The organism is Microbulbifer harenosus (assembly GCF_005771435.1).
In the GTDB taxonomy this organism is placed as follows: Bacteria; Pseudomonadota; Gammaproteobacteria; order Pseudomonadales; family Cellvibrionaceae; genus Microbulbifer; species Microbulbifer harenosus.
The window spans coordinates 1-115,343 of record NZ_VANI01000007.1 but is presented as its reverse complement, the minus strand read 5'-3'; the positions used below and the strand labels follow the sequence as shown (position 1 = coordinate 115,343).

Genomic DNA, 115,343 nt, shown 5'->3' with positions numbered 1-115,343 from the left:
CACCAAACGCATGGAGAAAACCATCCCGATCATCTTGCAGTGGGACGAGAGCTTCGACATCGGCTCCGACACCATCACCGGCATCGACGACCGCGATTACCTGCCACCGTTCCCGCTGACCGCGAAGCTGAACAAGCTGACGATCAACATCGACCGCCCGGAATTGTCACCGGAAGACATCAAAAAGCTGGAGGCGGGAATGAAGAAAGCGGCGATGGGGATTCAATAGCGGACACAGAAAGGAAACGTTGAAAATCCTGCGGCAAATTATTGCCGCAGAATTTTTTCCATCGCCTTGCCCTTGGCCAACTCGTCGATCAACTTGTCCAGATAGCGGATCTTCTGCATCAGCGGATCCTCCACCTCCTCCACCCGCACACCACACACCACGCCCTTGATCAGGCAGGCGTTCGGATGCATCGCCGGTGCTTCGGCGAAGAACGTTTCGAAATCGATTTCCCGCTCAATCTGCCGTTGCAACCCCTGCTGGTCGTAGCCGGTCAGCCAGCGGATGATCTCGTCGACTTCTGCTTTGCTGTGGTTCTTGCGCTCCGCCTTCTGTACATACATTGGGTAAACCCGGGAGAAGGGCATGGCGAAAATATTATGTCGGGGCATGATCGTTTCCTCCCAGTTTGATCATTCCAATATCGGAAGAAAACATTCTAGTTTGAAGCTTTCCAGCGCAATTGAGACGTTGGTGTCAATTATCAAAACGGGTGACATTGGCATTTCCAGGGCTTTTCGAATTCTGAGCTTGGGTTGTATCAAAAGTCGAGTTAATGGTACTCGTGTATCAGTATTTTGGCGTGATTTATTGCACTTTTAGTGGAGAGTATTGTGAGCTCGGAAAATGTATATGTCTGGTTTGCCTAGCTGTACTTTTAGAGGTAGTTTACTTGCATCTGAGAATACAGGTCTGGTTAGATTTATAGCATTACCCTCTGGGGTTTGGATTCATGGCACGGAAAAATTAAATATGGACAAATTTTGGGTGGTCGATACGAAGGCGAAAATTTCGTCAGAGAGCTCTTATGAGCAGGACGGCAGTGAATGGTATTACGGTCGTTCGGTAGTTCCTGCCAGGTCCGCAGAGGATGCAATAAGTATCTTAAAAATGGCATTGCGGGATAAGCATGTTGAGATAGAGGCGGTCCTTGCTGTTGTTGATTACACACAGAAGAACTGGGATTCAGATGACGACGATTTGTATGACACCGTCGAATCCTATGAAAAATCAAAAGCAAAAAATGAAGTGGTAACCGGTGTATTTGCATCGGGAATGTATTTGGAGCGTGAATGATCATGTCAAAAGGAGCGATGACATTAGCGGAAGGAAGCCAGAAAGATAAGTTCAAAACGGATGCCACATTGGTGTTGAATGGTAGCCAGGCGAGAGAGTACGTATTGCGAACGGCGTACGACCAGCTTTCGGTTTGGAAGGCCAAGTATGCCGTGAGTGTGTCACCCTTTTATCCGCGGTTGAGAACCTCAATTAAAGAGGCTGCGTTGATTGATAATGAAATATGGGTCTTCGGTGTCGATGGAACCAATTCCAGCCATATCATTGATGCCGTAAAGGTCGCTACGCAGTTTTATCAGGTCAATCCCAGAGATATCCTCAGTAATATCTATATCAAAAACATGAACGCGGAAGGCCAGCATGAAGGGAATATGCCGTTGTTGGTCAGGCTAAACATGGGGTTGTATGAAAATACAACCAAGGCGATAGCGGATGCCTGTCGGCATTTCGGTATTCACTCTGGTATCAAAATTCACGTATACAGTTCCAATATAAATCCAAAAATTCCGAAGCCTGAACTGCACCAGGCGCTGAAATCTGGCGGAGCAAAAGCCGTGGAGACTGATAGCCGGAAAATTCGCCATAAAGTGGGCAGTAATAATGGCGAAGATTCTGTTCCTCTTGTGAGTAATCTCCACGTGGCCATATTGGAATTTTGACGTCGATGGCTTGAGGGCACGCATGAATGGTCATGGGTTCAGCCTTGATGTATGCAAGCAGGGCGGCTGGGCGGTCGTCACCGCTGATCATGTTCTGGTTATGCTCAAGCCTCTGGGCTGTGAATTAGCCGCGGAAGTTCTTTTTGCCGTTCAATAGTTTGGCGTCATCGTCGCGCACTACGTCGTCGCGGTTCAAGAGTCCCCGCACAAGTTCCAGTTCAGGCTGCGCGAATCGCTCAAGCACTTTACCTACAGTGGTGGGCGTGAGGCCGCTTTGTTTGACGAGGGTACCGATGTTGGCGATGGGGTGCTCGAACAATACGTCCAGTACCTGCAGGGCTGAGGGGGGGCTGACGCCCAAGGGTGGCGGCGCGCTCACGGTGTGCTGCGCGCAGAGTGTGCAGCTGCTGGGCGGTAGCGACGGCCTGGGTGGCGGTTTCAGACGCGGCATCCACAAAAAACAGCAGTCAGTTTTCCCAGTCGCCGGTCAGTCGCACCTGTAGCAGGCGGTCATAGTAGGTCTAGCGGTGTTTTTTGAAGAAAACGGAAACGTATAGCAGAGGCTGGCTGAGCACGCCAGCTGCGACCAGAATCAGCGGAATGGGCATACGCCCCAGGCGCCCATTTCCGTCCTAACCCGGATTTTTCATGAGCCTGCAGATAGCACAGTATTTTCTTCTGTTGCTCCGAGAGCCTCGCTCGAAGGATATGAATTGACCCATTCGATCACGACTTAACCTTCTTGGTTTTTGTCGGACGCAACTTCCCCTTGCCCCATTCTTTATCCCATGCCGGAGCAGCACTTTTTCTCCTATATCGGTATCAGTCTCGCCGCTGCCATACAGAAGATTTCTCTGTCCGGCATTGATGTAGGCAACATAAATCGGAGGCGCCGTGTATTTTTGATCACCACGGCGGAATTTCTTATCGGACTGATTTAAGCACCAGAGATGATAAGACTTTCCCCCGTTCTTGTATCTGAACTCGTGCAAAATCCGGGCTAGAAAGCCTGATTCGCAACTTTACCTGTCGTTCTGGATTGTCTATGGAAGAATCCACTTCTGAGGTTTGCCCGATAGACCCTGACGACTAAGACGCAGTTACAGGTTGGTGAAAACCGGAGCGGGCATCATAAGATATATACTTTCAGCCAAGTGAAAATATTAGTGGTAGTTGGCTGTATTCGATTAAGTCTGTGCTGACAATCTGTGTTGCAGACCTTCTAATTCCCCCTTTATTTGTCCGGATAACCAGCTCTTTTGTCTCAATAGCAGATTGCAGTGCATTCTTAATGTGAGATTCAGATGCAACGGTGAAACTACCCAATTCATCAGTGAGCTGGGAAAAAGAAATGGGGCCTTTCGTTTCAAATATACGTCTGGGTAGCTCCTCAGACAGAGCTTCTACGCAACGCTTTTCTGTCTCTTCATTTAGAACTTTTTCGTCGCACAGTTCTAAGCTGTTTTGGCCGGGTATTTGAAATGCTTGATAGCCAAGGCCATAGATGCCTGCACCGAGGTGATGAGAAAAATAAGGCTGGTTATTCGCATGCTTCCAGTGAATATCCATCATAACATCACGTGCACGGTATACATTTGATAAATGAACAAGCCAATATGCGCGCCCTTTCTTAGGATGTATAAAAAACAGAGTAATATGTTTGGCGCCTGATGCTCTGAAAATGGCGTTTGCTAGCTGCTCCTGAATTGCGGCGTGCCAATTTCCAGCTTCTTTAAACTCTGCAAGGCGTTTCCACGATATGTATTCGTCGAGCTGAATGTTCGAGAATGCTTTTCTGTTGCTTGGGGTATCCGATATGTAACTTTGCGCAGCGTCAAAATTGAAAGTGAGTATGATTTCTCCGTTGGACAGTTCGGTTAAAACCTTTCGGGCAATTGAAAACGGGACATCTTTGTATGAGTATTGATCAAGAATAAATATAGCTCTTTGAGTGCGGGGATTTCGTTTCTTTATCCTTTCTATTATGCCGGTGGCCGCTTCTGCAAAACTAGTATCATGAAGATGGGCATTGTTTTGAAGTAAGCCGCTAAAATTAGATTGCTGGATTTCATAGCGTAGGAAATCAAGGTGGGTCTGCTCTTTCTCAATGAAATGGTATTCAGCATCAATGCACCGATTTTTCTTACTGCCAATGTTTATAGTGGCTTCAGCCTCCTTTATGGCGCGCAAAATAAGGAAAGGAGATCCGTCGACGGGAGTTTTACTCAGCGCATCTACGTACTTTCCTCCTCCGGCGAAGCCATCAACAATAGTCATTGAGAGCTTTTCCATCGCGTAATGCGCCATCACCACTTCTACATATCGTTTTAAATAGTCGGATATTATGTGGTGCTTGGTTTGACTGTGCTCGTCCAGCGATGGTAGGGGCTGACCGATTTCCCACTCATATTTTTTTGATTTTTTTCCCATCGGCCCTTCCTTAGTTACACCGGTATAGTGGGGATCATGTCCCAGGTTTTTCCTTCGAGCTTACGGCCATTGGCACTTTTGGAGCGCTTTACACCATCTGCCCCCCAGGCCCCCCACTGCTTGAAGAAAAAATCGACCCCAGCTTTATTGCATTGATTCCTGATTGATAGGACCCATTGCTCGTTCATAGGCCGCGCTTTAGCGCCAGATTCTCCACCGACAATAACCCAGTGAATTCCTTTGAGTCTTATTCGCCCCAAGCCTTCCAACAAGGGCTCTATCGATAAGAATCTTGTTTCAGCGTCAATTTCTTGTAGGTGAGGTATTCTAGGTAGGCCATATTTTCTATCTTCCACTGATACACCGATCCATGCATTCTTGGGAACTGTGCGATTTTTAAAATAATCCCTCATGCGTTCTGAGCGCTTGGTTAATATCTGATATATGTGATGGGGCGTTTGGGTAATAACTTCAAAAACTTTATCAATGTACTCGAAGGGCACCTCTTCATGAAACAAATCGCTCATGGAGTTCACGAAATACATTGTTGGCTTTTTACGCTCCAGAGGCTGAGTTAGCCTTTCAGGCAGCAAGTTGATTTCACTAAACTTTTTTTCGTAACCTGGTGTGCCCATGGCGCGCAAACGTTTTGAAAGCGTCTCTGCATAGCAGTGCTTACACCCTGGCGAAACTTTTGTACAGCCAGTAACCGGGTTCCAAGTCTGTTCTGTCCACTCTATTTTGCTCATTGAGGCCATGATGTTGCCCCTTGGTTAGTCAAACTTCTGATGGTAAGCAGGGGCGTCTCCTATTATGTCTAGCTATCGTCGGGCGCTTCTCTCCGTACGGGCGTTTTCTTTATACATTGCCAAGCAAACCAAGCAGTGTATTTAATGTTTCTTTCCCAATCTACAAGCACTAGGCATGGCTGTATATATGTACAGTTTATTTACCGGTACATTGAAGATCAAGATTGGTGTTGAGGGTGCTTGCCTGGTTTCGCGTAGCCCCGGTGTAACCCCGGAAAAATTAACGATAGCCTAAGGCGAGCAGGGCTTAGAGAGGACTAGTTGGGGTTGCGCATTTTTGAACCCCAGAGGGAAGCACCGGAAACCGCCAAATCCATTTAACATACTGATTTTAAAGGTTTAAATGGTGGGCCTGCTCGGACTTGAACCGAGGACCTAACGATTATGAGTCGTGTGCTCTAACCAACTGAGCTACAGGCCCATTTAAACTTTTTTTTTCAACCTAGCCTATTGATTGTGAGTCGGATGCTCTAACCAACTGAGCTAAAGGCCCCCAAGAGGAGTGCTTGCGACGATACGCGAGCGGGTTGGCAAATTACCTGATTTCCCCTTTCAGATCAACGGCTTTGGCCGCTGGCGCGGTCTGCCTCAGTGTTACCAGGCCCAGTTGAAGCCGAGATTGGCGCTGCCGCCGGACCAGTCCAGGCTGTCCAGGGAGCGCTGGTAACCCACATTTAAAAAGGCGCTGCCGAGCGGATGCTCCAGCAGTACCACGCCGCCGCCGACTTCCCCCCAGGTGGCCTGGCGCTCGAGATCGGTTTGCAGCTCGGTGTCAAACAGCAACTGGTCGTTGCCGCCGAGGGTATGCCACACATTACCGAATACATAGAGCCGCAGCTGGCCGTCGAGCCAGGGGGTATCCGTGTTGTAGGCGCGCAGTCCAGCGCGGAAGTTGGCTTCGGGGGTTACGTCTACCTCCATCCAGGAGATGCCGTCGTCTATTGCGCTGAAGTTGCTGTAATTGGCGATGACCTGCAGCTGAGGTTCCACATTGACGTGCTCCGCTGCCTGCCAGGTAAATCCTTTCTCGACGGAGAGGGTGAGCTGGGCACCGGAGATGGTGTCGCCGATGCCCCGGGAGGATCGGCTTTCCAGCTTCAGGTAGGCAACCTTGGCGGTGAAGTCGAAGTAGCCCATGTCCGGGCGGTAGTCGTTGAAGTAGTAGCCGATATGGTGGCTGGTGAGCTGGTTCTGCCCGGCGTTGTAATCGTCGAAGCCGCGGGCAAATCCGCTGACATCGCCGCTGGCGCGGGTGCTGCCGATGAACAACCCCATCTCGCGGGCACCGCCGGTGCAGGTGGGGCCGGACCAGAGGTTGGTGCCGAGTTGCACGCCGGTGATATTGCCGTCGAAGCGGTTGCTGACGTCGCCGGTCCAGTTGTAGTCGGCGTTCAAGTGGTGCACGCGCAACCAGTCCTGGTTCAGGCCGTCGAACCAGCTGCGCTGCTCGCCCCGGCGTTTGTGGTAGCTGCCTATTTCCTGCAGGGAGGTGAGGCGGGCGAGGGATTTTGCCTGGGCGTAGAGGGGGATTTCCGGGCGGTAAATGGGGACGGGGGCGCTGCCTGCGGGCGGCGCCGCGGCCAACAGATCGGAGGTGCTGGCCGGTGGTGCCAGGCTGGCACCGGCACTTCCGGTATTGGCATTGGTGATATTAGTGGCTGGGCCGCTGATTGTGCCGGCTGACAGGCCGCCAAAACTGGCAACGGACTGGAAGTCCGGGTTCGGGCTGGTGGCGGGCTTGTCACCGGGGCGCAGGGTCGAGCGCAGGTACCAGTTGTCGGCGTTGGCCGGGTCGCCGGTACCGCGGAACAGGAAGTATTCATAAGGGCCGGCGGAGATTGGTTCGGGCATGTAAAAGGCGCCGGCACTGGTGCTGCCGCCGTGGCGGGTTTCTACCACAAGGATGCCGTTGTGGGTGTCGGCACCACTGCCGGCAAGGCGGTTGAACAGCAGCTGAGTGCTGCCGCTGGCGTGCCCACCGCTGATCACGAGCCGGTCGGCGAGGCTGTCGTCGCCACCTGCCACCATATCCATGCGGATGCTGCCGCGGCCGATCCCCACATAGTCTCCCTGAATCATCATGAGATTGGCGCTTCTGCCGCTCATATCGACGAGACCGTGGTTGGTCACGGTGAGGGGTTGGCCGCCGCTCGCCGATATGCCGGCGCTGTAATAGGGGAGTAACAGGGTGCTGCCGCTACGAATCACCAGTTGGCCGGGCAGCTGGTCCTCGCCACCGAACGTCAGGTGAGTGTTGAGGGTGAGGCGGGAGGTTCCTGTCAGCTCAATGGTCTCCCAGTGCTGCAGTCGCGCTGGATTGGCAAGATCGAAGTTGTGGATTGCCAGGGTGTCGTTGCCATTACCGCCGTCGATCAATAGTTGAGAGTCGCTGCCGGGGGGGCTGTTGGATGTCAGCGTGTAACGGTCGTTTCCGGCACCGAAACTGAGCGGCGCTGCCGCGCTTTGGGCGGATGCACCTATGGAAACCAGTAGGAGAAGCAGAGGTGGCAGTGCGACGTTGTTCAGAGTCGGTGCGTTGGGGTCGGGCACACCGGCATGGCGGGGGTACGACATGATTCCGTCCCTGGTTCGTTATTGGTTCTGAGCGCGCAGATCCATTGCGCGCACCAATCGGTACGATGGTTTCGGAATTTTAGTCGAGGGGGAGATTCCTGCCGGGCATTCGGCGCGGCAGGGGCGAATTTTGTCGGGTTAAGCTGCGCCGCAGTTGGAGGCTGGCAGTATGCCTGCGGCCGGGATCATGCGATCCAGCGCGGCAACAGGATACATCCCCAGGTACTGAGCCAAAGCAGCAGGGAGATGGAGACGGCGGCGGAGCCGGTGTCCTTGGCGATCTTCGACAGCGGGTGCTTTTCGGGGCCGACGCGGTCCACCACGGCTTCCACTGCACTGTTCAGCAGTTCGACGATCATTACCATCAGCGTGGTGCCGATCAGCAGGGCGCGTTCCACACCACTTTCGCCGAGCCACAGGGCCGCGGGGATCAGGAATATGGCGAGGGTGACTTCCTGGCGGAAGGCGGCCTCATTGCGCCAGGTGGCGAGGAGTCCCTGGCGGGAGTATTCAGTGGCATCGATCAGGCGGGAAATGCCGGTTTTACCGGGCTTGTTCACAAACTGCTCTTCCATTGTTCTCTGACTGTCTCCGCGGGTTCATCGGTTTGCAACAATTCTGCCATCCATAAAAAAGCCCGGCGAGCCGGGCTTTTTCAGTATGGACGACGATCGCCAAGATAAAGGCTTACTCGTCCAGGAAGCTGCGCAGGTGTTCGGAGCGCGAGGGGTGGCGCAGTTTGCGCAACGCCTTGGCTTCGATCTGGCGGATACGCTCGCGGGTCACATCGAACTGCTTGCCCACTTCCTCGAGGGTGTGGTCGGTGTTCATGTCGATACCGAAGCGCATGCGCAGCACCTTGGCTTCCCGTGCCGTCAGCCCGGAGAGCACGGCGCGGGTGGCATCGTGCAGGCCGGTGGCGGTCGCGGTGTCCACCGGGGACGACTGGTTCTGGTCCTCGATGAAGTCTCCCAGATGCGAGTCTTCGTCGTCGCCGATGGGCGTCTCCATGGAGATCGGTTCCTTGGCGATCTTCAGTACCTTGCGCACCTTGTCTTCCGGCATGTCCATGCGCTCGCCCAGCTCTTCCGGAGTCGGCTCGCGGCCCATTTCCTGCAGCATCTGGCGGCTGATGCGATTGAGTTTGTTGATGGTCTCAATCATGTGCACCGGAATCCGGATGGTGCGCGCCTGGTCCGCGATGGAGCGGGTGATCGCCTGGCGAATCCACCAGGTTGCATAGGTGGAGAACTTATAGCCGCGACGGTATTCGAACTTGTCCACCGCTTTCATCAGACCGATGTTGCCCTCCTGGATCAGGTCCAGGAACTGCAGGCCGCGGTTGGTGTACTTCTTGGCGATGGAGATCACCAGACGCAGGTTGGCCTCGACCATTTCCTTCTTGGCGCGACGGGAGCGGGCCTCACCGATGGACATGCGGCGGTTGATCTCTTTGATCTGGCCGATTTCCAGCTGGGCCTTGTCCTGGGCCTGGGTCAGCTTGCGCTGGGCGCGCTGGATCTCTTCCGCGACCTGGCGCAGGGCGTCGGAGTAATCGCGCTTTTTCTTGACGATGGACGGAATCCAGTCGTCGTTCACCTCGTTGCCGGGGAATTCCTTGATGAAGGTCTTGCGCGGCATTTTCGCTTTCTTGATACACAGGTTCATGACGATGCGCTCCTGTTCGCGCACTTCGTCGAGAATACTGCGTACCTGATTGTACAGCGGGTCGAACTGGCGCGGGGCCAGTTTGAAGAAGCGGAAGATCTCGCCCACGGCTTCCATGGCCTCGCCGGCCTCTTTGGAATCGCGGCCGTGCTTCTTGATCGCGGCGTCGGCTTTCTTCTGCGCGGCGATCAGCGCATTCATGCGCGCGGCCAGCTCTTCCGGGTCGATGCCGCTGGTGCTCTCTTCCTCATCCTGGGTAGAGGAGTCGTCATCGTCGTCGTCATCGCTGTCGGAATCGCTGTCGTCGTCGCTGTCGCTGCTGGAGGTGTCGCTGTCCTGGCCGGCCTGGGCGCCGGGGGGCACGTCTTCCGCGGGGTCGAGCCAGCCGGCAACCACGTCGGGGATGCGGCGCTCTTCCTTCTCGATCAGCGCATACTCGTCGATGACCTGCTGCACGGCACCCGGCCAGTACGCGAGGGCGGCCATCAGTTCGCGCAGGCCCTCTTCGATACGCTTGGCGATGGCGATCTCGCCTTCGCGGGTGAGCAGCTCCACGGTACCCATTTCGCGCATATACATGCGCACCGGGTCGGTGGTACGGCCGACATCGGACTCTACCGCGGCGAGGGCGGCGGCGGCTTCGGCGGCGGCGATTTCATCGGCAGAGCTGTCGCCTTCGGCCATCAACAGTTCTTCGGCATCCGGTGCGCTTTCGAACACCTTGATACCCATGTCGTTGATCATGCCGATGATGTCTTCCACCTGATCGGGATCGGAGATGTCCTCCGGCAGGTGGTCATTCACCTCCGCATAGGTCAGATAGCCCTGCTCTTTACCGCGGGCGATCAGTTCTCTGATGCGGGAGGTGGTCTTTTGCTGTTGGGTTTTGTCGGTCATGCACAACCCTGAATTCTGGGGATTGATAGTCGGGACTTTTGTCTGGGCTTTTCTTCGGACAAAGACGCGGGATTATAGCGTATTCGCGTAAGCAATAACCACTGTGGCCGTTTAGACAGGTGAGTGGTTTCGGGGGTTCCGGGCGTTTGTCTGACCAGTTTTCTGCCGCTTTTTGCAGCAGGGTTGTGGATATGGTGATGGCACTATGGAATTCAAGGGGTGTCAGTCGGATTTCCTGCGGAATTGCGCCAGCAGGGCGAGTTGTTCGGCGCCGAGGGTGCTGCCACTGCTTTTGAGCTGGTCCACCAGGTCGCGTTTGCGCTGCCGCTCGGCGGCGAGGTTGAGGCTTTGCAGGCAATCGCGGAATTCGGTCTCGGGGTCGTATTCCAGCTTCTGGCCGGCGCCACCGACAATCGGGTGGCTCATGGCAAGCCGCGGTATCAGTTCGCGGGCGTCGCGGCTCTCGAGGTTCATCAGGCGGCCGAACAGCTGGTTGCTGTTGAGGGCGGGGTTCTGATGCATGACCTTGAGGATGTCGCCGAACAGTTGCAGGTCGGCGTCGCTGCTGTCGGTAAAGCGCGCGCTGTCGCCGATCAGTTGCGCCAGCTGGGGGTGGTGCAGCAGCAGGGCGATCAACATGCGCTCGGCGGGCAGGCGGTACTGGCCACCGCGGCGTCGGTGCGATGTTGACTGAGGCGGCACATCTTCTTCGGGGTAGGGTTGTGGTTCGCTGCCGTAGTCGTAGTCCGGCGGCGGGGCGGGATAGTCGTCCGCACCGGGGAATTCCGGCGGCGGTGTGGGTGCTGCAGCGACCTTGGGCTGTGCGGGCGCCGGGTTTGGCGCCGGCGGCCGCGCGTCCTGGGCGAGCTTCGCTGCGCGGGCCTTTTCCGCGGCGATGATCTCTTCCAGCATGTCCTGTTCGAGGCCAGTGCGGCGGGCCAGTTGCTGGAACATCAGCTGGCGGTAGACGCCCGCGGGCAGCAGGTCGAGCAGGGGCGCGGCGGCCTTGGACAGACGCGCGCGTCCATCCATGGTCTGAATGTTGATGCCTTCGCCCAGCAGGTCGAACAGGAAGTCCTCCAGCGGACGGCCCTGGTCGTCGATCAGCTGGTCGAAGCGCTCGCCGCCGATCTGGCGCACCAGGGTGTCCGGGTCCTCGCCTTCCGGCAGCAGCAGGAAGCGCAGGCTGCGCCCGTCCTGCATGTAGGGCAGCGCCGCTTCCAGCGCGCGGCGCGCAGCGGTGCGCCCGGCCTGGTCGCCGTCGAAGCAGAACACCAGTTCCTGGGTGTGGCGGAACGCGAGCTGGATGTGGTCTTCGCCGCAAGCGGTGCCGAGGGTGGCGACGGCGCAGCGGATGCCGTACTGGGCCAGCGCCACCACGTCCATGTAGCCTTCCACCACAATCAGGCGCTTGAGTTCGCGATTGGCCTGGCGCGCCTCCCACAGTCCGTACAGTTCCTTGCCCTTGTGGAAAATCGGGGTTTCCGGGGAGTTCAGGTACTTGGGCTTTTCGTCCCCGAGTACGCGGCCGCCGAAGGCGATGGTGCGCCCGCGCTGGTCGCGGATCGGGAACATGATGCGGTTGCGGAAGCGGTCGTAGTGGTGGCGCTTGCCGGGTTCATGCTTGCCCGGATTGCCGTCACTGTCGGTGCGGCGGATGGCGAGACCGGCGAGCTCCAGCTGTTCGGCCTTCTCCGAACTGGTGCCGAGGTGATTCAGCAGATTGTCCCAGCCGGCGGGCGCGAGGCCGATGCCGAATTCCTTGGCCACCGCACCGGAGAGACCGCGATTTTTCAGGTAGGTGATGGCGCGGGCGGCGATCTTGTGATCCTTCAGCTGGTCGCGAAAGTATTCCGCAGCCTTCTCTGTCAGCTGATAGAGGCTCTGGCTCTCCTGCTGGCGTTTAACCTGGCCGGGGGCGAGCTGCTCGCGGGGCACGTCGATGCCCATGCTGGCGGCGAGCTTTTCCACTGCCTCCGGGAACGGCAGGCGGTCGTACTCCATTAAGAAGCCGACCGCGTTGCCGCTGGCGCCACAGCCGAAGCAGTAGTAGAACTGTTTGTCCGGGCTTACCGTGAAAGACGGGGTTTTTTCATCGTGAAATGGGCAGCAGGCGGAATAGTTTTTCCCGGTCTTGCGCAGCTTTACCCGGCTGTCGACGACCGGAACTATGTCGGCGCGGGCCAACAGGTCGTCGATAAAATACTGCGGGATCTTGCCTGCCATTTACTGCTGCCGGGGCGACGATCAGAGCGCGCTTTTCACGAGCTTGCTGACGGCGCCCATGTCCGCACGGCCCTGCACCTGCGGTTTCACCAGTGCCATCACCTTGCCCATATCCGCCATGCCGCTGGCGCCGGTCTCTTTGACGGCGGCGGTGACGATTTCCTGGATCTCGGTTTCCGACAGCTGCTCCGGCAGGAATTCCTGGATCACGTCGATCTCGGCCTGCTCCACTGCCGCCAGCTCCGGGCGGCCCGCTTTTTCGAACTGGGTGATGGAGTCGCGGCGCTGCTTGGTCATCTTGTCCAGCAGGGCGAGGATGCGGGCGTCGTCCAGCTCGATACGCTCGTCCACTTCCACTCGCTTGATCTCGGCATTGATCAGGCGCAGGGTCGCCAGGCGCGCCTTTTCGCGGGCTTTCATGGCGTCTTTGGTGGCGGTGGCGAGGGTTTCCTTGAGTGTACTCATGATGTCATCCAGGGTTGTGTCATCCGGCGTGCTGTCGGGTATGAGGACGGAGAATTTGACCAATAGTGGCGGATCGACGCGTTGAAGCAAAGCCCGCTGTATTGAGAAACAAAAAACGGCGCGCGAGTTGCCTCGGGCGCCGTTTCAGATCGCGAACCGCGGTTCGCGTCGTCCTGCTGTGAGCGAGAGATTAAGCTCTAACTCAGTAGAGACGCTGGAACTTGCGGTTTTCGCGCTGCATTTTCTTGGCGTGACGCTTAACAGCAGCGGCAGCCTTGCGCTTGCGAACGGAAGTGGGCTTTTCGTAGAACTCGCGACGACGTACTTCGGAGAGTACACCAGCTTTTTCACAAGAGCGCTTGAAGCGGCGCAGAGCGATGTCAAAGGGCTCGTTGTCTTTGATGCGTACTGAGGGCATTAGATTACCTGTAAAATTCGTTTCTCTCTGCCAGCGTCCAAACTGAGGACTTCTGGCGGTGGCCTGTCCGGCAAATTGCTCTTCTCGCAGATGCAATCCGGAGGCCGGTTCACAGCGAGGGCGCAAATTCTATACAGATGATTTGGCCTTCGCAAGCCTTGTGGCGGTATCCCGGTGCGGGTGACCAACTATAGCTGGCGGGACGGGCGTCCAGTGCTTTGCGGGACGCCCAGATCCCGGACCTTTCCGCCTGGCGTTGCGCACGCAGGTGCGCTTAAAGAGTATGATAGCGCCCCCTCGGCCCGGATCGCAGCGGTCATTTGTCCGTTTCTGCTGTCGATGGGGATTTTTTGACAAGCGTGAGAAGACTGTGCGAGTACTCGGAATAGAAACGTCCTGTGACGAAACCGGCGTCGCCTTGTACGACAGCGAGCTGGGACTTCTTGGTCACACCCTTTATAGCCAGGTCAAACTGCATGCGGACTACGGCGGCGTGGTGCCGGAACTGGCCAGTCGCGATCATGTGCGCAAACTGCTGCCGCTGATCCGCGAAGTCATGACCGAGAGCAATACCCGCCCCAAAGACATAGACGGTGTTGCCTACACCGCCGGTCCCGGCCTGATCGGCGCCCTGATGGTGGGCGCCTGCGCCGGCCGCGCACTGGCCTTCGGCTGGAACGTGCCGGCTGTGGGTGTGCACCACATGGAGGGCCACCTGCTGGCGCCGATGCTGGAGGACAACCCGCCGGCTTTCCCGTTTGTGGCGCTGCTGGTGTCCGGCGGCCACACCCAGCTGGTGGATGTGCAGGGACTTGGCCAATACGAGTTGCTGGGGGAATCCCTGGATGATGCCGCCGGCGAGGCCTTCGACAAGGCGGCAAAGATGCTCGATCTCGACTACCCCGGCGGCCCGCGCCTCGCGGCACTGGCGGAGCGGGGCGACCCGCTGCGTTTTACCTTTCCGCGCCCTATGACCGACCGCCCTGGGCTCGATTTCAGCTTCTCCGGCCTGAAAACCTATACCCTCACCACCGTACAGCAGCACGCACTGAAAGACGGTCTCCCGGACGACCAGACCTGTGCCGACATTGCCGCTGCCTTTCAGGAGGCGGTGGTCGATACGCTGGTAATCAAGTGTCGCCGCGCACTGAAACAGGCTGAGCGTAAAACACTGGTTATCGCCGGTGGTGTTTCCGCCAACCGGTTGCTGCGTCAGCGCCTGGAGGCGCGCCTCGCTGAAGACGGTTGCAGTGTGTACTACCCGCGCCATGAGTTCTGCACCGACAATGGCGCCATGATCGCCTACGCCGGCTGCCTGCGTTTGCAATCCGGCCAGCGCGCGGATCTGGACATCGAGGTTCGCCCGCGCTGGCCGTTGACGGAATTAACCGGTGCGCTGGGCGCCCAAAAGTAAAAACGGGAAGCAAGGAGAACCGGTTTGGATATCGTTTATATCCGCGACCTGAAAGTGGAAACCATCATTGGCATCTACGACTGGGAGCGGGAGGTGAAGCAGACGGTCAGTCTGGACATTGAAATGGCATTCGATATCAGTAAGGCGGCGCGCACCGACAATATCGAGCACACCCTGAACTACAAGGCGGTGGCCAAGCGCCTGATAGCGTTTATTGAGGGCAGTGAGTTCCTGCTGGTGGAAACCATGGCGGAACAGGCCGCGGCCATTGTGCGCGACGAATTCAATGTAAGCTGGCTGCGCCTGCGGCTTTCAAAGCCCGGCGCGGTGCGCGGTGCGCGCGATGTCGGCGTCATCATTGAGCGCGGGCAAAAAAAGACGGTGGAGGCCTGATAAATGGCAACCGTTTACCTGAGCCTCGGCAGCAATATTGATCGCGAAAAAAACCTGAGTGCCGGGCTGGATGCTCTGGTCGCGGCGTTTGGCGACCTGCGCATGTCGCAGGTCTACGAGAGCGAAGCGGTGGGTTTCGACGGCGACAATTTTTACAACCTCGTCGCCGCCATCGAAACCGATCTTTCTGTGGCGGAACTGGCCCTGTGTCTTCGCAATATCGAAGATGCAAACGGCCGTGTGCGCAGCGGCCCCAAGTTCAGCGCGCGGACGCTGGATATCGATATTCTCACCTACGACGACCTCACTGGAGAGGTGGACGGCGTAAAACTGCCGCGCGGGGAAATTCTCAAAAACGCGTTCGTTCTGCTACCGCTTTCAGAGCTTGCTCCGGATCTTGTGCATCCGGTACAAGGGAAAAGCTATCAGCAGTTGTGGGAAGATTATGATCAGGCTTCGCAGAAATTGTGGCCCGTAGTATTTGACTGGCCTGAAGCCTGATTCAGGTTATCGGTCGCAATTCGGCTAACGCCTGCCTGACGATAGCGACTGCGACCGAGATGGTGGGTTATGTCTGTTCCCGGTGCTGTAATGTTTTGGCAAGAGAGAGCAGTCGTACGATAGATAGTGCCTTGCCGAGCTGCCCCTGCATGACAGCAACAATTCCATGCATCGCCAACAGGCGACGGTCGATGGCCTGTTGTTCCCCATTTTCTAGCCGGAAAAAATCCTCAATTTTAGCGGCACCACCGGTATAGCCAGCTCGCTCATAAGAGAGTAAAACCTCCACGGTCCGCTCGGAATCCGTTTTCGCACGCGGCACTGGCTGATATCCAAGCGCCTTTACCATGGCCTCGGTGACTTGCCAGGAAGACCAAGGATTCTGCCCAGTGACCAGCCTGTCGTCGATGCTGACCTGACGGAGGTAGGGCGGGCCAGCTTCAAAAATTGCACCATTGCTGCGCAGGCGGCTCTCCAGCAAAAACGGAAAGACTTGCTCGGCGTCGGGTATTAGGAACAGCTCTTCCTCATTGGTAAAACTGCTGACTCGGCGGCCCTGAAGAAGTCTCGTACCTGTATCCAGTGTGATATCTACAAGTGCGGCCGGGCCGTGACAGACGGCGCCGATCACACCCTTGTTGCTGTGGATGGAAGCCACCAGATTCTGGATCTCGGGGTTGCCCGGGAAATCGAACATGGCGCCCTTGCCGCCGGCAAAGAATACGCCTCGATATTGCTCCGCTTCGACCTCTGCCAGGGCGATGCTGTTGCGCAGCTTTTTCATGGCGACGATGTCATTGAGAAACGCATAATCGAACGGTCCCATATCGTCCTTGTCCATCACTGCCGGTGGCTCGCCGCCCAGTGGACTTGCGATATCGACCTCGAAACCGTTGGCACGAAATACGTAATAGGGGCGTGTAAGCTCGGTGAACTCATACCCCGTTTTCTTGCCGGACTTACCCATTGTCGCCGTACTGGTGACGACCATCAGGATGCGTCCGCGATCGTTTGTTGACGGACTCTGTTGCAGATAGGGGATATCTTCGACTTGAGTGCGCGCCATTAACTGCTGGTCCGGCGCCGGCGGTATGAGTCCCTTTAGCCAGTAGCCGCAACCCAGTATAAGCAGGGTGCTACACAGCGCGGTGACCAGGATTTTTTTAAGCATGATGGTTCTCCCTTTTTAGAAAGGGGCATCCTGATTGCGCGCGCGTGAAGGGAAGGTGAATTTTATGCGGAAATTTGCAGTGCGTCAGTGGGGGATTGCGCGGGAAAGATCGAAATGGAGAACGCCCCTTTATCGCAGCGCGCCGAAAAATCCCAACGCTGTGTCGCGAGAATCCGTCGTGCCAGGTAAAGTCCCTGGCCAATGCCTTCACTGTTTTCTCCGCGAATACCCGCATTGAACAAGGGCTCAGTATCAAACATAGCGTCAACCGGATTCTCGAACACCAGTGCATTGCTCAAGGTGTAAACCTGCAATACGGGTTTTGAAGCGTGTCGGATGGCATTGTCCAGCAGAATATCCAAGAGCAGGCCGGTGAGGTTTGGGTTGCCGTTTGCCGACATTGACTCAGGGAGAATCAGCTCCAGCTGGAAGTTTTTCCCATCGGAAATTTCAGGGCGAATGAGCAACCGCTGTTCGAGTAGTGCGCGCAGATTGAACGTGCTGAATTCGAATGATTCAGCACGCGCGAGTGTCAGTAGTGTGCTGACGGTTCTGTTCATTGTCGCCAGTATCGAACGGAGCTCCTGCAATTCCATCTCTCTCAAACTGCGATTCCGAGCGAGGGTCAGGGTGTTGGTGGCAATAGCCAGGCCAGTGCGCAGTTCGTGGCTGACGTCGCGCGTGAACTCGGCCTCCCTGCGCTGCGCCTGCCGAAGATCGTTGAGGCTGCGCTGAAGCGTGCGGGCGAGAAAGCCGATTTCATCGTTGCGTGTGTTGGTGGTCAGCTCCAGCGGCTGCTCGCTTCCAGTCTGTGCCTCGACTTCCCGTGCGAGAGAGAGTATCGGCCGGATACTGGCGGTAACCAGTCCATGGGCAAGCCAGACTGCCATGCCGGTTGTGCACAGGAACGCGGCAAACAACAGCCAGAGCAGTCGCCCCGATTGGTTGGATACGGTAAGTAGGCTGCCGACCTCTGCCGCGAGTATTGTGCCGGTTTCCGGTGCCAGTTCTCGCAGGTGGTAATGCTGATGGCCGGTGACAAATAACTCGGCTTTGCGTCGATCGCCATCCAGTGTGGCCGTAAACGCCGCGGGCGTGTCGGCTGGTGAGGTGTAGAGTGTGAAGTGTGGCAGTCGGGGCGGTGGCAGTTCACCGTGTTGCTGGAAGTGCTGCTCGATATAGTCAACCTCGTTGGTGATCAGGTTGTCGATCAGCTGGTCTTCAATCACGTAGGCGGCGAGTACGCCAATGCCCGAATAGATCAGGCAAAGCAGCAGTGTGAATCCCCCGAAAAGTGTGAACACTGAGAGTTTCAGGCTTCCTTTTAGCATTTCAGTTCGCACCCGGCTGCTCCAGTTTGAAACCAATATTGCTGATGGTTTTCAGCATTGGCTCGGGAAATGGTCGGTCAAGCTGGCGTCGAAGGCTGTAAATATGGGATTTTAATGCGTCGCTATCCGGTGGATCGTCGCCCCAGATACGATGGCTGAGTTCACTGCGACTGAGTGGCTCCGGGTAAGCACAGGCGAGCTCCCAAAGAATATTGAATGTAATCGCGGTGAGCTTTAGCGGTTGCCCGCTTCTTGTTGCCTCGCGACGACGCCCGGAGATGCGCAGGGTACCGATACAAATCTCATCGTTGCGATGCAGTTCCCGGCGTCGTGCCAGCGCTTCGCAGCGCAGGGCCAGCTCGCGTGGGTCAAAGGGCTTGCAAAGATAGTCATCGGCGCCGGAGTGGAAGCCCTGCGCTTTGTCAGCAAAGGCATCACGGGCAGTGAGCATAAGAATCGGGGTGGCGGTGGGAGCCTGCTGACGGAGTTGGCGGCAAACCTCGATACCGTCGATATCCGGCAGGTTCAGGTCGAGCAGAATGAGGTCGTAGATTTCTGTCAGGGCCAGCTGCAGAGCGAATTGCCCGCAGTTGGCGAAATCCACCTGCCAGCCGTGCCCTTCCAGGAATTCACCTGTCTGGCGGGCGAGCGTGGGATTGTCTTCAACCAGAAGAATTTTGAGTCTGTTCACCGGCAGCTGCCTGTCCACTTATCCGAGGAATTGGACATTGTGACAATCTGCCGGTGAAGTTGAAGTGAAATATGGCTTGATCCGAAGGTTGGCTACTTTGCACCTGTAGGAGCCTGCCTTGCAGGCGAATTCTGACCAGCAAACCAAGCAGTGCTCGCTAAACGCCTGATTGGGCCCTGCAAGGCCGGCTCCTGCAAGGTGCGGATTAGCTCAGGCTTGCCAATGCCTCTTTGGTAAACGGCACTATCTCTTCTTTCCGACCTTCCTTCATTTTCTGCAGCCAGTTCGGGTCCTGCAGCAGTGCGCGACCCACGGCGATCATGTCGAACTCATTGTTGTCCATGCGGCGGGCCAGCTCGTCGAGACCGGTTGGGTTGGCGGTGCCGCCCATGCCCTGGTTATTGCCGCCGATAAAGTCGTCGTCGAGGCCTACGCTGCCGACCGAGATGACCGGTTTGCCAGTCAGTTCCTTGGTCCAGCCCGCCAGGTTCATATCGGAACCCTCGAACTCAGGCACCCAGAAGCGTCTTGTCGACGCGTGGAAGACATCCACACCGGCATTCGCTAGCGGGGTGAGGAAACGCTGCAGTTCGTCCGGGGTGTTTGCCAGGCGTGCGTCGTAGTCTTGCTGCTTCCACTGGGAATAACGCAGCACGATGGCGAAATCTTCCCCCACCGCATCGCGCACGGCTTCGATGATTTCCACGGCAAAGCGGGTGCGGTTTTCCAGTGAGCCGCCGTACTCGTCGTCGCGCACGTTGGTACCTTCCCAGAAAAACTGGTCGAGCAGGTAACCGTGGGCACCGTGCAGCTCCACGCCGTCGAAGCCCACTTCCTTGGCGGCCTTCGCCGCGTCCGCAAATGCCTTGATGGTGTTCTGGATGTCGGCTTTGGTCATGGCCTGACCGTTGGGTTTGCCGGGCTTGAACAGGCCGGAGGGGGAAAAACCGGGTAGGGATTTATCCGGGCCTGTGCCCTCCTTGCGGACCGAGCCCACATGCCACAGCTGCGGAATGATCTGGCCACCCGCGGCGTGCACGTCGGCAACAACCTTTTTCCAGCCCGCCAGTGCCTCGTCACCGTAGATGGCTGGCACGTTTTCGTAGCCATTGGCCGCGGGCTCGACAAATGTGCCCTCGGTGATGATCAGGCCCACTTCGCCCTCGGCGCGGCGGCGGTAATAGCCGGCGACCTGGTCATTAGGTACGTAGCCCGGGGAGGCAGTGCGGGTCATAGGGGCCATGGCCACGCGGTTGCGGAGTTTCAGGGATTTGTGTTCAAACGGACGTAACAGGCTGTCCAGGGTGCCACTCATAACGGTCTCCCGATTTCTGGAATTCGATGGACCTGCGCGGCTTTGCTGCCGGTGGCCCGAAATAAGGTTGCGTAATGAAACCGGATTTGGTTTTTTAATGCAACCCTTTTCCCGTATACTGCGCCCCATGGCACGTAAACGTTTTGATGATCTGGGCTGCTCGGTGGCCTGCGAACTGAATGAGGTCGGTGACTGGTGGTCCCTGCTGGTAATCAAGCAGGCGATGCTGGGCACCCGGCGTTTCGTGGATTTTCAGGGTGAGCTTGGGATTGCCAAGAATATTCTTTGTGACCGCCTGTCCCGCCTGGTGGACAACGGCGTAATGATCCGCGTGGATGTGGGCGAGCATGGCACCCGCTATGAGTATCGCCTGACCGACAAGGGGCGGGATCTGTTTCCGGTGGTTGTGGCGCTGCGCCAGTGGAGTGAACGCTGGAATGGCAACCGGGATGACATGCAACTGGTGGAGCGCAGCAGCGGCAAGCCCATTGCCCCTGTGGCCGTCCAGAGTGTGCAGGGTGTGGTGCTGGGCGTGCGGGATGTGTTGTTTGTGGATGATGAGGGGCGGCCCTTGGAGAAGATGGGCTGACCCCTGGCCCCGGATTTATGCCTTGTTCTTCAGCGCGCGCAAGCGTTCCTCATGCTTGCGCAATTCTTCCTTGTTTTCCAGAATTTCATCCATGGTGAGTCCCTTCAGTTCGTGCGGGAACACCAGCCATTTGTCGGTCTCGTGGAGGTAGTAATCGGGCTCGAATTCGGTCTGGTTGCGGCTGGGCTTGAAATAGGGGCAGGCGATGCGGATTTCCGGGGTGTTCTTTTTGCACGCCTTGCGCATATCGCTGATGGCCTGCTGGATACTTAGGCCGGTATCGTAAACGTCATCCACGATCAGCATTTTTTCATGGGACTCCACCTGCTTGATCAGGTAGGTGAGCCCATGCACCTTCACTTCTTTCTGACGCTGGCCAATCCCCGCGTAGGAGGAGGTGCGAATGGCGATGTGATCGGCATGGAAGCCAAGAAAGTCGAACATCTCCTGCACCGCGATACCGATGGGTGCTCCGCCGCGCCAGACACCGACGATATAGTCGGGGCGGAAACCGCTCTCTACCACTTTCAGGGCCAGGCTGTAGGAATCATCCAGCAGGGACTGGGCAGAAATAAATTGCTTGTCGCTCACGTAAGGCCTCGTTGAATTCTCAGATGTTCAGGCTGCGACCGCCGTCCACGGCGATCACCTGGCCGGTAATGTAGGGGGCATCGGTCGCCAGGAAACGCACGGTGCGGGCAATGTCCGACGGCTTGCCACTGCGCTGCATGGGGATGCGCGCCAGAATCCGTTCCTTGTTATAGCCTTCGCTCTCCTGTTGCGGCCACAGTATTGCACCGGGCGCTACGGCGTTGACTCGCACATCGGGTGCCAGCTCTCGCGCCATGCTCTTGGTCAGCATTACCAGGCCGGCCTTGGCGGCACAATAAATGGTGTGGCTGGGCATCGGCTTGTCGGCGTGGATGTCGGCAAGATTGACGATACTGCCTCTGGCTTTGGTCAATGCGGGCGTCAATGTCTGGCTCAGAAAGAAAGGTGCTTTCAGATTGCTGCCCATTAATTCATCCCACTGTCGCTCATCGGCGCTGCCGATGGGGGTGGGGAAAAATGCAGAGGCATTGTTGACGAGTACGGAGATCTCGCTGAAGCAGGCGAGCGCGGCTTCGGCGAGTTGCTGGCAGTCCGCGGCGGTCTTGAGGTCACTCTGGATTGCCGCGGCAGAATCCGGGCGCCGTCGGTTCAGTTCCTCCACCAGCGCCAGCGCCGCCTGATCGGCGCTGCGGTAGTGGATGATGACCCGGTGATCAAGGTGCAGTTCTTCGGCAATGGCGCGGCCCAGGCGGGCGGCGGCGCCAGTGATCAGGGCTGTTGCCATGGTGGCCTCCATAAAACCGGTTTGCTTGGATGGGCTGGCGCTGAGGTCACTTCTGCCCGGGGGCGCCGTAGGTTTGCTTCAGGTTGGCCAGTGCCTCCAGGCGCGCCCGGTCCAGGGCCTTGCCCAGTTGCGCACCCTCGAACCCCTGCGCCATCAGTGCTTGTGGGTCTACTCCGGCGGCGGCCTCGCGGGCAGCGCGCAAATAGCCCGCCTGTGGGTACTCGCGGTCTTCCAGGCCCAGGCGGCCACGCGCGTCCGCCTCGCAGCTCTCCAGGAACTGTTCGAAACGCTCCGGCCGGCGCAACGCGTCCAGAGCGCGCAATAATTTGAGAATTGTCTGCGGGCGCAGTTCAAACGCCTTGTGGCAGTGCAGGTGGTACTCGCACACCCCGAGTGCCAACGCGGTGATGGGGTTGGGTACCCGCAACCGTTGGCACACCGCCTTCACCAGTGGCAGGCCGGCGGCTTCGTGCCCCCGGTGGCTGGGCAGCACGTGGTCCGGAGTGATCCCCTTGCCCAGGTCGTGCACCAGTACTGCAAAGCGCACCGGCAGGTCCGCCGGCGCCTGGCGCAGAGCGCGCAGGATGTGGTCGCCGGTGTCAATTTCGGGGTGATGCAGCGCCGGCTGGGGTACGCCGAACAGGCGGTCCACCTCCGGCAATAGCACGCGGAGGGCTCCGCAGTCCCGCAGTACCTGGATAAAGATATCTGCCCGCGGCTCGGTCAGAGCGCGGCTCACTTCCTTCCAAACCCGCTCTGGCACCAGATGTTCCACTTCCCCTGCATCCACCATGGCCTGCATTAGCGTCATAGTCTCGTCGGCCACGGAAAATCCCAGTGGCGCGTAGCGGGCAGCAAATCGCGCCACTCTCAGGATGCGCAGTGGATCTTCGGCAAAAGCGGGGGCGACATGGCGCAGTTTGCGCGCGCGGATGTCCGCCTGGCCGTTATAGGGGTCGATGATCTCGCCGTCCGGGGTTTCCGCCATGGCGTTGACGGTGAGGTCGCGGCGCTGGAGGTCCTCCTCAAGAGTGACATCGGGGCTGGCGTAAACAGTAAAGCCGCCGTAGCCGTGACCGCTCTTGCGCTCGGTGCGAGCCAGGGCGTACTCCTCGCGGCTGTCGGGGTGCAGAAATACGGGAAAATCCTTGCCCACCGGGCGGAAGCCGCGCGCGAGCATTTCGGCTTCGGTGGCGCCGACTACCACCCAGTCCCGCTCGTGAATCGGGCGCTGAAGCAGTTTGTCGCGAACGGCACCGCCGACCAGATAGATTTTCACTGCCGTGCTCCCCGGGTGTTGCCGGTTGTGGACGAGGGGTAGAGGGGGGCAGGGATTGCCATAAATGCCGCCACTCCCGACAAAGCGTCGCGCTTGCCGAGTAAAAACTGGGAAATCAGGGGGCGGGAAGATAAAAAAAAGGCCCCGAAAATACAAGGGGGCCCAGGGTCTTAGGGTATTCGTGAAGAGAGAGAAACCCAACAAGCTCGCATTCCGGCTTCCCGGCTTTTTCTGGAGATGGCTGCAAAAGCCCGCAAATCACAGAAAATTGGCGATTTTTGCCAATGGTTGACTGACCCATGACAACTTGCTGTCCATTCTATTTAACCTGTCTTAGCTGTCAACCTTGGCTATCAAACTTTTATTGAGGGAAGTGTCGGTTGGTTCGTTAAATATATATAGGCATAGAATTAAAGCCTGTTTATTTGGTTTAATTCAGCATAATTAATAAAGAAATGCGCGATTCGTGGGGGATAGTTATAAATGAGCGAGGTGCATGTTCTCACTACCGGGGAGGCCGCCCGGTACTGTGGGGTGAATTTTCGAACCGTGATCCGCTGGATCGAGCGCGGCCAGTTGAAGGCGTACAAGCTTCCGGGGCGCGGCGATCACCGCATCTGTGTGGAAGACTTTGTGGGCTTTCTGCGCGACAACGCTATGCCGGTGCCTGCGGAACTTGGCAGCGCTACGCGCAAAATCCTGTTGGTCGCCAACTCACCAGAGCTCGCGGCTGCCCGCCAGTTGTTGCAGCAGGCGGGGTGTGACGTGGAAATTGCCGGGGACAGCTTCAGCGCCGGCGCGCTGCTCGCAACGGCCAAGCCCACCATGCTGGTGCTGGATACCAATCTGGATGGCGTTAATGGCTTTCAGGTTCTGGATACTATCCGCTCGCGGGCGGAATTTTCTTCCGTGTGTGTGCTGCTGATTGCGCCACAAGGGGAAACCAACCAGCAGCGTTGGCTCGATGCCGGTGCCGATGCGGTAGTTGCGGCGAGCTGTGATCGCAGTGAACTGGTGGGGCGCGTCAATCTGTTGTTGGATGCCTGATCTTTTGCCGGTGTTTTTTTGCTTCTATCTGGTGCCCCGGCCGCTCGTCAGATCGGCTTGGGTACCAGCATGGATTCTTCGTCTTCCGTTCTGTCTCTTCCCATTTCCGGGCAGTGGTAGCTCGCGGTAATTTCATCGCCATTCAGGCTGTGCAAGTGCACATTGAATCCCCACAGGCGGTGCAAGTGCTTCAGCACTTCTGTGGTCTCTTTGCCCAGCGGCCGGCGTTGGTGCTGGGTGTGGTGCAGAGTCATCGAGCGATCCCCGCGGGTATTTACCGAGTACACCTGAATGTTTGGTTCGCGGTTGCCTAGGTTGTACTGCCCTGCGAGTTTCGCGCGCAGTTCCCGGTAGCCATCCTCATTGTGGATTGCATTCACCAGAATTTCTTTTTCCCGGTCGTCATCGGAAATACAGAAAAGCTTCATATCCCGCATTACTTTCGGCGACAGGAACTGGAGGATGAAGCTTTCATCTTTGAAGTCCCGCATGGCGAACTGCAGGGTCTCTTTCCAATTGCTACCGGCGATGTCCGGGAACCAGGCCCTATCCTCTTCCGTCGGGTTTTCGCAGATGCGGCGCAGGTCGGTAAAGATATTGAATCCCAGGGCATAGGGGTTTATGCCGTTGTAATAGGGGCTATCGTAGGGTGGTTGATAAATAACGCTGGTGTGACTCTGCAGGAACTCCAACATGAATCCATCGGTTACTTTGCCGCGCAGATAGAGTTCATTCAGCAGGGTGTAGTGCCAGAAGGTGGCCCAGCCTTCGTTCATTACCTGGGTCTGGCGCTGCGGGTAAAAGTACTGCGCCATTTTACGCACAATGCGTACCAGCTCGCGTTGCCAGTTCTCCAGCAGCGGCGCATTTTTTTCGATGAAGTACAGTAGGTTTTCCTGGGGTTCTTCGGGGAAGCGGTGTGTTTTTGCTTGCTCCTCGCCGCCGCCAGGTCTGGGAATGGTGCGCCACAAATCGTTCAGTTGGCGCTGCCGGTACTCTTCGCGTTCCTTTTGGCGGCGTTCTTCTTCATGGGCGGAAATCGGATAGGGGCGCTTGTAGCGATCGACGCCGTAGTTCATCAGTGCATGGCAGCTGTCGAGCAGGGATTCGACTTCATCCACACCGTGGCGCTCTTCACAGCGGGCGATATAGTTCTTGGCAAACAACAGGTAGTCGATGATGCTGCTGGCATCGGTCCAGGTGCGAAAAAGATAATTGCCCTTGAAGAAAGAGTTGTGTCCATAGCAGGCGTGGGCGATCACCAGTGCCTGCATCGTCATGGTGTTTTCTTCCATGAGATAGGCAATGCAGGGGTTGGAATTGATAACAATTTCATACGCCAACCCCATACGCCCGCGCTGATAATTGTTTTCGACACTGATGAATTGTTTGCCGAACGACCAGTGGTTGTAGCCGACCGGCATGCCCACCGAAGAATAGGCATCCATCATCTGTTCGGAACAGATGATCTCAATCTGATTTGGGTAAGTGTCGAGACCAAATTCCTTGGCCAGCAGCGCAATTTCCCGGTCGTACTCCTGAACCAGCTCGAAGGTCCACTCGGACGTGGTCGAGATAGGCTGCTTGTTGTTGATGGCAGTATCTAACATCAGGCGACCACCTTCTGGCTAAATAGTTGACGGAACACCGGGTAGATATCTTTGACGTCGATGATCTGTTCCATAGCGAAGTGCTCGGGAAAGGCCATGGCCACGCTCTGGTATTCGTCCCACAGCGCCTGATGGTCCCGCGGTGTGATTTCCACGTAAGAGTAGTACTGTACGTGGGGCATGATGTCGTCGATCAGAATCTTGTGGCAGGTGCTGGAGTCGTCGTTCCAGTTGTCGCCATCGGAAGCCTGGGCGCCGTAAATATTCCACTCGCTGGCCGGATAGCGCTCACGCATAATGTCGCGCATCATCTTCAGTGCACTGGAAACAATGGTGCCGCCGGTTTCCCGTGAGTAGAAAAACTCCTGCTCGTCTACTTCCTTGGCGCTGGTATGGTGACGAATGAACACCACTTCGGTGTATTCGTAACTGCGCTGTAAAAACAGGTACAGCAACAGGAAAAAACGCTTAGCCATGTCCTTGGTGGCCTGGTTCATGGAGCCGGATACATCCATCAGGCAGAACATCACGGCCTTCGAGCGCGGTCTTGGCTGCTTAATCAGCAGGTTGTACTTGAGGTCGAAATCATCGAGAAACGGAATGCGGTTGACACGACCGCGCAGCTCTTCGATTCTCAGACGCAGTTCGTCCACTTTGCGCTGGTCTTTCAGCGCCTGGTCTTTGCTTTCCTCGAGCTCGAGTTCCTGTTCCAGCACTTTTATATTGCGACGCTTGCCGCCACTCAGCGCGATGCGACGCGCGTTGGCAGCGCGCATGGAGCGCACCACGTTCAAGCGCCCGGGTGATCCTTCGTTGCAGATGCCTGCGCGCACAACCTGGAAGGATTCATTGCCAGCGAGCTTGCGTTTGACCATGTTTGGAAGTTCCAGGCCTTCGAACATGAAGTCGAGAAACTCTTCCTGGGAGATCTGAAATACAAATTCGTCAATCCCTTCGCCGCTGTCGCTGGCACCGCCCCCGGCGCCACCCTGGCCGGCACCTTGCCCGGGGCGGGGGATGCGATCACCGGTGATGAATTCCTTGTTGCCGGGCAGTACTTGTTCCATATGGCCGCCGCGGCCATGGGAAAATAGTGGTTCATTGAGATCGCGAGAGGGAATGCTGATTTTTTCGCCCTTATCCATGTCGGTGATGGATCGGCTGTTCATGGCTTCACCGACGGCTTTTTTGATATGGGCTTTGTAGCGCCGCAAAAAACGCTGACGGTTTACCGTGCTTTTCTTCTTGCCATTCAGGCGACGGTCGATGATGTAGCTCATAGTACTGCCTTAGACCTATTGGTTATAAGGTCGATATGTGGCGGCCCTGATGCCGGGGGCAGTTTGTGAGACACGCCGTGAACCCATCCCTGGGGGCTCGGCTGCGGCCATCCAGGCCGCAGACGGTCTCACAAACTGCCCCCGGCACCAGGGCCTTCGCATTTAACTTCTTCTCTTTTACCTGAATTCATTGATCAAGAACCAGTTTCCGGAGAAGTTCGGGGCGATGCTGGCGGATGCGAAGGTGGAGGTGCCGATAAGGTTTTGCGAGACTGTCCGTCGGAGGGACCCGACGGACAAGCCCCCATGGATGGGTTCACGGCGTGTCTCGCAAAACCTTATCGGCACCTGCGCCGCCACTGAATTTCGCCGGAACCATCTGTCTGGATCACTGAGATTTACGCACCCGCAGATACCACTCGGAAAGCAATCGCACCTGCTTCTCGGTATAACCGCGCTCGACCATCCGTGCGACAAAGTCCGCGTGTTTCTTCTGGTCGTCTGCCGACGCCTTGGTGTTGAACGAGATAACCGGCAGCAGATCCTCGGTGTTGGAGAACATCTTCTTCTCGATCACCGCGCGCAGTTTCTCGTAAGAGCGCCAGTCGGGATTTTTTCCCTGATTGCCCGCGCGGGCGCGCAGCACGAAGTTGACGATCTCGTTGCGGAAATCTTTCGGATTGGAAATACCTGCGGGTTTCTCGGTTTTTTCCAGCTCCTCGTTCAGCGCGGCGCGGTCGAGAATCTCACCGGTTTCCGGATCGCGATACTCCTGATCCTGAATCCAGAAGTCGGCGTAAGTTACGTATCGGTCGAACAGGTTTTGACCGTATTCCGCGTAGGACTCGAGATAGGCGGTCTGGATTTCCTTGCCGATGAATTCCACATAGCGTGGTGCCAGATACTCCTTGATGAAACCCAGGTAATTTTCCTGCTGTTCCGGCGGGAACTGTTGCTGCTCAATCTGCTGCTCGAGAACATACAACAGGTGCACCGGGTTGGCCGCCACTTCGGTTGCGTCGAAGTTAAACACCTTGGACAGGATCTTGAACGCGAAACGGGTGGACAGGCCATTCATGCCTTCATCTACACCGGCGTTGTCGCGGTATTCCTGTATGGTTTTTGCTTTCGGGTCTGTGTCTTTCAGGTTTTCTCCGTCATAAACACGCATCTTTGAGAAGACGCTGGAATTATCCGGAATCTTGATTCGCGACAGCACTGAAAACTGGGCCAGCATCCGCAGTGTGTCCGGTGCGCAGGGCGCTTTGGCCAGTGAGCTGTGTTCCAGTAGCTTGTCGTAAATCTTGATCTCTTCCTTAACCCGCAGACAGTAGGGCACCTTGACGATATAAATGCGGTCGAGGAAGGCTTCGTTGTTGCGGTTATTGCGGAAAGATTGCCACTCGGATTCATTGGAGTGGGCGAGGATCACGCCGTTGAACGGAATGGCGCCGAGACCCTCGGTGCTGTTGTAGTTACCTTCCTGGGTGGCGGTCAGCAGCGGATGCAGCACCTTGATGGGCGCCTTGAACATCTCCACGAATTCCATCAGGCCCTGATTGGAACGGCACAGGCTGCCGGAGAAACTGTAGGCATCCGGGTCATTCTGTGGAAAATCTTCCAGCTTGCGGATGTCCACCTTGCCCACCAGGGACGATATATCCTGGTTGTTTTCATCACCGGGTTCGGTTTTGGCGATTGCGATTTGATCGAGAATGGACGGCCGGATCTTCACCACCTTGAATTTGCTGATGTCGCCCTTGTACTCGTGCAGGCGCTTGACCGCCCAGGGAGACATGATGGTGTTCACGTAGCGGCGCGGAATGCCGTAGTCCTCCTCCAGGATCTGGCCGTCCTCGTTGGGCGAAAACAGCGCGAGAGGGGATTCAAACACCGGCGAGCCCTTGATCGCATAAATCGGGATCTGCTCCATCAGCGCCTTCAGGCGCTCCGCCAGCGAGGATTTGCCGCCGCCCACCGGGCCCAGCAGATACAGGATCTGTTTCTTCTCTTCCAGTCCCTGGGCCGCATGGCGGAAGAAGGAGACGATCTGCTCAATGGCCTCCTCCATTCCATAAAATTCACTGAACGCCTTGTAGCGCTTGATGACCTTGTTGGAGAAAATGCGCGAGAGTCGGGGGTCGCGGGAGGTGTCGATCAGCTCGGCTTCACCGATGGCCATCAACATGCGCTCCGCGGGAGAGGCATAGGCGCTGCGGTCGTTCTTGCACAGCTCCAGATACTCCTGGATGGTGAGTTCTTCTTCCTGAATCGACTCGTAGCGTTCCAGGTAGTGATTGAATATCGACATGGTGTACGACTCCCTGTAGCGTACCGCGCCAGTAATCGGTCTCCTGCCGTGGAGGGCCGACTGCGCTGCAGCGTGTAATGACCGCGAAAACATCCCGCAACGAATGCCAGTGAATGCCGGCGCGCGAGAACGCTAACTTTATTACCTATTGATTGCGCGACGATGCTGCTGTCGCAACAGGGGGACAGTCGTCCCCGCACCTTCAGGATAGTCAGCGCTGGGACCTTCCACGGCAGATCGGCAAAAGATGGGTTGAAACTGGCGTCAGTTTTGCGAAGGGCGTTTGCCGCGTAAAATACATCGCATCCCTGTCTGTCAGACTGGCGGAGTAAACCGGGGCTGGCCTGGGGCCGCAATATTGCGGAATGAAATGAACAAAAAAGGAAGATTATGAAGGTTCTGGTAACCGGAGGCGCCGGCTATATCGGCAGTCACACCTGCGTAGAATTGCTGGAGGCCGGCATAGAGCCGGTGGTGGTAGACAACCTGTGTAACAGCAGTGAAACGGCTCTGGCACGGGTAGAAATGATTACCGGCAAATCCGTGCATTTTCACCCTGTGGATATCCGCGATGCCGAAGCGCTGCGGGAAGTTTTCCGCACACATACCGTCTCTGCCGTGATCCATTTTGCCGGGCTCAAGGCCGTTGGCGAGTCGGTTTCCCAACCGCTGCGCTATTACCAGAATAATGTTGCAGGTACGCTTACTCTGTGCGAGGTGATGCAGGAGTTCGGCGTGCACCAGCTGATTTTCAGTTCCTCCGCCACCGTCTACGGCGACCCGGCCAGCGTGCCTATCCGCGAAGACTTTCCTACCGGCGCCACCAATCCTTACGGTGCCAGCAAGTTGATGGTGGAAGACATCCTGCGCGACCTGTGCAAGGCGCCGGGCAATGCCTGGAAAATCAGTCTGCTGCGCTATTTCAACCCGATTGGCGCGCACCAGAGCGGTGCCATCGGCGAAGATCCTGCGGGTATTCCCAATAACCTGTTGCCCTACGTGGCCCAAGTGGCAGTGGGGCGTTTGCCGCAACTTCAGGTTTTCGGTGACGATTACCCTACGCCAGACGGTACCGGCGTACGCGATTACATCCATGTGGTGGATCTGGCCCGAGGCCATCTGGCCGCGCTGAACAAGCTGCAGAAGGCGGAAACCGATGCCGGTTGCTACACCTACAATCTGGGCACGGGTCGCGGCAGCTCGGTGCTGGAAATCGTGCGCGCGTTTGCCGCGGCTGCGGACAGGAAAATCCCCTACAGCATCGTACCGCGCCGCCCGGGCGATATCGCCGAGTGCTATGCCGACCCGGCCTACGCAGAACAAGAGCTGGGCTGGAAGGCGGAATTCGATTTGAAGCGCATGGTAGAAGACACCTGGCGCTGGCAGTCGCAGAATCCGCAGGGATATGCCGATTAAGTCGTTACCCTGGATTGTTTATTCGAAGCGGGCTCTCGGGCCCGTTTTTCTTTACGGATTCAGAAGGTGCAATCCGCACAGAAAAATTCCTCATCATCCAGCCGCATCGCGGTCAGATAACCACCCCACACACACCCCGTATCCAACGCATACACATTCCTGGTGTGCGCTTCCCCTTCCAGCGCGGCCCAGTGGCCGAAGATGATCCGGTCGTCCTTTGTTTTGCGCTCTTTGAAACTGAACCAGGGTTTGTAGTCGTGGTGTGCTGCCAGCGGTCCCTGTTTGGTGACGAGATCGAGGGTGCCGTCGGCTTTGCAGAAACGCATGCGCGTGAAGTAATTGGTAATTGAGCGCAGGCGCTCGACGCCGATCAGGTGGTCGCTCCACTTGTGGGGCTCATTGCCGTACATGCCGTAGAAATACGCCTTGGTCATGGCCGGGTCGCGCAGCGCCCGGTGCACTTCGCCTGCCAGTTCCAGCGCCTTGCTCATGCTCCACATGGGGGGGATGCCGGCGTGCACCATGGAAAAATATTTATCGGCGACTTTCTTGTGCACCATCAGCGGCTGATCCTGCAGCCAACCCAGCAAAACGTCCGCGTCTTTTGCACGCAGTACTTCTGCCAGGTCGTACTCCTTGTCGGTGAGGCGTTTGGCACCGTGGGCGATGGCCAGCAGGTGCAGGTCGTGATTGCCGAGCACCGCGGTGATCTGGTGACGGTGCCGATACAGGAAGCGCAGGGTGCCGAGGCTGTCGGGGCCGCGGTGCACCATGTCGCCGGCCAGCCACAGCTTGTCCCTGTCCGGGTCAAAGCGGATTTTTTTCAGCAGTCTCTCGAGTGGTTCCAGGCAGCCCTGGATATCGCCGATTGCGTAAGTTGCCAACGTCTGCCCCGTTTACTGCGGTTGATCCGGTGACGGTGTGAGGCTGCCGCAGAAGTCCGCCAGCTCCACATACTCCTTCACGCTCAGGGTTTCCGGGCGACGGCTGGCGTCCACTGGCAGCTGCTCCGGGTCAAGCTCCGGGAACAGCGGTTTCAGTGCATTGCGCAGGGTCTTGCGGCGCTGTTGGAAGGCGACGCTGACGATGCGTTCGAGCAGGGCTTCGTCCTGCGCCGGGTGCGGCAGTGTCTGGTGGGGAATCAGGCGCACGATGGCGGAATCCACCTTGGGAGCCGGGCGGAAAGACTGCGGTGGCACCGGGAAGAGTCCCTGCACACGGCAGTGGTACTGGGTCATCACACTCAGGCGTCCGTAGGACTTGGCGCCCGGTACGGCGCTCAGGCGGTCCACCACTTCCTTCTGCAGCATGAAATGCATGTCTTTCACCTTGCCGCGGAAACTCAGCAGGTGAAACAGCAGCGGTGTGGAAATGTTGTAAGGCAGGTTGCCGACGATGCGCAGTTGCTCACCTTCGCCCTGCGCGAGGCTACCGAAATCGAATTTCAGCGCATCCTTCTCGATGATGGTGAAGTCGGGGAAATCGCGAAACTTGAACTGCAGCATCGGAATCAGGTCGCGGTCCAGTTCCACCGCGGTCAGCGAAGGGCACTTGTCCAGCAGCAGCGCGGTAATGGCGCCCTGGCCGGGGCCGATTTCCACCAGTTTGTCGGTGTCCTTGGGGCCGATGGCGCGCACGATGCGCTCGATGATGTTCTCGTCGACGAGAAAATTCTGGCCGAAGCGCTTGCGCGCCTTGTGTTGGAAAAAGTTGTCCATGGATTGGGTTGTTCGCCTGCGAGCAGGCTCCTACAAGGGGTAATTAGATATGGCGCAGCTGGACCAGTTCGATGGCCTGGCTCAGGGCGGCGATCAGGCTGCCGGTATCGGCAATGCCCTGGCCGGCAATATTGAGTGCGGTGCCGTGATCCACCGAGGTGCGGATAAGCGGCAGCCCCAGCGTGATATTAATGGCGCGCCCGAAACCCTTGAATTTTAACACCGGCAGCCCCTGGTCGTGGTACATGGCAAGGACTGCGTCACAGCGCGCCAGTTGCGGCGGGGTGAACAGGGTATCGGCGGGCAGCGGGCCAATGAGATCGAGGCCCAGTGCGCGCAGGGCATTCAGCGCCGGTTCAATGATCTCGATTTCCTCGCGCCCCAGGTGGCCGCCTTCGCCGGCGTGGGGATTGAGGCCGCAAACGCCGATGCGCGGGCGCTCAATACGGAATTGCTGCTGCAGGCTGCGGTTGAGAATGGTGAGCACCTGCTGCAGGGATTCCCCGCTGATGGCGTCGCTCACCTCCTTCAGGGGCAGGTGAGTGGTGGCCAGTGCCACCCGCAGGTCGTCGGCGGCGAGCATCATCACCACTTTTTCAATCCCGGCTTGCTCGGCGAAATACTCGGTGTGGCCGCTGAACGGGATACCGGCGTCGTTGATCACACCTTTGTGCACCGGGCCGGTGACGATGGCGTCGAAGGTTCGGTCCTTGCAGCCCTCGGCCGCGACCCGCAGGGTTTCGAGCACATAGGGGCCGTTGGCTGGGTTGAGTTGCCCGGGGCTGGAAGGCTCCGCGAGGGTAACCGCCAGAATATGCAGGCTGCCTTCCGGCGTGGCCTCGGCGGGCTGCGCGGGATCGAACGCCAGCAGTTGCAGGGGTTTACCCTGCCGGGCGGCTTCCTGCTGCAGCAGTTCGGGGTCGGCAATGGCGATGATCTGCGCACCGGCGATGTCTGGCGTACGCGGGGAGCTCGCCAGTTTGACGGCGAGTTCCGGGCCTATCCCGGCGGGCTCGCCGGGAGTGAATGCAATACGGGGGATCATCGCGGGTTCAAAACCGGTTATTGACGTTCGCTTGTGCCTTTGGCGTCGTCGCTTGCGGACTGGGATGGGTCCTGCAGCTCCGGCAGTTTGATTTCCACGTAGGCCTGGTCGCGGATTTCCTGGCGCCAGTTCTGCAGCTCTTCCTCGTAGCGGCGGTTGCGCAGCAGGTTGGCGGCCTGATTGCGGATGTACTGGTCTGTCATGTCCTGCTGGCGGCGGCCTTCGACCTGCAGAATGTGCCAGCCAAACTGGCTGCGGAAGGGCATGGTGATTTCACCCACGGGGGTGTTGTCCATGGCCTGGGTGAATTCCGGGACGAACTGTCCGGGGTTGGACCAGCCCAGGTCTCCGCCCTGGAGCATGGTGCCTATGTCCTCGGAGTTTTCTTTGGCGGCGTCTTCAAACTTGAGCTCGCCCGCCTCGATCTTGCTGCGCAGGTCCACCAACAGTTTGTAGGCGGCATCGTCGTCGCGAATGGCGGAGGTCTTCACCAGAATGTGACGCACCTTGGTTTGCTCGACCACTTGCTCGGTGGCGCCGCGCTGCTCGTGAATTTTCAGCAGGTGGAAACCGGCGTCGCTGCGGAAGGGCTTGGTGGTCTCGCCCACTTTTACCCCGTCAAGGGCGTCGGAAAACAGCGTGGGCAGCTCCACCGTTTTGCGCCACCCCAGATCGCCGCCCTGGAGGGCGTTCTGGCCGGCGGAGTTGGAAATGGCCAGCGCGCGGAAGTCTTCCCCTTTGGTGGCTTTTTCGTACACCTCGTCTGCCTTGGCGCGGGCCGCGGCCACTTCTTCCGCCGGTGCGCTGGAGCCGACTGGGATGAGGATGTGGCCGAGCTGGTACTGAGGCGACTTCCAGAACTCGCCCTCTTTGGAGCGCAGGAAGTTGTTGATGTCCTGATCGGTAATCTGGATACGGCGGGCCACGCTACCCTGCTCCACGCGGCGGATGATCATCTCCTGGCGGATCTGCTGGCGGAAGGCATTGTTGGAGATGCCGTCTGCTTCCAGCTTCTGTTGGAACTCTGCGGGGGACACGTTCATGTTCTGCTGCACCCGGGCGATGGCCTGATCCAACTCTTCCTCGGGGATGGTGACGCCGGCGCGGGCGCCCATCTGCAGCTGCAGGCGCTCGATAATCAGCTGCTCCAGCACCTGGCGGCGGAGAATATCGATGGGTGGGGCCTGTACGTTCTGGGCGGCGATCTGCTGGGTGATGGTGTTCATGCGCTGTTGCAGTTCGCTGGCCATGACCACGTCGTCATCCACGACCGCCACCACCCGGTCGAGCTTCTGCACCTGTGCCTGGGCGGGCAGGGCGAGGGCGCAACAGGCGCACAGGGCGGCGGCGACAAGTGCACCGCGGCGGGGGAAGTTGAACATCTGCATTATTGTCATCACTGTTTCAGTACTTCTCTCTGGTCAAAGTTGGCAATGCCCTGGCTGAGCATACGGGTCACGGAACCGCCGATGCCGGCGAGGCCCTTCAGCTGCAGTTCAATATAGATGCCTTCGTCGAATTGCAGCTCTTCCGGGGGCACCACGTCCGCCAGGTCGTTATCCAGCTCCCGGCGCCACAGCAGCCGGGTGCGGTAACAGCACGTGTCGTATTCGAGTCCCGCCAGGTACTCCAGTTCCCGGTCGAAGGTGAAATCGTATGCGGCCCGGGCGAGGATGGACAGCCTGTTGTTAATGGGCCAGGCCGCGGATACATCCCCCTGCTTCACTGGGCCCTGTATCAGGTAGGAGTCGGTGGTGTCGTAAATTTCTTCCTTGCGCAGGTAGCGATAGCCCACATTGAACAGGCGGAAATCGTTGTCCAGATAGCGCAGGGTGACGTTGCCGCGATTGATGGTGTGGTCTGTGTCGTGGTAGATCACTTCGCTGCTGATACGCAGGGCATCGGTGGGGCGGCTCTCAAGGCGCGCGGCGAACTCGGAGCGGGGAACGTCCTGGATGAAATTCGCCAGTTCGATTCGGCTGCTCTCGGAGTAGAAGATCTGCCCGGCACTGGCGGCGAACAGATCGCGCCCGCTGCGCGGGTCGATGAAGCGGGTGGTGAGGCCGAAGGCGGCGCGGTCGGCGTCATCAATGCGGTCATTGCCGTTGAAGCGGCTGTCGCGGAACAGTTGGTCATAGCTGAAGGTGAACAGCGAGGTATCGTACAGCAGGTCGTTGCCGCCATCGCTGTTGCTGGTGCTCACGTTCAGGAAATCGCTCTGGTCGGCGTCGCTGCTCGCCATCAGGAACAGGCGCGGTTCCAGCGTCTGCACATATTCCCGCTGCAGCAGAGTGCCGTAGCGTTCGAAGAACAGGCCGCTGTCGATGGTGAACTGGGCGGCAGAGGCTTCCGGCGTGTTGTGGGCGGGATCGGCGAGGAAGGTTTCGTCCAGTTCGTAACCGAGATAGATACCGGTAACTTTCGGGTTGAAGAAGCCCCACAGCCACTGCTTGTCCCAGCCAAAGCTGTAATCGACCCGGGCGCGTCTGGCATTGACGAAATTCCGCGTCAGCGAGGTTTCGCTGTTCGGGTTGTCCACATCGGCAATAAAGCGGATGGTCTGGGTATCGGCGTGATCGAAGCTGGTGACTTCGTGGTGCATCAGCAGCTGCCAGTCATCCCATTTGTAGTTGCCGTTGAAATTGACCCGCGGCAGCTGGCTGAAGGTATCAAAGCGATCCTTGACCAGTTGCTGGTATTCCTGAGCGCGCACGCTCGCGAACCAGTGCTCGCTGGCGAGGCTGGCCTCGGCGGACTGATTGAGCGCAGTGAGCGTACGCGGACTGGTGATTCGCGGGGTTTCCAGCTCGGCATTGTCCAGATCGCGGAAGTAGTCCGCGTCGCTGACTTTGGTGTAGTCAATACGTGTGCGCCACGGGCCGCCGTTGCCACCCAGCTGATCCAGGTTCACAAACCAGCGATCCTCGCCCTTGGCGGGCAGCACCAGATCCTCCGGGAAGCCTTCATTGATGAGGCGCTGTGCATCATCGTCGTTGCCACCCTTGTCGTCGGGCAGGCCGGCCATGCGCAATTCGGTGCTGAACCATGGGCTCAGGTGACGGGTTTCCAGTTCCAGCCCGGTGCCGCGGTACTGTATATAACGGGGGATGATGGTTGCATCCAGCTGTGGGGCGATATTCCAGTAGTAGGGGATGGCAATATCCCAGCCGTTTTCTTCGCTGTTGCTGACGCTCGGGAACAGAAAACCTGACATGCGCTCGCTGCCCACCGGGAAGCGCAGGTAGGGGAAATAGAATACCGGCACATCGGCGATTTCCAGGCGCACATTGCGCGCGGTGCCCTGGCGCTCGACGTTGTTGATGGTGATCTCGCCACCGGTCATACGCCAGAAAACGTCGTCCGGTTCGCAGCGCGTGTAGCTGCCTTCGGTCAGAATCAACTCACCGCTGGCCTCGCGGGAGGCGAAGCGGGCGGAACCGTGCACGAATTCGTCGTGCACCACGTAGGTGGCGTCTTCAATGGACGCCGCCTTGCTATCGGTGTGAATCTCGGCAGCTTTGCCCCGCACCAGCAGGCTGGGCTCGCGCATCTCGATCGCGCCGCTCAGGTAGGCGGTGCTCTCCTCGCGGTTCACATCTACCTGATCGGCGAACAGCTGGCGGTAGCCCTGGGTAATGTGCACATTGCCGCGCAGTTGTGCGGTTCCGTCTTCCAGCCAGTTGGAGCTGTCGGAGGTGGCACGCAGCGGTGCTTCCTCCGGGAGCAGGTTGGCATTGGGGTAGTTGCGTGGCGGCTCGATGAACATGCCGCCGCAAACCGACGGCAGTTGGCTGCGCTCCAGGGGGTCCAACTGGCTTCTGGGGAACCAGTCGAGATACAGGTACGGATTGCTTGCCGATGGCGATACCAGCTGGGGTTCATCCACGACACCGGAAGACGATTCGGCGGTCGCCGCCATCGGCCACAGCGGGTTGGCGGCAATAAGGCCGAAAGCGAGAGTGCGCGGGTGTGTTACGTGTCCAATGGCCAGCGCGAGGCGGCGCCAGCGGGAAGCTTCCAGCATCGAATGATTGGTTCCGGCTATCTTTAGGGTCTGTTCCGTTGGCGAGTGGCGCAATCCTGATGCGACGATGTCGCCTGGTATCTTCAGCCAGTGTTGTAGCGCTAAATGGCATAGCCTGTGACAACGGCTGAAATTTACGGCGCCGCCGCCAGGCCGGTGCGCGAAAATCAGCGGTCGATTCTACTTGAATGGCCGTAACCATGGAAACAATAGCGGGTGATCCGTGCCGCCAGCGCAGTTACAATGCACAGTTTTTAGGCGGGTGGAGAGTGCCCCCGTCATAGCGGCAGTACCAATCCCGGCAGTACCGAACAAAGCAGGTGGCGGATGAATGAATGTGTAACCCAGGCCCCCGACGAGCGCCGCGAAGCGCTGCGCCAGTGGGCTGCCCGCGCCCTGCAGTCGGGGCATGAGGTTCTTCGTGTGCCGCCGCTGGAAAACGTCCTCGGTCTGAGCCCGCTCTCCGGTGATGCAGGCTTCCGTCGCTATTTCCGCACCGATACCACACCGGCGCTGATCGCCGTAGACTCGCCGCCGAGCAGGACCAACATCAACCGCTTTGTTGCCCTCGCCGATTACCTGCGCCGGCACGGTATTCACACGCCGCTGGTCATCGCCGCCGACATCGAGCATGGCTACATGCTGCTGGAAGACCTGGGAGATACCCAGCTGCTGCGGATGCTCAATCCCGACAGCGCCACCGGACTCTACGCCGAAGTCATTAATGAACTGCTGTGCCTGCAGCAGATCCCGCGCGCCGAGGGCCTGTTCCCGCCCTACAACCGCGAGCTGCTGCACATGGAAATGTCGCTGCTGCCGGAGTGGTTGATCGGCAAGCTGCTGGGGCGCGAACTCAGCGCCGAGGAACACCAGCTGCTGGAGCGCACCTTCGCCCACCTGCTCGACAGCGCCAGCAGCCAGCCGCAGGTACTGGTACACCGCGACTACCACAGTCGCAACCTGATGCTGCGCAACGGCGAACGCCCAGGGGTGGTGGACTTCCAGGACGCCGTGTGGGGCCCGGTTACCTACGACGTTGTCTCGTTGTTGCGGGACTGTTATATCCGCTGGCCGCGGGAACAGGTGGAAAACTGGGCGCTCGCCTACGCCTCCTCTGCCATCGACGCCGGAATCATTCCCGAAGTGGCACCGGAAACTTTCCTGCGTTGGTTTGACTGGATTGGACTGCAGCGTCATTTGAAGGTGCTCGGCCTCTTCCCGCGCCTCTACCTGCGCGACGGCAAACACGGCTACCTGCCGGACCTACCCCTGGTGATCCGCTACACCCTGGAAGTCAGCGACAAATACCCGGAAATGCAACCCTTCGCCGACTGGTTCCGCGCGGAAATACTGCCGCTGATCGAGCAGCAGGACTGGTATCGCGACTACCGCACCGCCGGCGAACGCCGCCCCACGGAAACTGAGCCCTCCTGAAGCAAGCAGCAATGACAGCCAAGCCGAGCAAAACACCGACAACCGCCCCCGTGGCCATGGTCCTCGCCGCCGGGTTCGGCAGGCGCATGCGCCCGCTCACCGACCACATGCCCAAACCGCTGATCCCGGCGCTGGGCAAACCCCTGATCGAATACACCCTCGAGCGCCTCGCTGCCGCCGGCGTCAACAAAGTCGTCATCAACCTGGCGCACCTGGGCCACCGGATCCGCGACCACCTCGGCAGCGGCGACCGCTTCGGACTCGACATCCGCTACTCTGAGGAAAACGAACCGCTGGAAACTGCTGGCGGTATTACGAAAGCGCTGTCCCTGCTCGGGGAAGAGCCATTTCTGGTGGTTAACGGCGATGTCTGGTGCGACTTCGACTTCTCCCGTTGGATTGCGGACCCACTGCCGGAAAACTGCCCGGGCCGCCTGCTGATGGTGCCGAACCCGCCGCACAACCCCGAGGGCGACTTCGGAATCGACAACGGCCTGCTCTCTGGCACCACCAAACCGCGCTACACCTTCGCTGGCATCAGCTATCTGAAACCGGAAATACTGACCGGCTACCCCAATGCGCGCGAGCGCTATGGCTTGGGCGAAGTCTTCGCCCACAATGAAGACCTGATGCAGGCGGAAGTGTATGAGGGTGACTGGTGTGATGTGGGTACGCCGGAAAGACTGAACAATCTGGAAGAAAGGCTGCGGGCTGAATAATCGCGAAGCCCGGAGTACAGCGGCTTACGAAGTACGAAAACCCGAATTGAAGGCCGGGTGCCGGGGGAAGCTTTTCGAAAGCGTCGGCAACAGGGATGTTGCCGACGCAGCGTACATGGATGTATTCACAGCGGTTTCGAAAAGCTTCCCCCGGTGCCCGGCCGCTACCGAGCTGAAACAAAGCAAGTAGCTCGGAGACACAAAAAACCAAAGCACCGAGACGAGAACAATGCCGGACTACAAAATTGCACCCTCCATCCTCTCCGCCAACTTCGCCCGTCTGGGAGAAGAAGTCGACAACGTCCTCGCCGCCGGCGCCGACTGGGTGCACTTCGACGTAATGGACAACCACTACGTCCCCAACCTCACCATCGGCCCCATGGTCTGCAAGGCCCTGCGCAACCACGGCGTGGAAGCCCCCATCGACGTCCACCTCATGGTCGAACCCGTCGACGACATGATCCGCATGTTCGCCGACGCCGGCGCCACCTACATCACCTTCCACCCGGAAGCCAGCCGGCACGTCGACCGCTCCCTGCAACTGATCCAGTCGCTGGGCTGCAAAGCCGGCCTCGTATTCAACCCCGCCTCCAGCCTCGACGCCGCTAAATACGTACTCGACAAACTCGACATGATCCTGCTCATGTCCGTAAACCCCGGCTTCGGCGGCCAGAAATTCATCCCCGCCACCCTCGGCAAACTCAAAGAGGCCCGCAAACTCATCGACGACTCCGGCCTCGACATCCGCCTCGAAATCGACGGCGGCGTCACCAAGGACAACATCCGTGAAATTGCCCAGGCGGGTGCCGACAGCTTCGTCGCCGGCTCCGCGATTTTCAATGCCGAGGACTACGCTGACGTAATCCGGGCCATGCGGGCGGAACTGGCGCAGGTCTGAAGTTCTTAGTAAGTGGCGCTCCGGCGCCACTCCCTGTCATTCGGTCATAAAGGCCTGCAGAGGGCCGCAATGGAGCAACAAAATCTGGTGCTTGCCGCCTCTACCAGAGATTTGTACACTTGCCGACCGAATACCGGGAAGCAACTCGACGCTGCGAGAAAGTGACATTGAACTGCACTGCCCCCCACATCAACAGCTGGCGATGGCGCCACTGATCCTGCCAGCCTGAAGACCAAGAACCGGTCCGACGGGCGCCTTTCCCGCGGGTAGGATTCCTCAAACGATGCGCAATCCACACCCCACGACAAAAAACGAAGCTTTGCACAGATCGGAGTCGCCATGACCCCCAGCGAATACGCCCAACTTGCGTCTGCAGGATACAACCGCATACCACTCGTCCGCCGTGTACTGGCCGACATCGAAACCCCGCTAACAACCTATATGAAACTCGCCGCCCGCGATGGCGGTCGCTATAGCTACCTGTTCGAATCCGTGCAGGGCGGGGAAAAGTGGGGGCGCTACTCCATCATCGGCCTGCCTGCGCGCACCGTGCTGCGCGCCATCGGCCATGAAGTCAGCATCGAGCGCGACGGCAAAGTGATCGAACAGGCCCGGGTAGAAGACCCGCTGGCCTTTGTGGAGGCGTTCAAGGAGCGCTACAAAGTGCCGGAAATCGGCGGCCTGCCGCGCTTCAACGGCGGCCTGGTCGGCTATTTCGGCTACGACTGCGTGCGCTACGTGGAGCCCAAGCTCGCCCACAGCTGCCCCCCGGATACCCTCGGCACCCCCGATATCTTGCTGATGGTCAGCGACGAGCTGGTGGTGTTCGACAACCTCGCCGGCGCGGTCATCTTCATCGTGCACGCGGACCCGGCACAGGCCGGCGCGCTGGAACAGGCCCAGCGCCGCCTCGATGAACTGGTAGGGCAGCTGGCGCAGCCGCTGACCAGAGTTGACCCGCTGGGCATTGATGGTGACCACACCGCCGAGGACGCCTTCACTTCCCACTTCGGCGAAGCGGCCTTTAAGCAGGGGGTGCACCGGGTTAAGGAATATATTCTGGCCGGCGACGTGATGCAGGTAGTGCCGTCGCAGCGCCTGTCGGCGCCGTTCACGGTGCCGCCGCTCAATCTCTACCGTGCCCTGCGCAGCCTCAACCCCTCACCGTATATGTATTTCCTCGACCTCGGCGACCACCAGGTGGTGGGCTCGAGCCCCGAGATCCTGGTGCACCTCGAACACGGCGATATGACCGTGCGCCCGATCGCCGGTACCCGCCGTCGCGGAGCCACCGAGGAGCAGGATCTGGCACTGGAGCAGGATCTGCTGGCAGACCCGAAGGAGGTTGCCGAACACCTGATGCTGATCGACCTCGGTCGCAATGACGTGGGCCGTGTGGCCGAGACCGGCAGTGTGCGGGTCACGGAAAAAATGGTGGTGGAGCGCTACTCCCACGTGATGCACATCGTGTCCAACGTTACCGGCAGAATCCGCCCGGAATTCAGTGCCATCGACGCCCTGCGTGCGGCGCACCCGGCGGGCACTTTATCGGGGGCACCAAAAATTCGCGCGATGGAAATCATCGACGAGCTGGAGCCGGAAAAACGCGGGGTCTACGGCGGAGCCGTGGGCTATCTGGCGTGGAACGGCAATATGGACACCGCGATTGCTATCCGCACCGCGGTTATCAAGGACCGGAAAGTATACGTGCAGGCCGGTGCCGGCCTGGTGGCGGATTCCGATCCACAATCCGAGTGGGATGAGACCATGAACAAGGCGCGGGCGCTATTCCGCGCCGTGGCCATCGCCACCGGTCAATAACTTTTGCTGTGTAACCATTGGAAGAAGTATTCCCGATGAATGAAGTCTCAGTAGCGGCCAAGAAAAGTTTTGCGGATCAGTGCCGCCAGCTGGTGGATCTGCCGCTGTTCAATCAGATCATTATTGCCCTGATTTCGGTCAATGCCTTGGTGGTGGGGCTGGAAACGTCCACATGGATTCTGGAGCGCTACAGCGGTGTGCTGCACGGCATCAATCAGCTGATCCTGCTGGCCTTCATGGTGGAGGCGGCGATCAAGATCGCGGCCCACGGCAACCGCCCCTGGCGCTATTTCGCCAATGGCTGGAACTGTTTTGATTTCTCCATCATCGTGCTGAGCCTGATCCCCGCCGCGGGGCCGATGGCGACGCTGGCGCGACTGGTACGCGTGCTGCGGGTGTTGCGCCTGGTGTCCGCCTTTCCGGAGTTGCGGCTGCTGGTGGATACGCTGCTGCGCAGTCTGCCGAGCATGTTCCATATCAGCCTGCTGATGGGCATCATCTTTTATATTTACGCGGTGGCCGGCTATTTCCTGTTTCACGAAATCGACCCCACCCACTGGCGCAGTCTGCCCATCGCGCTGTTGAGCCTGTTCCGCATCGTCACCTTCGAGGACTGGACAGACATCATGTACACCGCGATGGAGTCCATGCCCTATGCCTGGGTGTACTTCATCAGCTTTGTGGTGATGGGTGCATTCGTGATGATCAACCTGTTTATCGGGGTGGTGCTGAACAATCTGGAAGAGGCCAAGTTGCGGAGGTTGGATGAACTTTCCATGCCGCCGAGCCAGACTGAAATTCTGCGCGAGCTGCGCGCAACCCAGGAGTCCCTCGCGCGTTTGCAGAAGCGCCTGGGCGACCTGGGAGACGGTAAGCCGCAAGAAAAGGGAACTGAATCATGATCCTGATGATCGACAACTACGACTCCTTCACCTTCAACGTGGTGCAGTATCTGGCGGAGCTGGGTGCGGATGTCGTGGTAAAGCGCAACGATGAAATCAGCGTTGCGGATATCGAAACATTGAGTCCGGAAAAAATCGTGATTTCTCCCGGGCCCTGCACGCCGAATGAGGCGGGTATTTCCATGGATACTATCCGCGCGTATGCGGGGAAGCTGCCGATTCTGGGTATTTGTCTCGGTCACCAGAGTATCGGTCAGGTGTTCGGTGGTCGCGTGGTGCGCGCCCGTCAGGTGATGCACGGCAAAACCTCGCCGATTGTGCACAGCAATGTCGGTGTGTTTCACGGCTTGTCCAATCCGTTTGAGGCCACCCGCTATCATTCACTGGTGGTGGAGAAGGGCAGCCTGCCGGATTGCCTGGAAATCACCGCCTGGACGGAGACAGAAGACGGTGAGATCGACGAGATTATGGGGTTGCGCCACCGCGAGCTGGCGGTCGAAGGCGTGCAGTTCCATCCCGAATCGATCCTGACCCAGCACGGGCACGATATGTTGAGGAATTTTCTGGAGAGCTGAGCCTGAGTGCTCTGCCAGTTCATGGTGCTTCGTAGGTGGATTGGTGGCGGCACTGCCGCCGGTATCCGTTTGCGAGACACGCCGTGAACCCATCCATGGGGGCTCTTCTAAAACATCCCTGTTTTAGAAGGTCTCGCAAACGGATACCGGCATCAGCGCCTTCGCGTTGACGTTCGGAGAAATTGCGAACCCCGGGTACGAATACTTAGGGAAGGGGAGCAAAAATAATGAATATCCAACAGGCCATCGGCAAACTGGTGGACGGCGAACATCTCACCCGCGAAGAAATGCGGGAAGCCATGGGCCAGATCATGCAGGGCGAGGCCGAAGACGCGCAGATCGGTGGGTTTCTGGTGGCGCTGCGTATGGCCGGTGAGTCGGTGGAAGAGATTACCGGCGCCGTGGAAGTGATGCGCGAACTCGCCACCAGGGTGGAGATCGATCACACCCACGCGGTGGATATCGTCGGCACCGGCGGTGACGGCGCCAACCTGTTCAATGTTTCCAGCGCATCGAGTTTTGTTGCCGCCGCCGCTGGCGCGCGGGTGGCCAAGCATGGCAACCGCTCTGTCTCCTCGTCTTCCGGCGCCGCCGACTTGCTGGAAAAAGCCGGTATTTACCTGCCGCTCACCCCTGAGCAGGTTGCCCGCTGTATCGACGGCGTGGGGGTGGGGTTCATGTTTGCACCCAGCTATCACAGCGCCATGCGCCACGCGATCGGGGCTCGCAAAGCACTGGGGCTGCGCACTATTTTCAATCTGCTGGGGCCGCTCACCAACCCCGCCGGGGTCAAGCGCCAGGTAATTGGGGTTTACGATCCCCACTACACCCGGGTGCTCGCCGAAGTGTTGCAGAGCCTGGGGGCGGAGCATGCTATGGTACTGCACAGTGATGACGGTCTGGACGAGATCAGCATCGCCGCCGATACCCGCGGCTGGGAATTGAAGAATGGCCAGCTGAAAAAAGTCACCATCTCCCCGGAAGACTTCGGCATCGAACGCCAGAATCTCGACGGCCTCTGTGTGGACGGCTCAGAAGCCTCGCTGGCCCTGATCCGCGATGCTCTCGGCAAGCGCGAAACCGCCGCTGGTGACAAGGCAGCTGATATCATAGCCATGAACGCCGGTATGGCCATCTATGTGAGCGGTGTAGCCGCGAGTCGCGCTGAGGGCGTGAGTATGGCCCAGGACGCGATCTACAGCGGCCTGGCCGGAGAGAAAATCAATGAGCTGGCAGCCTTTACCAGCGCATTCAAAGAGTGAAGTCATGGATACGCCAACGATTCTGAAAACCATCGTCGAGCGCAAGTGGGAAGAAATTGCCGAACGCAAGCAGACGGTATCCCAGGACGAAATGCAGCAGCGCGCTCTGCAGCAGCCACCCTGCCGGGGATTCGTGCGTGCGATCGAAAGCAAGATTGCCGCGGGCGAGGCGGCGGTGATCGCCGAAATCAAAAAAGCGTCACCCAGCAAGGGTGTCATTCGCGAGGATTTTATTCCTGCAGAAATTGCCACCAGCTATGAAAAAGGTGGTGCCGCATGCCTGTCGGTGCTCACCGATGTGGATTATTTTCAAGGCAGTGACGAATACCTGCAGCAGGCGCGCAACGCGGTGCGCCTGCCGGTGATTCGCAAGGACTTCATCGTCGATCCCTATCAGGTGTATGAAGCCCGCGCCATCGGCGCAGACTGTATTCTGCTGATTGCCGCGTGTCTCGATGACGCCCAGCTCACCGCGCTCAATGACTTGGCGCTGGAGTTGGGGTTGGATGTGTTGGTGGAAGTGCACGATCGCGCTGAACTTGAACGCGCATTGAAGTTACCCAACCGCCTGATCGGTATCAATAACCGCAATCTGCACACTTTCGAGGTGCAGCTGGAAACCACGTTTAAATTACTGGAACTGATTCCGGACGACCGCATTGTGGTAACGGAAAGTGGAATCCATACCACCGACGATGTGGCCGCGATGCGCGGACACAATGTGGATGCGTTTCTGGTGGGGGAGGCGTTTATGCGCGAGCCGGAGCCAGGGCGTCGTCTGATGGAATTATTTAACTGAGATCCAGCTGGAGCAATGCAAAGCCGGGCTAATGCCCGGCTTTTTACTTTGCGTTTTATTTTTTCGCGCGTGAATTAAATACTCAGGTACGTGCATGAAACTGCGGGTGCTCTTCGATGAAGCTGTCGCTTTGGTCGTAACCTTCACGGCGTCGCAATTGCAGCGGGTAATCACTGGTCGAAATGAATCACCGAACGGATGCTCTCGCCACTGTGCATCAGCTCGAAAGCGTCGTTGATACCGTCCAGTCCCATGGTGTGGGTGATGAAATCACTCAGATTGAACTCTCCCGCGAGATAGCGCTCCACATAGTCCGGTAATTCGGAGCGCCCCTTCACTCCGCCAAAGGCGGTACCTTTCCAGACCCGACCGGTGACCAGTTGGAATGGACGGGTGGAGATTTCCTGGCCGGCACCCGCGACGCCGATGATGATCGATTCACCCCAACCCTTGTGGCAGCACTCAAGCGCGGATCGCATCACGTTGACATTGCCGATACATTCGAACGAGTAGTCCACACCGCCGTCGGTCAGTTCGACAATGACTTCCTGGATCGGTTTGTCGTAGTTCTTCGGGTTAATGCAGTCGGTAGCGCCCAGCTGGCGCGCCAGATCGAACTTGCTCTCATTGATGTCGATCGCAATGATGCGTCCGGCTCTGGCCATCGCCGCGCCAATCACCGCAGACAGCCCAATGCCGCCGAGGCCGAAGATGGCTACGGTCGCACCTTCCTCTACCTTGGCGGTGTTCATTACCGCGCCCATACCGGTGGTGACACCGCAGCCCAGCAGACAGACTTCCTCCAGCGGCGCGGTCTTGTTGACCTTGGCCAGGGAGATTTCCGGCAGCACGGTGTACTCGGAGAAGGTGGAGCAGCCCATGTAGTGGTAGATGGGTTTGCCGCCTTTGGAAAAACGGGTGGTGCCGTCTGGCATCAGCCCCTTGCCCTGGGTATCGCGGATCTTGCCGCACAGGTTGGTCTTGCCGGATTTGCAGAATTTGCACTCGCCGCACTCGGGGGTGTACAGCGGAATGACATGGTCTCCCACCGCAACGCTGGTCACACCTTCACCCACGGACTCGACGATACCGCCCCCCTCGTGGCCGAGAATCGCCGGGAAAATGCCCTCCGGATCGTCCCCGGAGAGCGTGAACGCATCGGTATGACAAACACCGGAGGCGATCACGCGGATACGCACTTCGCCGGCCTGGGGCGGCATGACGTCGATTTCTTCGATGGACAGCGGTTTGCCCGGGCCCCAGGCGACGGCGGCTCTGGATTTAATGGTCTCGTTCATAGCGGGCTCCTGTTCATTGGAGGCGGCGTTCTGCCGCCGGATGGAGCGCAGTCTATCTATTTCCATACCGCTTATAATCATGCGAAATCGAAATTCATCTTTACATATAGGTAAAGATAAGATGGCACCACAGCGGGCCATAAGGTGTGACTGGAGAACGGAGCGGAGAGTGAACGTGGGCAACTGGGAAGGCGTGAGTGAATTCGTGGCCGTGGCAGAGGCTGGCAGTTTTACCAGTGCGGCGCGCAAGCTGGGGATATCCACCGCCCAGGTTAGTCGCCAAGTAAGTGCGCTGGAGACCAGGCTTTCCGCCAAGCTGCTGTACCGCACCACACGCAGGGTATCGGTGACGGAAGTGGGGCAGGTGTACTACCAGCACTGCCGCCAGGTATTGGATGCGCTCGCGGAGGCGGAGCGCGCGGTGACTGATCTGCAGCAGGTGCCGCGGGGACGATTGCGGCTGACAGCGCCAGTTACCTATGGCGAGGCCACTCTGGCACCGTTGGTGAATGACTTTGCCCTGCGCTACCCCGATTTGCAGGTGGAGATGGAGCTGACTAACCAGAAACTCGACCTGGTGGCAGAGGGGTACGACCTCGCCATCCGCCTCGGCAAGCTCACGGATTCCAGCATGATGGCGCGAAGACTGGGCTCGCGCACCCTCTACGTCTGCGCCTCCCCGCACTACCTCTCTACTCACGGCGAGCCCCAGAGTCTGTCGGAGCTGGGGCAGCACAATTGCCTGCCCGGCACTCTGGATTACTGGCGCTTCCGCGAACAGGGCCGCTCCCGGAATATCCGCGTCAGCGGCAGTATCCGCTGTAACAGCGGACGCGCACTGGTGGATGCCGCGCTGAAGGGGATCGGTATTGTGCAGTTGCCGGATTATTACGTAGACGAGGATCTGCGGGCGGGGCGGCTAGTATCCCTCTTGGAGCATTACCGCGAGGAAGATGACGGCATCTGGGGAATTTACCCGCATAACCGCCATCTGTCGCCCAAGGTGCGCTTGTTGCTGGATTTTCTCGATGAACTGATAGGGCGCTGAACGGGAAAGGGGCGGGATCATCGACTTCAGATAGTCCATTGGCGCTAATCGCCCAATTGGTTCCTCTACTATTGGAAGAACCGGAACAGGCTGGGAAGCAAAAACTGAGGGCAAGGTGATGGCAGATGACAGGCACATATATGAAGGCATTGACAACAAAACCGACTTGCGGGAAGTGGCACTTAAAATCCGCGATGACGTAGATGATGCAAGTGACCGGGCCGCACTTACCGAGCTGTATCGGCGTGCTGGTTATCTGGTCACCCTCTCTCACGCGCACTCCTGGAAAGAAAAATTCGGTGATGACATTGGTGAAATTCGCCAAACCGCAGAAGAGGAATTTGGAATTACGGCGCGCAAGATTAATCGGCGTGCGGAAGAGATTGACACTGAAGCGGATTACGACGAATCCTGGGGGAACGCCTAATGAGCAGTGAAGGTGAATCCAACGGATATCAGTCCACAGAGTCAAAATACAAAGGCGGCGCGAAAGAGATGTATGTCACCTACGATCTGGAGCAGGCGACCCGCGGGGAAGGTTCTGCGACATATCCAAAGGTAAAGCGTGTCTACATCGCAGGGGATGTTACAGGCCGGGACGTCGGCCACTTCGAAAAGCAATCTGGTTCAAAGGTGTTCGGTGTGAAAGTCGAGTATGAGCGAACCAGAGAGGGTTATCATCGTTCCGGGTACACCGCCGAGCGCAGTGATACCGGCACCGAGTACGAAGTAAAACCTACCAGAGTCGAAGAGAGTAGCTCCCAGTTTAGTCAGATTGTTGAACTGCCAGAAAATGCAGAAAACATTCAGTTTCGTGAGGGCGACCTTCCTGAAAAATACCGTAGTGCACTTCAGGACGTGCGATAAACACAGGACCTGGTAATGGCAAATGACAGCAAGCCGAAATTGATCGGTATCAATCACGTAGCACTGGAAGTTCGGGATATCGAGGAAGAGTTAAAATTTTTGGAGCGTTTTTTTGATTTCTCTCTTAGGTCGAAAAGTGATGAAATGGCATTTATTGAACTGGGTGATCAATTCATTGCCCTGATGAAATCCTCCGATGATGCCAAAGACAACCATCGGCATTTCGGTCTTGTTGTGGATGACAAGGATAGGGTCGAAAAGTTGCTGAATGAACAAGAGATCGATATCGCTGAAGGAAAGTTTCTGAATTTTTACGATCCATCCGGCAATCAGTGGCAAATCGTAGACTACTCGGAAATTGAATTTCTCAAGAATCCGAGTGTTTTGCGCTATCTCGGATGCAGCGCGATTGGAAAAGGCAAGCAGGCTATGGGCGACCTGGTGAGAAAAGGCATTGATCCATAAAGCCGCTGCGCGATCAGCTTAAGGTAAGATTCAAGTGAGAATGTCAGGGAAGAAAAATGTCGGACGATTTTAGCAGGCAGCAGAAAAAGCGGCCAGCACAGAGTCAGAAAAAACAGCCAGGGCGCGAACACGCCATGGAACCGCGGCCGGTATTTATTCGCGATGATTATCGAGGAAGTGACAAGCTGGTAGGAAGGGTCGCGCTGATCACCGGAGGCGACAGCGGTATCGGCCGCGCTACGGCCGTGCACTTCGCCCGTGAGGGGGCGGATGTGGCCATCGTCTACCTGAATGAAGACGAAGACGCGGCCGAAACCAGAGCACTGGTCGAGAGTGAGGGACGTCGGTGCCTGTTGTTGTCAGGCGATGTGCGTGACGAAGCGTTTTGCCAGGACTGTGTCAAACGTGCCGTCGAGAACTTTGGTCGCCTGGATATTCTGCTGAACAACGCCGCTCAGCAGCACCCGACCGAAGATATTGAAGATATCTCTGCTCAGCAGCTAACGGACACCTACGCAACCAACCTTTTTCATTTTTTCTATTTTTCCCAGGCAGCGCTTAAGCATTTGCCCAGCGACGGTGTGATCCTGAATACCACATCGGTAACGGCCTACCGCGGCAGTCAGCATTTAATTGACTATTCCAGCACTAAGGGTGCGGTCACCACGTTTACCCGCTCTTTGGCGAAGTCCTTGGTAAATCGTGGCATACGGGTGAATGGTGTGGCACCGGGACCGATATGGACACCGCTGATAGCTGCGACCTTTTCTGCAGAAGACGTGGCGGACTTTGGTAGCGGCACCCCAATGGGGCGGGCTGGCCAGCCCTGTGAGGTTGCCACCTGTTTTGTCTTTCTGGCCAGCAGAGACGCTTCCTATCTCACCGGCCAGGTAGTTCACCCGAATGGAGGGGATTTTATCGAAACCTGAGTTGAGGTTGCGTTGAAACATAAGGTGTACGGACATATGCCGCATCGACCGGCTGTCGACGGCTAATCCCAGCTGGGAAACGGATCCGCAAAGGTTCGCCAGACAACTTCTCCTGCATCCATTTCCACATCGTCCAACAGGCATTCATCGAGCTTTCGCTGCAGCCAGTCCGGTGTCAGGTTCTGACCGATAAATACCAGCTCCTGGCGTCTATCGCCAAAGGGTTCCTGCCAGTGGTCGAGAATGTACTGCTGCTGCTCCGTATTCTCTGGCCATTCATTTCGCGGCACCGCGCTCCAGAAATACCCCGCTGCCCCGTGCTGGGCGATGCCGCCGGCCTGGCTCCACGAACCCGCGTAATCCGGGCGGCTGGCCAGCCAGAAAAAACCTTTGGAGCGCAGCAGTCGACCACTGAGTTGCGGATTGGTAAAGAAGTCGTGCACGCGTTGCGGATGGAACGGACGGCGCGCGCGGTAGGTAAAGCTGGTAATTCCGTATTCTTCACTCTCCGGAATATGTTCTCCGCGCATTTCTTTCAGCCATCCCGGTGCCTGTTGCGCCTGTTCAAAATTGAATTTTCCGGTGTTCACGACTTTGTCGATGGGTATATTGCCTTTCTCCATCGGCAGGATTTCCGCGCGGGTATTGAGGCCGCGCAGCACCGCCTTTAACTCCTCCAGGTGTTGTGCATCAATCAAATCGACTTTACTGATGAGCAGGATATCGCAGAACTCAACCTGGTCTACAAGCAGATCGGCTACATTGCGCTCATCCTCATCGCTCAGGTATTCGCCAGCTTCCTTCAATGACTGCGCCGCGCGGTAATCCCGGAGGAAATTCGCCCCGTCGACTACTGTGACCATCGTGTCCAGCCGTGCAATTTCGGAGAGGCTATTCCCCTCTTCATCCGCGAAAGTAAAGGTTTCCGCAACTGGCAGAGGTTCGGAAATGCCGGTGGATTCAATTACCAGGCAGTCAAAGCGACCTTCTTCCGCCAGTCTCGCGACCTCTACCAGCAGGTCTTCCCGCAGTGTGCAGCAGATGCAGCCATTGCTCATTTCGACGAGCTTTTCCTCTGTGCGGTTGAGGCGTATTTCATTGTTGACGAGCCCGGCATCGATATTGACGTCGCTCATGTCATTGACGATTACCGCTACGCGCAGGGCGTCGCGATTGTTGAGAATTTGATTCAACAGGGTGGTTTTGCCGGCGCCTAAAAAGCCGGAAAGAACGGTGACGGGCAGGCGCTCTCGCATGCGGGGATCTCCATATTGGGCTGAAGGTGGCGTCGCCACGTGTTTATTGGCAGTCTCGGCGATGTCCAGAGGGGGGACGCCGAGACCGCTTTCATCTCCTGATTGATATGATACACTGTATCATACTTGTGTGGGAATCATCGTGTAACGCCCGATCTACACCAAGCCCTGTTATCCCATTGCTAAGCGGAGAAATGAAGATGAAAGATACCGCGGGCATTTTTGTTACAGGTCTGTGCTTGCTGCACTGCCTGACAGCGCCACTACTTGTTGTGCTGGGAGGCGCGGGAGTGCTGAGTGCCGTTGTATAAGACGAGATGCTGCACTTGGTGCTGCTGGCGCTGGCAGTACTCATTGCTTTGGTGAGCTTTCCTGCGGCTTGTCGCCAACATCGGCGTCCCGCAGTGATGATTGCTGGCTTTTCCGGGGTGTCGATACTGATGCTTGCGGTGGCCTTGGGACTTGAAGGGCACTGGGAATTGGTGGTCAGCACAATCGGCGCCAGTCTGTTGGTGGCTGCTCACTGGGCAAACCGCCGCCTGCTGTGTAGCGATTAAACACGAGGGGCAGCCTGCTTAGAGCCAACGGGCCGGCGGTCGCCTGTGGTGTGCCCGGGTAGATGTACCTCTCGCTGGCAGGGGGCTGGGCGGACACGCCAGTTTCCGTGTCAGTTACCGCTTCCAGTGTGATAATCTGGCGCAGCTCAGTGGTGTCAATATGGCGCTGTTTTTGAGCTTTCCCGACATTCACGAGATCAAGGTGCAGTGGTTGACCCCTGAGAGACAGGGAGCCACCACGCTCACCGCACAACACAACCAGCTGCAACTGAAATAGCCCATGAAAGCATCCCAACTCAAACGCACCCTGGGGGCTGCCGAGCAGAGCTGCCGTACCTCCGGCGCCCGTCTGACCGAGAAGCGCAAGAATGTGCTCGCCATATTGCTGCGCTCCAAGACACCACTCTCCGCCTACGAAATCGCGGAGCAGTACGGTCGCGATTACGGTGAGTCTATCCCCGCTATGTCGGTATACAGAATGTTGGACTTTCTGGCCGAAGAGAATCTGGCCCACAAGCTCAATTCTGAAAACAAGTACCTCGCCTGTGCTCATATTGCCTGTGACCACAGCCACCAGACGCCGCAGTTCCTGATCTGCAGTCGCTGCAACAAAGTGCGGGAAATCGGTATCAAGCCCGAAGTAATCGCCGCCCTGCGGGAGACCGTCGAGGGGGCTGGCTATCGTCTGCAGACATCGCAACTGGAGCTGGATTGCCTCTGCGACGACTGTGCAGAGCGGAGTGCTGCCTAGTGCAGAAACGGGAGGCGATTCGTGGCGTACCGGTCAATGTCATTACCGGGTTTCTCGGGGTCGGCAAGACTACCGCCATCCGTCATCTGCTGAACAAAAAGCCTTCGGGTGAGCGCTGGGCGGTACTCGTCAATGAATTCGGCGAGGTGGGTGTCGATGGCGGGTTGTTTGGTTCCTCCCGGGATGGAGAACTCTTTATCCGGGAAGTGCCCGGCGGCTGCATGTGCTGTAGCGCCGGCCTGCCAATGCAGGTTGCACTGAATCAGCTGCTGACCAGAGCCAGGCCGCACCGTTTACTGATTGAACCCACTGGTCTCGGTCACCCGCAGGAAGTGCTGGGTACGCTCGCCGGCCAGGTAGCGAGCGGCGTTCTGGATCTGCGCGCTACGCTCACCCTGGTGGATGCGCGTTGCATCGAGGACGACCGCTACCTGAAGAGCGACACCTTCCGGCAGCAACTGGAGGTCGCCGATCTGGTGGTTGCCAACAAAGTGGATCTCTACGGTGAGCGGGAGCTGGAAAATCTCAGCCGCTTTCTCGGATTTCTGGGAAAGGATGCTGAGGAGTCACTGCTAACCGTTGAACAGGGTCGTATCCAACTGGAGTGGTTACACGGGCCCAGTAATTTTCAAGTTGAAGAAAATTACCCTCACATACATCAATCGCTACCTTCTGTTGAAGATGAAACGCTTCCCGAGTGCGGCTACTTGCGCAAGGAAAACCGGGGAGGCGGCTACTACAGTTGTGGTTGGCGTTTTGATCCGATGATGGTATTTGATTACGATCAGCTGTTTGCACTGATTAGTGGTGCGGATGCAGAGCGGGTAAAAGGTGTCTTCATTACCGGGCAGGGTGTTTTCGGCTTTAATAAATCCGGTGACGTCCTGAGTGTCATGGATTTGGATGATGCAATTGACAGCCGAGTGGAAGTAATTGTTCAGGAACCTCGGAACTGGTGCGCGCTGGAATCAGCCTTGCTCAATGCGTTGAGCGCTGATTGACTGGTCGGTTCGTCTACACCTGCATTTTGGCCGCTCGGCAGCGTAGGTGACTGAAAGCTCGCAAGTACACTGCCGAGATGAATCGCCCTATTAGCGCGATAAATGGTGGAAGGCGGAATTTCCGCTGAGCGCCGGGATGATATATTGTTGCGATGACATGCAGTCATGTGAAGTTGTGTATCACAAAAACCTGTTTCCCGTCGAGTGGACTGATCTTCGAACTGGCAAGGACTCCGTTTTGGTTTTTGACGCAACGGTCGAAATTCAATTCTGGAGAATGAAATGCGCAAATCCCTGCTCGCGGTAGCCATAGTAACGATGGCTGGGTGTTCAGAACCGTCTGAAACGGGCTCCGAAAAAGTGGCACCGGCATCCGAGAAGACACAGATGGCTGGAGATCAAACCGCTCCGGTAATAGAAAATAATCCGCTACTGCGTTCAAGCTCCCTCCAATACCAGGCGCCGAACTTCAACCAGATTGAAGATGTGCACTTTAAACCTGCTTTTGAGCAGGGCATGGCCGAACACCTGCGGGAAATCCAGGCCATTGTCGGAAATCCTGAACCTGCCAGTTTCAACAACACGATTGTGGCGATGGAGCAAGCCGGCTCGCTGCTGACACGGGTATCCCGCGTCTTCTTCAACATGGTCGGTACCGATAGTAACGAAGCCCGCCGGACTCTGCAGAGTGAATTGGCCCCGATGCTCGCGGCACATTCCGACAGCATTTATCTGAATGCCGAGCTGTTTAAGCGAGTTGAAACGCTCTACAAGCAGCGCGTCGCTAAAGAGCTGGATGCGGAGTCGCAACGTTTGCTGGAAGAGTACTACGATAATTTCGTCAAGGCGGGCGCGAAGCTTTCCGCTGAGCAGAAAGCTACGCTGCGTGCATTGAATGAAGAACACTCCAAGCTCACCACGGAATTCAGCCAGAATTTGCTGAAACTCAGCAAAGAGATCGCTGTGGTTGTGGAAGACAAAAACGAGTTGGATGGCCTTTCGGAAAGCGAAATCAAAGCTGCGTCAGAGGCGGCTGCCGATGCTGGTTACGAAGGCAAGTACCTGATCAGCATTACCAACACGACACGTCAGCCGGTACTCGCCTCATTGAACAATCGCGGCTTGCGTCAGCGTATCTGGGAAGCCTCTGCCCGGCGCGGCACATCCGGTGAGCTGGACAACCGCCCGCTGGTCCAGCGCCTGGTGCAGATCCGGGCGCAAAAAGCGGACCTGCTGGGATACGACAACTGGGCCGAGTACCAGTTGGATAGCACTATGGCGGAGAAGCCGGAAAACGTCTTCAGCATGTTGAACTCCATGGTGCCAGCCGTGGTTAAAAATACCAAAGCCGAGCAGGCCGATATTCAGGCCTTGATCGCGCGTGAAGGCGGTGATTTTGACGTACAACCGTGGGACTGGGCCTACTACGCAGAGAAAGTCCGTCAGGAAAAGTATGATCTGGATGAAAGTGAGGTACGCAACTACTTCGAGTTCAACCGGGTTCTGAACGACGGACTGTTTTACACCATGAACCGCTTGTACGGTGTGCGCTTTGAGCCGCGCCCGGATCTACCGGTTTACCACGCGGATGTAAAAGCGTATGAACTGTTCGATCACGACGGCAAGAGTCTGGCAATATTTTATGCGGATTATTTTGCGCGCGAGGGCAAACGCGGTGGCGCATGGATGAGTTCCTTTGTGGGGCAGTCGGAGCTGCTGGAACAGAAGCCGGTAGTCGTCAACGTGATGAACATTCCCAAAGGCCCCGAGGGTGAACCGACGCTGGTCAGCTTTGATCATGTCACCACCATGTTTCACGAGCTTGGGCACGGACTCCACGGCATGTTCTCCAAGGTGCATTATCCGAGCCTTGCTGGCACCAACGTATCCCGGGATTTCGTTGAGTTCCCCTCCACCTTTGAAGAAGACTGGGCGAGCGATCCAGAAGTGCTGGCCAATTATGCCTACCACTACAAGACGGGAGAGCCCATTCCCAAAGCGCTGCTGGACAAGGTGCTGAGGGCCAAGAACTTCAATATGGGATTCGACACCCTGGAGTATATGTCGGCTGCGCTGCTGGATATGGAATGGCATTCACTGCCAGCCGATGCGCCGCAGCAGGATGTAGAGCAGTTTGAAGCCGAGGCGCTGGCGAAGCACGGCGTCGACCTGCCGGCGGTGCCGCCGCGTTACAAGTCTACGTATTTTGCCCACTCCATTGGCGGCGGATACTCCGCCGGTTACTACGCTTATATGTGGAGTGAAATTCTGGCCGCCGACGCCTTCGCCTATCTGCGTGATCGCGGTGGCTTGACGCGGAAGAATGGTGACCTGTATCGCAAGCACATCCTTGAAGTGGGTAATTCCCGCCCGCCGATGACGTCCTACGTCAAGTTCCGGGGCAAGGAACCGAGCACCGATGCCCTGCTCATCCGCCGCGGGCTGAAACCAGAAAGCAAGTAATAACGGAGCTGTGCGCAGGGAAGCGCACTGTCTGAGCGCATATCGCCCATATTTCGCATTAAACCTCCTGTGCCAGCGCGGGTTGCGTATTCGCGGGCGATGTTGTCGGCGGCTTCCGCGATGTCGGCGACTGCAGCAGGCTATCCAGCTCCCTCACCACCCTTTCACTGTAGAGATCGTTTGCCGCCATCCATTCGTCGTTAAAGACCGTATCCAGGTATTTTTCGCCCCCGTCGCAAACCAGCACTACGACCGTGCTGCCCGCATCTAAAGTTCGGGCGTGTTGCAATGCCTTGTAAATCACACCGCCGGCAGAGCCTCCCACCAGAACGGCGTGCCGGCGCGCAAGATAGCGAGCCGTTTCGAACGCTTCCGCGTCACTGACCCTGAGTCCCTCGTCGATCAGCTCGTAGTCGATCAACCCGCCGATTTCCGCACCAGCCGGAGTGCCTGTACCTGACTGGTGATAGGGAGCGCCGTCACCGCCAAAAATTACCGAGCCCTCAGGTTCAACGCCGACAATTCGCAAATTCGGAATATGCTGCCTGAGTGCCCGGCCGGTGCCGCACAGGGAGCCACCGGTGCCCACCGCGCCGAACAGGAAATGGATATCGTCGCCCAGCGCCTGACGCAGTTCATCGGCGAGCCCGTGGTAACCATTCGCATTGCCGGGATTGTTGTGCTGCTGGGTCCAGAAGGCGTCGTGCTGCTGCGCTAACTGTTCGGCGGTGGCATCGCGATCCGCGGTCGCCAGGCTGCCGTCGGCACTGCCAACCTGTATTAACTCGGCACCGTAGGCCCGCATGCCGCGCAGTTTGTCGGCACTGGCGTGGTGGTCGACCACTGCGGTAAAACGATAGCCGCGTTCCGCCGCCAGTAGCGCGAGACCGAGACCGGTATTGCCCGAGGTCGATTCCACGATCCAGCCACCGGGCCCGAGTCTCCCTTGTGCTTCGGCCTCTTCTATCATCTGCCGTGCCATCCTGATTTTGGCGCTGCCAGTGGGGTTAAACTGCTCAAGCTTCAGCAACACACGAGCACCGTTTGCAGCCACAGGCAGTTCGAGCAGCGGCGACTGACCGATCAAATCTGATATACGGGTTTTTATCGGGGAATGGGATGCAATAGGGGGCATGACTGGTCTCCTGAAAATTCGCAATTCACATGGGCACAATCGGTTTTCTTTATGTCTGGATTCCAAACAGTCTGCGGGAGTTACGCACCGACCCGGGTGCGCAGCAGTGCTTGCAGAAAGGCATCGTTCTCTGCCGGCAGCGCCAGCGAGGCGCGGATGTAGCTTTCGTAGCCGGGCTCGCGCCAGGCCTTGACAATAACGCCCACGCGCTGGAGGTCCCGCACGATGCTCAAGGCATCGCCATCGGTGTCGATAAAAAGGAAATTGGCCAGTGAGGGCGCGACCCGAAAACCCGCATCGCGCAACGCGGCCGTGATCCGGGTGCGCTCGCCCCTGACCAGACGCGCGCTTTTTTGCAGGTGGGCGCTATCGTCCAGTGCCGCGATGGCCGCGTCCTGGGCCAACTGATTGACGTTATAGGGCGTGCGCACGCGATGCAGGGCCTCGATCAGGTTGACATGGGAGGCGATGCCGTAACCGACACGTAACCCCGCGAGTCCATAGGCCTTGGAAAAGGTCCGCAACACCAGCCACGGGCGGCTGCGGTGACGCAACGCTTCGAGCGCGTCCGCGTAGCAGGCGTCCACCCGCGCGTATTCGAAATAGGCCTCGTCCACAACGAGAAGGGCGGAGTCTGGTGTGTGATGGATCAGATACTCCAATTGATCACCACTGAACACCGTTCCGGATGGGTTGCAGGGGTGGCTGACCAGCACGAGCTTTACCGGCCCGTCCAGCGCTGCCCGCCAGCGCGGCGCGTCGAAGCGGAAGTCTGCGCGCAATGGGACCTTATGCAGCCGTGCGCCCATCATCAGCGGAAATATCTCGTGCAGGCCGAAGCACGGTGATTGGGTAACCACTGTGTCGCCGGCGTTGATAAATGCCTGGCACAACAGTTCAAGAATGTTTTCTGAGCCATTGCCGATAAGCACTCGCTTCCGTTCGACACAATGACGATCCGCTAAAACCGTGCAAAGCGCTTCTCCCGCAGGATCCGGATAGCGGCCCATGCCCTTGGCCAGTCGTCGATGAATGGCAGCGGCGGCAGCGGGAGAGATGCCGTAGGGATTCTCGTTGTTGGATAATTTGATGACCCGCGGCAAGTGAAAGTCACGCGCCACGGCTTCGGGATCGGCGCCGGGATCGTAGGCTGGCAGGCGGTGTACCTCCGGGCGCACCAGCGCCCGCACCGCGGGCGAATAACTGTTTACGCCTTCTGTTTCCATCTCCATTTCCGTTCCTTGGTTTTACAGTGGATTGGATGCGGCCAGGTTCGGTGTCGTTCGCAGCGCCAAATGTTGCAGGCGCCGACGGAACGAGATCACCAGTAGTGCGGCGGTGGAAGCCAGGCCAAATGTCTGGCCGATCCACACGCCGTAGATGCCGTAATCAGCGGCAATACCGAGCAGGTAGGCTGCCGGCAGGCCCACCAGCCAGTAGCCGACAAGCGAGATGCGGAAGGGGCCCGCGGTATCGCCGGTACCGCGCAGCAGGCCGTTGCCGATGTTCTGACCGGCATCGAAGATTTGCAGTAACGCGGCGATTAACAGGCCGGAGGCAGCCAGTGCCAGGGTGGTGGCGTTCGCCTGCTGGTCGGCGGAGATAAACAGAGACACTATGGTCTCTGGTATCACCATGTAGGGCAGGGCGATAGCAAGCATGGCGACGATGCCCAGAGCCAGGCTGACGAGTCCCAGCCTCTGTGCCCGACGGAAATCGCCGGTACCGCAGGCTTCACTGATATGGATCGAAGCTGCGTGGGAAATGCCGGCGGAAATCATGAACACGATGTAGATGATCTGGTTAAGCACCGTCTGCGCGGCCAGAGCCTCCATACCCAGAGTACCGATCAGCAGTGTCAGCACGCTGAAAAAGCCCGCTTCTGACGTGTAGGTGCCGGCGATCGGCAATCCCAGCCGCCAGACTGCGCCCACCGCATCCGAGGACCAGCGCAGCCCGGAGCGGGAAAAATATGGCCCCAATACCGGACTTCTGAGCACCACTGTCAGAAACATCAGGAACGACAACAAAAAGACTGCACTGGTAGCCAGCGCGACACCGAGGAGCCCCAGCGCTGGCAGGCCGAACTTGCCGTACACCAGCAGGTAGTTCAGTCCGGCAGTGAGGGCAATGGAAATCAGTGTGATAGCCAGCAGTGGGCCCGGGTGCTTGAGGCCCACGGTGAAGTGCCGCAGTACTTGAAACCAGAGGCAGGGAACCAGCCCCGGTGCGGCGATCTGCAGAAAGTGGACGGCCGCAGCCGCAACAATCGGATCCTGTCCCAGCCACACCAATGGCGCCTCTATCAGTGGCAGGGTGGCCGCGAAAACGACGCCGCTTACCGTGGCCCAGAAGAACCCGGCCACGAGAAGGTCGCGAACGCGCTGCTGTTCACCGCGCGCCTGTGCCTCGGCCACCAGGTTGCTAACGCCGGTGACCAGGCCACTTCCCGTGGTACGCAGCTGATTGAACAACGCGATCGCCAGGCCGCCCGCGGCAATTTCAAGCGTACCCAGGGTGCCCAGCACCACGATGTCGATAGTGGTCAGTGCCACATGCGCGAAATTGGTCAGGATCAGTGGCAATGCCAGTATCGCAATGGTGCGGGCCTCGCCGCGCCAGTGCGGTAGCCGGGGCGCGCTTTTTTGCGCTGTGCTCACCATAGCCTTGTCCTCATGCCGCGCCCCTCCGCAAGTGCCAGGTCCGCGAGGTAGCGTCCCAACGCCACGTCGGAAACCACCATGCCGCTGTTGTAGGCGAACACCAGGTCGTCTTTTTTGCGTCGCGCCGGCACCTGTCCCAGCAGGATATCCGGCAGCTCTGCGTCGACCGGCGGGATATTGCCGTCGGCATCGGCAAGGTCGCCACAGGTGACGCTCATCTGCGCTCTATCTGTGGTAATGCGGTAGTCGGCACCGTGCAGCACATCGGCATCCACACCGTATCCGAGCAGCACGGCGACCGCGCCCGGCTTTAACCAAGCGCGCTTGACCTGTTGCCGCGCGGAGAGACCGGCGGCGCCGATGACGATATCCGACTGTGCGGCGGCGCGGGGCAGATCCGATACAATCTCGACGTCGCGATCCGGGTACATGCGGCGGACTTCCTCGCGCACCGCCTGCAGGCCCGCTTGGTGTTGGCCGTAAACCCGCAGATGTTCTAAATCCGGCAGGGCTGCCAGCAGCATGGGCAGTGCGATGCGTCCCTGCACGCCGGTACCCACCACCAGCGCACTGCGGGCGTCCGGGTGTGCGGCGCGCGCCATCAGCGCGGAGGTGGCCGAAGTGCGCAGCGGACCCAGCTTGACCACATCCATCAGTGCGACGGGTTTGCCGCTGGTGTCGTCGCACAGAAACAGGAACGAGTGGAAGTTGTAGGCATCGCGGTTGCGTTGCGGGTCGAACTCGTAGACGACCTTGAAGCCAACGGTATTGCTGGCGCCGTCCCGGCCTACCATCGAATAGCCGATTGAACGCAGATCGCGGGGCTGCACGACGGTCTTGAGGGGATTCTCGGAGTCGCCATTGCGCAGGGCGATAAAAGCGCGCTCTACAATCTGCAGTACTTCGGTATAACGCACACCCAGGCCCTCGAGTTCGGCCTGGGGGAGGAGCCACAGATCCCCCGGTTCCGCATAATGCTTTTCCATTTTCTCAACTCGCTGTTGTTGGATACTCAGATCCCGTCCAGTCGCCACTGCGGCTGTTGTTCGTCTTCGCGATAATCAAGCACCACCTTCGATGGCAGGCGGGCCTCGTGGAATGGGGATTCATTCGAATCCATCTGGTAGCCGGCCGTGTTGATGTACACCAGCTGGTCGCCCGGCAACACGGCGCGCGGAAAGCCGATCTTGCGCCAGGTCAGCATGTCACTCTCCAGACAGGTAGAACCGGCGACGCAGGCAACAAAGGGTTCGGGGGCAGGCTGCCCCGGTTTCAACAGAACCGGGTCCGGTAGGTACTCGCTGTTGAACCACTGCTCGGACAGGCTCAGGCTGCTGCCTTGCACGCTTAGGATCGCGTAGCCCTCGGCAGCGTGACGATCCTTTACTGCCTGCACCCGAAACAGGGTAAAACCCGCCTGGTCCAGCAGCGCGCGCCCGGGTTCGGCAATAAAGCAGATGCCGTGCCGCTTAGCCCGCGCCGAGAGACTCTCCCCGGTGTTGGTGCGGTATTGCAGGATGTCGTGCAGCGCCTGCGCGCCGGCACGCGCCGCGCCGTAGGGATAGAAGCCGCCAAAGACCTTGTGTGCATGATAGTGATCGCGGGCGTCGCGGCGCAGGAAATCGGCCCACTGCTGCGGATCCACGTACTGCACTGGCAGGCCGCCGCCGATATTTACCTGGCTGCACCCCGTCAGGCCGCGTGAACGCGCGTCGAGGCAGTGGTCGATCATGGCGTTTGCCGCGCGCGCCCGCTCGTCTGTAGCGTAGCCACCCAGGTGAAACGAGAACCCCTCCAGTTGCACCGCACCCCTGTGGGACAGGCACAGGTCGACGGCGGCATTGCGTTCCGCGGGCGATAATCCGAAACGGCTGTTACTCTGGCTAGCGATCCGGCAGCGCAGTAATACCGACGCGACGGTACCGTTGTGATAGGCCAACTGTGCCAGGCGCTCCAGTTCGCCCGGAGTATCGATGGCGATCAGGGCGCGGTGCTGTAACGACAGGGTCAGCAAGGCATCATCTTTCTCTGGACCCGACACGCCGATCCTGTCACCGGGGATGCCGGCGGCCAGCGTCCGCGCGAATTCACCGCTGCTGGCGACATCCACACCGATACCCAGTTGTGCGGCGGTATGTACAAAACAGTCGGCCTTGTTGGCTTTCTTGGCGTAAAGGATCTGGTTTTCCAGCCCGTGTTCCCTGAATACCTCGCGCATGCAGCGGACATTCTCGGCAAATACCTGCGGCAGCAATACGTGCAGTGGTGAGCCGAGACCGTCCGCCAGCCGGCTAAGGAAACAAGGATGTTTTCGCAGAAGCGCGGCGACCGCGGGGTGCTGGCGGGCGCTTAGCGGGAAGGGGCGCGAAGGCACCGCACCGAAAGGTGATGGCGGTGTCGCGTGCCGATTGCTCTCTGCGCTCTCAAGATATTCAATGTTGTCCATGTGCGGGATTTCCTTTCCCTTGGGGTTATCGTTCCGATCGCTAGATATCGAATCGTGCCGATAGGAATATTTCCCGCATCCGCCCGACTTCCAGGCCGCCACTGTAGATAACGCCGGGGTAGTAATATTTGTCGGTGAGGTTCTTTCCGTGCAGGCGGAAGGTCGTCGGGGTATCGCCGAGGCTGGTTTCGTAGCTGGCGCCGGCATCCCAGAGTGTGTAGCCGGGGATAAAGCCGCTGTTTTGTGTATCTACTGGGCGGCTGCCGACGTATCTGAGCGTCGAGTCCAGCGAAAATCCGGGTAGCGCGGTGAATGCATAGCGGGCACTGAGTGTGCTTTTCCAACGCGGCGCCCCCTCACTGCGCTTGCCCAACGTGGCGGGGTCGATCACATCTTCCAGCTCGGTATCCAGATAGGCGATGTTGCCGAGCAGGGTGAAGTTGCTGTTCACATTTGCAGTGGCATCCAGTTCGATGCCGCGGTGATGGAAGCGGCCACTGCTGACGAAATCATTATTGGTGTTCAGGTAACTGGCGTCGCGCCGGATATCGAACAGCGCGACGCCCGCATTGAAGTCCTGGTGTAAACCTACCTTCAGACCGATCTCGACTTGTTCCGACGCTATGGCATCGGTTGGCTGGTTGGGGTTGTTGGCATTGTATGGAGAGTATTCTCCTTTTTCGAAGCCGCGCGAGTAACTCACATAAGCCATAACCGGGGCTGCCGGGCGGTACATCAGTGCTCCGGTGGGCACGAATACACTTTCATCCTGTGGTGGTGCCGCTGCGGAGAGTTCGCGCGCGGAGTACCAAATCTGGCGGCCTCCCAGCAGCAATTGAAAGCGCTCGTCGAGGGTGATGAGATCGCTGGCGAACAGGGAGCGCTCGCGGATGCTGGCATTGAAATCGATTTCCTGCTCGGGGCCGAAATTCCAGCGAGGCGGCTGAATCGGTTCGAGGATATTGCCTACGGAAATATCGCCGACGCTGATACCGCCGGTACTGTCGACAAAATCCCAGAAGGGGCTGCGGTCGCGGAATTGTCGGTAGGCTGCACCCGCGAACAAATCGTGCTGCAGCCCGGCCGCGACAAACGCGCCGGCGAGGTAGGATTGCACGGACCAGTTCGTGAACACTTCGCCGCGTGAAGCATAGAGATCGGCATAGCCGATATCGCCATTGGGCTGCACATCGAAAATATCGGCGTAGCCGCCGTGGCGCTCTACCCGCGAGTAGTTGGCCTGGGTGATTGAGGTCCAGTCGTCGTTGAGTCGGTAGTCGAGCTTGGCTTCAAGATTGTGGGCCTCGGTCTCGTGCTGATACCAGGAGGGCGACAGCCCGTCGCGGCGATCCACTTCGGGAGGCAATACAAAACTCGACGGGTCCAGCGGGTCCGTGCGGCCGCTCTGGTCGGCTCGCAGCAGCGGGTCGGTCATCGCGCTTTTCAGTGCCCAGTCTGTATTGAGCTGCAGCAATGCGCGCTCATTCAAACGAAAGTCCGCCGCCAGGCCGGCGAATTTTCGCTCCAGGTCGCCCAGGTGATCAAAATCGCCAGTCTTTTGATAACCCGCATTCAGTCGGTAACCAATAGTGTTTTCGGCCACAGCGGCACTGGTATCTACCGTGAGATAGCGATCCTGTAGAGAGCTACCCTGTAACGTGATGCAGGTAAAGGGATCGCGGGTGGGGCGCTTGGGGATGTAGTTGATGGTGCCGCCCGGCGAGTTGAAACCGTACAGAAAACCCGAGGGACCTTTGAGTACGTCCACGCGCTCAATCAATTCCAGTGGCATGTCGTAATGCGGTGCCAGCGCGAGGCCGTCGCGGCGAATGGTGTTGAAATTATCCATCACGAAGCCGCGAAGACGGAAATTGTCGAAACCGCCACCGTAGGAGGAGTTGAGCACCGAGGGATCTACCGCGAGCAGATCGAGCGCTGTGCGCGGTGAGGTTTCGGCGATGGTGTCTGCACCATAACTTTTGATCGCCAGCGGCACTTCCATAGTGCCTTTATCGCCGAAGGCGCCGGCGCTGACCTGAAAGGCGTCATTCAACGGTGTGGCAGTGACGGTGACATTTTCCAGTTCCCCGGTTGTATCCTGTGCGAGGGTGAACTCGGTCACGCTCGTCGAAATGGCACCAGCCAGCAGTAGTTGGGGGAGATATGCGCGCACCTGCATGTATGTAACATCCCTGTAAATTTTCGATGGTTGCGGCGAGGCGTGATTTTTCGAGCCGGTAACTCAGGTATGGCCTGTCGCGATTAAGATATGATATAACATTTCTGATTGAGTAAATGCAATACCAACGTGCTGGCACGGAGAACAAAGGCGCAACATCATGAATTCTGAGCACTCGACTTTTACCGCGGGGAAAAAGGTCCCGCTCGACACGCCCTCGAATGTCCTCGAAGCCGCTGGGGTTTCCGCGAGTTATGGGGCCCGCCCAATCTTGCAGTCGCTTGACCTGAGCGTTCGCCCCGGTGAGGTCTACGCATTGCTGGGGGCCAACGGCGCAGGCAAAAGCACCACTCTGAGCCTGTTTCTCGGATTTTTGGTGCCGGACTCGGGACGTGTGCGGGTCAACGGTATTGATCCGGTAGCGCGCGCGGCCGACGCACGGCGTCAGCTGGCGTATATTCCCGAGAATGTGGCCTTTTACGAGCAGCTTAGTGCCCGCGAGAATCTGGTCTATCTGCTCGATCTGGCAGGGCAGAGTGCAGGCTCCGGGGAAATCGACCAGGCGCTGCTGGCCGCTGGACTGGATGCCGCAGCTTTCGACCGCCGTATGGGTGGCTTTTCCAAGGGGATGCGCCAAAAAGTTGCCATTGCCCTGGCGCTCGCGCGGCGAGTACCGGCATTACTTCTGGATGAACCCACATCGGGTCTGGACCCGAAGGCGACCTACGAATTTAATCGCCTGCTGGAGCTGTTGCGAGCGAGAGGCATTGCCACACTGATGGTAACCCACGACCTGCTCAGTGCTTCGGAGGTGGCGGACCGTATCGGTTTCCTCAATGCCGGAATTCTGCAGGAAGAGGTTGCGGCACAGGGCGCGACAGGTAGCGAACGTTTTGATGTACGCAACCTGCACCGGCGCTACGCGGGGCAGGCGGCATGACGGTGGTGACGCGTATCGCCCGCGAGGAATGGCGATTACTGCTGCGTGACAGGGTGGCAATTTCAGGGCTGTTGCTCCTGGTGTTGCTGACACTGGTCGCGGCACTGAATGCCTACGAGCATCAGCGCAGTGCCAACGCAGAGCGCGCCCATTACCAGGCGCAGGCCAATCATGCGTTTGAGGCGCAACCGGACCGGCACCCGCACCGGGTCGTGCACTACGGACATTTTGTGTTCCGTCCGGTCAATCCGCTGGCGGCCTTCGACCCCGGCATTGATGCGTACACCGGCAATACGTTGTTTCTGGAAGGGCATCGGCAGAACACGGCGAACTTTGGCGATGTCCGCCAGTCTTCGCTGCTGCTGCGCTTCGGTCTGTTGAGTCCGGCTTTTGTGCTGCAGGTACTGGCGCCGCTGTTGTTGATTTTTGTCGGCCATGCCTCGGTCGCGCGCGAACGGGAGTCCGGCACACTGCGGGTGCTGCTGGCTCAGGGCATTGCTGGCAGGCAGATCGTCGCAGGCAAGCTGCTTGCACTCAGCGGCTTTGCCGGCCTGGCGGTGCTGCCGGCCCTGTTTGCACTGGGCTGGCTTGGGGTGAGTGGGCACGCGCCGTGGGAGCAGGCACTGTTGCTGGCTGTGGCCTATGTCGGTTGGTTGTTGCTGTGGGCACTGGTGGTCGTGGTAGTTTCCAGCCAGTTCCAGCGGGGTCGCGATGCGCTGCTCGCTCTGCTGGTGGCCTGGGCCGTGTTGGTGATTCTGTTACCTCGCTGGCTTCCGGATCTGGTGAATACTAGCGTGCCGTTGCCGACGCGCTTTGAAAGCGCGATCAACGCCGAGCGCGAGTACAAGGAACTCGGTGACGCTCACAATCCCGACGATCCATACTTCTCCGCTTTTCGCGCACAGGTATTGGAAAAATACGGGGTGACGCGCATTGAGGATCTTCCAGTCAACTACAAGGGACTGGTGGGTATGGAGGGGGAGCGCGCTTCCAGCGCGCTGTTCAACCGCTATGCGGAGGCATTGTTCGAACTTCAGCGTCAGCAGAATGCACTGGTGGATCACTTTTCCTGGCTTAGCCCGACGCTGGCCTTGCGCCGGTTGTCGATGACGGCTGCGGGAACCGATCTGGAAAACTTCCAGCGGTTTCTCCGCCAGGGAGAGGATTACCGTTACCAGCTGATCCAGGGGCTCAACCAGCTGCAGGTGGATGAACTGGTTTACGCCGACGATACCAATCCGAAGAAAGAAAATCGCATTTCACATACTCATTGGCAGGCATTCCCGGAGTTTGAATTTCGTCCTGCGCCGCCAGGCAATGTCCTCGACCGCGCACTGCCGGCGGGCTTGGTGTTGTTGTGTTGGCTGATGGCATTTGCGATGTTGATTCGCGTGGCAGGTACTCGCCTGGGGAGGATGGCAAGATGAAATTACTTTCCAATGAGTTGCGACTGATTTTCCGTTCGCGACTCTCGTCGTGCGCGCTGCTGTTACTGCTGCTGTTATCCTCGCTGGCGGTGTGGCTGGGGCTGCAGCAGGTGGCGCAGCAGCGCCACACCATCGAGCGGTTGGCGGAATTACAACAGAAAGACGCCGAAGCGGTTGCGGATCGTTACGCGGACAGTGGCGATGCCGGCAGCTTTGCCTACTACACCTTTTTTAATACCTGGGATCCGCCCTCGGATGCGGCGTATATGGCAATGGGCATGCGCGACGTGGCGCCCTACGTACTGCGCATCCGTGCGTTGGGATTGCAGGCGCAGATTTACGATGGCGAAACATTCAACCCCGAACTCGCCCTGCCGGGCCGGTTCGATTTTGCTTTCGTGCTGATCTATCTGTCGCCGCTGTTCGCCATTGCGCTGTTGCACGACCTGGTTTCCGGCGAGCGCCAGTCCGGGCGCCTCCGCCTATTGCTGTCGATACCTGGCGCGGGTGTCCTGTGGCGGCGTCGCGCCGCACTGCGCTATGGATTGCTGTTTGCCGCGCTGGCGCTACCGTTACTCGTGGGCGCACTGGCATCCGGTACCGCCACGGTTGCCATCGCTGTTGCGCTGTTGATTACGGCCAGTTACCTGGCGTTCTGTGTCGGGTTGTCACTGTGGGTGTCGTCCCGCGGCTGGTCCTCCGCCGCCAATGCCACGGCACTGATGGGCGCCTGGACGCTGCTGACCCTTGTGCTGCCGACCCTTGCCAATATGGCGATTACCCGCAGTATCCCGGTACAGCAGGGGGTCGATCTGATGCTTGCGCAACGCGAAACTGTGCACGGTGCCTGGGAAGTACCGCGGCAGGAGACGATGCAGCAGTTCTTTGAGCACCACCCGCAGTGGCGAGATACCGCTCCGCTACCGGAGGGTTTTCACTGGAAATGGTATCTGGCATTCCATCAGGTGGGGGACGAGAGCGTCGCGGAAAAAGTACGGGCCTACCGCACTGGCCTGGAAGCGCGCCAGCGGTGGACCGAGCATCTTGGTTGGCTGTTGCCGAGCGTCGGCGCACAGGCGGCTTTGCATCGCATAGCCGCAACAGACCTGACAGCGCAACTGGCCTACCAGGATCGAATTGCGGAATTTCACCGGGAGATTCGTCAATTTTTCTACGGCTATCTGTTTACCGATAAACCTCTCCAGCGAGAGGACTTCTCCTCGCGCCCGGTGTTTGCGCCGCGCGCAACGGATACGGTATCCATTGGCGCACAGTTGCTGGGGGTAATGCTGCTGGGGGGGATCGTGTTCTTGATCGGGATGGCGCGCCTGCGTTGGTTAGACGCCAGTGGCGCGGTTTCGAAGCGGCACCACTCACGAAGGGTCGAAGCGGATTTGGCGGTGATCGACAGGGTCGCTTAATTTTTACTTTGGAACTCGCGCCTCGCCGGGAAGGGTGAGGCGCGATCCACTGGCCCGGTTCAGCGGTTTTAACAGGCTGTTTTTTTAACGCTCGGCGTGAAGGCTTTGGTTTTTTCCGTTGTTACCGAGCGTTCCGCGCGGATCGCTAATCGTCACCGCTCAGAAGTACTTTACCCAGCCCATACTGGTCGAGTGTTTGAAGCGCGCGAAGGCTTTCGTGGGGAAATAGAGCACCAGAGTAAGCGCCGCGGAGATGATCCAGACCCACCAGATATGGTCGACGCCAAACAGGTCACCGTGATTGGGTCCGGCTACCGCGATCACTATCTGATAGAGAATAAGCAGTACATAGAGATGGAGGATATAGAAAAACATCGGGGCTGAGCCGAACACTTCCAGCACGTCCATCAATTTGCCCTGTCGGTTTTCAAACCAGGCCAGCAACAGGAAGGCAATGCCCAGTGTCAGCAACAGGAAGTCCAGGGAAGGTGGATACTTGGTGAAGTTGACGAACGACATTGCGGTCTGCAGAGCGGTTTCGCCGGCCACCCACGGCAGGGTTTCACCGTAAATATTGAAACCGCGCAACACCAGCAACAGTGCCAGGCAACCCAATCCCATGGCTACCAACGTTTTGCGGCGGGCAAACGCATCTGTGGTACGCGCATACAGGGGTCCGGCAAAGTACCCCAGCGCAATCACCCCGATCCACGGCAATAGCGGATAACTGATCTTGATCCGCAGTGCCCCGGTGTCCAGCAGGAAACCGCGGTCGTGCAGTATGGTCCACAGGCTGTAGCCAAACTCACCGGGCTGGAAGCCAACCGGTGTAAGCAGATTGTGGCCAAACACGATGGCGAAGCCGATTGCCCCGATTGCCCAGCGCGGACATTTCACGATCAGGGACAGGGCCATCATGCTGAGGCCGATTGCCCAGATTACCTGCAGCCAGAACGTGCCGAAGCTTCCGGCCCAGGAAAAGTTCACCAGGGTCACTTCCAGCAAAACCAGGAACAATCCGCGTTTGAACAGAAACCCGCTGGGCGAGCGCACCCCACCCCGGCTCGGATGGGCATACAGCCAGGCCGAGAGTCCGGTCAGAAATACGAAGGTCGGCGCACAGATATGTGCAGACAGCCGGGTAAAGAACAACGCGGGATCGGTATTGGGCACGTCCATGGGATCGGATACCTGCATGTGCAGATAGAACCGTTCGCGCACATGGTCGATCAGCATCAGCACGATCACCAGACCGCGCATGATATCGATAGAGGCAATACGCGATTTATTCACAACTGCGCCAGCACCGGTGCTTGCAGAAAACGTGGATACAGCGGTCATTTTGAGCTTCTTGGTACCGTTGTTTCGAAATCGGGTCTACAGATCGTAGCGGATGCCGACGCTGAATGTGCGCGGTGCTCCCGGCATGGTCCACAACTTGTGATAGGAACTGACGTAATGGCGCTCATCCAGCAGGTTGTCGATATGGGCAAACAGCGCCACCTTGGCGGCGGGTGTGTACGAACCCGACAGGTTGAGCAGTGTGTAGGCCGGCAGCACATAATCCGGATCCACAGTTTCCCCCAGGCGCTCGTCTACATATTGCACACCCAGGCGCACGGAAGCCGGCGCGCCGGCAATGGTAAAGTCCTGCGATAGTGACAGATGACCGGCGTGCTGTGGAATATTGATCAGGCGGCTGCCCGCTGGAATTTCCACACCCCAGTCCAGATTGACCACATCGTTACTGGTTTCTGCGTCGACATAGGCGTAGGAGAATATCAGGTTCAGGTTGCGCGCGAGCTCTGCACTCAGATCCACTTCCACCCCTTCACTCTGGGCCTCACCCAGCGCGGCGGAAAAACCCGGGTTAGCGGGATCCGCGGTCAGTACATTGGATTTCTTGGCGCGGAACAGGGCCAGGGTAGCGGTGGTACGGCCGTCTTCGGTGGCGGCCTTGATTCCGGTTTCATAGGAACTGCTCTCCTCCGGATCGAACGCGGTGCCGTAGTAATCGGAGCCTGTGTTGGGGCGGAATCCCTCGGAGAAACTGGCGTAAATCGACAGCTCGGGTGTGGCTTCAAACACCAGTCCGGCGCGGGGGCTGGTAGCGGTCTGTGCCATGGTACTGCGCAGCCCACTCAGGCGGTCGTCGATGCTCTGGTCGAAATCATCAAAGCGTACGCCCAGCAGCATTTTCCACTGGTCCGTCAGGTCTATCTGGTCCTGGAGGTAGATCCCACGGGTGCGCTGCACCTGCAGTTGATTGATCTGGGGTGCCGGCTGTGGACGCACACCGGTGTAGTCCGGGTTAAAGATATCGATGGCATAGGTGGGATCCATGGATCCGTAATCCACGCGCCAGCGGCCGAGGGAAAAGTCGAGTTCGAATTCATAGGCATCGGCGCCCAGCAGCAGGTGGTGGGTCAACGGCCCGGTGGCGAGGCTGCCGGTCAGTTCCAGTCTGCCGGAAAGATCGTCCGCGGCGTAATCTCGCGAGCGGCGCTGGCGGGTCAGGGTGCGGCCATCGGTCAACAGGAGCTGCCGGCCGTCGGAAAGTTCTGCATCCGCCGAGTAACTGGTCAGCGTTGAATCCCGGTAGCCCAGGCCGCCGAGCAGCGTCCACCCGTTTTGCAGTTCGTGCTGAAGCACCATCTGGTGGCCCGCCGCACGGATTTCCGAGGGGCCGTTTTCCGGATCACCAAGATATCGGGTGACCGGCAATACATCCGGGTCGCCACCGACTGCGACAATACCGCGGTCGAACAGTGCCTGTTGCCGCACCAGTTCCAGTTCGTAGGAGAGTGTCGTGTGCTCGGAGAGATGGAACAGCACGGAGGGGGCCAGTGCGTATTTGCGCGGTTGGGTATGGCGGAAACCGGTGGAATCGGCAACGGCACCGTTGATACGGTAGGCGATGTTCTCGTTCAGCGGCCCGGTATAGTCGCCTTCCAGGCGGTAGCTGTCGTAGCTGCCCGCTGAAGCCTGCAGGTAACCTTCGGTTGTAAACTGCGGTTTCTTGGTGACGAGATTGATGGTGCCACCGGGTTCACTGCGTCCATAGAGCGCGGATCCCGGCCCTTTCATTATTTCCATCCGCTCGACGTTCGAGACGTCTCTGAGTCCGCTAAAGCCGCGCCCCGCGCTAAAACCATTGACCAGATAACCACTGGGCATGCTTTCATCCCCGGCAAATCCGCGGATCGCATAGGTGGTCTGGATGCCGCCGAGATCATTCTGCCGCGCCACGCTCCCCGCGAGATCCAGGGCGGACTGCAGGTCCGTAATGCCCTGCGCGGCGAGCAAGTCGCCGGAAAGGATCTGCACAGACTGCGGCAGGGACTCAGGGTTAACGTCACCGCGGTAGGGCTGCTTTTGCGCAATGACGACAACTTCTTCCTCAACCCTGTCGTCGTTGTCTGTTTCCTGGGCGCAGGCGCTTTGCCAGAGGCCAAGGAGAAGAGCGGCGGTGGTCATCGTTGGTAAGTGGAAAAATTGCACGTGTTGGGACATTGGTGGCGCCGTTGATTTAAAAATATGATACATCATATCAACTTGTGAGGCGGCAACGCCACTGCAAATGGCAATTGTTGTTATCGTTTCTGCGACCTGCGGCTGGAGATGAGGCGGCGAACGCTGAGAGGCACCCACGCCCGGCCTGCTACTTTTCAGGTACCGCAGCGTCCATCCATTAAGGCTGTCATTAAGGCTGTTGCCGTTGGGAGCGCCATGGGGGCGTCACTGTCGGCGCGCCAAAGAAAGGCTGAGGTTCATGTACGCTGATGTCGCCACTGGCGATGTCGGCATAGGCGTTGTAAAGACCGCTGATATTGCGCACATACTGGGCCGGTTCCGCACCGCGCACGTAGCCGTAGCGGGCCTTGGTAAAGTATTGGGGCTCAGACAGTTTCAGCATCGCCACCTCGACATTGCCGAACCATACATTCGGATCCAGCCCCAACTCCGCCGCCAGCCGACGGGCGTCGAGCAGATGGCCATAGCCCGCATTGTAGGAGGCGAGGGTAAACCAGAGTTTCTCGATGGTCGGCAGTGTCGGTTCAAAGCGATCGCGCACCCAGTGCAGGTATTTAACGCCGGCCTGGATATTGCGGTCCGGTTCGAACAGCGGCGGTGGGTAACCCATTTCCTCTCCCGTTGCCGGCATTACCTGCATCAGGCCCTGTGCACCCACCGGCGAGACGGCCTTGGGATTGAAGTTGCTTTCCTGCCACATCTGCGCGACGAGAAGGCGCCAGTCGAATCCGTGCTCCACGGAGGAATTTTTTACCAGCTCGTCGTAGGGCGACAGATCTTTGCCCGGAATAACCCGCGCGGAAACCCGTTGGGTAAATCGCTTATTCGGTTCGAAATAGGCGGCAATTTTCTGCTGGTACTGCTCTGTCTTGCGGTATTTGGCCAGGAAGATATCGAGCTTTTTCAGCAGCTCCCGGTTCTGCGGCATCACCATCCAGCCCTGGGGTCTCGGGTCGCTGACCAGGGTGCCCGGCAGCAGATCGGCTTGCAGTGACGCGGCCATCAGGATGTCGTCGGAGTCGATGATGGTGGCATCGAGCTCCCCCGCGGCAATCTTGGCGACGATCTCCGCAATGGACATTTCCGGTGGCGCAACTTCGACGTTCACGTCGATGCCGCTGCGTTCCAGCGCGCGACCGGTGGCGATGAACGGTGAATAGGCGCGCAGGGTCAGCGTGCGCCCGGCCAGATCCTGGACCTGTTCGATCTTGGGTTTCTTGCGGTTGCTCACCACCTGTTCCGGGGTTTCCCGGTAGGACGTGGTGAAAGCAATGCCCTGGTCTATGCGCTCCTGGGTGATATTTTTGAGGGCGCCGGCAAAGTCCCCGCGACCGGCTTTCAGCCAGTCGATAAGTGTTTCGTCATAGGGGACGACGATCACCTGCAGCTGCAACCCGTGTTTATCGGCGAAGGCCTTGGCGAGGTCGTAATCAATGCCCATCAGCACGCCTTTCCAGAGGTAGTACACCGAGGGGCGGTTATAGGTCAGAAAACGGATGACGCCGGACTGTTTGATCTCTTTCCAATTGGCAATGCGATCATTCGGCGCTTTGACCAGGTTCCTGGTGAGGAAGTTGTTGACGGTAGCGAGCAGTTGCTTTGAATCCTTGCGCACTGCCCAGGCGATGTTTTCACTCTCCGAGACGTTGGCCCCGATGCGTACATCGTCTCGATAATTACGCATATCATCGGCGATAAAGTCATCGAGGATGGCTACGCGGTTGTCTTTTTCGTTCAGTAGATCCGCCAGGACATCGCGATTCTCATAGGTCGCCACTTTCACAATGGACAGATTTGCCTGAGGTAACTCCGCAAGCAGGCGGTTGGCGGTATCCACGTAGGAAGAGCCCGGATGTACGATCAGTTCGACGTCGTGGAGCCGCTTGGGATCGTTGATGTCCGGACCATCTTTACCGGTAACCAGTTTGTGGCGGGCTTGCATCAGCGGCACGGTAAAATCCACCAGCTCCCGGTGCGCCGGTGTGTCGGTCAGGGTATAGGCCGCCACGTCGGCCTTGCCGGCCTGCACCAGTTCGAGCGCTTGCTGGGGGGAATCGGCTTTGACCCACTGAGGTTCGAGCTTCAACTTTTCCGCCAGCTTGTTGGCGAGCTCAAGACTCCTGAGGGTGACTATACTGTCGCGCGGCAGCATGTCTTCCTCGGGACCGGATATATTGACGAAGCGAATAATCCCACGCTTCTTGATCTCACTGAGATCACCGGTCTCGATGTAATTGATAAAGGGGACACCGTCAGGGTAGGCGGGTCTGTCTGTCTCCGCCTGCCTGCCGCAGGCGGAGACAAGTAGCAGAATGAGCATCGCAAAAAGCGATACAGCGCAATACCGTTGAACAGACCCGTAACGATTCCGCATAGATGAGTCCCTCGGACTTCCTTGACGGAATTCTAGTGTCGCGGCTCGTGAGTCACCGCCACGGTCTTGGAGCCCACCGGCGACGGATACAAAAAAGGCGATCCCAGTGGATCGCCTTCGTACCCGGAAGCGCGCTATGGTCAGCGGGTGCCGTAGACCACCATGGTCTTGCCCTTTACCGACACCAGTCCCTGCTCTTCCAGGGTCTTCAGCACACGGCCGACCATCTCGCGGGAGCAGCCGACGATACGGCCGATTTCCTGGCGGGTGATCTTGATCTGCATGCCTTCCGGATGGGTCATCGCGTCCGGCTCGTTGCACAGGTCGAGCAGGGTGCGGGCCACGCGGCCAGTGACATCGAGGAACGCCAGGTCACCGACCTTGCGGGTGGTGTTGCGCAGGCGGCCGGCCATCTGGGTGGCCAGAGCAAACAGGAATTCCGGATGTTGACGGCTCAGTTCCTGGAACTTGTTGTAGGAAATTTCCGCCACTTCACACTCGGTCTTGGTGCGCACCCAGGCGCTGCGGGTGTCCTGGTCGAACAGACCCATTTCACCGAAGAAGTCGCCGTCGTTCAGGTAGGCGACGATCATTTCGCGGCCTTCGTCGTCTTCGATCAGCACGGTCACCGAGCCGCGCATGATGAAATACAGGGATTCGCAGCGATCACCGGCGTAGATGATGGTGCTCTTGGCCGGGTAGCGGCGGCGGTGGCAATGGGCGAGGAAGTCCTCAATGTTGCCAGTAGACAGGGTATCTTCGGTAGCGACCGTCACGGATCTACTCCTTTTCTAGAATTTTTTGTGCCTGATCCCGGGTAAAAAATGATTATCCCGCTAAAACACCGGTGCCAACAGGGGCTGGGCGTGGCAAAGCTCCGCAATGTGATCTGGGCCACTATTTGCGAAGGGCTGGGTCGGGTGTTGTTTATAGCGGTTGTAGACGGCGCTTACAACCACCGTAAGTAAAGGCTTACTATGGTGCAGAAGGTAGTACGATAGTCCAGGAACACGCTGTGTCGCGGAATCCGGCGACGGGTGTGATAAGCTCCCGGCCCTCATCAAATCTGAAGGAGAGAGTTCCATGGCGGGCGGTGTTATGCAGGGTCGGGTGACCTGGGTGAATGGTCTGACATTCTTGGGCGAATCTGGCAGTGGCAATGCCGTGGTAATGGAAGGCGGCCAGAAGAACAACGGTGTGCGCCCGATGGAAATGATCCTGCTGGGCGTGGGCGGCTGCGCCTCCTACGACGTGGTGAGTATCCTGGAGAAGGCCCGCCAGGACGTGATCGGTTGCCATGTGGAACTCAAGGGACACCGCCCGGACACGGTCCCGGCGCCGTTCGAAAAGATCGAGATGGAGTTTGTGGTGCGCGGTCGCAATATCAAGGAGGCGCAGGTGGCGCGGGCGGTGGAGCTGTCCGCGGAGAAGTACTGTTCCGCCTCCATCATGCTGGGCAAGGCGGGAGTGGAGATCGTGCACTCCTACCGGATTGAAGAGATCTGACGTTTCAGGTCTCCTCCCGACCAGATACAGAAAACCCCGAACCTCGCTGAGACTCGGGGTTTTTTATTGGCGGCGGGGACTTAGACCCGGTAGCTAAACCCGGTAACTGGCCGACGTCATCGCCCTGGAGACCAGGGTCATCAGGCCTTTTACCGGGCCGGGAAAGCGTGCGCCGCCGGCGTCCAGTGCAGCGTGCTGGTGCCTGGCCTCGTCCACCAGCATCTGCTCCACCACTGCGCGGCTTTTCTCGTCCTGCGCCGGCAGCTTCTGCAAATGGCTCTCCAGGTGCTTGCACACCTGCTCCTCGGTGGCCGCAACAAAGCCGAGGCTGACCCGGTCGCTGATCTTGCCCGCCGCGGCGCCTATCCCAAAGGACAGGCTGTACCAGAGAGGGTTGAGCAGGCTCGGGCGGCTGTCGAGTTCCCGCAGGCGCTGCTCGCACCAGGCCAGGTGATCGATCTCCTCGTCGGCCGCGTGTTCCATTTCCTCGCGCACCTGCGGCAGTTTGGCGGTCAGCGCCTGCCCCTGGTATAGCGCCTGGGCACACACCTCGCCGCTGTGATTGACCCGCATCAGGCCTGCCGCGTGGCGGCGCTCGCTGTCCGACAGTTCCGCTTCATCGACGGATCTGGCCGGCGACAGCCGCTCGTGACAGGGTGAGCCGGGGCTCAGGGTGCGCAGGGCGCGATCCGCCTGCAGCAGCAGGCGGTCGAGTCCGGTCAATTGGCGTTGGCTGCTCATCGGCGTATTCCTCAAAGACTGACTACGCGTTTTCGGACTGTTCCCGCTCTACCGCGCGATAGCCGATGTCCTTGCGGTAGAAGGCGCCTTCCCAGTAGATCTTGCGCGCGCACTCGTAGGCGTTTTCCTGGGCTTCGGCCACAGTTTCGCCCACGGCGGTGGCGCAGAGTACGCGGCCGCCGCTGGTGACCACGCGCTCGCCGTCGAGCGCGGTGCCGGCGTGGAATACCTTGGCATTTTCACCATCGGCCTTGTCCAGGCCGGAAATGGCGTCGCCTTTGCGGTAGCTGCCGGGATAGCCGTGGGCGGCAAGCACTACACCCAGCGCCGGGCGAGGGTCCCACTCGGCGGTGACCTTGTCGAGGCGCTTTTCCACTGCGGCCATGCACAGCTCCACCAGGTCGGATTTGAGGCGCATCATGATCGGCTGGGTTTCGGGGTCGCCGAAGCGGCAGTTGTATTCGATGACCTTGGGCGCCCCCTCTGCGTTGATCATCAGGCCGGCATACAGGAAGCCGGTGTAGGGCATGCCTTCGGATGCGAGGCCTTTGACGGTGGGCTCGATGACTTCTTTCATCACGCGCTCGTACACGTCCTGGGTCACTACCGGTGCCGGGGAGTAGGCGCCCATGCCGCCGGTGTTGGGGCCGGTGTCGCCGTCGCCGACGCGCTTGTGGTCCTGGCTGGTGGCCATGGGCAGGATGTGTTCGCCGTCGACCATGACGATGAAGCTGGCTTCTTCGCCGGTGAGGAATTCCTCGACTACGACGCGGCAGCCGGCGTCGCCGAAGGCGTTGCCGCTGAGCATGTCGCGCACGGCCAGCTCGGCCTGTTCGATGGTTTCGGCAACGATGACGCCTTTACCGGCGGCGAGGCCGTCGGCCTTGACGACGATGGGGGCGCCCTGGGCGCGGATGTATTCGATCGCCGGTTCGACTTCGGTGAAGTTCTGATAGGCGGCGGTGGGGATGCCGTGGCGTTCCAAAAACTCTTTGGTGAAGGCTTTGGAGCCTTCGAGTTGGGCGGCGGCTTTTTCGGGGCCGAAGATGTTGTGGCCGCGGCTGTTGAAGAAGTCGACGATGCCGTCCACCAGTGGGGCTTCGGGGCCGACGATGGTGAGGGTGATGCCTTTTTCTTCGACGAAGTCAGACAGGGCGGAGAAGTTGTCGGTGCCGATGTTGACGTTCTGGAGTTTGGGTTCGCGGGCGGTGCCGGCGTTGCCCGGTGCGACGAAGACGGTGTCTACGGCGGGGTTTTGCGCGGCCTTCCAGGCCAGTGCGTGTTCGCGGCCACCAGAGCCGATTACCAGGATATTCATTCTTGAGTTTCCCCGTGCCTGTTATTTAGGTGGGCTAGTTTAGCATCGCGCGCAGTATTGCTGGGCAGTAACCGGGGGAGGCGGGCAAATTTGAGTGCTTCGTAAGCCGGTCCTGTGGCGGCCCTGTGGCTGGTGCCCCTTCCCGAGACACGCCGTAAACCCATCCATGGGGGCTCGGCTGCGGCCATCCGGGCCGCAGACGGTCTCGGGAAGGGGCCCCAGCCACAGGGCCTTCCCATATAACGCGCGAATATTAAATCGCTAGGTCAGTGACAGATCAGTGACGGAAGTGACGCATGCCGGTAAACACCATCGCCATGCCGTGCTCGTCCGCTGCAGCGATGACTTCGTCGTCGCGCATGGAGCCGCCGGGCTGGATGACCGCGCTGATGCCTACCTTGGCGGCATTGTCGATGCCGTCGCGGAAGGGGAAGAAGGCGTCAGAGGCCATGACCGCGCCTTTTACTTCGAGGCCGGCGTGTTCGGCCTTGATGGCGGCGATGCGGGCGGAGTTGACACGGCTCATCTGGCCGGCGCCGACGCCGATGGTGCGGCCGTCTTTGGCGTAGATGATGGCGTTGGATTTGACCATCTTGGCGACTTTCCAGGCGAACAGCAGTTCGTCCAGTTGCTCGTCAGAGGGCTGGACCTTGGTGACGACTTTCAGGTCTTCCTTGGCAACCATGCCGTTGTCTTTTTCCTGGATCAGCAGGCCGCCGGTGACGCGCTTGTAGTCGAAGGCCGCCGGGCGTTCGCTACCCCATTCGCCGCATTCCAGCAGGCGTACGTTTTGCTTGGCGGATACGGCTTTGGCGGCGCCTTCGGATACCTTGGGCGCGATGATGACTTCGGAGAACTGCTTGTCGACGATGAGCTGGGCGGTTTCGGCGTCCAGTTCGCGGTTGAAGGCAATGATGCCGCCGAAGGCGGATTCCGGGTCGGTGGCGAAGGCCAGTTCGTAGGCGGTCTTGATGTCTGCGGCTACGGCGACGCCGCAGGGGTTGGCGTGCTTGACGATGACGCAGGCGGGCTCGTCGAACAGTTTGACGGTCTCAAGCGCGGCGTCGGTGTCGGCGACGTTGTTGAAGGAGAGTTCCTTGCCCTGCAGCTGGGTGGCAGTGGAGACGGAGGCTTCCTCGGCGTCTGCTTCCACGTAGAAGGCCGCTTTTTGATGCGGGTTCTCGCCGTAGCGCATGTCCTGGGCTTTTTCGAACTGGACGTTGAAGGTGTTGGGGAACTCGCGGGCTTCGTTGGACGTGTTACGCGCGCCGAAGTGGTTGGCGATCATGCCGTCGTATTGGGCGGTGTGTTCGAAGGCTTGCACCATGAGGTCGTAGCGGGTCTCGTAACCGAGCTGGCCGTCGTTAGCTTTCATTTCCTCGATCACGGTGTCGTAGCTGTGGGCGTTGACCACGATGGCGACGTCTTTGTGATTCTTGGCGGCGGAGCGGACCATGGTGGGGCCGCCGATGTCGATGTTTTCGATGGCGGTGGGCAGGTCGCAGTTGGGGTTGGCGACGGTGGCCTTGAAGGGGTAGAGGTTGACCACGACCATGTCGATGGGCTTGATGCCGTGTTCGGTCATTACCGCGTCGTCTTTACCGCGACGGCCAAGAATACCGCCGTGCACTTTCGGGTGCAGGGTCTTTACGCGTCCGTCCATCATTTCCGGGAAGCCGGTGTAGTCGGAGACTTCCACCACTGGGATACCGGCTTCACCGAGTTGGCGGTAGGTGCCGCCGGTGGACAGGATTTCCACGCCCATGTTGGAGAGTTCGCGGGCAAATTCCACAATCCCGGTTTTGTCAGAAACGCTGATCAGCGCGCGGCGAACGGCCACCTTGTCAGTCATATCGCATCGTCCATCTGAAGTTTAAAAAGAGCTGGTGCGGCACATGGATGTGCCGCCGCGGCCTAAGCCGCGCGAGCCACCGGAATGCCAGAAGATTCACACATCTGCGCCAGCATTTCGGGGGCGACGATGAAATGGATCATGGGCCGAAGGCGCCGCGTTGAAGCGGCCGGACCGAGCCATTTCATCATAGGTAGAAAGTAGCGAGGGGGGATGGGTTCAACCCATCCCCCCTCGCTGAAATTTTACCGCCCGGTCGTCACTGTACTGTGTTGCCCGGGGCGGCATGTCGCCTTACAGCAGACCGTAGCGCTTGAGCTTCTTGCGCAGGGTTCCCCGGTTGAGGCCCAGCAGCTGCGCGGCGCGGGTCTGGTTGTGGCGGGTGTGTTTCATCACCACTTCCAGCATCGGCGCTTCGATCTCAGACAGCACCATATCGTAGACTTCGGTCACCATCTGACCATCCAGGTGACGGAAGTAGTTTTCCATCGCCTGTTCAACCGCATCGCGCAGTGCCTGCGGTTGCTGCAATTGAACCTGTCCCCCAGCGGACACCACATCGCTGGTGTCCGGAATCAGTGCTTCGTTATTCATGCCGCTTTTGCCCCTCTAGTTATTCGGCGTTCAAACCACTCACGAACGCTGGCATGTTGTGCTTCTGCGCAATCGAGTTGGTTAAAGGTCTTGCGAAAGTCGTCGCTGTCCGCGAGTGTTTTCACGTACCAACCCACATGTTTGCGGGCGATACGTACCCCCATAACCGCACCGTAGAAACGGTGTAGCTCACTCAAGTGAGTGATTAATATGTCCCTGACTTCATCCAGTGAGGGCTCCGGCAATTGCTCCCCCGTTGCGAGGTAGTGAGCGATTTCCCGGAAAATCCATGGACGTCCCTGAGCCGCCCGGCCAATCATGACCGCGGCAGCACCGGTGTAGTCCAACACCTTGCGGGCCTTTTCCGCGCCGGTGATGTCGCCGTTGGCAAAGACAGGTATCTTCACCGCCGACACAATCTCGGCAATGGTATCGAATTCGGCCTGGCCATGGTAGCCACAGGCGCGGGTGCGGCCGTGAACTGCCAGGGCGGAGACACCGAGATCCTCGGCCATCTTGGCCACCGTCAAACCGTTGCGGGAATCCGGACACCAGCCAGTGCGAATTTTCAGCGTCACTGGTACTGAGACGGATGAAACCACCGCTTCCAGAATGTCGGCGACCAGTTTTTCGTCGCGCAGCAGGGCGGAACCCGCTGCTTTTTTACACACTTTTTTTGCCGGACAACCCATATTGATATCGATGATCTGGGCGCCGCGCCGGACGTTTTCCCGCGCCGCATTGGCCATCATCTCCGGGTCGCCGCCGGCAATCTGTACCGAAATCGGACCGCTCTCACCGGCGTGATCCAGGCGCGTTCTCGATTTGCGGCTGTCCCACAGGCTGGTATCTGAGGTGACCATTTCGGAGACCACCAGACCGGCGCCGAGCTCGCGGCACAGGCTGCGGAAGGGGCGATCGGTAACGCCGGCCATGGGCGCCAGAATGACGGGCGCGCCGATGTTATAGGGGCCGATGGCGAAGCTGCTTGGCAATTCCGTGGGCAACTCGCCCTCCCGCGGGTCTGGTCTCATGGGTGTCAAAGAGCGGCTATGATAGCGGCTGGTCGGCCACTGGAAAAGCGAAAAAGCGCGCAAATTGTTCGATGGCTGGCCGTTTAGGGTGAACTTTGTGCAATATTGTGTGGTGATGGACGCCAGCGGCAAATGGCCACTGGCTCACTGCGGCACGATGCGCAGCTCGTAGTTCACCGCTTCACTGCCCGGGTCGACGATTTCCAATGCAATGTGCACCGGGTTGCCGGCGGGCATGAGTCGGCGCCCGGACAGCTCACCCTTGAGGTAGTCCGCTGGGCCGAAGCGACGGCTGGCCACGGGTGCATTCTTGAGGTCGGTAAAGCGCAGCTGCAGCGTCGGGAAAGGCTGGTCAAAGGGGGCGCGGTTCAGCAGCACGGCTTCCACTGCCAGCGCATTGGCGGTCTGTGGGTGGCTGCGCACCACAAGGTTTGAGGTGTGGATGGCAGTAAGGTCGACCTGTGCCGGCAGTTTGCAGCCGGCGAGCGGGCACACCGCCGCGTACAGCTGGCGCCAGGGCTCGCGCTTGCTCAGGGTGTCGAAGCGAAAGTAGGCTGTTTGGGCCACCAGGCCGAGCGCCAGCAGCAGTGCACCCAGCGCCCACAGCCAGGTCGGCACTCGGCGGTGGCGTTTGGGTTGCCAGGTGACTTCGATGGGGGCGGGGCCGATGGCGGATATCAGCTGGTCGCGGGGCAGCAGCGGTGCCTCGTCCAACTGGTGCGGGTCCAGGCTGTCGGTCGCGTTCGGCCTGGCGCCCCTGTGGGCGCCGCTGCCGGCAATACGCTGCATATCTTCCGCTGTGAACTGGTCGCCGGCGATGTCCGCGGAAGCGCTGCCCGCCACCAGAGTGGTGTCGCCCTCGTCTCTCTCCTCTTCTCTCAGCAGGTCCGCGGCGAACAGGTCTTCCTCGCGCTCGTCCGGGGACTCCAGGTTGCGGTGCCCAGCGGACTTCCGGTTGCCGGTGGATTCCTCTTGTGCAATTTCCGCAGCCCAGGGGTCGTCCACGCCGCTCAATTCATCCAGTTCGGATTCCAGCTCACGTCGCAGATCCAGGTCTTGCTGTGCGTCCTCGCTGCCGAGATCCTGCCACTGCTGTTCGCCGAAGGCGTCGTCAATCAGCGGGCTTTGGCGGGTTTGATCGTGTTTTGCTGTGTCCTCCTGACTTCGGCTCGGGCGGGACCTGGGGAGTTCGTCGTCGCGCGCCTCTTCGCCTTCCAGCTCAATGTCGTCGTGGATCAGGAAATCGTCGTCTTCAAGCAGTTCTTCGATGGCCTTTTTGCCGGCCGGCTGCGGGTCATCCTCATTGAAGACGATATTCTCGTCTGCGCGGAACACCTGCAGGCAGGAGCCGCAACGCACGGCGCCGCGCGCGGCTCGCAGTTGCTGCTCGGTGACGTGGAACGAGGTGCTGCAGTGAGGACAGCGGGTGACCAGTTGCGACATGGTATTCGACGATTATTGCTTTGGCGGGGGAGTTTATCAGTCCCTCGCCGTCGGGCGTAGTGCGCTTATCTGACCCTGGTGCCGCTGAGGCGCACCCACTCTTCCTTCTCCGCATCCGCGTCAAAGTCGATCCACTGGCTATAAGCGGATTTCACCCGCTCCGCCTGGCTGGCAAGAATGCCGGACAGACAGATCCGGCCGCCTACTTTCGTGCGCTCGATCAGCTGCGGGGCCAGTTCCACCAGCGGGCCGGCGAGGATGTTGGCGAGCATGATGTCCGCGCTCGCTTCACTCGCCGGCGGGGTTTTTTCGGGCAGGTAGACTGGGAAGCGCTCGGGATCAATACCGTTGCGCACGGCATTGTCGCGACTGGCGAGCAGGGCCTGGGGGTCGATGTCGGTGCCGAGTGCGCGATCGGCACCGAGCAGCAGTGCGGCAATGCCGAGAATGCCGGAGCCGCAGCCGTAGTCGATGGCGGTCTTGCCTTGTACCGGTTCGCGGGCGAGCCACTGCAGGCACAGGAAGGTGGTGGGGTGGGTGCCGGTGCCGAAGGCGAGGCCGGGGTCGAGCATGAGGTTGACGGCGCCCGGCGCCGGCGGCTCGCACCAGCTGGGGCAGATCCACAGGTTGTCGCCACATTGGATGGGCTTGTAGTGGCTCATCCATTCCCGCTCCCAGTCCTTGTCTTCGAGCTGTTCCCAGCGGGCGCCGGTAAAGAGTTCGCACAGGTAGGAGGAGATTTTGGCTTCGGTGACGCCGGTGTCGACTTCGGCGTCGAACAGGCCGGTGACCAGGGTCTGGTCCCACAGCGGGGTCTCGCCTAGGCCCGGTTCGAGGATCGGCTGGTCGGCGTTGTCTTCCAGGGTTACTGAGACGGCGCCGGCGAACAGCAGGGCATTCTCGATTTTTTCCGCCTGATCGCGGGTGGTGTTTACGCGTAATTGGAGCCAGGGCACTTGTGGTTATTCCGGGTTTTTTTGAAGGGTGGTTCTTGGCGAGTCCGTGGCGGTACCACTGCCGGTAAGGCTTTGCGAGACACGCCGTGAACCCATCCCTGGGGGCTCTTCTAAAACATCCCTGTTTTAGAAGGTCTCGCAAAGCCTTACCGGCAGCGGCACCTGCAAATCAAAGTCCTGAGTGTATAAAGAACTTTCGGAAACGCTAACAGGGTAGGAAAGGTCGTGCGGAAGGCAAAGTGCCGGGGATCCGTTTTTGAAAGCGTCGCAAACAGGGATGTTTGCGACGCAGCGTACAGGGACGTATTCACAGCGGTTTCAAAAACGGATCCCCGGTGCTTTGCCGCCACAGAGCCGGCTTAGTCGGTTCTGTAAGAGGGGAGGGAGAAAGTCACTCCATCCCAAGCTTCTTCTCGAGATAGTGGATATTCACCCCACCCTTGGCGAACGCCTCATCCCGCACCAACTGCTCCTGCAGAGGAATGTTGGTCTTGATACCGGTGATGATCATCTCGCTCAGGGCCACACGCATACGCGCCAGCGCGGTCTCGCGGTCCTCGGCGTAGGTGATGATCTTGGCAATCATGGAATCGTAGTTCGGCGGTACCGTGTAGCCGGAGTAGAGGTGGGAGTCCACCCGCACACCCAGGCCGCCGGGGGCGTGGAAGGTGTCCACTTTGCCCGGACTCGGGAAGAAGGTCTTCGGGTCCTCGGCGTTGATCCGGCACTCGAAGGCGTGGCCGCGGATCACGATGTCTTCCTGCTTGAATGACAGCTTCTCGCCCGCGCACACGCGGATCTGCTCCTTGATCAGGTCCACACCGGTCACCATCTCGGACACCGGGTGCTCCACCTGGATACGGGTATTCATTTCGATGAAGTAGAAGCGCTCGTCCTCGTACAGGAACTCGAAAGTACCCGCACCGCGGTAGCCGATGTCGATACATGCCTGTACACAGGCATCCTGCACATCCTTGCGCACCTTGTCGGGAATACCCGGCGCCGGGGCTTCTTCAAGCACCTTCTGGTGGCGGCGCTGCAGGGAGCAGTCGCGATCGCCAAAGTGCACCGCGTTGCCCTGACCGTCGGACATCACCTGGATTTCCACATGGCGCGGGTTCTGCAGGAATTTTTCCATGTACACCGTGCTGTCGCCGAAGGCCGCGGCGGCCTCGGACTTGGTCACGGAGATGGAGTTCAGCAGCGAGCCTTCGCTGTGCACCACGCGCATACCGCGGCCACCGCCGCCGGCCGCGGCCTTGATGATCACGGGGAAACCGATCTTGCGCGCGATTTCCAGGCACTTGTCGCCGTCCGCGGGCAGGGGGCCATCGGAGCCGGGCACGGTGGGAACGCCGGCCTTCTTCATCGCCGCAATCGCGGACACTTTGTCGCCCATCAGGCGGATGGTGTCAGCATCAGGGCCGATAAAGGTGAAACCGCTCTTCTGCACCTGCTCGGCAAAGTCGGCGTTTTCCGCGAGGAAGCCGTAGCCGGGGTGCACTGCCATCGCATCGGTGATTTCCATCGCCGCGATGATGGCGGGGATGTTGAGGTAGCTTTGGGGGGACGGGTTGGGGCCGATGCATACGGCCTCGTCCGCCAGGCGAACGTGCTTGAGGTCGCGGTCGATCTGCGAGTGCACCGCCACGGTGGCGATGCCCATTTCTTTACAGGCTCGCAACACGCGCAGTGCAATCTCGCCGCGGTTGGCAATCAGGATTTTTTCAAACATGCGTACTCACCCTGCTCAGGAAATGATCACGAGCGGCTGGTCGTACTCTACCGGCTGGCCGTCTTCCACCAGGATGGCTTCGATGGTGCCGGCCTTGTCGGCTTCGATCTGGTTCATCATCTTCATGGCTTCGACGATGCAGATCACGTCGCCCGCTTTTACCTGCTGGCCGACCTTCACGAAGGGCTCGGCGCCGGGGCTGGAGGCGGCGTAGTAGGTGCCCACCATGGGGGATTTCACCGGGTGGCCGGTCATTGCGGGCACGGATTCCGCCTTGGCTTCCGCCGGCGCGGCCGCAGGTGCCGGTGCGGCGGCCGGAGCTGCGGCCGCAGGTGCCATCGGCATCTGCATCATCTGCGGCATCTGAAAGGAGGCGCCGCTCACGCCGCGGCTGATGCGCACGGACTCTTCACCTTCTTTAATCTCCAGCTCGCCGATATCGGACTCTTCAAGCAGTTCGATCAGTTTCTTGATTTTGCGGATATCCATAATTTTGTCACTCTCGATCTTGTGTAACCACGCTCGCGGACGCGCAGCCCGCGAATGAAAAATTCAGTTGTTAAAGCCGTTTCAGCGCCGCTTGCAGCGCCAAAGTGTAACTATCTGCACCGAACCCGCAGATAACCCCCACTGCCAGATCCGACAGGTAAGAGTGGTGGCGGAAAGCCTCGCGGGCGTGAGGGTTGGAGAGGTGCACCTCGATAAACGGTATGGCAACGCCGGCCAGGGCATCGCGCAGGGCGACGCTGGTGTGGGTAAAGGCGGCGGGGTTAATGACGATGAAATCGACCTTGTCGGCGTAGGCGCGGTGGATGCGCTCCACCAGTTCGGCTTCGCTGTTGCTCTGCAGGCAGTCGAACTCGCAGCCGGCGTCGGCGCATTGGGCGCGGGCCGACGCATTGATCTCGTCGAGGGTGGTGGAGCCGTAAATCTGGGGCTCGCGTGTGCCAAGCAGGTTCAGATTGGGGCCGTGCAACAGCAGTAGTTTAGCCATTCTGTGCCTCGCTCTTTGTCTCGCCTTAGGTGTTGGAGTAGGCGCGCGAATTTGTGACTAAAATCCGCTAAAAGTCAGATAACGTGCCGGTAAACGGCGCCAAGCAGCGGATTTGCCGAAATTGGGCGCGAGTTTGCCGCAAAAGTGACCCTCTGTCCATGCCCCAAATTGAGAAATAGAGACGTTGCGCGCAGTTCGCCGAACTTAACGCCCAATTTGCCGCAAAGTTGTGTGCGAGATGGCCTTTTCACCTGTGTGAATGGCCAACTAGGCGGATTGCATAAGATATACAGAGGGCGGGAAGTGAGTGGGCCGCTGGCGATGGCGGGGTGCCCTCTTTGTGCGACCCGCCACCACGTTCGCCGCAATCCCGTTATTTCCCGGTGGAGTCGACCAGGGCCTCGCGGCCGGCGGCACCGCGCATGGCGGTGAGCAGGCCGTCGCGGGAGAGAATCTGCGGCAGAATCTGGGGTTCGCCGCCATCGGCTGGGAACAGCAGGTACAGCGGCACACTGGAGCGGCCGTAGCGGCTCAGCAACTCGGTAATCTGAGGGTCCTGGTTGGTCCAGTCGCCCTTGAGGGCGACGATCCCGAGATCGCCCACCGCAGCGCGCACGGCGTCGCTGGATAGCACCACCTTCTCATTCGCGAGGCAGGTGATACACCAGGCCGCCGTCATGTTGATGAGTACCGGCTGCCCCTGGCTGCGGGCCGCGTCCAGTGCCTGTGGTGAGTAGGGCTGCCAGTAGTCGCTGGCGCCAGTGGTGGCCAGCTGCCGCGGTTTGCCGTCCAGTTGTGGCAGCGCCCAGGCGGCGCCAACCAGAGCAAAGATCGCGCAGGCGCTGCGCAGCCAGCGCGTTTTCCCCACGCTATCCGTTGGGCGTGGCCACAGCCACAGGGCGAAGGCCACGGCCACCGCGCCCGCCAGCACCAGTGCCACGCCGTCGCTGCCGGTCTGGCGCCCCAGCACCCACAACAACCACACCGCGGTGAGGTACATGGGGAAGGCCAGCAGCTGCTTCAGGGTTTCCATCCAGGCACCTGGGCGAGGCAGTTTGTTCGCCAGCGCTGGAATATAGGTAAGCAGCAGGAAGGGGGCGGCCATGCCGGCGCCGAGCGCGGCGAACACCGACAGCGCGACGAAGGGCGGTTGGGTTACCGCAAAACCCAGCGCCGAGCCCATCAGTGGCGCGGTGCAGGGACTTGCCACCACCGTCGCCAGGGCACCGGTCGAGAAAGAGCCGCCGAGTCCGCTATTTCGCGCATTGCCGGCGCCCAGTCCCATCAAACGGCCGCCGAACTCGGTGACCCCGGACAGGCTAAGCCCCATGGCGAAAAACAGATATACCAGTGCTGCCACCACCACCGGCGATTGCAGCTGGAAGCCCCAGCCCACTGCCTCGCCGGCACTGCGCAGGCCGAGCATGACCGCGGCGATCAGCACGAAAGTGGCGATCACTCCCGCGGTATAGGCCCAGCCGTGCAGCCGCTGGCGTTCGCCGGCGTGAGTGATGGCGAGTGCTTTGATCGAGAGCACCGGGAATACACAGGGCATCAGGTTCAGCAACAGGCCGCCGCCGAACGCCAGCGCCAGCGCGAGCAGCAGGCTGCCGGACGCGGTTGCGGATACCGTGCCGGGCTTTGCTCCGCTGGAGGTGGCATTGCCCAGGGGGCCGGAGCTGCCACCGGTGCCGTCAATCGGGGTGGCGGTCCTGTCGGTGAAATCCAACGCAAAGTTGCGCACCTGCGGCGGGTAACAGAGGCCGGCGTCGGCGCAGCCCTGGTAGTGCACCTGGATCTGTGCCGTCCGCGCGGGCAGCGATGGTGTGTCCAGTGGGATTTCCAATTGCCAGCGGTAGACCTCGGTTTCCTTTTCGAAGTAGTCGTCCCAGATCACCTCGCCCGGCTCCAGGTTGAGGGGCAGGGTGGACTTCTCGCCGTCCCGGATCAGCAGCAGCTTTAATTTGTCGCGGTACAGGTAGTATTCAGGTGCAATCTGGAACAATGCACTGGCGCCGGCGTCGCTGAACAGGAAATCCAGTTGATAGGCCTGGTCCACCGGCAGGAAATCATCCTGGCCGGAACTTGCGGCGCCAAAGGGCGACGAAGATGAAGATGATGGTGAGAGCCCGTTGCTCGCACTGACCGGCTGGGTGCTCAGCCAAGCGCCCACGAACAGCAGCGCACAGAGCAGTACCGGCAGCGGATTGGCTGGCCGTGCGGGGAGATATTTTTTTCGCAAGCCGGAAGTCTTCGCAGTCATTGGCAACAAAATTCTTTATAGTCAGGCGAGTTTGGACTGGTTTTGCGGGCTGCCGTTCCCTGGTGGCTCCAGCGTAGGCGCAGTATAGCGGTGCCTGCGGTACAAAAAAACAACAGTTGGCGGCAGCCGGTCTGCAGCGTGAAGGTAGACGTCAGAAAAGTGAATCCGATCGCATATTCCGTAAATAACCGATTCTCCGTCGAAAGACTCGGTGTAGCCCGCGTAAGCCCACAGCGGTGGCGGTGCGTGGTCTCAGTATCTGGGGCGTTGTTGCTGACCCTGGCGGCCGGCTGCACCACGCCGCCGCCCGCCCCGGCACCGGTACTACCGCCGCCCGAACCCTCGCGGCCGGCGGGGCCGACACCGGAGGAAATCCGTGAACGCACCGTGCGCCATTTCCTGCAGCGCGCAGAGGAGGCGCAGCGAGAAGGCTTTATCACCATGCCCGCGGGTGCCAGCGCCTATGACTTCTATCTGCAGGTGCAGCAGCTGGATCCGGGCAATACCCAGGCCGCCGCCGGCATCCAGACTCTGGTGATGCAGTTGGTGGAGCAGGCCCGCGACGCGCTGCGCCAGCGCGCGTTCGGGCGCGCGGGCAGCCTACTCAACACCGCGGACCAGATTGCCCCCGGCAATCCATTATCGAAAGAGGTGCGCAGCCAGCTGCAGCGGGAACAGCGCCGCGCGGAGCAGGATATCGCCCTTGAAGGGCCGGGCGCACAGACCGTGACGCTGCCGGTGGCGCCGTTAACCGCGCGCTCCGATGAGATGGTGCAGATGCTGAAAAGCGTGGCGGAGCGCATTCGCGCGCACGATTTGCGGGTCATCATCGTCGCCCGCAATGATGCCGAAGGACGCTGGGTGTACAGCCAGCTGCGCGAGGCGGTGCCCGGATACCGGGTGCGCGGTGATATAAAGCTCGGCAATGCGCCGCGATTACTGTTACAAAAGAGCCAGTGACTTCCAGCCGTACGGCAAACTGAAAAGGGGGCGGCAGTGAGCAGAATTTCCGCGGATCAGAAAACAGCGGTGTTGAAAAAAATGTGCACGTTACTGCTGTGCAGCCTGCTCGCTGGGGTGGGCGTCGCGGCTGCGGAAACCGGGCTGGTTGGGGAGATTGAGGCAAGTGGCTATGCCCGCGAAATGCCCCCGGGTGCGCCCATGGGGGCCGCTTATCTGTCCCTGCGCGAACTCTCCGGGCGGGCGCGGGTGCTCCGGCGGGTGGAGCTGCCGGCACATCCGCAGGCCAGTGTCGAGCTGCACACCACCGAGGAGGTGGCGGGGGTGAGTCGCATGCGCGCACTGAAGGAAATTCCTCTGCCGGGACATGGCGCCATTGAAATGCGCCCCGGCGCAACCCATCTGATGATCCGCGGTGTAGCGCTGAGGGCGGGGCAATCCCTGACCCTGCGCCTGGTGTTTGCCGACGGTTCCGCCCGCGAGGTGACGCTGCCGGTGCACGGACTTGCACAGGCAGATAAGTCGCCGGCGGCCAATGGAAAAGAGGAAGAACACCATCGCGGACACCACCACGGATGACCGTGACGGGGATTAAGCGTCGAATTTGTGAACCATTTAAGGAGTAGGGGAGAGTTGATCATGAAAAAACTGGCCGCAGTACTGGTGACGGGTTTTGCTGTCATGCTCGGCGCCTGTGCCCACAGCCCGGTGCAGGTTGTGGTGAAACCGGAAGTGCAGGTGGCTCCGGACAATATCGGTGCCGGCTACACGGTGTATGCCCGCGGTGCCAACCAGCTGGCCGGTGGTGGGCTCGGCTCCCTCGGCGGCATTTACGCAGATTCTTCCAATGTCACCCTGGGCAACGATATCGAGCAGGCCATGGCCACGGCTTTGTATCAGGGGCTGGAGGCCTGGTCTTTCCGCGGCGTGCAGAGCGGCGGCGATGTGCAGGTAGTGGCGAATCTGACGGATCTGAGCTACGACAGTCCCAACAAGCTGTATACCACCAAGGTGGACTCCGGTGCGTCCATTCAGCTGCAGGTGTCGGTGAAAGGGGCGACCTTCTACGGCAACTACAGTACCAGTGGCAAGGACCGCAACCTGATCAAGCCGAGCCGCGAGGAAGTGGAAGCAAACCTCAACCAGTTGTTGAGTGCTACCCTGCAGCGTGCTTTTGAAGATGAAAAACTGAAGTCCTTCCTGCGCCAGCACCTGTAATCGCAAGTGGCGCGGATGAGGCCCCTGGAACCCTGCGGCTGTGACTCGAATCACAAAAGGCCGCAGGGTAATCAGAGAGGTTTCCGCGCCAGCGAATATGCCGTTATTATTTTTCTGCAACGAAAAACAATGTTCCTGGTGACAAAAAAATCTGCGGTCCCCTCTGGGGCCGCCACGGCAAAGACCGGACGCCAATGCCGGTTCTGATGGAATTCCATTGACTGAGTTCACACCGAAAAACGCCGCATTTCACAGCCTGCTGGCAGACACTGATGAAGGTGAGCCTGACGGTGGCTATCTTTGCCCTGCGGCCGCAGAGCTGGCGTTGGGTGAAGTGGCCGATGGCGTGGTGGTCACCGACCCATACGGCCGCATCCGCTACAGCAATCCTCTGGCCAGTGAACTGTGTGGCAGTCTGGTGGGGTTGCTGCCGGGGCAGCTGCTCGCCAGCAGTCTGCTGCTCTATGGCGATGGCGGTGAGCGCTTGGATCTGGGGCTGGATTCCGGCGTGGCGGCGGGCAGCATTCCCAGCCGGCGCGAGCTGCGCGGCAATATTCGCCGGGAAGGCGGCACGTTGCTTGAAGTGAGTGTGGTGATCCACTGTCTGCGGGAGGGGGTAAATCTAAAAGGTTATGTGCTGGTGTTGCGCCACACCTCGGAAGTGCGCCGCATTTCCTCCCGGCTCAGCTGGCAGAGCAGCCACGATGCGTTAACCCATCTCCCGAATCGACAGACGTTCGAGCACGCGTTGCAACAGCTGCTCGGTTCCGGTGCCAGTCCCCGCCAGCACCATATCCTGCTGTATCTCGATGTCTATCAGTTCAAGGTGGTCAACGATACCTTGGGCTACAGCGCCGGCGATGCGCTGTTGATCGCGCTGACGAAAATTCTCACTCGCTGTCTGGGCGAGGGCGACCTGCTCGGCCGCGTCGGTAGTGATGAATTCGCTCTGCTATTGAGGGACTGCACTCTGGAGGAGGCCAAGCGCATCGTCACCCGTTTACGCGAGGCGGTGAACGGGTTTGTGTTCCAGTGGGAAGACAGCGAAACCCGGCCGGCGCTGTCGATTGGTGCGGTGAGCGTGGATCACCGCGCGCCGCCCGCCAGTCAGCTGTTGGCTTCGGCTAATGATGCCTGCAGCGCGGCGCGGGATCAGGGCCGCAACCGGGTGAAGTTTTTCGGAGATTCGCGCAAGGCGCTGGCGAAGCGGCGTGAAAGTACGTGGCTTGCGGAGATACACGCTGCGATCCGCGAGGACCGGTTGTTGCTGTACCGCCAGCCGGTGGTGGCGCTGCAGGATAAGAATCGGGTGCACCACTATGAAGTGCTGGTGCGTATGCAGGGGCGCGATGGCGATGTGATTTCGCCGGGGCTGTTCCTGCCGGCGGCGGAGCGCTATGGGATTATCGATGAGGTGGACCGCTGGGTGATCCGCAAGATTTTCCGCTATATGGCGCTGGAGCAGAGCAGTGGGGCGGCGGGTTTCCATTATGCGATTAATATTTCGGGCATTAGTCTCGGCGATGAGTTGTTTGCGGATTTTGTGTTGCGGGAGCTGACGGAGGCTGGGGTGGCGCCGTCGCGGGTGCAGTTTGAGATTACTGAGACGAGTGCGATCAATAATCTGGATCGGGCGCTGGTGTTTATTCACAAGTTGCGTGCGGCGGGGTGCAGTTTTGCGTTGGATGATTTTGGCCGCGGGGCGTCGTCGCTGGCGTATCTGCGGCAGTTGCCGGTGGATTATCTGAAGATCGACGGTTCCTTTGTGCGCAATATGCTGGAGGATGAGATCGACAGTGCGATGGTGAGTACGGTGGATCACTTGGCGAAGCGCATGGGGATCAGCACCATTGCGGAGTTTGCGGAGACGCCGGAATTGCTGGAGAAGCTGCGCTTGATGGGGGTGGATTATGCGCAGGGATTTGGTATTGCCGCTGCCGCCTGTCTGCCTGAGATCAGTGGGCCCCGGCCTTCCTCTTCCGTGAACTGACTTTTGGGTGTTTTTTGAAGCTGGCCCGGTGGCGGCAGAGCACCGGGTAAGGGTTTTCAGGACCGCTGTGAATACATCCCTGTACGCTTCGTCGGCAACATCCCTGTTGCCGACGATCCTGAAAACCCTTACCCGGCACTCTGCCTTCGCTTTTGAGTTTTTACTTCGTTAGCATCTTTCTTAAATATTTACCGCCTGCGCCAGCAGCTCCCTGTGCTGCTCCGGGCGCAATCTCGGCCCATACTGACTGACTACCTGTGCGGCGGCACGACAGGCGAGTTCGCCGGCTTCCACAAAACCCATTTCCCGATTGATTCCGTACAGGAACGCACCCGCGAACATGTCGCCGGCGCCGTTGGTGTCGATGGCTTTGACCTTGGGGGCGGTGACCCGGTATTCCTGTTCGCCGTCCCACAGCAGGGCGCCGTCGGCGCCGAGGGTGATGGCGAAGGCGCGGCTGTGGTTGCGCAGGGTCTGGGCGGCCTGGTCTAGGGAATCGGTCTGGCTGAATTTGAGGGCTTCGTCGCGGTTGCAGAACAGTAGGTCGACGCGCTCGCCGATCATTTCTTTGAGGCCGTCGTGGAACAGTTGCACCATCATGGGGTCGGATAGGCTCAGGGCAGTTTTTACGCCGGCGGTTTCGGCTTGCTTGCGCAGTGCGATGGCGGCGGCGCGGCCGGTGGGGGAGGAGACGAGGTAGCCTTCGAGGTAGATCCAGCGGGACTGGGTGAGGGCGTCTGAGTCGATTTCTGCTACCGAGAGCTCGGCGCTGATGCCGAGGTAGGTGTTCATGCTGCGCTCGGCGTCGGGGGTGATGAGTACCAGGCATTTGCCGGTGGTGCCGGTGTCGGCGTTGTGCAGGGCTTTGGGGTAGTCGACCCCGGCGGCGGCGAGGTTGTCGCGGTAGAAGTCGCCGTTGTCGTCGTCGGCCACTTTGCAGGAATAGAAGGTGCTGAGGCCGAAGTAGCTGGCGGCGATGACGGTGTTGGCGCCGGAGCCGCCGCAGGCGTGGCTGGCGGTGACCATGTGGTCGCTGAGGTCGTTCACCAGTTGCTGCTGGCGCGCGTCGTCCACCAGTGTCATGACTCCCTTGTCGACGCCGAGGGACGCGAGGTCGCTGTCGGTGACTTCAATTTCCGTATCGAGAAGGGCGGCGCCGATGCCGTAGAGGTCGTACTGGTGCATAGTAATTCCGTTGCGATTCTGAACTGTTGCGATATCTGGCCCGGGTTGCGGGCGTTCGCCGCATTATGGCGAGGGATGGGGCCAGTGCAAGTGCGTGCCGCTCACGGTCTGTGACCGGTCGGATTTGACTTGTACGGGGCCGACCTTATAAATGCCGGCTATAACTGCCCCGGTTGCGGTCACTTCGCACCTGCCGCACATCTATATTGAATTCATAGCAAAGAGTTAATCTGTAGCGATATGGCATCAAACAAGCGACGTTCTAACGAGAAACGTCAAAATCATTCTTCTGGCCGGCTGCGGCGCTGGATCGGACGCCTGGCGGTGTTGGCCCTGCTCGGGGTGCTGGCCCTGGCCGCGTATATGGTGTGGCTGGATGTGCAGCTGCGCGAGCGTCTCGACAGCCGCCAATACCAATTGCCGGCGCGGGTGTTCGCGCGCCCGCTGGTCCTGCGGGAAGGTATGGTGATGCGCCCGGACGAACTGGAATCCGAGTTTGCCGCGCTCAATTACAAAAAAGTCGCGCAGGTCGAGGAGCCCGGACAGTGGCAGCGCGACGGCATGGAATACCTGGTATGGCGCCGGGACTTTATTCACGCGGACAAGCGCGAGGCTGCGGCCAAGGTGCAGTTCCGCCTGCGCAATGACGAACTGAGCAACCTGCGCGACGAGAGCGGCGCCCGTATCAAGGAGTTCCGCCTTGACGCGGCGCCCATCGGCACCCTGCTGGGCGGCGGCGACGATCGCAATCCGGTGCGGATCGAGGAGATTCCGCCGCTGCTCGGCGCCACCCTGATCGCGGTGGAGGACCAGGATTTCGTGCACCACTTCGGGGTGTCGCCCCGCGGTATCGCGCGCGCCATGGTGGCCAACGTCAAGGCCGGCGGCGTGGTACAGGGCGGTTCTACCATCACCCAGCAGCTGGTGAAGAACATTTTCTTCGACCACAAACCCAGCCTGTGGCGCAAATTCAATGAAGCGCTGATGGCGATCCTGATGGAGGTCCATTACGACAAGGCCTATATCCTGCAGGAGTACATCAATGAGGTGTGGCTGGGGCAGCAGGGCAGCCGCGCGATTTACGGGTTTGGCCTCGCCTCCGAGTTCTATTTCCAGAAGCCCCTGAACCAGCTGGAGCCGCACCAGATTGCTTTGCTGGTGGGCCTCGCCAAGGGCGCGTCCTATTACAATCCCTGGCGCAATCCCAAGCGCGCACTGGAGCGTCGCAACACCGTATTGGATGTGATGCTGGAGCAGGAGCTGATTACTCCCGAGCAGCACGCCCGCCTGATCAAGAAACCGCTGGAAGTGGTCTCCGCCGGCGACACCGCGCAGAATCCCTATCCGGCGTTCACCGAGCGCCTGCTGGAGGAGCTCCGCCCCTACTATTCCGTAGAGGAACTGCGCACCGCGGGCCTGCGCGTCTACACCACGCTGGCACCGTCGATCCAGGATCTGGCGGAAAAAGCCGTGAGCCAGGGCGTGAGCCAACTGGAGAAAGACCGCGGCATCCAGAAGGATTCCCTGCAGGCCGCCACGGTGATTCTGGAAAACCACACCGGCAACGTACTGGCGATGGTGGGTGACCGCCGCCCGCACTACCCGGGCTTCAACCGCGCGCTGGAGGCGCGTCGCCAGATCGGTTCGCTGGTCAAACCCGCGGTGTATCTCACCGCCCTGGAGCGGGCGCACCAGTACAACCTGGGTACCTTGATCGACGATGCGCCGATTCGCGAAGTGGCCGCAGATGGCCAGGTGTGGATGCCGTCCAACTTTGGCAACCGCAGCCACGGTCTGGTGCCGCTGTATGTGGCGCTGTCGCGCTCCTACAACCTCGCCACCGCGCGACTGGGTCTCGATCTCGGTATCGAGAATGTGCGCCAGACCATGCGCAGGCTCGGAGTACAGTCCGACCTGCCGCGGGTGCCGTCGCTGTTTCTCGGCACCGCGGAGTTGACCCCGTTTGAGGTGGCCAGCATGTATCAGACCCTCGCCAACGGCGGTGAGCATGTGGAACCGCGCACGCTGCTGGCGGTGTCCGATGCCGACGGATCCCAGGTGCAGCGTTTCCGCTCCAAATCCAACCGCGGTGTAGATGAGGTGCCGGTGTACCTGTTGCGCTACGGCCTCGAGCAGGTGATGCGCGAGGGCACCGCCAAGAGCGCCTACCGGCGCCTGCCCAACAGCGTGCCGTTTGCCGGCAAGACCGGCACTACCAACGACTATCGCGACAGCTGGTTTGCCGGTTTCAGCCCCGGAGTGACAGCGGTGGTATGGCTGGGGCGCGACGACAACCAGCGCACCAGCCTCACCGGCGCCACCGGCGCGCTCACGGTGTGGACCGACATTATGCGCAAGCTGCCCCATCGCCACGGCCGCATCCAGCCCCCGCGCGGGGTGGAGTGGAAGCCGCTGAACGACAAGGGCGAATACATGGACCCGAAGCACTGCCAGGGCGGCCGCGAGCTGCCGATCTCCGACGAAAGCCGCCTGCAGACCGACCCCCGCTGCCAGAGCCGCGGCTGGTTCCGCAACTGGTTCGACCGCGACGACAGGGAGGTGGCGCCGCGGGAGGATATGACTCCCGGCTGGGGCATAGACCCGGAACAGCAGCGCAGGGAGGAACAGCAGCGCCAGCGTGAGCGCCAGTTGCGCGAACAGCTGGAGCAGGAGCAGTGGCAGGACGAGCAGGGCGTTCCCCAGGAGCCGCCGCCAGAATATCGGGAAGAGTACCGGGAAGACTACCGGGAAGAGCCGCAGCAAGTACCCCAGATGGAGGAAGAGCGGCAGCGCCGGCTGGAGGAATCCGGCCGTCTGCAGGAGGAGCGCTACCTTGAAGAGGAGCGCCGTGCGGAGGAGGAGCGGCGCGTACTCGAAGAGCGTCTGCGCAGGGAGGAAGAACAGCGCCGCGGCGCGCCGGTAGAAGAGGCCCAGCCCTGGTCACCGCAAGCCGACGACCAGTGGCCTTAGCAGCCATTTGTTATCTGCACGCCGTTGGCGAACCCATCCGCTGTGTCCCGCACTGTAATGCCATGTCATGGCGGCGGGCTAAATCTCGCGACAAAAGCGATCCGCAATAACACCGCCCGGTCTCGACGGCGGGAAGGCAACCGCCGCGGTGCAGGCCGGGCGTGTTACCGGTTTTCCGGTCCCGTGCGCAATTGGGGCATAATCCATTGCGCATTGCCGGGGCATAACAGGCCCCCGGTCGGGAAACGGGTGAGTCGGGCAGTTCCATGCAATACCGCTTCTACAATTTCACACTGGATACGGCGCAGTTGTATCTCACTGCCAGCGGTGTCCCCGTGGATGCAGATGCCCGCCAACTGCAGCTGTTGCGCCTGTTGATCGACTCCTATCCCGAACCCTGCAGCCAGCAGCTGTTGCTGGAGAGGTTGTGGCCAGACACGGTGGTATCGCACTGGTCTGCCGGGCGGTTGGTATCGGATACCCGCAAGCTGTTCCGCAACCTGGGTTATGAAGGGCCTCTGATTCAGACCTTGCATGGGCGCGGCTACCGCCTGGCGCCGGAACTGGTAGCCCAGCTGCGCGAAGTGCCGGCGGCATCCGCGCGCCCCGCGATCAATTCTCCGGCGGCGGATACCGCACCAGCGCACCCTGTCGCCGCCGAAACCCGACCGGTAACCACGCACGCTTCGTTCTGGCGTCTGTGCGGTGTAATGGGCCTGCTGTTGCTCGTCACGGCCGCCACGGTGTATTTCATCACCGCGCGACGGATTCCCGACGAGGGTGTGCCACTGGTTATCGGCGAGGCGGCGGATGTGCGCGGCCGGATTCTGTGGGTGGACGACAATCCCGGCAACAATCTGGCCGAGCGTCACGACTTCGAAGCCCGCGGTATTGCGGTTTACATCGTCACCAATACGGAAGATGCACTGACGCTGCTGTCCATGTATCGCTACCAGGCGGTGATCTCGGATATGGGGCGCGGCGACGAACCACTCGCCGGTTTCAAACTGATGGAGCGCATGCGCGCACGCCGCGACGAGACCCCGTATTTCCTCTACACCATCATGCCCTCTGACACCCAGCGGCAGCTGGTCCAGCAGCGCGGTGGCAACGGCGTGGCGGTAACCTCTGATGAGCTTTTCAGCCTGGTCTTGCCGCTGTTTGCGGAAGATTCCGCCGCGCCCGCTGGGCGCTGATCGGCCCGCGCCAGATTTTTCCTGACTGCCTGCCAGCCCCCGGATTTCGGGACTTCAAAAACATTCACAAGCATTCAAAGACTTCGCTGGCGCCGAGCCGGTACCTTTTTCCTGTTGCCAACTGCGGTGGTCGACCAGTGCCCGGGACGACGCGGGGCACGGCAGCGCTGGTGCTTTTACGCAAGCCACGGCGAACGGGAAAATCGAAAAGGCAGAGGTTAGATATGTTGGGGACAGGGTTGGCCGGGCTGGTGCTTTACCCCGATGCCGAGGGGACTGGACGGAAACCTGCGGCAAACTCGCTGGAGTGCCGCGTGCAGACACTGATGGCTGCGCCGGCCGCCAATGCGCCGGCGCAGCGTGAGCGCTGCGCGGAGGGTGTAATGGCTGCGCCGTACACTGGGCCGGAGCCCCTTCATTTTAGTGTGCGGGAACTGGAGATTCTGGCGCGGATTGCAGCCGGCGCCACCAGTGTGGAGATCGCCGGGCAGTTGCACATCTCCGTGCACACGGTGAAGAACCACCGCAAGAACATCCTGCGCAAGTCCGGCTGCCGCAATGCCGGGCAGCTGATCACCCGCTGTACCGTGCTCGGCCTGGTCTGATCAACCTGGGTCTGCTGCGATTTAGTTCTGCAGTAGGCGCGCCGCGTCTTCGGCGAAATAGGTCAGCACACCGTCCGCCCCCGCGCGCTTGAACGCCAGCAGGGATTCCAGGATCACCGCCTCCCGATTCAGCCAGCCATTGGCAAACGCCGCGCAGTGCATGGCGTACTCTCCGCTCACCTGATAGGCGAAGGTGGGCACCTTCAGCTCGTCCTTCACCCGACGCACCACGTCCAGGTAGGGCATGCCCGGCTTCACCATGATCATATCCGCGCCTTCCGCCAGGTCCAGCGCGCATTCGTGCAATGCCTCGTCGGAATTGGCCGGGTCCATCTGGTAGCTGAATTTGTTGGCGCCTTTGAGATTGCCGGCGGAACCCACCGCGTCGCGGAAGGGCCCGTAGTAGCTGGACGCGTATTTGGCGGCGTAGGACATGATCTGGGTATTGGCGTGGCCCTCGCGCTCCAGCGCCACGCGGATGGCGCCGATGCGACCGTCCATCATGTCCGACGGCGCCACTACATCGGCGCCGGCCTGCGCGTGGGACAGCGCCTGCTGCACCAGCACCTCCACCGTGTCGTCGTTGACGATGTAACCCGCGTCGTTCATCAGTCCGTCCTGGCCGTGGCTGGTGAAGGGGTCAAGCGCCACATCGGTGATGACGCCGAGTTCCGGCGCGGCGTCTTTCAGCGCGCGCACCGCGCGTTGGGCGAGGCCGTCCACGGCATAGGCGGCGCGGGCATCGTCGGACTTGTGCGCGGCGTCCACCACCGGGAACAGGGCGACGGCGGGGATGCCGAGCTTCACCAGTTCTTTCGCCTTGGCGGTGAGCAGATCCACGGTCATGCGTTCGACCCCCGGCATAGAGGCCACCTGCTGGGTCTCGCCGCGGCCCTCGATCACGAACAGCGGCAGTATCAGGTCGTCGCTGGTCAGGCGGTTTTCCCGTACCAGGCGGCGGGAGAATTCACTGGCGCGCAGACGGCGCGGACGGGAGTGGGGGTAGGGGCCGCGATTGGGGCTGAAACTCATGGGGATGCTCCGGCGAATGGGCAGAATGAAATGGCGCGCGCACGTGGCGGCGACTAAGCTGGCGGCAATCATACCAAAACGGGAGTTGCTCTGATGGCTGTTGCATTCTGGTGCCTGCTGATCATGGCGGCACTGAAGGCCGCCTGATCGGTCGCCTATTTCATGTCAACGTCCGCGCCTTGCTGTTCCTTGAGATGTTCGACGAGAACACGGCCGGCGGCGGCGATATGTTGTTCCAGCAACGAGCAGGCTTCCCGGGTCTCTCCCTGCCGCAGCAGTGCCAGTAACTGATAGTGCTCACGCTGGCTGGTGCTCTGGTAGTCGAGGCTTCGGTTTTGATAGCCGATATAGCGCTCGCACTGACGCTGCAGCTGTTCCACAGTCTTGAACAGGGTGGGGCGCCCGGCGGCGCGGTAAAGGCCGGTGTGGAACTGCCAGTTGAGCTGGCCAAGTGTCGCCGCGTCGAGCGGAGGTGTTGTTTCCATGGCATCGAGAATATCCTGCGCGCGCCCGAGTAGCTCGCCATTGAGGCTCGGGGCGGCAAGTGACAGCAGTAAAGGCTCCAGGTGCATGCGCATCAGGTACAGGTCTTCGGCTTCCAGTGGATCAAACCTCGGCACCGCCACCCCGCGCTTGCCGTGGCCGGTAAGCCAGCCCTCACTTTTCAGACGCGCCAGCGCATCCCGCACCGGAATGCGGCTGACACCGTAGTGCTCGGCTAGCTCGCTCTGTTTCAGCGGTGAGCCCGGGGCAAAGCGCCCGCGCTGCAGATCGGCCTTGAGCTGCGAATACAGGTCCATCAGCGTTTTCCTTTGAGTAGCCAGTGGCTGGTGAGGCCACCGACAAGCCCCCAGAAGGCGGCGCCAATGCCGAGGAAGCTGACGCCCGAAGCGGTGATCAGCAGGGTGATCACCGCGGCCTCGCGGCCCTCCGTATCGGCGGTGGCGCCGGCCAGACTCGCGCCGATGACGCCGATCAGGGCCAGCCCGGCGACACCGGCAATCATCGCCTGGGGCAGTGCGGCAAACAGTGTCACCACGCTGGCGCCGAACAGTCCCGCGAGCAAATAGAAAATCCCCGCGTAGATTCCCGCGGTATAGCGCCGCGCCGGGTCCGGGTGCGCTTCGGGGCCGGTGCAGATGGCGGCGGAAATAGCGGCGAGATTGAACGCAAATCCGCCGAAGGGCGCCAGCAGCAGGGACATCAGGCCGGTACCACCGATCACCGGTGACACCGGTACCCGCGTGTAACCACTGGCGCGCAGAGTCGCGATACCGGGAAGGTTCTGCGAGGTCATGGTGACAATGAACAGCGGCAGGCCCACGCCCAGCAATACCTGGAGATTGAATGCCGGTGTTACCCACTGCAGTTGCCCGATGGACCAGTCCAGTTGTTCCGCGTGAACCTCACCCTGCAGCCAGCTGGTCGCAAAACCCATGGTCAGCACCAACAGGATACTGTAGCGCGGCAGCCAACGCCGCCCGATGAGATAGGCCACCAGCATTGCCCCAACCAACGGCGGGTTCGCCTGCAGCGAGGTAAAAATCGACAGTCCGAACTGCAACAGAATGCCCGCCAGCATGGCGCTGGCAATGGGCTGTGGCACCCGCGCCGCGATGCGTTCGAAAGCGCCAGAGAGTCCGAGCACCAGTGTCAGCAGTGCGCTGAACAGGAACGCCCCCACCGCTTCTGGCAGGGAGACCCCGCTCAGGCTGGTTATCAGCAGGGCTGCACCGGGTGTAGACCAGGCGGTGACTACGGGTGCGCGGTAGTACCAGGAAAAGCCGATACAGGTGAGCCCCATCCCCAGGCCGAGGGCGCCGATCCACGAGACCATCTGCGCCTCGCTGGCGCCGGCCGCTGCCGCCGCCTGCAGCACAATCGCCACGGAACTGGCAAAGCCCACCAGCACCGCGGCAAAGCCGGCGCTGACGGCGGAAAGTGTGGTATCGGCTCTGAGGGAGCGTTGGGCGACCTGCTCCATAAAATGTATACTCTGTTAAAAATGTATACATTTTATAGCGGGAACAATTTCCCTGCGCAACAGGAGGCTTGGGAAACTTATAGGTAGTGGTGGCAGAGAAGGCTGTGTGAAGGTGTCGATGCCGGGTGGGGCCTTGCGAGACCTTCCGCGAGAGGGTCCTCGCGGAAGAGCCCCCATGGATGGGTTCACGGCGTGTCTCGCAAGGCCCCACCCGGTAGCGTCACCGCCACCGGGGCTCCTTAAGAAACGTTGCTAGTTGTCAGGATAGGGAGGCAAACACCCGACGCGCGGCGGCGATGGTATTGTCGATGTCCTCATCGCTGTGGGCGGCGGACATGAAGCCGGCTTCGTAGGAGGCCGGGGCCAGGTACACCCCCTCGTCCAGCATGCCGTGGAAGAAGCGGTTGAAACGCTCCGTGTCGCAGGCCATCACCTGCTGGTAGTTGCTCACCTGCTCCGCATCCGTAAAGAAGAAACCGAACATGCTGCCCACCTTGTTGGCGGTGAGAGGAATACCGGCCTCTTTGGCGGCCGCGAGCACACCGTCCACCAGGCGATCGGTCTTGGCGGTGAGTTCATCGTACAGACCTGGCTGCTGGATCAGTTGCAGGGTTTCGAGGCCCGCCACCATCGCCATCGGGTTGCCCGACAAAGTACCCGCCTGGTATACCGGGCCGAGCGGTGCGATCTTTTCCATGATCTCGCGCTTGCCACCGAAGGCACCCACCGGCATACCGCCACCGATCACCTTGCCCAGAGTGGTGATGTCCGCCTCAATGCCGTAGTAACCCTGGGCGCCGGTGAGACTCACGCGGAAACCGGTCATGACCTCGTCCAGAATGAGCACCGCACCGGACTGGTCGCACACCTCGCGCAGGGTTTCCAGAAAGCCCGGCACCGGCGGAATACAGTTCATATTGCCTGCCACCGGCTCGACGATAATGCAGGCAATCTGCTCGCCGATCTCGGCAAAGCACTGCTTCACGCCCTCAATATCGTTGTAGGTCAGGGTAATAGTGTGATCCGCCAGTGCCGCCGGCACGCCGGGGGAGGAGGGCACACCCATGGTCAGGGCACCGGAGCCCGCTTTCACCAGCAAGGAATCGGAGTGGCCGTGGTAGCAGCCCTCGAACTTGACGATCTTGTCGCGGCCGGTGTGGCCGCGGGCCAGGCGGATGGCGCTCATGGTGGCTTCGGTGCCGGAGTTGACGAAGCGCACCAGCTCCATGTTCGGCCACAGGCGGCAGAGTTCTTCCGCCAGTTCGGTTTCCAGTTCCGTCGGCGCGCCGAAGCTGAGGCCGGACTGGGCCTGCTCGATGACCGCTTCGATCACATCCGGGTGCGCGTGGCCCAGCACCATCGGGCCCCAGGACTGGACATAGTCGATGTAGCGTTTTTCGTCGGCATCGAAAAGATAGGCGCCCTCGGCGCGCTCAATGAATACCGGGGTTCCGCCCACCGCGCGGAAGGCGCGCACCGGGGAGTTGACGCCGCCGGGGATGACTTTCTGGGCTTCGGCAAAGAGGGATTCGGATTTGCTCATAAAGATTCGGAAACCGCTTGGGAATTGGAAAGTGACGGGAAATTCCGCGATGGAATGTGCGCGCATTATCCGCGTCGGCGCCCGCAGTCGCAAACGGTGCGGCCGGCAAAATGGTGCAGAGAGGGTTTGAGCGCTGCGCGCTAGTCTTTGCAGGTCCAGAATAACCGGTTGGGCACCGGGCGCCCCATGCCCAGGCGGCGGCTGTCGGCGATGGCGCTCCAGGTGAACTGCTGGCTGCGGTTCACTGCCTCCAGTATGGTCAGGCCGTGGGCGATGTGGCAGGCGATGGCGGTGGTGAGGGTGCCGCAAACACCATAGGCGGCCGGCGGCAGCTGCTGCCAGCGGAACTCGCGCACCAGCCCGCGCACGTCGTACAGACGGTTTTCCAGCTGTTGGTCGCAGGCGGGCACACCGGTTAAGAGCAGGTAGTGGCAGCCGCTCTCCAGCAGCTCCTGGGCCTGTGCGTCGTGCACGTCCGCTTCACCCGCCATGGCGCGCGCTTCGCGTCTGTTTGGCGCCACCAGAGTCGCCAGCGGCAGCAGCAGGTCGCACATGGCTTTCCAGAGGGGGGGCGCCAGCAGGCTCTCTTTGTTGGCGAGGGTGGCATCCGGGTCGATGACGATGGGGATGTCGGGATAATCCCGCAGCACGCTGTGCAACGCATGTGCATTCTCCACGGACCCGAGGTAGCCAATCTTGATCGCGGCCACCGGCATGTCTTCGAGCACCGCACGCGCCTGTTCCACCAGCAGATTCTCGTCCACCGGTGCCACGCCGATCAGCTCGCGGGTGTCGCCCACGGTAATCGCTGTGACCACAGAGGCACAGTGGCAGCCGAGACTGGCTGCTGTTTCGGTATCCGCCGTGATACCGGCACTACCGCTGGGGTCGTGATGGGTAACGGTAAGGACGATCGGTTGGCGTGTATCCATGAACTTTCGGGAGTGTTGCGCGGGTTTCCTAATTCTAGCCCCCGTACTTCTGCAGGGGGACATTGGCGGGTGGCCTCGCGCGCCCCTGTTACAGAATTGCGAGAGCTGCCGCGCCCGCCAGCGGGTGAATCAGAATGGCCTGACCACGGCGAGTATCACGATGGCCAGCAACGCCAGTACCGGCAGCTCGTTGAACACCCGGAAGAAACGCCCGCTCTTTTGTACGGTACCGGCGGCAAACTTCTTCACATAGCGGCCGCAAATATGGTGGTAACCGATCAGCAGCACCACCACGGTGAGTTTGGCGTGCAGCCAGCCGGCGGACAGGTAGTAATCGGCGTTGTAGCTGATCAGCCAGCCGCCGAAGACAATGGTTGCGATCATCGATGGGGTGGCGATGCCCCGGTAAAGGCGCCGCTCCATGATCGAAAAACGGTCTCTGCTCAGGGCATCGGTGGCATCCACGTGGTAAACGAACAGGCGTGGCAGATAGAACAGCGCAGCAAACCAGCAGACCATGGACACAATGTGGAAGGCTTTTACCCAAAGCATGGAGGCTCCTGTTCCGGTATTTGAACCGGCTTAAAGGCTTGTGATTTTTGTGGCCAGTGGTGCCTGGTTGCATGTCACTGGCGGTAATAATGCTCGATGTGTTGCGGCAGGATGATACCCGCCACGTCGCTGTCCAGTACACCTGGGCTGCCCTGGTCATAGTCGCGCCCGACATACAGAGCGCCGGCGCCACGCTTTTCCAGCCGTTGCTGGGCTTCCAGCAGGGTGGCGCGCCAACTGATCGGGGCCATTTGCAGGCGTTCGCCCGGCAGACGCAACAAGTCGATTTTTTCCTCGCTGTTGCCGTCCGGTTCTGCGTCCTCGCTGTCCTTTTTCGGCCGCTGCAGGAAATTCGCCAGATCCGCGGTGCGCAGCGCCTGCGGCGTGTCCTCGCCTCCCACCAGCAGCCACGCGGGCTGCCGCTCGATCAGCCGCTCGGCCTGGGTGCGCTCGAGTAGTGGCGGAGTGATGGCCACCGCGCGTTCCATGACACTGGTGACGCCTACCCGGCTCAGCAGCTGCGCACGCCAGCTTGGGGTACCGCTCTTACCCAGCGCCCGCAGGGATTCCTGGTAAATGCCCTCGGTGGCGAAGATCTGTCGGCTCACCAGGCATGCCACCACGATGGTCATCATTGCCGGGAACAGTACGTTGGGGTTATACGTGAGTTCCAGGATTGCAAGCAGGGCCGCCAATGGGGCGTTCAGCAGGGCCGCCATCATCGCCGCCATGCCGACCATGGCGTAGAGCCCCGGGCTTGCGGTGGCTGCGCCCAGCCAGTGATTGGCCAGATGCCCGGCACCGCCGCCAATACATGCGCCGAGAATGAGGCTGGGACCGATGACACCGCCGGGAATTCCGAGGCCGGTGGCGAGCGCAGTGGCGGCCAGCTTCGCCAGCACGATGACGGCGAGCGCGGCGACGCCCAACTGGCCGAGCATTGTCAGCTCCAAAGTGTCGTAGCCGGTGCCGAGGATTTCCGGAATCCACAGCGCGAGAATGCCGGTGGCGATGCCCACCAGGGTGAAGCGCAGCAGCGGAGAGTGTTGCTGCTGTAGTGGCACCAGATAGCGCTGGCTGATGATGAATAACGCGGCCAGCGCGCCGATCACCAGTGCACAGACGAATAGAATTGGCAGCTCCGCCAGGGATTCCAGTTGCGACGCGGGTACGCTGAATGCGGCCTGGTGGCCGAACGCCAGGCGGCTGGCCGCGGTGCCGCTGACGGCGGCGATCATCACCGGCAGGAAGCCGGCCACGGTGTACTCCAGCATCACCACTTCCATTGCGAAAATCACACCCGCGAGCGGGGTATTGAAGGAGGCCGCGATGGCTGCGGCCACGCCGCAGGCCAGCAGAGTGCGCACCGAGTTGTTTGGCAGGCGCAGGCGGTGCGCCACCCAGCTGCCGGTGGCGGCCCCGAGGTGTACCGAGGGGCCTTCGCGGCCGACGGACTGACCGCTCAGCAACGCCAGCGCGCCGGCGAAAAACTGCAGCAAAGCGTTTTTCATCGGCATCTTGCCCTGGTGATTGTGCAGGCGGTCGAGCACGTGGACCACACCGGTGGGGCGACCGGAGGGGGCCATCCAGTGAAATATGATGCCAAGTACTAGGGCGCCGAGCACGGGTAGTCCGAAGCGCCAAGTGTCCGGTAGGGATTCAAAATCGTCGACCCTCGGCAGGTACAGGATCGCGGGAGCCTCGCTCAGTTGGCGGAACCCAATGACGACCAGCCCTGCACAGATGCCGATGATCAGCGCCAGCAGAATGAGCACTGAGAGCGCCTGCTGCGAGGACAGTTGCAATTGCAGCTGCTCCAGCAGCCTGGCGTGCCGGCGCCGTGTGTGAGAAAACGGGGAAGAATCAGGCTGCTTGCTGCGCCGCACGGCGTGTCCTTACTTGTGTTTGGCTGTCAACGGGTTGGCTTATGGTAGAGTGCACGGCTCAGTATACAGGGGCAACCGCCCGCCAGCAGGGGCTGGCGTCGAGCCTGGGGAAAATGATCAGCGAGGAGCGAGCGTGAGCGTCATCAAAGCGGCAATCGTAGGGGGAACAGGTTATACAGGTGTGGAGCTGTTGCGCCTGTTGTCCGGGCATTCGGGGGTGAAGGTCACCGCGATCACTTCCCGCGCGGAAGCCGGTACGCCGGTGGCGGAACTCTTTCCCAGCCTCCGCGGTCATTACGATCTGAAATTCACCGCACCGGAAGTGGACGAGCTGGCCCAGTGCGATGTGGTGTTTTTTGCCACTCCCCACGGTGTCGCCCAGGCGCAGGTGCCGGAATTGGTGGCGCGCGGTGTGCGGATCATCGATCTGTCGGCGGATTTCCGCCTGCAGGATATCCCCGCGTGGGAGAAATGGTACGGCCAGCAGCACGCCTGTCCGGAACTCGCTGCGCAGGCGGTATACGGACTGCCGGAAGTGAACCGTGCGCAGATCGCCAGCGCGCAACTCATTGCGTGCCCCGGTTGCTATCCGACGTCCATTCAGTTGGGCTTTCTGCCGCTGCTGGAGGCCGGGCTGATTGAACCCACCGGTTTGATCGCGAATGCGGCCAGCGGCGCCAGCGGCGCCGGGCGCCAGGGCAAGACAGATCTGCTGTTTGCCGAGAATAACGATAGTTTCCGCGCCTACGGTGCCTCCGGCCACCGCCACCTGCCGGAAATCGAGCAGGGTTTGAGTCGCGCCGCCGGAGGCCCGGTGGCGCTGACGTTTGTGCCGCACCTGCTACCGATGGTGCGCGGTATTCACGCCACCCTGTACGCGACACTGGAGAATCCCGCAGCGGCGGAATCCGCCCAGGAATCGCTGCAACAGCTGTTCGAACAGCGCTATCAGTCCGAACCCTTTGTCGATGTGATGCCCGCGGGCAGCCATCCACAGACCCGCAGCGTGCGCGGCACCAACATGTGCCGGCTGGCGGTGCTGCGGCCGCAGGGGAGAGATACTGTGGTGGTGCTGTCGGTCATCGATAACCTGGCCAAGGGCGCATCCGCACAAGCGATCCAGAACATGAACATCATGTTTGGTTTAAATGAGAACCAGGGGCTAGAGAGCCCGGCACTGCTGCCTTAGAATCGGCGCAGTCAGGCAACAACAAAATACACGACACCCAGGCAGTACATTCCAGACCAATGACACGCAAAGTGAAAGGCAGCAAACAGTACCGTATGAAGGTGGTGCCCCACAGGCCCATCATTCACGGTGTTTTCTCTGTACTGGGGGTGACCCTGCTGGTGCTCTCTACGAGTGCCGGAGCCTTTTTTGCGGGCCAGTACCAGCTGAGCAGGAATCTGGACGAAAAATCCCGTGCTCATGCCAAAACGCTGGATGAGGTGGAGCACCTGCGCGCGGAGATCGAGGCCCTGAGGGTGCGTGCCGCCACGGCCGAGCAGTCCGTGGCTATCGGCGAGCAGGCCGGGGAGTCCTTGCGCGGGGAGCTGGTGGCGAAGGAAAACCAGATCGCCGAGCTGCGCCAGGAAATCTCCTTTTACCGCGGGATTATGGCACCGTCTGAGGGCGGCGATGGTGTCTCCATCGGTCGTTTCAGCATTTCCGATGCCGGTGAGCGCCGCTATCAATACAAGTTACTGGTGCAGCAGTCCGCGGCAAGTCATCAGGTGGTGACCGGCGCGGTGCAGTTCACCATTGTCGGACAGCTGGACGGTCAGTCACGCCGCTACGCTTTGGCGGATTTGTCGCCGCAGGTAGAGAGCGAATCCATCCCCCTGCGGTTCAAGTATTTCCAGAATATCGAGGGAGAGCTGCAGTTGCCTGAGGGCTTTGTGCCGGAAGGTGTGGAACTGTCGCTCAAGTCCAGCAAGCGCAATGGTTTCAATATCGACCAGCGCTACGGCTGGCTGGTGCAGCAGAGTTGAGCTGCTGAAGCTGAGGGCGCAGCTGCGCGTCACTGGAGTTACCAGGCTCCGCTCCATTCAAGAGGTTTTGGTTGAATCATGTTGAAAAAGAAAGAGAAAATTATGGCAAACACCGGCGGTAACAATACGACGCTGATCGCCCGCCACACCGAGGTGACCGGTGATCTGCATTTTCGCGGTAACCTGGTGATCGAGGGCCGGGTGAATGGCAATGTCTCTGCCCACAGCGACAGCGAAGCGCGCCTGCAGATCGTCGATGGCGGTATCATCGAGGGTGAGATCCGGGTGCCCAACGTGGTGGTGAACGGCAATGTGAAAGGCGACGTGCACGCCAGCGGCCACCTGGAGCTTGCCTCCAAAGCTATTGTCGAGGGAAATGTGCACTACAAACTGATCGAGATGGTCAAGGGTGCCCAGGTCAACGGCTCTTTGGTTTCCAATGTGGATGTCGACAACGCCGGCGAGCCGCGGATGTTGGGCTATTCCACCGAAGCCAGCGCCGAAGCGGAATAATTCGCGGCCATTGGTGAAACCCGGGAAATTTGGCAATACTTGACCCATTTGCTGGGTTTTACCCATAATGCGCCCGCGCCACCACCTTTCGTGGTGGGCAGCCCCAGGCAGGGGCTGAGAATCTGTTTCGAGAGTTATCTATGTCTGAAGCTGTTTCCTTTTCTCCCGATCCGGTCCAGGTGACCGAAAAGGCCGTTGCCAAGGTCAGGGGATTGCTGGAAGAGGAAGGCAATCCCGATCTGAAGCTGCGGGTATTTGTGACCGGCGGCGGCTGCTCCGGCTTCCAGTACGGCTTTACCTTTGATGAGCTGGTTGCGGAAGATGACGCCGTGATCGAGAAAGATGGCATCCAGGTACTGGTCGATGCCATGAGCTACCCATACCTGGTGGGTGCCAGTGTGGACTATGAAGAGGGGTTGTCCGGTTCCCGCTTTGTGGTGCAGAACCCGAATGCCTCCTCCACCTGTGGTTGCGGTTCATCCTTCTCTATCTGAGACCTGAATCTGATAGATCGAGAGCGCCCGGAAAATCCTGTATTGGGCGCCATCCTTTCCCATCGGTTACGCGATTCACAGCCGCGTCAGGCGGGAAAGATTCCTCCCAAGATAGTTTCTTTTTCCGCGCCGGTGACTGCCGGGCAGTTGCCGCTGAGCCCATGTATGGTCTGGCGCGCCAGCCATGCAAAGCCGGCGCCTTCCACCCAGTCTGCGTCAATGCCGTACTGATCCGTGGCTGCCACCAACCAGGTGGGGAGACGCCGGCGCAGGCGCTCCATCAGATCCTGGTTGCGGGCACCGCCGCCGCACACTAGTAATTCACCGCCGCGGGCAAATTCGTGCACCCCGTTGGCAATGGATGCCGCGGTTACTTCCGCCAGTGTCGCCTGGACATCGGCGGGGGCCAGTTCCATGCCGGCGCAGGCCAGCTCCAGCCAGTTAGGGTTGAACGCTTCGCGGCCAGTGCTCTTGGGTGCTGGCGCGGCGAAAAAAGGATCGGCCATCAACCGGTTGAGAAGCTCAGGATGCACACTGCCGCTGGCGGCCCAGGCGCCGTCGGCATCATATGCGGTGCCCCGGTGCAGTTTGATCCAGTAGTCCAGAAGGGCGTTGCCCGGGCCGGTATCGTAGCCGCGCACGCCACCGCTGGCTGTCAGCTCGGTAATGTTTGCCATGCCGCCAATATTTACTACCGCGCGGTCGCGGTCGGCGCGGAACACCGCATTGTGGAAGGCGGGCATTAGCGGTGCTCCTTGACCGCCCAATGCCATATCCCGGCGGCGGAAGTCCGCTACGGTGGTAATGCCGGTCAGGGCGGCAATGGTATTGGGGTCGCCAAGTTGCAGGGAGAAGGGGATGGAGACACTGCCCGGTGGCCGGTGGCGCACGGTCTGGCCGTGGCTGCCTATGGCAGTGACGGCAGAGGGCGCGACTCCGGCTTGCTTTAAAACGGCGAGCGCGGCGGCGGCAAACTCCTGGCCGAGCTGTCGGTCGAGCTGACCGGCCCGGTCCAATTCCGAGGGCCCCGGCGCGCAGAGGGCGAGGATCGCCTCGCGCATTTCCGAAGAAATAGGGTACCCGAGTGCCGCCCGGGTCTGGCACTGCAGGGCGTCGCCAGTTTCAGAGAACTCCACCAGCACCGCATCGATGGAGTCGATACTGGTGCCGGACATCAGACCGATATAGAGATCCGTCATTCAGTTTACGGAGTCCTTCTTGTCTTTGTTTTTGTCGTCTTCATTCTTGGCCAGTGCCGGCTGCTCATAGCGCTCGAGCTGCGCCATCAGCGGCTGGGTCTGGGCCTGGAAGCGCGCCATTTCTGAAGAGGCGATCGCCTTTGCCTTCGGCAGCTGGCGCACGATGGTGGCCGGATTGCGGTGGTGGCCGTCCACCAGGAATTCATAGTGCAGGTGCGGGCCGGTGGCGTAACCGGTGGAGCCCACGGTGCCAATGACCTGGCGCTGCTTCACGCGCTGCCCCTGCTTTACACTGCGCTTGTGCAGATGCAGGTAGCGGGTTACATAGCGCTCGCCATGCTGTACGAACACATAGTTGCCGTTGGCCTTACTGTACCCTGACTTGATGACTTTGCCGTCACCAGCGGAGTACACCGGTGTTCCCGTCGGAGCCGCGTAATCGGTGCCGTTGTGCGGGCGGTGCGTCTTGAAAATGGGGTGCAGGCGACGCGGATTGAAATGTGAGCTGATGCGGCCAATATCCACTGGAGTGCGGATGAACGCCTTGCGCATGCTTTTGCCTTCCGGCGTGTAGTAGTTGGTGTCACCGTTGCTGTCGGTGTAGCGCACCGCACTGAACGTCTTGCCCTGGTTGGTGAAGGTCACCGCCTGAATGGCGCCGTTGCCGATCTTCTCGCCGTCGAGAAACTCCTCGTCAAACACCACGCTGAAGCTGTCGCCTTTGCGGATGTCCAGTGCAAAGTCGATGTCGGAGCCGAAGATATCGGCCATTTCCATGATCAGGTTGTTGCTGAGGCCAGCTTTACTGCCGTCTACGAACAAGGAGCTCTCGATTTCACCCTGTCGGAACGCGGTGTAGCGCTCCGCTTCGCGTTGATGCAGGGCGTACTTGTATTCGTCGGAGCTGTCGCGGCTGAACTCCACCTTGCTGAGGCGATCGCGGTGCAGCTCGAGACTCTGCAGGCTGCCACTCCCGTCGATCTGGAACGTGAGGTTTTCACCCGGTACCAGCTTGGCCAGTTGCTTGGCTTCCTTGCCGCTGGACAGCAATTGGTACATCTCCGCATTGCTGAGGCCGGCGCGCTGGAACAGGTCGGAGAGGGTGTCTCCGTTGCGCACGGTTTCCTGCACGATGCGCAGCCCTTCCATCACGCTTTGAGGGGCAGTGTCCTGAGGTGCTAGGGGTGCCGGTGCTGCAGCCGCTTCTTCGGGCAGGCTGAGGGAAACTTCCAGCGCCGTGCGCTTGGCCTCTACATCTGGAGGGGATACGAACAGGGTGAGCGCCAGCGCGAAGCTTGCGGCACCGGCAGCCAGTGCGTGGGTTCTCGGGAAATGTTTGCCCAGGGCGCCCAGCAGGCGTGGATTTTTGCGGTGATTTTGCATGGCTTTATACGGTGGTGGCGCTGATAGTCATTGTTATGTGATCCCGGCGATCATGCCTAAAAAACGAACACAAAGAGGGCTTTATAACAAAATTCCCGCCGTGGTTCACGGGGTAATTGACCTGTCTGTCCATGATTCGGTTCCTCTGTCTTGCCGGCGTTTTTTGCCACCGCCTCCGGGGGCTGGCCATTGTTCGCCAGCGTCCGGCCGCGCTTGTATTTGCCGCAGGATTCGGTACATTTGCAGCCCAATTTTTCGCCGCCGGAACCAGTTGCCGGGGCTTTTGAGTGCAAATGAACTTACTGCAAGGGGATACAATGGCCGGAGTGGATGCGACACTGCTGGAAGATCTTACGCGCCGCGGGCTGGTCAATCAGGCCACCGGTGACGGCGAACTGGAGCAGCACCTGGCAGAAGCGAGTCGCACACTCTATTGCGGCTTTGATCCCACTGCGGATTCCCTTCACATAGGGAGTCTAGTTCCCCTGCTGACACTCAAGAGGTTTCAGGCGGCAGGTCACAAACCGATCGCACTGGTTGGCGGCGCAACCGGCCTGATTGGCGACCCTTCCTTCAAAGCGCAGGAGCGTTCACTCAATACGCCGGAAGTGGTCGCTGGCTGGGTGGAGAAAATCAAGCAGCAGGTCAGCGCGTTTGTTGATTTCGACGCTGTTGAAAACCCCGGCATTGTTGTCAACAACCTGGACTGGACCAAAGACCTGAGTGTGCTCGACTTCCTGCGAGACGTGGGTAAGCACTTCTCCGTCAACAATATGGTAAACAAAGAGTCCGTCAAGCAGCGGCTTCAGCGGGAAGGGGAGGGTATTTCCTTCACCGAATTTGCCTACATCCTGCTGCAGTCCATGGATTTCTCTGAGCTGTACAAGCGTTATCAGTGCACCCTGCAAATCGGTGGGTCTGATCAGTGGGGCAATATTACCGGTGGCGTGGATCTCACCCGTCGCCAGCACCGCGGAAAAGTCTTCGGCCTTACCCTGCCGCTGGTCACCAAGGCGGATGGCACCAAATTCGGTAAAACCGAAAGCGGTACCATCTGGCTCGACCCAAAGCGCACATCACCCTACGCCTTCTACCAGTTCTGGCTGAATACGGCGGACGCGGATGTGTACAAGTTCCTGCGCTACTTTACTTTCCTGAGTGTCGACGCCATCGACGCGCTTGAAAAGGCGGATGCGGAGCGTCAGGGGCGCCCGGAAGCGCAGGGCGTACTCGCCAAAGAGGTGACTCGTCTGGTTCACGGTGAGGAGGGGCTTCAGGCTGCCGAGCGTATATCCCAGGCGCTTTTCTCCGGCGGTATTGAAGAGCTTTCTCAGAGCGATCTGGAGCAGCTGCGCCTTGACGGCCTGCCCAGCTCAGAGTTGCCACGCGAGTTCACCGCTGAACAAAGTCTGATTCAGTTGCTGGTGGATGCCGGCATGGCACCGTCAGGAAAGCAGGTGAAAGATGCCCTCGGCCGCAATGCGGTTTTGGTGAATGGGGCTGACGTGGGTATGGACAGCAATGGCGTTCCTGCAGAGGTATTTGCAGGTGGCAGGGCCATGCACGAACGTTTCTATGTTGTTCGCCTGGGGAAAAAGAAATACCACCTCTTCTACCGTTCCGCCTGATCAGTTTTTGAGTGTTTTTTAAGCGGAAAATCTTTTTTACAGTTTTGTCACAAAAGTGCTTGCGCCGGCGGGGTCGGATTCGTATAGTTCGCGCCCTCGCCGCTGACGAGGCAACTCAAAGCGCGGCGGGATGGCAAAGTAAGCTGTTGATCTTCAAAGGGTTTTCCCTGAAAAAGAATTTCAGAAAGCGCTTGCCAAGGTCGAAGAGGTCGCTATAATGCGCGCCACTTCGAAGGTCGCCGGAAGCGGTGGCCGAGGTGCTCGAAAGCGTTGAGGTTTAACGTTTTCGAAGCCAAAAAAAGTCTGCCAGAAAGCACTTGCTTCAGCAGATCGGATGTGTAGAATACGCGTCCCCAGTGATGACCGAGCGTCACGCTGAGTTGTTTAAAAATTCGATCAAGCAATATGTGTGGGTGCTTGCGGAGTGATGGATCGAACATCTGCCCCTGACCTTAATTGGGAAGGGCCAGAAAAAGATTTATCGGAAGCAAGTAACTCATGTCAATGAATTACGCCAAATCTCAGGATTTATCCTGAGGCTAGGTACAGCATTCCGAGCAA

The 115,343-nt window shown here is 59.5% G+C and carries 101 protein-coding genes and 1 tRNA gene (1 of these 102 running past the window's edge); 43 read left to right on the top strand and 59 right to left on the bottom strand.

From position 1 onward, the window contains the following. A protein-coding gene (locus FDY93_RS07125; protein ID WP_220446128.1) for an arylsulfatase crosses the window boundary here: on the top strand, positions 1–229 show its 3' portion. Its footprint begins 2,336 nt before the window's first position; 229 of the gene's 2,565 nt are visible here — the last part of the coding sequence; the start codon falls outside the window, past its left edge; the stop codon is at positions 227–229. Between the two features lie 38 nt (positions 230–267). On the opposite strand, the gene FDY93_RS07120 is transcribed toward FDY93_RS07125, so the two are convergent. After that, positions 268–618, bottom strand: a complete 351-nt coding sequence (locus FDY93_RS07120; protein ID WP_138235061.1) for a DUF2200 domain-containing protein — start codon at positions 616–618, stop codon at positions 268–270. A gap of 241 nt (positions 619–859) precedes the next feature. Between FDY93_RS07120 and FDY93_RS07115 the strand changes: the two genes are divergently transcribed. Together FDY93_RS07115 and FDY93_RS07110 are read left to right on the top strand one after the other, a co-directional pair. Then, positions 860–1,303, top strand: coding sequence for a hypothetical protein (locus FDY93_RS07115; RefSeq protein WP_138235060.1), 444 nt, complete (start codon positions 860–862; stop codon positions 1,301–1,303). Next, a complete protein-coding gene (locus tag FDY93_RS07110) occupies positions 1,300–1,962 on the top strand; it encodes a hypothetical protein (RefSeq protein ID WP_138235059.1) in 663 nt (220 codons plus the stop codon). The genes FDY93_RS07115 and FDY93_RS07110 overlap by 4 nt, the downstream gene beginning before the upstream one ends. Before the next feature lie 124 nt (positions 1,963–2,086). On the opposite strand, the gene FDY93_RS07105 is transcribed toward FDY93_RS07110, so the two are convergent. The 10 genes from FDY93_RS07105 to rpsU all read right to left on the bottom strand — a co-directional run bounded on the left by FDY93_RS07105 (position 2,087) and on the right by rpsU (position 13,449). Further along, positions 2,087–2,341, bottom strand: a complete 255-nt coding sequence (locus FDY93_RS07105) for a helix-turn-helix domain-containing protein (protein WP_138235058.1) — start codon at positions 2,339–2,341, stop codon at positions 2,087–2,089. 767 nt (positions 2,342–3,108) lie between these two features. Next, positions 3,109–4,392: a three-Cys-motif partner protein TcmP gene (locus FDY93_RS07100; protein WP_138235057.1), complete on the bottom strand. Its 1,284-nt coding sequence runs from the start codon at positions 4,390–4,392 to the stop codon at positions 3,109–3,111. Between the two features lie 14 nt (positions 4,393–4,406). Then, complete coding sequence (locus FDY93_RS07095; RefSeq protein WP_138235056.1) at positions 4,407–5,150, bottom strand: phage Gp37/Gp68 family protein; 744 nt, start codon at positions 5,148–5,150, stop codon at positions 4,407–4,409. 395 nt (positions 5,151–5,545) lie between these two features. Next, positions 5,546–5,622: transfer RNA gene (locus tag FDY93_RS07090), tRNA-Ile, on the bottom strand. A gap of 173 nt (positions 5,623–5,795) precedes the next feature. Next, positions 5,796–7,775: an autotransporter family protein gene (locus FDY93_RS07085; RefSeq protein ID WP_138235055.1), complete on the bottom strand. Its 1,980-nt coding sequence runs from the start codon at positions 7,773–7,775 to the stop codon at positions 5,796–5,798. A 185-nt stretch (positions 7,776–7,960) separates the two neighbouring features. Then, on the bottom strand, positions 7,961–8,350 hold the full coding sequence (locus FDY93_RS07080) for a diacylglycerol kinase (RefSeq protein ID WP_138235054.1): 390 nt from the start codon (positions 8,348–8,350) through the stop codon (positions 7,961–7,963). A gap of 112 nt (positions 8,351–8,462) precedes the next feature. After that, the gene (gene rpoD, locus FDY93_RS07075) at positions 8,463–10,340 is read right to left on the bottom strand and encodes an RNA polymerase sigma factor RpoD (protein WP_138235053.1); all 1,878 of its coding nucleotides are present in this window, start codon (positions 10,338–10,340) and stop codon (positions 8,463–8,465) included. Positions 10,341–10,562: 222 nt separating this feature from the next. Next, positions 10,563–12,566, bottom strand: coding sequence for a DNA primase (gene dnaG / locus FDY93_RS07070; protein WP_138235052.1), 2,004 nt, complete (start codon positions 12,564–12,566; stop codon positions 10,563–10,565). Between the two features lie 21 nt (positions 12,567–12,587). Continuing rightward, positions 12,588–13,031, bottom strand: coding sequence for a GatB/YqeY domain-containing protein (locus tag FDY93_RS07065; protein WP_138235051.1), 444 nt, complete (start codon positions 13,029–13,031; stop codon positions 12,588–12,590). A 202-nt stretch (positions 13,032–13,233) separates the two neighbouring features. After that, positions 13,234–13,449, bottom strand: coding sequence for a 30S ribosomal protein S21 (gene rpsU / locus FDY93_RS07060; protein ID WP_010133379.1), 216 nt, complete (start codon positions 13,447–13,449; stop codon positions 13,234–13,236). 370 nt (positions 13,450–13,819) lie between these two features. On the opposite strand from rpsU, the gene tsaD reads away from it, so the two are divergent. The 3 genes from tsaD to folK are packed head-to-tail and all read left to right on the top strand — an operon-like array spanning position 13,820 to position 15,757. Beyond that, positions 13,820–14,863, top strand: coding sequence for a tRNA (adenosine(37)-N6)-threonylcarbamoyltransferase complex transferase subunit TsaD (gene tsaD / locus FDY93_RS07055; RefSeq protein WP_138235050.1), 1,044 nt, complete (start codon positions 13,820–13,822; stop codon positions 14,861–14,863). A 24-nt stretch (positions 14,864–14,887) separates the two neighbouring features. Continuing rightward, on the top strand, positions 14,888–15,256 hold the full coding sequence (gene folB / locus FDY93_RS07050) for a dihydroneopterin aldolase (RefSeq protein WP_138235049.1): 369 nt from the start codon (positions 14,888–14,890) through the stop codon (positions 15,254–15,256). A gap of 3 nt (positions 15,257–15,259) precedes the next feature. Further along, complete coding sequence (gene folK, locus FDY93_RS07045; RefSeq protein WP_138235048.1) at positions 15,260–15,757, top strand: 2-amino-4-hydroxy-6-hydroxymethyldihydropteridine diphosphokinase; 498 nt, start codon at positions 15,260–15,262, stop codon at positions 15,755–15,757. A gap of 67 nt (positions 15,758–15,824) precedes the next feature. On the opposite strand, the gene FDY93_RS07040 is transcribed toward folK, so the two are convergent. The 4 genes from FDY93_RS07040 to FDY93_RS07025 all read right to left on the bottom strand — a co-directional run bounded on the left by FDY93_RS07040 (position 15,825) and on the right by FDY93_RS07025 (position 20,265). After that, positions 15,825–16,928, bottom strand: coding sequence for a type 1 glutamine amidotransferase domain-containing protein (locus FDY93_RS07040; protein WP_138235047.1), 1,104 nt, complete (start codon positions 16,926–16,928; stop codon positions 15,825–15,827). A gap of 62 nt (positions 16,929–16,990) precedes the next feature. After that, positions 16,991–18,232 carry a sensor histidine kinase gene (locus FDY93_RS07035; RefSeq protein ID WP_220446127.1) on the bottom strand — a complete coding sequence of 414 codons (1,242 nt, stop codon included), beginning with the start codon at positions 18,230–18,232 and terminating at the stop codon, positions 16,991–16,993. 28 nt (positions 18,233–18,260) lie between these two features. Further along, on the bottom strand, positions 18,261–18,950 hold the full coding sequence (locus tag FDY93_RS07030) for a response regulator transcription factor (RefSeq protein ID WP_138235045.1): 690 nt from the start codon (positions 18,948–18,950) through the stop codon (positions 18,261–18,263). 205 nt (positions 18,951–19,155) lie between these two features. After that, positions 19,156–20,265 (bottom strand): NADH:flavin oxidoreductase, encoded by a 1,110-nt coding sequence (locus FDY93_RS07025; RefSeq protein ID WP_138235044.1) that lies wholly within the window; start codon positions 20,263–20,265, stop codon positions 19,156–19,158. A 127-nt stretch (positions 20,266–20,392) separates the two neighbouring features. Between FDY93_RS07025 and FDY93_RS07020 the strand changes: the two genes are divergently transcribed. Continuing rightward, on the top strand, positions 20,393–20,854 hold the full coding sequence (locus tag FDY93_RS07020; RefSeq protein ID WP_138235043.1) for a winged helix-turn-helix transcriptional regulator: 462 nt from the start codon (positions 20,393–20,395) through the stop codon (positions 20,852–20,854). Positions 20,855–20,869: 15 nt separating this feature from the next. Here FDY93_RS07020 and FDY93_RS07015 read toward each other — a convergent pair whose 3' ends face one another. Genes FDY93_RS07015 through FDY93_RS07005 form a run of 3 tightly spaced genes read right to left on the bottom strand, consistent with a single transcriptional unit; the run spans position 20,870 to position 23,469 of the window. After that, on the bottom strand, positions 20,870–21,445 hold the full coding sequence (locus FDY93_RS07015) for a phosphoribosyltransferase (RefSeq protein WP_138235042.1): 576 nt from the start codon (positions 21,443–21,445) through the stop codon (positions 20,870–20,872). A gap of 19 nt (positions 21,446–21,464) precedes the next feature. Then, positions 21,465–22,190: a pteridine reductase gene (locus FDY93_RS07010; protein WP_138235041.1), complete on the bottom strand. Its 726-nt coding sequence runs from the start codon at positions 22,188–22,190 to the stop codon at positions 21,465–21,467. A gap of 46 nt (positions 22,191–22,236) precedes the next feature. Then, positions 22,237–23,469, bottom strand: coding sequence for a multifunctional CCA addition/repair protein (locus tag FDY93_RS07005; RefSeq protein WP_138235040.1), 1,233 nt, complete (start codon positions 23,467–23,469; stop codon positions 22,237–22,239). A 483-nt stretch (positions 23,470–23,952) separates the two neighbouring features. Between FDY93_RS07005 and FDY93_RS07000 the strand changes: the two genes are divergently transcribed. Beyond that, positions 23,953–24,516, top strand: coding sequence for a response regulator (locus tag FDY93_RS07000; protein ID WP_138235039.1), 564 nt, complete (start codon positions 23,953–23,955; stop codon positions 24,514–24,516). 47 nt (positions 24,517–24,563) lie between these two features. Here the strand turns inward: FDY93_RS07000 and FDY93_RS06995 are convergent, their stop codons facing one another. The 3 genes from FDY93_RS06995 to FDY93_RS06985 form a co-directional block, all read right to left on the bottom strand. Then, positions 24,564–26,126 carry a SpoVR family protein gene (locus FDY93_RS06995; protein ID WP_138235038.1) on the bottom strand — a complete coding sequence of 521 codons (1,563 nt, stop codon included), beginning with the start codon at positions 26,124–26,126 and terminating at the stop codon, positions 24,564–24,566. Next, the gene (locus tag FDY93_RS06990) at positions 26,126–27,406 is read right to left on the bottom strand and encodes a YeaH/YhbH family protein (protein ID WP_138235037.1); all 1,281 of its coding nucleotides are present in this window, start codon (positions 27,404–27,406) and stop codon (positions 26,126–26,128) included. Before FDY93_RS06990 ends, FDY93_RS06995 begins: the two co-directional genes overlap by 1 nt. 388 nt (positions 27,407–27,794) lie before the next feature. Beyond that, entirely contained in the window at positions 27,795–29,717 is a 1,923-nt protein-coding gene (locus FDY93_RS06985) for a PrkA family serine protein kinase (RefSeq protein ID WP_138235036.1), read from the bottom strand. Between the two features lie 390 nt (positions 29,718–30,107). Here FDY93_RS06985 and galE point away from each other — a divergent pair, with 390 nt between their 5' ends. Further along, positions 30,108–31,133 (top strand): UDP-glucose 4-epimerase GalE, encoded by a 1,026-nt coding sequence (gene galE, locus FDY93_RS06980; protein ID WP_138235035.1) that lies wholly within the window; start codon positions 30,108–30,110, stop codon positions 31,131–31,133. Between the two features lie 59 nt (positions 31,134–31,192). On the opposite strand, the gene FDY93_RS06975 is transcribed toward galE, so the two are convergent. The 5 genes from FDY93_RS06975 to FDY93_RS06955 are packed head-to-tail and all read right to left on the bottom strand — an operon-like array spanning position 31,193 to position 37,920. After that, positions 31,193–32,017, bottom strand: coding sequence for a symmetrical bis(5'-nucleosyl)-tetraphosphatase (locus tag FDY93_RS06975; protein WP_138235034.1), 825 nt, complete (start codon positions 32,015–32,017; stop codon positions 31,193–31,195). 12 nt (positions 32,018–32,029) lie between these two features. Next, positions 32,030–32,851, bottom strand: coding sequence for a 16S rRNA (adenine(1518)-N(6)/adenine(1519)-N(6))-dimethyltransferase RsmA (gene rsmA / locus FDY93_RS06970; protein WP_138235033.1), 822 nt, complete (start codon positions 32,849–32,851; stop codon positions 32,030–32,032). A 43-nt stretch (positions 32,852–32,894) separates the two neighbouring features. After that, the gene (pdxA, locus tag FDY93_RS06965; protein WP_138235032.1) at positions 32,895–33,896 is read right to left on the bottom strand and encodes a 4-hydroxythreonine-4-phosphate dehydrogenase PdxA; all 1,002 of its coding nucleotides are present in this window, start codon (positions 33,894–33,896) and stop codon (positions 32,895–32,897) included. A gap of 17 nt (positions 33,897–33,913) precedes the next feature. Next, complete coding sequence (locus FDY93_RS06960) at positions 33,914–35,293, bottom strand: peptidylprolyl isomerase (protein ID WP_138235031.1); 1,380 nt, start codon at positions 35,291–35,293, stop codon at positions 33,914–33,916. Further along, on the bottom strand, positions 35,293–37,920 hold the full coding sequence (locus FDY93_RS06955; protein ID WP_138235030.1) for an LPS-assembly protein LptD: 2,628 nt from the start codon (positions 37,918–37,920) through the stop codon (positions 35,293–35,295). The genes FDY93_RS06960 and FDY93_RS06955 overlap by 1 nt, the downstream gene beginning before the upstream one ends. 327 nt (positions 37,921–38,247) lie before the next feature. Between FDY93_RS06955 and FDY93_RS06950 the strand changes: the two genes are divergently transcribed. The 8 genes from FDY93_RS06950 (at position 38,248) to trpC (ending at position 46,330) form a co-directional block, all read left to right on the top strand. After that, the gene (locus tag FDY93_RS06950; protein WP_138235029.1) at positions 38,248–39,354 is read left to right on the top strand and encodes an aminoglycoside phosphotransferase family protein; all 1,107 of its coding nucleotides are present in this window, start codon (positions 38,248–38,250) and stop codon (positions 39,352–39,354) included. A gap of 11 nt (positions 39,355–39,365) precedes the next feature. Then, positions 39,366–40,073, top strand: coding sequence for an N-acetylmuramate alpha-1-phosphate uridylyltransferase MurU (gene murU / locus FDY93_RS06945; RefSeq protein WP_138235028.1), 708 nt, complete (start codon positions 39,366–39,368; stop codon positions 40,071–40,073). 229 nt (positions 40,074–40,302) lie between these two features. Beyond that, positions 40,303–40,971, top strand: coding sequence for a ribulose-phosphate 3-epimerase (gene rpe / locus FDY93_RS06940; RefSeq protein WP_138235027.1), 669 nt, complete (start codon positions 40,303–40,305; stop codon positions 40,969–40,971). A 339-nt stretch (positions 40,972–41,310) separates the two neighbouring features. Next, the gene (gene trpE / locus FDY93_RS06935; RefSeq protein ID WP_138235026.1) at positions 41,311–42,792 is read left to right on the top strand and encodes an anthranilate synthase component I; all 1,482 of its coding nucleotides are present in this window, start codon (positions 41,311–41,313) and stop codon (positions 42,790–42,792) included. Between the two features lie 35 nt (positions 42,793–42,827). Then, positions 42,828–43,694, top strand: a complete 867-nt coding sequence (locus FDY93_RS06930; protein ID WP_138235025.1) for an ion transporter — start codon at positions 42,828–42,830, stop codon at positions 43,692–43,694. Then, a complete protein-coding gene (locus FDY93_RS06925) occupies positions 43,691–44,269 on the top strand; it encodes an anthranilate synthase component II (RefSeq protein WP_138235024.1) in 579 nt (192 codons plus the stop codon). Before FDY93_RS06930 ends, FDY93_RS06925 begins: the two co-directional genes overlap by 4 nt. 227 nt (positions 44,270–44,496) lie before the next feature. Then, the gene (gene trpD / locus FDY93_RS06920; RefSeq protein WP_138235023.1) at positions 44,497–45,531 is read left to right on the top strand and encodes an anthranilate phosphoribosyltransferase; all 1,035 of its coding nucleotides are present in this window, start codon (positions 44,497–44,499) and stop codon (positions 45,529–45,531) included. Positions 45,532–45,535: 4 nt separating this feature from the next. Continuing rightward, the gene (gene trpC, locus FDY93_RS06915; protein WP_138235022.1) at positions 45,536–46,330 is read left to right on the top strand and encodes an indole-3-glycerol phosphate synthase TrpC; all 795 of its coding nucleotides are present in this window, start codon (positions 45,536–45,538) and stop codon (positions 46,328–46,330) included. Between the two features lie 170 nt (positions 46,331–46,500). Here the strand turns inward: trpC and FDY93_RS06905 are convergent, their stop codons facing one another. Further along, the gene (locus FDY93_RS06905) at positions 46,501–47,628 is read right to left on the bottom strand and encodes an S-(hydroxymethyl)glutathione dehydrogenase/class III alcohol dehydrogenase (RefSeq protein ID WP_138235021.1); all 1,128 of its coding nucleotides are present in this window, start codon (positions 47,626–47,628) and stop codon (positions 46,501–46,503) included. 175 nt (positions 47,629–47,803) lie between these two features. Here FDY93_RS06905 and FDY93_RS06900 point away from each other — a divergent pair, with 175 nt between their 5' ends. The 5 genes from FDY93_RS06900 (at position 47,804) to FDY93_RS06880 (ending at position 50,937) form a co-directional block, all read left to right on the top strand. Next, positions 47,804–48,676 carry a LysR substrate-binding domain-containing protein gene (locus FDY93_RS06900; protein ID WP_138235020.1) on the top strand — a complete coding sequence of 291 codons (873 nt, stop codon included), beginning with the start codon at positions 47,804–47,806 and terminating at the stop codon, positions 48,674–48,676. Between the two features lie 115 nt (positions 48,677–48,791). Further along, positions 48,792–49,103 carry a hypothetical protein gene (locus FDY93_RS06895; RefSeq protein ID WP_138235019.1) on the top strand — a complete coding sequence of 104 codons (312 nt, stop codon included), beginning with the start codon at positions 48,792–48,794 and terminating at the stop codon, positions 49,101–49,103. Beyond that, the gene (locus FDY93_RS06890; RefSeq protein WP_138235018.1) at positions 49,103–49,543 is read left to right on the top strand and encodes a hypothetical protein; all 441 of its coding nucleotides are present in this window, start codon (positions 49,103–49,105) and stop codon (positions 49,541–49,543) included. The genes FDY93_RS06895 and FDY93_RS06890 overlap by 1 nt, the downstream gene beginning before the upstream one ends. Before the next feature lie 15 nt (positions 49,544–49,558). Continuing rightward, positions 49,559–50,008, top strand: a complete 450-nt coding sequence (locus FDY93_RS06885) for a VOC family protein (protein ID WP_138235017.1) — start codon at positions 49,559–49,561, stop codon at positions 50,006–50,008. 56 nt (positions 50,009–50,064) lie between these two features. Beyond that, positions 50,065–50,937: an SDR family oxidoreductase gene (locus FDY93_RS06880; RefSeq protein ID WP_138235016.1), complete on the top strand. Its 873-nt coding sequence runs from the start codon at positions 50,065–50,067 to the stop codon at positions 50,935–50,937. Between the two features lie 62 nt (positions 50,938–50,999). Here FDY93_RS06880 and zigA read toward each other — a convergent pair whose 3' ends face one another. Further along, on the bottom strand, positions 51,000–52,193 hold the full coding sequence (gene zigA / locus FDY93_RS06875) for a zinc metallochaperone GTPase ZigA (protein WP_138235015.1): 1,194 nt from the start codon (positions 52,191–52,193) through the stop codon (positions 51,000–51,002). A 326-nt stretch (positions 52,194–52,519) separates the two neighbouring features. Here zigA and FDY93_RS06870 point away from each other — a divergent pair, with 326 nt between their 5' ends. The 5 genes from FDY93_RS06870 to FDY93_RS06850 all read left to right on the top strand — a co-directional run bounded on the left by FDY93_RS06870 (position 52,520) and on the right by FDY93_RS06850 (position 56,965). Further along, the gene (locus FDY93_RS06870; RefSeq protein ID WP_171018919.1) at positions 52,520–52,750 is read left to right on the top strand and encodes a MerC family mercury resistance protein; all 231 of its coding nucleotides are present in this window, start codon (positions 52,520–52,522) and stop codon (positions 52,748–52,750) included. Between the two features lie 43 nt (positions 52,751–52,793). Beyond that, positions 52,794–53,027 (top strand): ZrgA family zinc uptake protein, encoded by a 234-nt coding sequence (locus FDY93_RS19730; RefSeq protein ID WP_138235013.1) that lies wholly within the window; start codon positions 52,794–52,796, stop codon positions 53,025–53,027. Between the two features lie 3 nt (positions 53,028–53,030). Further along, complete coding sequence (locus tag FDY93_RS06860; protein ID WP_138235012.1) at positions 53,031–53,501, top strand: Fur family transcriptional regulator; 471 nt, start codon at positions 53,031–53,033, stop codon at positions 53,499–53,501. After that, a complete protein-coding gene (locus FDY93_RS06855; RefSeq protein ID WP_138235011.1) occupies positions 53,501–54,502 on the top strand; it encodes a CobW family GTP-binding protein in 1,002 nt (333 codons plus the stop codon). Before FDY93_RS06860 ends, FDY93_RS06855 begins: the two co-directional genes overlap by 1 nt. A 387-nt stretch (positions 54,503–54,889) precedes the next feature. After that, entirely contained in the window at positions 54,890–56,965 is a 2,076-nt protein-coding gene (locus tag FDY93_RS06850) for a M3 family metallopeptidase (RefSeq protein WP_246068493.1), read from the top strand. 58 nt (positions 56,966–57,023) lie between these two features. On the opposite strand, the gene FDY93_RS06845 is transcribed toward FDY93_RS06850, so the two are convergent. The 6 genes from FDY93_RS06845 to FDY93_RS06820 form a co-directional block, all read right to left on the bottom strand. Beyond that, positions 57,024–58,100 carry a PLP-dependent cysteine synthase family protein gene (locus tag FDY93_RS06845; protein WP_138235009.1) on the bottom strand — a complete coding sequence of 359 codons (1,077 nt, stop codon included), beginning with the start codon at positions 58,098–58,100 and terminating at the stop codon, positions 57,024–57,026. An 80-nt stretch (positions 58,101–58,180) separates the two neighbouring features. Beyond that, positions 58,181–59,332, bottom strand: a complete 1,152-nt coding sequence (gene hisC, locus FDY93_RS06840) for a histidinol-phosphate transaminase (protein ID WP_220446126.1) — start codon at positions 59,330–59,332, stop codon at positions 58,181–58,183. A 15-nt stretch (positions 59,333–59,347) separates the two neighbouring features. Next, on the bottom strand, positions 59,348–60,760 hold the full coding sequence (locus FDY93_RS06835; protein WP_220446125.1) for an MATE family efflux transporter: 1,413 nt from the start codon (positions 60,758–60,760) through the stop codon (positions 59,348–59,350). Next, positions 60,757–61,749, bottom strand: a complete 993-nt coding sequence (locus FDY93_RS06830) for an ornithine cyclodeaminase (protein ID WP_138235007.1) — start codon at positions 61,747–61,749, stop codon at positions 60,757–60,759. The genes FDY93_RS06835 and FDY93_RS06830 overlap by 4 nt, the downstream gene beginning before the upstream one ends. Positions 61,750–61,775: 26 nt before the next feature. Beyond that, positions 61,776–63,209: an alanine racemase gene (locus tag FDY93_RS06825; RefSeq protein WP_138235006.1), complete on the bottom strand. Its 1,434-nt coding sequence runs from the start codon at positions 63,207–63,209 to the stop codon at positions 61,776–61,778. 40 nt (positions 63,210–63,249) lie between these two features. Continuing rightward, a complete protein-coding gene (locus FDY93_RS06820; protein ID WP_138235005.1) occupies positions 63,250–65,388 on the bottom strand; it encodes a TonB-dependent siderophore receptor in 2,139 nt (712 codons plus the stop codon). 160 nt (positions 65,389–65,548) lie between these two features. Between FDY93_RS06820 and FDY93_RS06815 the strand changes: the two genes are divergently transcribed. From FDY93_RS06815 to FDY93_RS06805, 3 genes are read left to right on the top strand one after another with little or no spacing between them, the layout of a single operon-like run. Continuing rightward, positions 65,549–66,328: an ABC transporter ATP-binding protein gene (locus FDY93_RS06815; protein WP_138235004.1), complete on the top strand. Its 780-nt coding sequence runs from the start codon at positions 65,549–65,551 to the stop codon at positions 66,326–66,328. Beyond that, positions 66,325–67,755, top strand: a complete 1,431-nt coding sequence (locus FDY93_RS06810) for an ABC transporter permease (protein ID WP_138235003.1) — start codon at positions 66,325–66,327, stop codon at positions 67,753–67,755. Before FDY93_RS06815 ends, FDY93_RS06810 begins: the two co-directional genes overlap by 4 nt. Further along, the gene (locus FDY93_RS06805; RefSeq protein ID WP_138235002.1) at positions 67,752–69,176 is read left to right on the top strand and encodes a DUF3526 domain-containing protein; all 1,425 of its coding nucleotides are present in this window, start codon (positions 67,752–67,754) and stop codon (positions 69,174–69,176) included. Before FDY93_RS06810 ends, FDY93_RS06805 begins: the two co-directional genes overlap by 4 nt. Before the next feature lie 159 nt (positions 69,177–69,335). Here FDY93_RS06805 and FDY93_RS06800 read toward each other — a convergent pair whose 3' ends face one another. The 4 genes from FDY93_RS06800 to crp all read right to left on the bottom strand — a co-directional run bounded on the left by FDY93_RS06800 (position 69,336) and on the right by crp (position 75,860). Continuing rightward, positions 69,336–70,517: an acetyltransferase domain-containing protein gene (locus FDY93_RS06800; protein WP_138235001.1), complete on the bottom strand. Its 1,182-nt coding sequence runs from the start codon at positions 70,515–70,517 to the stop codon at positions 69,336–69,338. A gap of 36 nt (positions 70,518–70,553) precedes the next feature. After that, positions 70,554–72,689 carry a TonB-dependent siderophore receptor gene (locus FDY93_RS06795; RefSeq protein ID WP_171018918.1) on the bottom strand — a complete coding sequence of 712 codons (2,136 nt, stop codon included), beginning with the start codon at positions 72,687–72,689 and terminating at the stop codon, positions 70,554–70,556. Positions 72,690–72,879: 190 nt separating this feature from the next. Beyond that, positions 72,880–75,030, bottom strand: a complete 2,151-nt coding sequence (locus tag FDY93_RS06790; protein WP_171018917.1) for a transporter substrate-binding domain-containing protein — start codon at positions 75,028–75,030, stop codon at positions 72,880–72,882. 194 nt (positions 75,031–75,224) lie between these two features. Further along, positions 75,225–75,860, bottom strand: coding sequence for a cAMP-activated global transcriptional regulator CRP (crp, locus tag FDY93_RS06785; protein WP_105102941.1), 636 nt, complete (start codon positions 75,858–75,860; stop codon positions 75,225–75,227). Between the two features lie 322 nt (positions 75,861–76,182). Here crp and FDY93_RS06780 point away from each other — a divergent pair, with 322 nt between their 5' ends. Next, positions 76,183–76,590: an OsmC family protein gene (locus FDY93_RS06780; RefSeq protein WP_138235142.1), complete on the top strand. Its 408-nt coding sequence runs from the start codon at positions 76,183–76,185 to the stop codon at positions 76,588–76,590. 93 nt (positions 76,591–76,683) lie between these two features. Here FDY93_RS06780 and coq7 read toward each other — a convergent pair whose 3' ends face one another. From coq7 to FDY93_RS06725, 11 genes are all read right to left on the bottom strand, one after another. Further along, complete coding sequence (coq7, locus tag FDY93_RS06775; protein ID WP_138234998.1) at positions 76,684–77,331, bottom strand: 2-polyprenyl-3-methyl-6-methoxy-1,4-benzoquinone monooxygenase; 648 nt, start codon at positions 77,329–77,331, stop codon at positions 76,684–76,686. A 22-nt stretch (positions 77,332–77,353) separates the two neighbouring features. Next, entirely contained in the window at positions 77,354–78,649 is a 1,296-nt protein-coding gene (gene purD / locus FDY93_RS06770) for a phosphoribosylamine--glycine ligase (RefSeq protein ID WP_138234997.1), read from the bottom strand. A 277-nt stretch (positions 78,650–78,926) separates the two neighbouring features. Beyond that, on the bottom strand, positions 78,927–80,501 hold the full coding sequence (purH, locus tag FDY93_RS06765; RefSeq protein ID WP_138234996.1) for a bifunctional phosphoribosylaminoimidazolecarboxamide formyltransferase/IMP cyclohydrolase: 1,575 nt from the start codon (positions 80,499–80,501) through the stop codon (positions 78,927–78,929). 294 nt (positions 80,502–80,795) lie between these two features. After that, on the bottom strand, positions 80,796–81,095 hold the full coding sequence (gene fis, locus FDY93_RS06760; RefSeq protein ID WP_105102945.1) for a DNA-binding transcriptional regulator Fis: 300 nt from the start codon (positions 81,093–81,095) through the stop codon (positions 80,796–80,798). After that, positions 81,092–82,129 carry a tRNA dihydrouridine synthase DusB gene (gene dusB / locus FDY93_RS06755; RefSeq protein ID WP_138234995.1) on the bottom strand — a complete coding sequence of 346 codons (1,038 nt, stop codon included), beginning with the start codon at positions 82,127–82,129 and terminating at the stop codon, positions 81,092–81,094. The genes fis and dusB overlap by 4 nt, the downstream gene beginning before the upstream one ends. 144 nt (positions 82,130–82,273) lie before the next feature. Continuing rightward, positions 82,274–83,572 (bottom strand): DUF3426 domain-containing protein, encoded by a 1,299-nt coding sequence (locus FDY93_RS06750; RefSeq protein WP_138234994.1) that lies wholly within the window; start codon positions 83,570–83,572, stop codon positions 82,274–82,276. A 65-nt stretch (positions 83,573–83,637) separates the two neighbouring features. Continuing rightward, positions 83,638–84,528 carry a 50S ribosomal protein L11 methyltransferase gene (gene prmA / locus FDY93_RS06745; RefSeq protein WP_138234993.1) on the bottom strand — a complete coding sequence of 297 codons (891 nt, stop codon included), beginning with the start codon at positions 84,526–84,528 and terminating at the stop codon, positions 83,638–83,640. A gap of 391 nt (positions 84,529–84,919) precedes the next feature. Continuing rightward, positions 84,920–86,263, bottom strand: a complete 1,344-nt coding sequence (accC, locus tag FDY93_RS06740) for an acetyl-CoA carboxylase biotin carboxylase subunit (RefSeq protein ID WP_138234992.1) — start codon at positions 86,261–86,263, stop codon at positions 84,920–84,922. Between the two features lie 15 nt (positions 86,264–86,278). Continuing rightward, positions 86,279–86,752 (bottom strand): acetyl-CoA carboxylase biotin carboxyl carrier protein, encoded by a 474-nt coding sequence (gene accB, locus FDY93_RS06735; protein WP_138234991.1) that lies wholly within the window; start codon positions 86,750–86,752, stop codon positions 86,279–86,281. 70 nt (positions 86,753–86,822) lie between these two features. Further along, the gene (gene aroQ, locus FDY93_RS06730; RefSeq protein WP_138234990.1) at positions 86,823–87,257 is read right to left on the bottom strand and encodes a type II 3-dehydroquinate dehydratase; all 435 of its coding nucleotides are present in this window, start codon (positions 87,255–87,257) and stop codon (positions 86,823–86,825) included. Positions 87,258–87,630: 373 nt separating this feature from the next. Then, entirely contained in the window at positions 87,631–89,520 is a 1,890-nt protein-coding gene (locus FDY93_RS06725) for a protein-disulfide reductase DsbD family protein (RefSeq protein WP_138234989.1), read from the bottom strand. Positions 89,521–89,766: 246 nt separating this feature from the next. On the opposite strand from FDY93_RS06725, the gene FDY93_RS06720 reads away from it, so the two are divergent. From FDY93_RS06720 to FDY93_RS06705, 4 genes are all read left to right on the top strand, one after another. Beyond that, positions 89,767–90,480: an N-acetylglucosaminyltransferase gene (locus tag FDY93_RS06720; protein WP_246068492.1), complete on the top strand. Its 714-nt coding sequence runs from the start codon at positions 89,767–89,769 to the stop codon at positions 90,478–90,480. Between the two features lie 36 nt (positions 90,481–90,516). Continuing rightward, positions 90,517–91,059, top strand: coding sequence for a copper chaperone PCu(A)C (locus FDY93_RS06715; protein WP_138234988.1), 543 nt, complete (start codon positions 90,517–90,519; stop codon positions 91,057–91,059). A gap of 60 nt (positions 91,060–91,119) precedes the next feature. After that, the gene (locus FDY93_RS06710; protein WP_138234987.1) at positions 91,120–91,698 is read left to right on the top strand and encodes a YajG family lipoprotein; all 579 of its coding nucleotides are present in this window, start codon (positions 91,120–91,122) and stop codon (positions 91,696–91,698) included. A gap of 217 nt (positions 91,699–91,915) precedes the next feature. Then, positions 91,916–93,688, top strand: a complete 1,773-nt coding sequence (locus FDY93_RS06705; protein WP_138234986.1) for a putative bifunctional diguanylate cyclase/phosphodiesterase — start codon at positions 91,916–91,918, stop codon at positions 93,686–93,688. A 180-nt stretch (positions 93,689–93,868) separates the two neighbouring features. On the opposite strand, the gene FDY93_RS06700 is transcribed toward FDY93_RS06705, so the two are convergent. Further along, complete coding sequence (locus tag FDY93_RS06700; protein WP_138234985.1) at positions 93,869–94,873, bottom strand: adenosine kinase; 1,005 nt, start codon at positions 94,871–94,873, stop codon at positions 93,869–93,871. A gap of 324 nt (positions 94,874–95,197) precedes the next feature. Between FDY93_RS06700 and mrcB the strand changes: the two genes are divergently transcribed. The 3 genes from mrcB (at position 95,198) to FDY93_RS06685 (ending at position 99,644) form a co-directional block, all read left to right on the top strand. Continuing rightward, the gene (gene mrcB / locus FDY93_RS06695; RefSeq protein ID WP_246068491.1) at positions 95,198–97,843 is read left to right on the top strand and encodes a penicillin-binding protein 1B; all 2,646 of its coding nucleotides are present in this window, start codon (positions 95,198–95,200) and stop codon (positions 97,841–97,843) included. A gap of 266 nt (positions 97,844–98,109) precedes the next feature. After that, complete coding sequence (locus FDY93_RS06690) at positions 98,110–99,039, top strand: winged helix-turn-helix domain-containing protein (RefSeq protein ID WP_138234983.1); 930 nt, start codon at positions 98,110–98,112, stop codon at positions 99,037–99,039. A 314-nt stretch (positions 99,040–99,353) separates the two neighbouring features. Next, entirely contained in the window at positions 99,354–99,644 is a 291-nt protein-coding gene (locus FDY93_RS06685; RefSeq protein ID WP_220446124.1) for a response regulator transcription factor, read from the top strand. Positions 99,645–99,665: 21 nt separating this feature from the next. On the opposite strand, the gene hemB is transcribed toward FDY93_RS06685, so the two are convergent. The 7 genes from hemB to FDY93_RS06650 all read right to left on the bottom strand — a co-directional run bounded on the left by hemB (position 99,666) and on the right by FDY93_RS06650 (position 107,492). Then, positions 99,666–100,676, bottom strand: coding sequence for a porphobilinogen synthase (gene hemB / locus FDY93_RS06680; protein ID WP_138234981.1), 1,011 nt, complete (start codon positions 100,674–100,676; stop codon positions 99,666–99,668). 155 nt (positions 100,677–100,831) lie between these two features. Next, entirely contained in the window at positions 100,832–101,476 is a 645-nt protein-coding gene (locus FDY93_RS06675) for a GntR family transcriptional regulator (RefSeq protein ID WP_138234980.1), read from the bottom strand. Next, positions 101,476–102,660: a benzoate/H(+) symporter BenE family transporter gene (locus FDY93_RS06670; protein ID WP_138234979.1), complete on the bottom strand. Its 1,185-nt coding sequence runs from the start codon at positions 102,658–102,660 to the stop codon at positions 101,476–101,478. The genes FDY93_RS06675 and FDY93_RS06670 overlap by 1 nt, the downstream gene beginning before the upstream one ends. 259 nt (positions 102,661–102,919) lie before the next feature. Then, positions 102,920–104,203, bottom strand: a complete 1,284-nt coding sequence (gene hemL, locus FDY93_RS06665; protein WP_138234978.1) for a glutamate-1-semialdehyde 2,1-aminomutase — start codon at positions 104,201–104,203, stop codon at positions 102,920–102,922. 140 nt (positions 104,204–104,343) lie between these two features. Then, positions 104,344–105,135, bottom strand: a complete 792-nt coding sequence (gene thiD / locus FDY93_RS06660; RefSeq protein ID WP_138234977.1) for a bifunctional hydroxymethylpyrimidine kinase/phosphomethylpyrimidine kinase — start codon at positions 105,133–105,135, stop codon at positions 104,344–104,346. A 129-nt stretch (positions 105,136–105,264) separates the two neighbouring features. Continuing rightward, positions 105,265–105,687 carry a protoporphyrinogen oxidase HemJ gene (gene hemJ, locus FDY93_RS06655; RefSeq protein WP_138234976.1) on the bottom strand — a complete coding sequence of 141 codons (423 nt, stop codon included), beginning with the start codon at positions 105,685–105,687 and terminating at the stop codon, positions 105,265–105,267. A 74-nt stretch (positions 105,688–105,761) separates the two neighbouring features. Beyond that, a complete protein-coding gene (locus tag FDY93_RS06650) occupies positions 105,762–107,492 on the bottom strand; it encodes a chloride channel protein (RefSeq protein ID WP_240913983.1) in 1,731 nt (576 codons plus the stop codon). Between the two features lie 214 nt (positions 107,493–107,706). On the opposite strand from FDY93_RS06650, the gene argC reads away from it, so the two are divergent. The 4 genes from argC (at position 107,707) to erpA (ending at position 110,572) form a co-directional block, all read left to right on the top strand. Further along, positions 107,707–108,762, top strand: a complete 1,056-nt coding sequence (gene argC / locus FDY93_RS06645; RefSeq protein ID WP_138234975.1) for an N-acetyl-gamma-glutamyl-phosphate reductase — start codon at positions 107,707–107,709, stop codon at positions 108,760–108,762. Positions 108,763–108,833: 71 nt separating this feature from the next. Continuing rightward, positions 108,834–109,565, top strand: coding sequence for a DUF6776 family protein (locus FDY93_RS06640; RefSeq protein WP_240913982.1), 732 nt, complete (start codon positions 108,834–108,836; stop codon positions 109,563–109,565). Positions 109,566–109,667: 102 nt separating this feature from the next. Next, positions 109,668–110,078, top strand: a complete 411-nt coding sequence (locus tag FDY93_RS06635) for a bactofilin family protein (protein ID WP_240913981.1) — start codon at positions 109,668–109,670, stop codon at positions 110,076–110,078. Between the two features lie 140 nt (positions 110,079–110,218). Further along, the gene (erpA, locus tag FDY93_RS06630) at positions 110,219–110,572 is read left to right on the top strand and encodes an iron-sulfur cluster insertion protein ErpA (RefSeq protein WP_138234972.1); all 354 of its coding nucleotides are present in this window, start codon (positions 110,219–110,221) and stop codon (positions 110,570–110,572) included. 86 nt (positions 110,573–110,658) lie between these two features. Here erpA and FDY93_RS06625 read toward each other — a convergent pair whose 3' ends face one another. Together FDY93_RS06625 and FDY93_RS06620 are read right to left on the bottom strand one after the other, a co-directional pair. Further along, a complete protein-coding gene (locus FDY93_RS06625; RefSeq protein ID WP_138234971.1) occupies positions 110,659–111,771 on the bottom strand; it encodes an anhydro-N-acetylmuramic acid kinase in 1,113 nt (370 codons plus the stop codon). After that, on the bottom strand, positions 111,772–113,154 hold the full coding sequence (locus FDY93_RS06620; protein ID WP_138234970.1) for a peptidoglycan DD-metalloendopeptidase family protein: 1,383 nt from the start codon (positions 113,152–113,154) through the stop codon (positions 111,772–111,774). A 317-nt stretch (positions 113,155–113,471) separates the two neighbouring features. Between FDY93_RS06620 and tyrS the strand changes: the two genes are divergently transcribed. Then, positions 113,472–114,782: a tyrosine--tRNA ligase gene (gene tyrS / locus FDY93_RS06615; RefSeq protein WP_138235139.1), complete on the top strand. Its 1,311-nt coding sequence runs from the start codon at positions 113,472–113,474 to the stop codon at positions 114,780–114,782. The last annotated feature ends 561 nt before the right edge of the window (positions 114,783–115,343 follow it).

Coding starts and splice junctions, on each gene's coding strand:
- FDY93_RS07120 (WP_138235061.1), bottom strand. CDS start 618: ATGCCCCGACATAATATTTTCGCCATGCCCTTCTCCCGGGTTTACCCA.
- FDY93_RS07115 (WP_138235060.1), top strand. CDS start 860: ATGTCTGGTTTGCCTAGCTGTACTTTTAGAGGTAGTTTACTTGCATCT.
- FDY93_RS07110 (WP_138235059.1), top strand. CDS start 1,300: ATGATCATGTCAAAAGGAGCGATGACATTAGCGGAAGGAAGCCAGAAA.
- FDY93_RS07100 (WP_138235057.1), bottom strand. CDS start 4,392: ATGGGAAAAAAATCAAAAAAATATGAGTGGGAAATCGGTCAGCCCCTA.
- FDY93_RS07095 (WP_138235056.1), bottom strand. CDS start 5,150: ATGGCCTCAATGAGCAAAATAGAGTGGACAGAACAGACTTGGAACCCG.
- FDY93_RS07085 (WP_138235055.1), bottom strand. CDS start 7,775: ATGTCGTACCCCCGCCATGCCGGTGTGCCCGACCCCAACGCACCGACT.
- FDY93_RS07080 (WP_138235054.1), bottom strand. CDS start 8,350: ATGGAAGAGCAGTTTGTGAACAAGCCCGGTAAAACCGGCATTTCCCGC.
- rpoD (WP_138235053.1), bottom strand. CDS start 10,340: ATGACCGACAAAACCCAACAGCAAAAGACCACCTCCCGCATCAGAGAA.
- dnaG (WP_138235052.1), bottom strand. CDS start 12,566: ATGGCAGGCAAGATCCCGCAGTATTTTATCGACGACCTGTTGGCCCGC.
- FDY93_RS07065 (WP_138235051.1), bottom strand. CDS start 13,031: ATGAGTACACTCAAGGAAACCCTCGCCACCGCCACCAAAGACGCCATG.
- rpsU (WP_010133379.1), bottom strand. CDS start 13,449: ATGCCCTCAGTACGCATCAAAGACAACGAGCCCTTTGACATCGCTCTG.
- folK (WP_138235048.1), top strand. CDS start 15,260: ATGGCAACCGTTTACCTGAGCCTCGGCAGCAATATTGATCGCGAAAAA.
- FDY93_RS07040 (WP_138235047.1), bottom strand. CDS start 16,928: ATGCTTAAAAAAATCCTGGTCACCGCGCTGTGTAGCACCCTGCTTATA.
- FDY93_RS07025 (WP_138235044.1), bottom strand. CDS start 20,265: ATGAGTGGCACCCTGGACAGCCTGTTACGTCCGTTTGAACACAAATCC.
- FDY93_RS07020 (WP_138235043.1), top strand. CDS start 20,393: ATGGCACGTAAACGTTTTGATGATCTGGGCTGCTCGGTGGCCTGCGAA.
- FDY93_RS07010 (WP_138235041.1), bottom strand. CDS start 22,190: ATGGCAACAGCCCTGATCACTGGCGCCGCCGCCCGCCTGGGCCGCGCC.
- FDY93_RS07000 (WP_138235039.1), top strand. CDS start 23,953: ATGAGCGAGGTGCATGTTCTCACTACCGGGGAGGCCGCCCGGTACTGT.
- FDY93_RS06995 (WP_138235038.1), bottom strand. CDS start 26,126: ATGTTAGATACTGCCATCAACAACAAGCAGCCTATCTCGACCACGTCC.
- FDY93_RS06990 (WP_138235037.1), bottom strand. CDS start 27,406: ATGAGCTACATCATCGACCGTCGCCTGAATGGCAAGAAGAAAAGCACG.
- FDY93_RS06985 (WP_138235036.1), bottom strand. CDS start 29,717: ATGTCGATATTCAATCACTACCTGGAACGCTACGAGTCGATTCAGGAA.
- galE (WP_138235035.1), top strand. CDS start 30,108: ATGAAGGTTCTGGTAACCGGAGGCGCCGGCTATATCGGCAGTCACACC.
- rsmA (WP_138235033.1), bottom strand. CDS start 32,851: ATGGACAACTTTTTCCAACACAAGGCGCGCAAGCGCTTCGGCCAGAAT.
- pdxA (WP_138235032.1), bottom strand. CDS start 33,896: ATGATCCCCCGTATTGCATTCACTCCCGGCGAGCCCGCCGGGATAGGC.
- FDY93_RS06960 (WP_138235031.1), bottom strand. CDS start 35,293: ATGACAATAATGCAGATGTTCAACTTCCCCCGCCGCGGTGCACTTGTC.
- FDY93_RS06955 (WP_138235030.1), bottom strand. CDS start 37,920: ATGCTGGAAGCTTCCCGCTGGCGCCGCCTCGCGCTGGCCATTGGACAC.
- FDY93_RS06950 (WP_138235029.1), top strand. CDS start 38,248: ATGAATGAATGTGTAACCCAGGCCCCCGACGAGCGCCGCGAAGCGCTG.
- murU (WP_138235028.1), top strand. CDS start 39,366: ATGACAGCCAAGCCGAGCAAAACACCGACAACCGCCCCCGTGGCCATG.
- rpe (WP_138235027.1), top strand. CDS start 40,303: ATGCCGGACTACAAAATTGCACCCTCCATCCTCTCCGCCAACTTCGCC.
- trpE (WP_138235026.1), top strand. CDS start 41,311: ATGACCCCCAGCGAATACGCCCAACTTGCGTCTGCAGGATACAACCGC.
- FDY93_RS06930 (WP_138235025.1), top strand. CDS start 42,828: ATGAATGAAGTCTCAGTAGCGGCCAAGAAAAGTTTTGCGGATCAGTGC.
- FDY93_RS06925 (WP_138235024.1), top strand. CDS start 43,691: ATGATCCTGATGATCGACAACTACGACTCCTTCACCTTCAACGTGGTG.
- trpD (WP_138235023.1), top strand. CDS start 44,497: ATGAATATCCAACAGGCCATCGGCAAACTGGTGGACGGCGAACATCTC.
- trpC (WP_138235022.1), top strand. CDS start 45,536: ATGGATACGCCAACGATTCTGAAAACCATCGTCGAGCGCAAGTGGGAA.
- FDY93_RS06905 (WP_138235021.1), bottom strand. CDS start 47,628: ATGAACGAGACCATTAAATCCAGAGCCGCCGTCGCCTGGGGCCCGGGC.
- FDY93_RS06890 (WP_138235018.1), top strand. CDS start 49,103: ATGAGCAGTGAAGGTGAATCCAACGGATATCAGTCCACAGAGTCAAAA.
- FDY93_RS06885 (WP_138235017.1), top strand. CDS start 49,559: ATGGCAAATGACAGCAAGCCGAAATTGATCGGTATCAATCACGTAGCA.
- FDY93_RS06880 (WP_138235016.1), top strand. CDS start 50,065: ATGTCGGACGATTTTAGCAGGCAGCAGAAAAAGCGGCCAGCACAGAGT.
- zigA (WP_138235015.1), bottom strand. CDS start 52,193: ATGCGAGAGCGCCTGCCCGTCACCGTTCTTTCCGGCTTTTTAGGCGCC.
- FDY93_RS06860 (WP_138235012.1), top strand. CDS start 53,031: ATGAAAGCATCCCAACTCAAACGCACCCTGGGGGCTGCCGAGCAGAGC.
- FDY93_RS06850 (WP_246068493.1), top strand. CDS start 54,890: ATGGCTGGAGATCAAACCGCTCCGGTAATAGAAAATAATCCGCTACTG.
- FDY93_RS06845 (WP_138235009.1), bottom strand. CDS start 58,100: ATGCCCCCTATTGCATCCCATTCCCCGATAAAAACCCGTATATCAGAT.
- hisC (WP_220446126.1), bottom strand. CDS start 59,332: ATGGAGATGGAAACAGAAGGCGTAAACAGTTATTCGCCCGCGGTGCGG.
- FDY93_RS06830 (WP_138235007.1), bottom strand. CDS start 61,749: ATGGAAAAGCATTATGCGGAACCGGGGGATCTGTGGCTCCTCCCCCAG.
- FDY93_RS06825 (WP_138235006.1), bottom strand. CDS start 63,209: ATGGACAACATTGAATATCTTGAGAGCGCAGAGAGCAATCGGCACGCG.
- FDY93_RS06820 (WP_138235005.1), bottom strand. CDS start 65,388: ATGCAGGTGCGCGCATATCTCCCCCAACTACTGCTGGCTGGTGCCATT.
- FDY93_RS06815 (WP_138235004.1), top strand. CDS start 65,549: ATGAATTCTGAGCACTCGACTTTTACCGCGGGGAAAAAGGTCCCGCTC.
- FDY93_RS06810 (WP_138235003.1), top strand. CDS start 66,325: ATGACGGTGGTGACGCGTATCGCCCGCGAGGAATGGCGATTACTGCTG.
- FDY93_RS06805 (WP_138235002.1), top strand. CDS start 67,752: ATGAAATTACTTTCCAATGAGTTGCGACTGATTTTCCGTTCGCGACTC.
- FDY93_RS06800 (WP_138235001.1), bottom strand. CDS start 70,517: ATGACCGCTGTATCCACGTTTTCTGCAAGCACCGGTGCTGGCGCAGTT.
- FDY93_RS06795 (WP_171018918.1), bottom strand. CDS start 72,689: ATGTCCCAACACGTGCAATTTTTCCACTTACCAACGATGACCACCGCC.
- FDY93_RS06790 (WP_171018917.1), bottom strand. CDS start 75,030: ATGCTCATTCTGCTACTTGTCTCCGCCTGCGGCAGGCAGGCGGAGACA.
- FDY93_RS06780 (WP_138235142.1), top strand. CDS start 76,183: ATGCAGGGTCGGGTGACCTGGGTGAATGGTCTGACATTCTTGGGCGAA.
- coq7 (WP_138234998.1), bottom strand. CDS start 77,331: ATGAGCAGCCAACGCCAATTGACCGGACTCGACCGCCTGCTGCTGCAG.
- purD (WP_138234997.1), bottom strand. CDS start 78,649: ATGAATATCCTGGTAATCGGCTCTGGTGGCCGCGAACACGCACTGGCC.
- purH (WP_138234996.1), bottom strand. CDS start 80,501: ATGACTGACAAGGTGGCCGTTCGCCGCGCGCTGATCAGCGTTTCTGAC.
- fis (WP_105102945.1), bottom strand. CDS start 81,095: ATGAATAACGAAGCACTGATTCCGGACACCAGCGATGTGGTGTCCGCT.
- dusB (WP_138234995.1), bottom strand. CDS start 82,129: ATGAGACCAGACCCGCGGGAGGGCGAGTTGCCCACGGAATTGCCAAGC.
- FDY93_RS06750 (WP_138234994.1), bottom strand. CDS start 83,572: ATGTCGCAACTGGTCACCCGCTGTCCTCACTGCAGCACCTCGTTCCAC.
- accC (WP_138234992.1), bottom strand. CDS start 86,263: ATGTTTGAAAAAATCCTGATTGCCAACCGCGGCGAGATTGCACTGCGC.
- accB (WP_138234991.1), bottom strand. CDS start 86,752: ATGGATATCCGCAAAATCAAGAAACTGATCGAACTGCTTGAAGAGTCC.
- aroQ (WP_138234990.1), bottom strand. CDS start 87,257: ATGGCTAAACTACTGCTGTTGCACGGCCCCAATCTGAACCTGCTTGGC.
- FDY93_RS06725 (WP_138234989.1), bottom strand. CDS start 89,520: ATGACTGCGAAGACTTCCGGCTTGCGAAAAAAATATCTCCCCGCACGG.
- FDY93_RS06710 (WP_138234987.1), top strand. CDS start 91,120: ATGAAAAAACTGGCCGCAGTACTGGTGACGGGTTTTGCTGTCATGCTC.
- FDY93_RS06700 (WP_138234985.1), bottom strand. CDS start 94,873: ATGCACCAGTACGACCTCTACGGCATCGGCGCCGCCCTTCTCGATACG.
- FDY93_RS06690 (WP_138234983.1), top strand. CDS start 98,110: ATGCAATACCGCTTCTACAATTTCACACTGGATACGGCGCAGTTGTAT.
- hemB (WP_138234981.1), bottom strand. CDS start 100,676: ATGAGTTTCAGCCCCAATCGCGGCCCCTACCCCCACTCCCGTCCGCGC.
- FDY93_RS06675 (WP_138234980.1), bottom strand. CDS start 101,476: ATGGACCTGTATTCGCAGCTCAAGGCCGATCTGCAGCGCGGGCGCTTT.
- FDY93_RS06670 (WP_138234979.1), bottom strand. CDS start 102,660: ATGGAGCAGGTCGCCCAACGCTCCCTCAGAGCCGATACCACACTTTCC.
- hemL (WP_138234978.1), bottom strand. CDS start 104,203: ATGAGCAAATCCGAATCCCTCTTTGCCGAAGCCCAGAAAGTCATCCCC.
- thiD (WP_138234977.1), bottom strand. CDS start 105,135: ATGGATACACGCCAACCGATCGTCCTTACCGTTACCCATCACGACCCC.
- hemJ (WP_138234976.1), bottom strand. CDS start 105,687: ATGCTTTGGGTAAAAGCCTTCCACATTGTGTCCATGGTCTGCTGGTTT.
- FDY93_RS06635 (WP_240913981.1), top strand. CDS start 109,668: ATGGCAAACACCGGCGGTAACAATACGACGCTGATCGCCCGCCACACC.
- erpA (WP_138234972.1), top strand. CDS start 110,219: ATGTCTGAAGCTGTTTCCTTTTCTCCCGATCCGGTCCAGGTGACCGAA.
- FDY93_RS06625 (WP_138234971.1), bottom strand. CDS start 111,771: ATGACGGATCTCTATATCGGTCTGATGTCCGGCACCAGTATCGACTCC.
- FDY93_RS06620 (WP_138234970.1), bottom strand. CDS start 113,154: ATGCAAAATCACCGCAAAAATCCACGCCTGCTGGGCGCCCTGGGCAAA.
- tyrS (WP_138235139.1), top strand. CDS start 113,472: ATGGCCGGAGTGGATGCGACACTGCTGGAAGATCTTACGCGCCGCGGG.